This window comes from Rhodoferax ferrireducens (assembly GCF_049302455.1).
Taxonomy (GTDB): Bacteria; Pseudomonadota; Gammaproteobacteria; order Burkholderiales; family Burkholderiaceae_C; genus Rhodoferax; species Rhodoferax ferrireducens_B.
In genome coordinates this window covers 1-96,663 of the sequence record NZ_JBAQMD010000052.1, presented here as the reverse complement: position 1 = coordinate 96,663, position 96,663 = coordinate 1, and the positions used below count along the sequence as shown (strand labels likewise).

Genomic DNA, 96,663 nt, shown 5'->3' with positions numbered 1-96,663 from the left:
CCGCCCTGCCCGCGCCCCGGTTAAAGCCACAGCCAGCGCCCCGTTTTCAGAACATCAAAGCCGTCGACATCCACTGTGAAAAACGGTGCGGGTAGGGTAAAGGCCCGGGCCTCATACGCTTCGCTTTTTGAAATCGGCCCAAACCTTTACCCTGCCCACACCTTCCTGTGATGGTGACTGATACGTCCTATGTCAAACCTGTGCGGTCTGAGTCTCGGCCTTCTCCGACACGCCGGCCGACTCAAAACTGGCCATCTCGCGCAGCATGGCGCAGGCCGACTGCAACAGCGGCCAGGCCAGTGCCGCGCCCGAGCCTTCACCCAGGCGCAAGCCCAGATCCAGCAGCGCCTGCACGCCCAGGTACTGCAGCATGAACTCATGGCCACGCTCGCCCGAGCGGTGCGCAAACACACAAGCCTGCAGCACCAGCGGCTGCAAGGCGTGGGCGACCAGCACGGCGCTGGAGGCAATGAAGCCATCCACCACAATCACGCGGCGCTCTGTGGCGGCCTGCAGCACAGCACCCACCATGGTCGCAATCTCGAAACCGCCAAAGGCTGCCAGCGCATCCAGCGGCGTTGTTGCACCCGGGTGGCGTGCCAGCACTTCCCGCAGCACCTTGGTTTTACGCTGCACGGCGCTCGCGTCCAGCCCGGTGCCCGCGCCGGTGCAAACCTCAATCTCCAGGCCGGCCAGGCGCGACAGCAAGAGCGATGCCGCCGAGGTGTTGCCAATGCCCATTTCGCCCAGCAGCAGCGCGTTGCCGGGCAAGGCCTTGACCAGGGCCATGCCATTTTGAATCGCTTGCTGACACTGCAGCGCGGTCATGGCGGCCTGCGCGCTGGAGTCTGCCGTGCCTTGTTCGCCACCCGGCACCTTGCGCACCTGCAGACCCGGGCGCTGGCTGCCGGCGGGCAAACCGGCCAAGAAATCATGGTTAACACCGCAGTCCACCACCGTGAGTGCGATGTTATGCAGGCGTGAGAACACGCTGACGGCGGCGCCACCGGCCAGAAAGTTTTCCACCATCTGCCAGCTCACGTCACTCGGAAACGCCGACACACCGCGTGCGGCCAGGCCGTGATCCCCGGCGAACACCAGCAGCTGCGGATCCTGCAGGGCGGGAGCGTCCGTGCCCAAAATCTCCCCTAGCTGCAAGGCCAAGGACTCCAGCCGCCCGAGCGAACCCAGCGGTTTGGTCTTGTTGTCAATCTTGTGCTGCAGCGAGTGGGTCAAAGCCGGGCTGCGAATGTCGGTGAGGGTTGGAAGCGTGAATGTCATAAATTTCCTTGGTTAATAGATCAAATCGGTTCTGTCCGTTGGCAGGTCCATCAGGCCAACAAGCCCGGCAAAACGCCCGGCTGAAAATGCAGCTCGATAAAGTCGGCCAGGCGGTCAAACACCACGTCCAGCGTGGGCACCGGGCCATTCAACTGGGCGCCAAACAGCGCCTGCAGCGCGCCGGGGTCTTCAAACAAACCGTGCAGGTACAAGCCCAGCACATTGCCTGCGGCGTTCTGCCAGGCCAGACCACCCGGCAAGACGGCACGCGCCACCTCACCCGCTGTAGCCGGGGTGGACTGCGGCTGGGTGATGCCTTGGTGGATTTCGTAGCCCGACACGGTCACCCCGGCCAAGGCTTGCCAAGGTGCTGCGATGCCGTCGGCAAACGTGGCTTGCGTGTGGCGCACGGTCTTGTCCAGTTCAAACACCGTCACCAGCGGTAGCAGCCCGAGGCCCGGCGCGTTGCCGCCTCCTCCCTGCGGGTCAATCAGCGCCTGGCCCAGCATCTGCAGACCGCCGCAGATACCCAGCACGGCCCCGCCGCGGCCTGCGTGCGCAGCCACCGCCGCATCCAGCCCCTGCGCGCGCAACCAGGCCAGGTCGCTGCTGGTGGCTTTGGAGCCGGGCAGAATGACCCAGTCGCTGGCACTCAAGCCAACCAGTTCAGCCGGGCTGCGCACCCACATCAGGCGCAGTCCGGGAATATTTTTAAGCGGCTGAAACTCGTCCAGATTGCTGATGCGCGGGTAGGCGATGACGGCCACCGTCTGCTTGACGGCCCCGGATGCTGTGCTCCTGTCATCAAACACGCCGTCTTCCTCCGGCAGACCATGCTGCCACCACATCGGCAAAGTCGCCACGGTCGCAATATGGGTCAGGTCTTGCAGCATCTGGGGCGCCGGGGCCAGCAGCGCGGCATCACCGCGAAACTTGTTTAAAACAAAACCTTTGATCAAGGCGCGCTCGCCCTCGGGCAGCAGCGCCCAGGTGCCATAGAGATGGGCAAAGGCACCGCCCCGGTCAATGTCGGTCACCAGCAGGCAAGCCGCATTGCAGTGGCCCGCCACGCGCATATTGACAATGTCGCTGCCCGACAAATTGATCTCGGCGGGTGAGCCTGCGCCCTCGATCACCACCACGTCGTTCTCAGCGCGCAGTTCGTCCAGTGCGGCGGTGATGTGCGGCCACACATGGTTGCTGCGACTGCGCCAGGGCATGGCGGTGAGCGCGCTACTGACCTGCCCCATCAGCACCACCTGGCTGTGGGTGTCGGCCTCGGGCTTGAGCAAGAGCGGGTTCATGCGCACGTCGGGCACGGCGCGCGCGGCCAGCGCCTGAAAGTATTGGGCACTGCCGATTTCGCCCGTGCCCTTGTCGCTGGCGACCACCCGCGCGTTGTTGCTCATGTTCTGCGCCTTGAAGGGCGCCACCTTGAGGCCTTGGCGGGCGTAATGACGGCACAGCGCGGTCGTCAGCCAGCTTTTGCCGGCGCCGCTGGTGGTGCCCAGCACCATGATGCATTTGGCGGTCATGAAAGTAAGCGCATCGGAGGCAGCGCTAGCCGTCGATCTCTGCCCAGCAATTGGGCGTTTCATACAGGGTGACCTTGGTCAGCGACAGGTGTCTGCCGTAGCGGTCGTGGTAGACCTCCTTCAAAATATCGAAGGCAATCTTGGCCAGATTTTCGACCGTGGGCACGCGATCAATAACCACCGTTTTGTGGTTCGGCATGCTGTCCAGAAAATCACGCACCACGGTGTCGTGCGCGTAGACGATGAAGGCGTGGTCCCAGAGCTTGACCAGGTGCTGGTTGGCCAGCGCCTTGATGTCGCCAAAATCCATGATCATGCCGTTGTCGGATTCGCCCTCTTGTTGCACCACATCACCGGTCAGGGTGATGAGCAGGGTGTAACGGTGGCCATGCATGTTTCGGCACTGGCTCTTGTGGTCGGGAATGCGATGACCGGCATCGAATTCCATTTTTCGGGTGATGGTAAGCATGGTGTGGCGTGAGGCAAGCGTGTTCGGCGAAATTAAGGGATTTGAAGCAGTTTATGGGTCTGCAGGCTGAGCTTCCACTGCGGATGGGCTTTGCAGTAGTCAATGGCCATGCGCAGGTTCTCTTTTTGAAGTGGGCCGTCCATGGCTTGCACAAAATAATGGTCAAAGGCTAGCGAGGCATAGTCGTCCAGCACTTGGCCCGCCTGCGGGATGACCACTTTGATCTCATTGCCGGCGCGTACCACCAGCGTGGCGCCCATCTTGGGACTGACACACACCCAGTCCACTCCTTCGGGAACCGGCAAGGTGCCGTTGGTTTCAATGGCGACCTCGAAACCGACGCGGTGCATGGCGTCAATGAGCGCGACATCGAGTTGCAGCAGCGGCTCGCCGCCGGTGAACACCACATATTTGCTGGCCGGGTAAGACGCGGGCCACAATTGGTTGATGGCAGCAGCCAGGGTTTCAGCGTCCCTGAACTTGCCACCGCCTTCGCCATCGGTGCCGACAAAATCGGTGTCGCAAAACTGGCAGACGGCGCTGGCCCGGCTGTCCTCGCTGCCGCTCCACAAATTGCAGCCGGCAAAGCGGCAGAAAACAGCGGGGCGCCCGGCATGGTGGCCTTCGCCCTGCAAGGTGTAGAAAATTTCTTTGACGCTGTAGGTCATACTTGGCCTTTGTTTACCGTTGTTTGAAGCGCCGCGCTCAGCGCGTCTTGCGCTTGCGGGGACTGTACGCTCAGGCGCACCGGTGGCTCACCAAAGTAGCGGTCAATGAGCAAGGCCAGCAGCAAAGCAGCAGCCATCAGGTGCACGTTCACAGCGTCATGCCTTCAAGTCAGCCAGGGCCCGCTGCACCCAGCCAAAGCCGATGCGCTCCTGCTCCAGCCGAACACCGACGCGCAATTTGTTATCACGCAAATCGTTGAACAGCGCAGTCTCGTCAGGCGTCAGGCGCGGCAGATCACGCAGCAGGGGTTGCGGCTCCTGGCCCCATTGGGTTTGGTGTGCCATCAAGGTAGCGTGGTCCATCAACAAGGATTGCACATGGGAGAACTGAGCGCGTAGCTGGTCCAGAATGGCAAAGCCGTGGGTGTCGATATCGCCCCAATAATACAAGTCGCACTGGTGTAACCAGGCCACACCCGCAAACGCCTCAAAGCCGTAACCTGCGCCAAAAATGACCAGGCTGCCCGGCACGGCAGGAAAAGCCAAAAAGTTGATCTCGTTCTCAGTCATGAAGACGCGGCGCAACGGCAAATCAAGCTGTTCAAAAGCCGCCTGCGTGAGGCTGATGTCCTGCTCACACCCGTTGGGTAACAAGGCCACACGCGCGTCCAGCAGCCGAAAGCGGATGCGCAGCGGTTTGTCCTTGAAGCCGTAGCGGCGGCAAAACTGGTTGGCCCCGGTGGCGCTGGCGTCGATAGCATCCAGGGGCAAGGCCAGATCCAGCAGTTCCGAGAGCACGCCGCGGTTGGCCTCGATGAACTTGCTGTCCACCCCGGCCAAGTCCACCTGCCGCAGATAAATGCCGGGGTGCGGATGCGATTGCAGCCAGGAGACGACGTTCAACAGACGCTGCCAGGCGTCAGCCAAGGCCAGCGCATTCAGGGGCCGTTTTTCCAGCCACGGCAGCAAGACCGGGTGTTGTTCGCGCGTCAGTTGCACCAGACTGGCAAAACGCCTGGCGTCTTTTTGTTTGCCGATCAGGGCCAGCGCGTGATCCAGCGTATCAAGCCAGACCTCGTCCGGCACGGCGTTGACGCCCAGCACACGGTGGCGGAACTCACGCATGACGATGCGATAGCGCGGCGCACTGTGCGGGGGCGCGTTGCACCCCAAATCCTTCATCCACACCCGCACCTCGTCGAAACGTTCTGTCAATTCGGCCGAGGTCGGCCCGATGAGCCGCAAGCGCCGGGGCAGCATCACCGCGCCCTGCACACACGGGCGCAGCAAGTCACCCTTGTCCCACAGTTTTTGCACCTGCGCGCGCAGGTCGGCGGGGGTGGTCCAGGTCATGCGAACTTATCTCGCGAGTCCCAATTCAACATTGCACTCATCCGCCCCTGGAAGTTGTTCGGGGAAACCGAACAACTCAAAGCACTGTTTGGCATTAAGAAGGCTTGCAGGCGTTGATAAATCAAGATTGCCCAGTAATGGCTTTTAGCTTGCCGATGAACTGATGAACATCCTCGTGAATTTCATCTGCCGCCATGCACATAGCCACCCGTTCACGAAGTAGCAGCATCGGTGTTTCTGCATTTCTGAGCTGCTGGAAAAGGGAGTCATCGTTCTCAAACAGAATACGCTTGCCATCCACCACACTGAACACGTTGGCACTGACATTGCGCCAGGTTTTCCCAGGCGGCAAAGTCAGGTTCTCCCCAACAAAAAATTCATCAATGAATTTCCGAATCGGTTCCGAAAACAATTCATCTTCCGCGTATCCAAGTTGCTGGAACGCTGCCCGTTTCCAAGCATCAGGTACTAACAAATAATTTTCAATATTCTTGCGTTTCCACTCGGCAAGAGATGGATTATTGGGCTGCGGATGAAACGCGTCCTTTGCATCGTCAAAATCGAACAACATGAGTCTTGATACACCGGGAACAATTTGCTGAAGAGCGGCAAAGTGCTGGTCTGCTCTTTCTTTCATGTTTTTCTTGCCGCCACCGTCCATGGTCTTGAAATAGACACGATCCATCGCAGCTTGCGCACCACACTGCGTAGCCCAAGCCCGCAAAATTCGCTCGTCGCTTTCCCCTTCCACATAGAGGACGAACGGGTACGACATGGCTTTGGTAATCTCTTCGTTGGACACCTCAGACATGGCGCGCAGGATCTCTGGTGTGGACTGAATACGCTTTGGCTTTTGCGCCAACAAGGAAACGATCTGGCTCGCATCCACACCACGCACAAACTCCTCTGCATGCGTGGCAATAAGAAATTGCGTGCCTAACTCCATGGACTTTTGCTTGAAGTAGTCCAGAATTTCCCGTTGCAGATTGACGTGCAAATGGGCATCAGGCTCATCCAGCAAGATCGTAGTCGGCTTGTAGCCGTGAAGAAACCCCAGCAAGGTCAATGTCTGGTGAAACCCGCTGCCACCGGCAATGATGTCAAAGTATTTTTCACCTTGGCGGTATTGCACTTTGATCTGAGTATCCACGCCCTTGTGGTACTCAGGTAGCCACAAATCAACCCCGAACCAGCGCCTTACAACATCGGTGATTTCACTCCACTCCTTAGGTGGCTGCATGATTTTGTAGGTTGTACGCTGTAAGTCTTGTCCAGGAGCATCCTCTAAAGCGGGACAAACGCGATAAAGCAAATTGCGAAGCACGCTCCCAGGTTGCGCCTTTCCTACCTGCTTTCGCAGCGGCCCATCATCACGCCACTCCTCGGAAGGTTCCAGGCCAGAAAACGGGGGCACATAGGCAATGCGCGGTAGTCGTGATCCTTGGTCAAACTCTCGGAATGCAGCCCAACCATCGGATGGAATCGCGTAAATGGCCTGCGGCGAGTGATACCTAAGCGCCACGCCAAAAGACGAACTGTTACCGTCAGGTCCACTCCAATCTACGATGATTTCGATCAGGATGTACTCCTGCTTTTTACTACTGCTTTTGCTCGGTGAATGGCGTATGTCCCTGTTCTTCCAAAGTAGATTGAACTCGGGTACAGGCAGCGCAGTGAAGTTGGGAAGCACAACCTGAATGCCCTTTGCGCCACCGCGCGTTGAGCGATGAAACTCATCCACACAAAACTGCCAAATAGCCAACGCTTGGAGCACGGTGCTCTTGCCACTGTTGTTTCGTCCAACCAGCAAATCGAACTGAGTGAACTCGTAGACTTGCTCACCAACGCTCTTGAAGTTGCGCAGGGTCAGTTTGGTAATCATTCTTGTGCTCCGTTTTGACTGGCTATTGTCGCCAATGTCGATGCCACGTTCATGCCATTGCCAGACTTGTCATGTGCCTCCACCCGCCCCTTCTCCTCCCGATACGCCTCAATACTCAAATTGCGCAACCGCGAGTCGCGTCCTTCAAAGTTGTGGACGAAGCCGACGCTGGCAACAAAGGGTTCGATGATGTGGATTTTTTGCAGCGGGGTGACGATGAGTAATTGCAGGTTGAGCTTCTCGAACAGTTGCAGGCCGTATTGCGCGGACTCGTCCGAGCCACGGCCAAAGGCTTCGTCAATGACGACGAAGCGGAAGCTCTTGGAGCGCGTTTCGCCCCAGGCCAGGCCGAACTGGTAGGCCAGGCTGGCCGCCAGAATGGTGTAGGCCAGCTTCTCTTTTTGACCGCCGGACTTGCCGCCCGAATCCGAGTAATGCTCGTGCTCGCGATTGTCCTCGCGCCAGCGCTCGCTGGCGGCAAAGACGAACCAGTTGCGCACGTCGGTGACCTTAGCGGTCCAGCGCCGGTCTTGCTCGGTCTGGCCTTCGCGGCCGCGCAGGCGCTCGATGATGTGTTTCACCTGCAAGAACTTGGCTTCGGAATACTGGCTGTCTTGCCCTGCGCCCGCATCGCCACCCAGTGCACCATCCAGGCAGGTGCGCAGCTCGGTCTGAAAGTCGCGCACTTCCGCATCGGTGGCGGTCTGAAACTCCAGGGTGATGAAGCGTCCGGGGTTGTAGTCAATTTGCGTGAGCGACTGGTTGATGCGGGCAATGCGCTCCTTGATGGTCTCGCGCTCCTTGCTCAGTTGCGAGCTGAAATTGGCCACCTCGCGAATCGTGTTCTCGTTGAGCGAGCGTTTGAAGTCGGCCTCAAAACGCGGCAAATCGTCTGCCACCAAGCGCTGCAACAGGCTGCCGTATTCACCGGCCGAATCTACCGACACGTCCACCTCTTGGGTTTCCACGGGGAAGCGGTTGCTAAAAGATCGCATGGCATCAATCACCTTTTCCAGCACGCGCTTGGTGCGGCCATCCTCGGCATCAATGGTTTTTTGCAGGCCGTCGCGCATCTCGCGTTCACGGACGTCGCACGACTCCACGGTCAATACCTGCGTGCCCTGCATCTCTTGCTGCAAGGTTTCCAGACGCGGCACCTGCCCGGCAAAGCCTTCGGGCGCCTGCGCCATCAGGCTTTCAGCCTCGCGGCGCAAGGTTTGTGCATCGGTGATTTTTTGCTCGGTCTTGGAGCGTTTGTCGCGCTGCTCGATGAGTTGAACCTCCGTTCTCTTCAGCTCATCTTCCAGCGTTTTCAATTGCTGCGTCAGTGTGGCCAACACGTCAGAGGCGGCCTCCAGCGCGGCCCGCTCGTCGTTCAGCCGGGCGATTTCACGGGCGTTGGCGGGCCAGTCCAGGTCGCTGAAGTCCTGAAACTCCACCAGTTTGGCCAGACTTTCCAGCCGCTCGCGGATGGTGGCTTGCTCTTGTTGCAGGATGGCAATCTTTCCGCCCACGTCCCCCAGCCTGGCCTCCAGCACGCGCACCTTGCCTTCCAGCACCGCCAGCTTGGCGGCATTGCTCCAGCCCAGCACGTAGCGGCTGCGGTCGTCCAGGCGGTGGCGGTCGTCTTTTTCGTGGCGCTCGCCCCCGGCCTTGATTTGCCCGGCGCGGGTGATGGCTTTGGGCTCGGCACGAAACTGCTCTTGCGTGGTGCAGCAGGCATAGTCAAAGCGGCGCGCGACTTCGTTCTCCAGCCAGGCATAGAACGGGGAATCCGGTTTGACCGCGATCTTGCGCACCAATGACTGCGCGTGCAGTTGCGGCCGATCCATGCGGCCGCCCTCTCGCACCCGAAAGTACACCAGGCGCCCTTTGAGGTGGGTGTCATCCACCCACTGGGCGACCCGGGCGTAGTGCGCATCGGGCACCAGCAAGGAGAGCGCAAAGTTGTGCAGCACGCGCTCGGCCGCCCCCTCCCAGTCGCGTGCGTCGTCATGCACCTGCAGCAGCTCGCCGGCAAACGGCATGCTGTCCTCGCGCAGGCCCAAGGCCTGGCACAGCGCGGCGCGCATGGCGATTTGCTGGGCATCGATGTTGCTGCGCCTGGCGCGCAGGCTCTTGACCTCGTCCACCAAGTCCTTGTGTTCAGAGCGCCCTTGGGCCATCTCAACACCACGTTCGGTCAGTTCGTTTTGCAGTGCCACCTCGCGCTCGGTGTCTGCGGCGCGGCGCTCGGCACAGCCCTGTTGCTGGGTCTGCAGCTCTTCCCGATTGGCCACCTGCAACAGGCCCAGGCTGCGGCGCAACTGGTCGTAACGTTTGGCATTTTTCAGGCGCTTGTCCTGCTCGGTTTGTTGGCGTTTTATTTCCGCCTCAATCTGCGCGATGCGGTCGCCACCACTCTGGGCGATGGTCAGGCGCAATTCGCGCTCTTTAGATTGCTGCTCCAACTTCTGACCTTCTAAACGCTCGACCTTGGCTGACTCACTGGCCAGATTGATGCCTAGGTTTTCCAGTCGCTGGTCCAGCAGCTCCCGTTTGCGGCCCGCGAACCACGGTTTGAGCGCTTCACGGCACAGGCGCAACTCCGCGACGCTTTCCACCAGGGCAGCGTGTTTGTCGCAGTCCGCCACCAAGGGAGTTAGCAAGTCCACCTGCTCTTTGGCCTTGAGCACGGCGGCGTGGGCGCGGCTCAAGTCATCAAAATGCGCCAGCAAACCCGCAATGCGCGGTGCCACGTCAAACGGCTCCAGCATGTGGTGGCGCACAAAGTCGGTCAGGTTGCCCACCGATTTCATCGACACGGTTTGGTGGAACAGCTCCAGCGCCTGCTCGCCCATGTTGCCAAAGCGGCGGCGAAAGTACGCGCCATAGGTCGGGAAGCTGTCAAACAAGGCAACACCGCTTTTGCGCAAGCGCGCGCGCAGGGCCGGTACGGCGGTGCCAAAGTCAGAAAAGTCCGCGGTGAGCGACAGCGCCTTGTCCGCCACGGCATAAAAACGCTCGGGCTGGCCAAACGTGTCTTTCATCCAGAAGACCTGGGCCAATGTCACCGTCTGGTCAAACCCGGCGTTGTGGAACACGCCCAGAATCACCGCGTAGTCGCTGGCCGAGCGCAGCGCCACCGGCTTGGCGTTGCCACTGGTTTCATTGCGCTCGGACTTGTAATGCCCCAGCACATAGGAGCGCAGCGAGCGCTCCCGCGCATCGGCTCCCGCTGCCTTGTTGTAGGCGACGCGCTGAGGCGGCACCAGGAGCGTGGTGAGCGCGTCCACCAGCGTGGACTTGCCCGAGCCGATGTCGCCGGTCAGCAAGCCGTTGCGGCCATTAAGCTCCAGCGTCCACACCCGCTTGTCGAAGGTGCCCCAGTTGATGACTTCCAGACGCGCCAGACGAAAGCCCGTCAGGGTCTTGGCGGCACGTGGGTCTTGCTCCGACACGCTGACGGGCCCTTCGACAAGCTCAGGACGAACGGAAGCAAACAGGTCTGCTGTGGGCGTGCCGTCACTCATCATCAGACTCCGTGGGATTTGGCGTGGCAAGTTGCGCCAGATAAGCAACCAGGCGTTGGTCAAAATCGGCAAGCCATTGGGCATCGACAAAGGCCTTGAGAATGCGGCGCACTTCAAACACCGGCTCTTGGGCGGAGCGCGCCGATGCGCTGTCCGCCTGGGGCTTGAGGCGGCGCACAAAACCCAGTTCAATGACCTTGTTCAGTTGGGTCTCAATCTGGTCGATCAGGCGCGACTCATTGGAGCCTGCGGGCAGGAAAACGCGTACCAGTTCCACCACCGCGCCGCGGGTCAAGATCAAGCGCGTGTCGCCACCACTGGCATCAAATTCGGCCAGCTTTTTGCGCAGGAGCGCCAGCAGCAGACTGACCTGAAAACTCAAAGGCTGGCGGCGCACCAGGCGCGGCAGCTTGGGCGCGCTGTCGTCGCTTGGCGGCTGGGAGCGCAAAAAGGCATATCCCTCGGCCTCGTCTACCACCAGTTCCAGCGCCAGCACGGCCACGTAGTCACGCACACGGGCCTGCAATTGCAACAAGGCCGCCCACTGGGCGGCATCGTCCTCGCGGTACAGCACACCCTTCAACAAGGGGACGACCAGACTGGTCAGGTCATGTTGCGGTGCAGAAACACTGGCTGTAATGGCATCAGGGCCGGGCTCCTGCGGATTCACATCAAGGCCTTGCATGCTCAACTCCTGACAAAAATAACGCGCGGCAGGGTCGCACGGCGCATGGTGGGCGCGGCCTGCATGGGCTGCGAATCATCTGACACCTGCCACGCCACGGTGTCTTGGGTAGTCTCGATCACCACGGACGCGGGCGATTCACTGGCCAGTTGCAGGTAGGCCACCAACTCGCCCAGACCCTGCTGCAGGGGTCTACTTTGGAGCAGCTCCGCCAAAGTGACCTGTGCCTGGGTCTGCAGGGACTTGGCGATGTGCGCGGACAGCGCCGCCTTGTCCACCCGCACCTGGGAAAACAGGGCGGCTGCATCCACGTCCTCATCACCCGCCTGCAAGGCCACGCTGGTCAGCACGGTGTGCAGTGGCGGCTGGTACAGCGGGCGCTCCAGCGGCAGCTCCACGCCCGCGCCAATCTCGTCAATCTGCATGAAATCCGGGTTGCGCAAGACAGTGGGAGCCACATCGCGCAGTGCCAAGGCCTTGCCTTCGATGCCGCGCAGAATGTCCATGATGCGGCGGTTTTCCAGCCAGGCCTTGTCGTCCAGAAAGCGGCGCAACTGCTGCGACAGCTGGGCCACGGTGCGCTGGGCGTATTCACCGGCTTCCAGCCAGTCGTAATGCACACGCTTGAGGCGCTTATCCGGCGCCAACGCAGACACCGGGGGCAGCTCCAGCACCCGTTCCAGCAACTGCGTGAACTCCTCCTGGCGCGACTGCGACATCAAAAAGTCCCAAAACGCGCGAAAGCTCTTGCCCTGGTCGGAGTCCGAAATGGCATCGCGCTCGCCCATGATCTCTTGCAGCAGCGCGCCTTTGGCACCGTCCCACAAAGCAATGCGTTCGCGCACCTTGCGGTCCAGCGCACGAAAGTTGTGCTCCACCTCCCGAAAGTCCGCCAGCAATTCACGCGCCAGGCCGGTGAACTGTTGAAAGCGGTCTTTCAGTGCGGTGTCGTCCAGCAGGGCCATGTCACCCTCGACCACACGGGCAATTTCAGCATCTATGGCATCGCGCTTTTTGTGCAGCTCGGCGATGCGGGTCTGGGGGTTGGTCTCACTGCCTTCGCTCATTTGCTTCAATAAACCAAACAAGGTGAGCAAGCGCGACTCGGTGCCAACAAAGCTGCGGTCTGACAGGCTGCCGAGCCACGCCAAAGCGCGCTCGGTGGGCGGGGTCAGGTCGAAATGGGGCTCATCTGAGCCCGCCGGGTAAAACTTGCGCAGCCAGCCCTTGTCATTGGCCGCCCAGTCGTTCAAATATTCTTGCGCCGACTTTGGAAACACCTGAGCACCCAACTGCTCGCGCAGGCCATACAGCGTGTCTTCCAGCGACTCCACCAGGTTGGACTGCGCCATCACCCGCACATTGGGCACGACAAAAACCCGGTGCAAAAAACTGGCCACCAGCGGCGCGGAGTCAGCGGCCAGCAAACGCCAGGCCGGGTGCTGGCGGCGCTGCATCTCCAGGGTGGTGTAGTCGAGGTTCATGGCGCTTCCCCGGCAGTCACGGTTCTTGCGCCATTTTTTGCAAGGTCACCACCGGCAAGTACAAACACAGCGGGTCGTCCACGGTCGCAGTAAAGCCCAACGCCGCATAAAACTTGCAGGCCTGTTCATGCTTGGCATCTACCACGATCGCATAAAGACCCACATGCTGAGAAAAATCCAGCGCCATCTGCAAAGCAAATGACATCAGTCTCTGCCCGATGCCTTGGCCATGCTGCTTCTGGTCAACTGCCAGCCTGCCAATGCGCAATATCGGTGCCGGATAGCGGGGTAACTTGAGCTTGGGGGGCAGTTGTGTGGTTTGGGCTTGTCCAACGCTGATCGAGACAAACCCCAACACGACAACTCCGTCGTCGGCCACGGCTACATAGGTTTTGCAGAAGTTTTTTCGGGCCAGTTGGCCCGCTTGCTGGCTCAGGAATTGATTGAGCTCTGGATTGCCACAATCAAACCCGCCACGCTGGTGGTGGGCGGCCAACCGCTCAATTCGCAGCGTCATTCAGCGCAAGGCCATGAGTTTGCGCAGTGCATCGGTGGGCTCAGGCGGGTTTTCGCAGGTGGCGACAAAGGCTTCAAACGCTTGCTGAGACAGCATGAGGGTGTCTTCGTCCGCCACGATGCGGCGGGCCGCCTCATACGCGTTTTGCAGCATGAAGCTGGACACGGTGGAGCCCATGATGGCCGCAGCCCGCTCAATCAGCGCTTTGGCCTCCGGGCTGGTGCGCAGGTTGATGCGAGCGGAATCGCTTGATGTGGTAACAGCAGGCATGGCGGTTCTCCTAAAAACAAAATTGTACGTCAATTTGACACACAAGTAACTCCAAACAATGCATCTTGCGCCTGCGGCGGCAGCACCCCCAAGCGCACCCAGCCGGGCAGCCCAAACGAGGTGGCATCGCGCAGCTTGATGCCCTGGGTGCGCAGCTGTGCGCACAGCGCAACAGCATCCACACCCAGCAAAGGCTGGGCGCAGAAAAACGGGGTGTCGCTGGGTTGCACGTTCCAGCCCAAGGCTTGCAGACCCTGCACCTGGCGCTGCTTCCAGCCGCGCAGCGTCTGCAGGCTGCTGTGCAACCAGGCTTGTGTGTCCGCCTGCGTCCACGCCAACAGCAGGGCCACGCCGTGTGCGCCCAGCACCCAGGATGGGGCCAGGGCGTCCAGCTGCGCGGCGGCTTGTTGCGCATCGGCGGGGGCAATGGCATAGGCAGCGCGCACACCGGTCAGGCCCAGGGCCTTGTTGGGGGAAAACAATGGCCACACCTTGGCGCGCTGCGCGTCGCTCAGGCTGGGCGTGCCACCCAGGCGCAACGGCGCGTAGGCGCTGTCGAGAACCACGGTGTTGCACAACGGCTCGGGTGCGGCGGGGCTGTTGTGCGGTGCGCCGTCTGCGGCACGGTGCACCCACGCGGGCCACGCGGTATGGGCCTGCCCCAAGGGGCTGGACGGCTCGCAGGCCCAGACCAAATCCGCTGCATCAGGCTTCGCCGTTGGCTGCAGACCCCACGCCTGCGCGGCATGGGCGTAGTCGCCATAGGCATGGCGGGGCAGGCACACGGTGCGCGGTGCCTGCTGGGTGCCCTGCCCTTTGACCCACGCCGTGATGCGAAAAATGAATTCGCTGGCGCTGCCCGCCAGCACCACGCGCCACGGTGGCACGCCGTGAAAGTGTGCCAGCGCTGCCCGCAAATCGGTATAGGCAGCGTCGGGGTAGCGGGTGGCATCGGCGGCCTGCACGGCGGCCAGGACTTGGGGGCACGGGCCACAGGCGTTGCTGTTGCTGGAGAAGTCGTACCGCGGCGCGCCCTGTGCGTCCGGTCCGCCGTGGATACGTGCCAAGGGCTTCATGGCCACACCCCATTTGCTACAAATATAATAGCTGCTTGCGCAATGACGACGAGGGCTAGAAGTGTATTTGATGCATAAACCAGGGCTTGCGCGGTATCCGGCGCAAGCGCTGCACGCCCCGCTGGGTTGAGCACATACACACCGGGTTTGCGCAAGCCCACATCCAGACCCAAGGCCATCGCCGCCATGGGCCAGCCGCTGTTGGGCGACGGGGTTTTGGCAGCCTCGGCGCGCAAACGGCCTGCCAGCGCCAAGCCTCGCACCCCTGTCGCCAGCAGCAAGAGCAGCGCGGTGATGCGCGCGGGCAGCCAGCTCAAGCCATCGTCTACGCGCGCCGCCCACTTGCCCGCCCAAGCCCAGTTCTGGCCCTTGTAGATGCCGGGGTAGCCCCACATCGCATCGGCCGTGTTGGCAAAGCGGTACAGCGCGGCGCCGGGCAGGCCCAGCAGCACAAACCAGAAAATGGGCGCGACGACCGAATCGTTCAGGTTTTCGGCCAGCGTCTCGATGGCGCTCTCGCGCACTTGCGTGTCGGTCAGCGCCGTAACATCGCGGCTCACCAGCCAGCTCAAGCGCTCCCGGCCAGCCTCAAGCGATTCAGCCAAGGCCGCTTCCACCGCCAGCACCTCGCTCTTCAGCATCGTCCAGGCCAGCAGCGGCTTGAGCAGCAGGCCCAGCAGCACGCCAGTTGCCCACCAGGGCAAGCTGCCAAGCGCCGCCTGCAAACCCCAAGCAACTCCTGAAACACTAGCTGCACCCGCACACCACACGAGGGCTGCAAGCCAAAAAGCCTTGAAGTCCGGCCGCTGCAGGCTCTGCTGGGCACGGCGCTGCACCCACGCCCCCACCCAACCCAAATAGTTGCCCATCCAAACCACCGGGTGCAAGCGCACACGCGGCTCGCCGAAGTAGCGGTCTACCGCCAGCGCCACGAGCAAAGCCAGAGCGAATGCCATCATCTTTTTTGACCCCTCAGGGCTTTGGCACCGGCTGGCCCAGGGCCTGGCCCCAGGTGTCTTCAAACAGCAAATCATCCAGGGCGCAGCGCTTGACCCAGCGCTCTTTCTGGAGCATGGGCTCCTCGTAAAAAGCATGTACCGGCCCGATGCACAGCAATGCGATCGGCTCGGCCCCGGCGGGCATCCGCAGCAAGTCTGCCACGGCAATGGGGTCGAACAGCGACACCCAGCCCACGCCCAGCCCTTCGGCACGCGCGGCCAGCCACAGGTTCTGAATGGCGCAGGCGGCCGAGGCCAGGTCCATCTGCGGCAGGGTGCGCCGGCCAAAGATATGCTTGTCACGCCCATCGGCCAGCGCCACCACCCACAGCTCGGCAGCCTCCCGCAGCCCTTCCACCTTGAGCCGCATGAAGGCTTCTTCCCGCTCGCCCAGCGCCTGGGCGGTCACCTTCCGCTCCTGCTCCACCAACTCATGCAGCCGGGTGCGCAGGGCGCTTGATGCCACACGCAAAAAACGCCAGGGCTGCATGAAACCGACGCTGGGGGCGTGGTGTGCGGCGGTGAGCAGGCGCCGCATGGCGTCGGGCGCAACCGTGCCACCGGCGAAGTGCCGCATGTCGCGGCGCTCGAAGATGGCACGGTAGACCGCACTGCGCTCGGCGGCGGAAAAGGCCATGTCGCTTGCCGGTGCCGATGCGTCTGCTTGGGCTGGTGGAGAAGTCGTCATGGGCGGGGCTCAGTCCTCAATGCCGCGCTGGGCCGGGATGCCGGCCTGGAACGCGTGCTTGACCATCTGCATCTCGGTCACGGTGTCGGCCAGTTCGATGATCTCGCTCGGGCAACGCCGCCCCGTCAACACCACATGCACATGGCTGGGGCGGGCTTTCAAAGTGTCAAGCACCTCAATCAGCGGCAGCCAGCCGTAGATCAGCGGGTAGGTGATCTCATCGAGCGTCACCATGAAGTAGTCACCGCTCAAAATGGCGGTCTTGGCCTTTTGCCAGCCCTCCCGCGCCAGTTGGGCGGAGTGCGCCAGGTCCTGGCTCTTCCAGCTGAAACCGTCGCCCAAGCCCTCGATAGGAATGCCCAGTTGCTCAAACATGCGGTGTTCGCCAAAACGGGCGCTGGGCACTTTCATGAACTGAAAAATCTTGACCGCCTTGCCACGACCATGGGCGCGCAGCGCCAGCCCAAAAGCCGCCGTGCTCTTGCCCTTGCCGTCACCGGTGTTGACAATGACCAGCCCACGCCGCTCGCCCTCGGGTTTGTCATAAGGTTTGTCTGTGGGAGGTGTTTCAACTTGCATGGGTTTGCCTTTAACTGGGGTCAGATTCCAATTGTTTTGTTTTGAAAAAATTCGAACTTAATTTGGCAGCGCCACCCACTGGTTGGCCAGCGGGTGAATGGTGATGCGCTTGTCAAACACGGCTTCCAGCGCGCGGTGCGTGGCGACATCCGAACAAGTGCCTTGGTGGGTGATGCGGCCGGCAGCCATGATGACCAGTTCATCGGCATGCAGCGCCATGGACAGTTCATGCAACACGCTGACCACCGTGTTGCCCTTGCTGACCAACGCGCGCACCACGGCCAGCCAGTCGGCCTGGTGTGGCGGGTCCAGGTTGGCCAGCGGCTCGTCCATCAGCAACACCTGCGCCTGCACCGCCAGCGCACGGGCCAGCAACACACGCTGGCGCTCGCCGCCCGAGAGTTGGCCCAGCGTGCGGCCGCGCCAGTCCCAGGCCTGGGTGGCTCTGAGCGCCTGCTCAACGGCGACCCGATCTGCTTCACTGGGAGCGGCCAGCCAGGCCTGATGCGGCAGGCGCCCCAGCATGGCCACGTCCCATACCGTCAAGTCATCGGCGGTGGATTCGTTTTGCCCGAGCCACGCCAGGCGCTGCGCCCGCTTTTTCGGGCGAATACTGTCCAAGGGCTGGCCCAGCAATTCAACGCTGCCCTGGTGCGGCAACAGTCCGGCCAGCACCTTGAGCAAGGTCGATTTACCGGCGCCGTTCGGGCCCACGATGCTGGTCCAGCGGCCAGCGGGCAGGGCCAGCGACACACCATGCAATATCTCGACATTTCCGAGTCTGGCCCTCACAGCGCGGGCGTCAACAGCTATTGAATTCATAGCGATATACCGCCACCCCGTGTGCCACGGTGCATCAGCCACAGCAGGTAGCCGCCGCCCAGCACGGCAGTGAGCACCCCCACGGGCAGCTCTTGCGGCGCAATCAGCCCCCTGGCCAGCGTGTCGGCGGCCATCAGCAACACGCCACCCATCAGGCTGGAGAGCAGGATCAACCGGCCGTGTGTGGTTTTGACCACCGAGCGCACCAGGTGGGGTGCTGCCAGGCCCACAAATGCAATCAGCCCGGTTTGCGCCACCGCCGCCCCAGTGGCCAGCGCCAGCACCGCCACCAGCGCGAAGCGCATGGAGGTGAGCGGCAACCCCAGGCTGTGCGCGGTGGCTTCGCCCAGGCTCAGGCCGTCGAGCAGGCGCGCCAACAGAGCACCCGCTGCGCTGGCCAGCAGCCACACCCCGGCCATCACCGCACACGCCGTCCAGCCGACAAACGCGGTAGAGCCCAACATGAAGGCCTGCATGGCCTGCATCGACTCGGGCGACCACAGCAACACCATGTGCGTCATGGCGCCCAGCACCACGCCCACCACCACCCCGGCCAGCAGCAGGCGCAAGGTATGTTGCACGCCGCGGGACAGCGCCAGCGTGAGCAGCACCGCCAGCACCGCACCGCCGAAAGCCGCACCAGTGAGCCCCAGGCGCACCAGCCACCCCGTGCCAAACACCGAGAACGCCGTGCCGTCGCTCATCATCGCGCCGCCCATGGTGCCCGCGCCACCGCCCATGGCGGCCAGCACCAGCGCCACGCCCAATGAGGCACCCGAAGCGCTGCCGAGCAAAAACGGATCAGCCAGCGGGTTTCGGAACAAGCCCTGTGCCAAGGCGCCTGCCAGGCCCAGCAAGGCACCGGCGGCCCACGCGCCCAGGGTGCGCGGCAAGCGGATGTCCCACACAATCTGGTGCGCCATGGCATATTGCTCAGGGTCGCGCAAAGGGTTGAGCAAAGGCCCGAGCAGGTTCTCAAACCCGGCGCTGCCCACACACACACCCAATGCGGCCAGCAACAGTGCCAGGCCCAGCAAGGCCCAGCCGATGGTAGAGGCGCGGCGCAGGTTCACGGTTTGGCGGGTCCGGTTTTGAGCCAGGGCGCGGTCGTTGTGCCAGTCCCCGCTTTGTCAGCCAGGCACTGCGCCATCAGCCGCGCACCCTCACTCATGCGTGGACCGGGGCGCACCAGCACGTCTGACTGAATGGTGCTGAACACACACAAGCGATGTTCACGCAAGGCCCGCAAACTCTGCCAGCCCGGGCGCTGTGCCATGCTGTCCGCGCTGCGCTGGCCAATCATGATCACATCCGGGTTGGCGCGCACCACAAATTCAGGGTTGAGCTTGGGGAAGGGCCCCAGCTTGGGCCCAATGATGTTTTTGACCCCCAGCCGGGTGAGCGTCTCGCCGATGAAGGACGACTCGCCCGCGCCGTAGGGACCGGGGTTCACCTCAAAATAGACCCGCGTTGAGGCAACGCTTTTGGGCAAGGACTGCGCTGCGGCCGAGATGGCGGCGTCAATGGTGCGCCAGATGCCTTGCGCGTCGGTCACAGCCAAAACCTGGCCGATTTTTTCGAGCACACGCTTCACATCGGCATGGGTTTTAGGCTCCAGCGCCACCACTTTGATGCCCAGCGACTGCAGCCGTTCACCCACACGCGACGAGGTGGCCATCAGCACCACATCCGGCTTGAGCGCCACAATGGCCTCAATATTGGGGTCCAGCCCGCCGCCGACTTGGGGCAGGTTTTTGACACTTTCCGGGTAATTGGAATAGCGGTCCACACCGACCAGCCTGGCGCATTGCCCCAGTGCGCAAACGGTTTCAGTCAGTGACGGCAGCAGGCTGACGATGCGCTGGGGAGCTTGGGCAAAGGTAACGCTGACACCTCTGTCATCAACCACCTGAAAGGCTTGAGCTGCATGCGAGACAAGCAGCATCAACAGTAGTAAAACGCTCTTCATGGCACCGCTTTCAAGGTCAAAGGCAAACCCGCTGCCATCAAGGTCACACGTTGGCAAACCTGGGCCACGCTTTGGTTCAACAGACCCAGCGCATCGACAAAGGCGCGCACCTCGCGACCCATCGGAATCACGCCCAGGCCGATCTCGTTGCCGACCAGCACAAGCGGGCCGGGGGCGCCGGCAATTGCTTCCAAAAGAATAGCTACATGCGCTTGATGGACGGTGGCTAGAGGCCTATTTGTTATAAATTTTTCTGCAGCGTTGTGGCGGCGCGGGTCCTCGGTCACCGTGCTCGCATCGATGGGCATCAGGCAATTGGTCAACCACAGGGTGAGGCAGTCGACCACGATCAGGGTGTCGGGGCGGCTATGCGCGCCAATCGCCTCGGCCAGCTTGAACGATTCTTCCACCGTGCCCATGCCCGGCACGCGCTGCGCCCGGTCTGCCTGATGGCGCGCAATACGCTGGCGCATCTCTTCGTCCCCGGCTTGAGCGGTGGCGATCAACAGCGCGTGGTGTTTGTCAGACTGCTTCAGCCAGCTTTGCGCCAGCGCCTCTGCCCGGCGCGACTTGCCGCTTTTCTGGCCCCCCAGAATCAACTCACTGCGTGCAACACTTAAGGTTGTCATGCCAATTTCTCCGCTCCACCACCCTGGCGACTCCAATCCATCACGATGCGGTGCAATTGCGCCACACCATCGGTCAACGCCGCTGGGCCGGGCTGCAGGATATCGGCCGACTTGATCTCAAACAATTGCCCGGTTTTGACTGCGTTCACCTCGCCCCAACCCGCACGCGCCGCCACGTTCTCAGGGCGAAACTTCTTGCCGCACCACGAGCCGATGATGATGTCGGGGTTACGCCTGACGATCTCTGCACCGTCCGCAATGATGCGGTTCTTGCCCATGGACTGGGCGGCCAATTCAGGAAAACAGTCATCCCCGCCCGCAATACCGATCAGCTCGGACACCCACTGAATGGCGCTGATGTGCGGCACATCCCATTCTTCAAAATAGATTTTTGGGCGGCGTGGCAAGGCGGCAGCGGCATCCGCCATCACGCTCAGTTGACGCTGCATTTCAGCAATTAAAGCCAGGCCCTGTTCACCCTGCCCGACCATCGCCGCCACTTGGTAGAGCACCGAAAAAATCTCAAGCACGCTGCGCTGATTAAAGATGGTGACCTGCACGCCTGCGCGAATCAGGCTACTTGCAATGTCGGCCTGCATGTCGGAAAAACCCAGCACGCAGTCCGGCTGCAAGGCCAGAATTTTGTCCATCTTGGCGCTGGTGAACGCACTGACCCGGGGTTTCTCGTCGCGCGCCCGCCGCGGCCGCACGGTGTAGCCCGAAATCCCCACAATGCGATGTTCCTGCCCCAGCAAGTACAACCACTCGGTGGTTTCTTCGGTCATGCAGACGATGCGCTGCGGGCCTGCGGGTTGGCACGCCCAACTGGGGTTTTGAGCCGATGCGCTTGTTACCTGATTCATGGCGCAGTTCCTGGCGGCGGCACGTCAACGGGCGGCGAAAACAGCGCAACCACCGCCGCCGGGCAGGAGGCAAACCAGGCATGAAAATAACTGGCCTGAATCGACCCCACCCGGTACAGCGCCTCGCCTGCTTCGGGCGCGGGCTCACAGCCGGGCCGCGCGGTGCGCCAACGCGCTTGCAGCGGGGTCGCACAGGTCGAATAGTGAAAAGTGTGGCCGCGCAGCGTGCCAGCTTCCAGCACCAGTTGCTGCGGCCCCAAGGCGGCCAGCCGCTTTTGCATGGTCACGGTGCCGGGCAGCAGGCCCCACTGCGCCTGCATGCCCCCTTCCAGCGTGACCAGGATGTCAAACAACACCATCATGCCGCCGCACTCGGCCCACACCGGTTTGTGTTGCGCCACATGCGCGGCCAGACTGTCACACAGCGTCTTGTTCGCGGCCAGTTGCGCCGCGTGCAATTCAGGATAGCCGCCGGGCAGCCAGACCGCATCACAAGGCGGCAAAGCAGCGTCATTCAAAGGCGAGAAAAATACCACGTCAGCGCCCAGATCGCGCAAGCAGTCCAGATTGGCGGCGTAGATAAAGCAAAACGCCGCATCAAGCGCCACCGCCACGGTGCGCCCTGCCAGCGGCAAACCAATAGAAACGGGCGTTTCTGAAGAGGTGGGCGCAGGAGAAAACGTCACATTCCAGCGCTTCAGGTCAGCCAGCGACATCTGCCCCAAGGGCGTGGCCGCCAGGGCATCGGCTGCGGCATCCAGCCTTGCGAGGGCATCGGTCACTTCACCAGCCACCGTCAAGCCCAAATGCCGCTCGGGCAAAACCATGGCCGGGTTGCGCATCAGCGCCCCCAGCCACCGCTCTGGCTCGCGCACACTGGCCTGGAGCATGCCGGCGTGCGAGGTGCTGGCGACCCGGTTGGCCAGCACCCCGGCCCACGGCATCTCAGGGCGGTAATGCTGCAAGCCAAACGCCAGCGCGCCAAAGGTGCCGGCCATGGCGCTCGCGTCAATCACTGCCAGCACCGGCAGGCCAAAGCGTTGCGCCAGGTCGGCGGCGCTGGGCTTGCCGTCAAACAAACCCATAACACCCTCGACGAGGATCAAATCCGCCTCCCGCGCCGCTGCCGCCAGCCGCGCGAGGCAGTCGGCCTCGCCATTGATCCACAAGTCCAGCTGGTACACCGGTGCGCCGCAGGCAAGTGCGTGCCAATGCGGGTCCAGAAAATCAGGCCCGCACTTGAACACGCGCACTTTGGCACCTTGTCGCGTGTGCAGCCGCGCCAGGGCTGACACCACGGTGGTTTTGCCCTGGCCGGAGGCCGGGGCGGCGATGAGGATGGCGGGACAGGACAACATGGACATGGATGAACCTTTCAAGGCCGCTGACTCACTGCAGCGCCCATTTCAGACCGAGGTACAGGGTACGCCCCTCTGTGGCATAGGTGCGTGCCGTCTGGTAATCCTTGTCTGCCAGGTTGTCGACTCGCGCCAACAGGGTCACGTCATGCGCGATGCGGGTGCTGGCAGAAAGATTGACCACGGTATAGCCTCCCAGCTCAGTTGTATTGGCCAGGTCATCAAAGCGTTTGCCCGATGCCTGCAGCTCAGCCCCCAGATGCCAGCTGGCGGCTTGTGTGTCGGCCCCCAATGTGAGGTGACGACGGGCACGGCGCGCCAGCTCTTTGCCAGTGTCGAGGTCTTTGGGGTTCTGAAAGTCGACCGAGGCGCGCAGGTTGACACCGGCCAACGCGTACGTTCCTGACAGCGTGATGCCTTCGTAGCGGGCACGGGCCACACTGTCGTAACACCCCCAGGGCGATACACAAGCACCGGGGCCGTTGACATAGGTAATCAGGTTGCTGACGTCATTTTGGTAAACCACCGCGCCCAGGCTGCTGGTGCCATCCACGTAGTGGAAACCTGCTTCGATATTGCGGCTGGTTTCGGGCTGCAGGCTGCTGACACCGTAGTCGCTGAAACGCTGGTACAGGGTTGGTGCACGAAAGGCCGTTCCTGCCGATGCAGTCAACCGCAATTTTGGCGAAACCGCATAGCCGTAAGCCGCGCTGCCGGTGCTCTCGCCACCAAAACCGCTGTCGTCGTCGTGCCTGAGGTTGAGCTGAAGCGTGTGGCTGGCCTGGGCGAAACCATAACCCAGCGCGACAGCGTTTTGAGTGCGGTTGCGGGTGGGGCCGACCGAGGTGTTTTCCAGCTCGTCTTGCCTGCGCTCCAGCGTGGCCGTAGCCAGATGCGGGCCAACACGCCATTCGTTTTGAAACAGGTAGCCGCGCAATTTTGTCTTGGTCAGGTAGCTTGAGGGGGTGGTTTCGTAATCTTCGCTGCTGTCGGTCAGGCTCAGCTTGGTACTGTAGGCATCGGTCCACTGGGCGTTCCAGTTCAGGCCCAAAGTGCGCAATTGATGGCGACTGAGGTCATCCACCGGACTCGCAGGGGTGTAAACAAAAGCATCGTATTGGGCTTGCAGGTCGCTGGCCAGCAAAGTGGCCTCCAGACGATGGGCACGGTTCACCTGAAGACCCAAACGCGCATTGGCAGACGTGCTGTCGTAACCATCCTGATCCGGGTTGCGTACGCCGTCAGCCGGTTTGCGCAAACGCAGTGGCTGCACATCAAAACCATTGCTTGTTTCATGCGCCAGGCCCAGCGAATAGTCGAACGCATCGCCAATGCCAGCTGCACCGCTGATGCCCGCCTCCAGTTTGCGCAACCCATGGCTCCCCAAGCCAACACCAGCGTAAGGTGCCGCCGGGCCTTCACCACGTCGGGTGAAGAGCTGAATCACGCCATTGATCGCATCCGAGCCATAAACGGCACCCGCAGGGCCGCGCAACACTTCGATGCGATCAATCTGAGCCAATGGAATGCTCTCCCAAGCCACACCGCCGCTGCCAGATTGTGCGTCCAGACGCACGCCATCCAGGTACACCGCCGTGTGTTGCGAATTGCCGCCGCGCAGGTAGACGCTGGTCGTGCCGCCAACACCACCGCTGCGACTTATCTCCAAGCCGGGCTGGCGGGCCAACACATCAGCCACACCGGCGGCACCGCTTCGCTCGATCATGGCGCGGTCAATGATCGACACATCGGCAAGCACATCAGTCAGGGGGATCGCCATACGCGTGGCAGTCACCACCACCTCTTTAAGCACCACCTCGGACTGGCCCTGTGCCAGCACCGAAAAAGCAGGAAAAGCCGCAAAAACAGCCAAAACAGACACGCCCAGGCGCACGGGTGCGCGACCGCGTTTGGGAAATACAGAAGTCTTCATAGTTGAGAAATGGAACCATCAAAAAGCCCTCACCGTCGTCCCCGACAGTGCCTGAGCGTCACGGTTTCACGCCAGGCGTGCAACCACCGTGTTGGCCGGTATCCGGGCTGGTGGAATCAACCTCCATCGCCTTCCCAAGCGCGTGTTCAGAACGCTCAGTGGCTGTGATGGAAGCGGAATTTTGCAATTCGTCCACTTACCGTTGCGGGGGCAGCGCAGGTTAGCCAGACCATTCGGCACTTCGACAAGCTCAGTGCGAACGGCGTGACCTCCTGCTTCCCGTTGAACTGCGGCGTGTGAACCACACCGCGAGCACCAACGCGGTGGATTCTACCGCCGACGGCTTTTCCAAACCCTACAATAACGGTCTATGTCGAACCCCCCTCAAATCGACCAAGTCGCCGAACGTGTCGAGCGTTTGCTTGTCCGTTACGAAGAACTGCAACGCACCAACACCTTGCTCAGCGAGCAGGTCCATGCTCTTTCCCAGGAACGCGACTCCCTGAAATCCCGACTGAGTGCCGCCCGCGCCCGGGTCGACGCGCTGCTGCAACGGTTGCCAGAGGCGACACCAAACCAAGCGCACAAAGGGACGGAATGAAACAGCTCGAAGTTCAAATCATGGGGCAAGCGTACCTGCTGGGTTGTCCCGATGGGGGCGAGTCCCGCCTGCTGGAGGCCGTGGAAAAGGTTGACACGGCCATGTGCAGGATTCGCGACGGCGGCAAAGTCCGGGCGCGTGATCGCATCGCTGTGCTGGCCGCGCTCAACTTGGCCTTTGATCTGGCCGACAAAGGCTCAGACGCTGTTCATGCGCCTGTCCACGCGGCTTCATTCGGCACGGGGGACAACCCGGCACAAGGCGTTCAAACGCCGGACGACAGACTGCTGCTGGCCTCGCTGCTGGAGCGACTTGACGTCGCGCTGGGCACAGATGGTCGCCTGCTTTGATCCGTTAATTTTTTACCCGTAACTGCGATTCAAGCTCTACAATAATCTCGTCTGCAGTGTTCGCCGGGCTTTATAGTTCCTTGAACCAATGCTCTTAGAGCCCGGGCTTGGAACATCACTGGTCAAGCGTGATCGTCTCGCGTTAGATGAACCCAATGACCAGTTGACCTCGCCCACCTGAACCCCGGTTCAGGATGCCGGTCCGGTGACTCTGCAGACACCTTTTCTACTCTCTCCCCTCCCCCTTGCATGAATTTTGAACCAGCCCTGATCCTTGAACTCGTGCTCTTAGGGCTGGGCACAGGTTTTTTGGCGGGCTTGCTGGGCATTGGCGGGGGCATGATGATGGTGCCCTTTATCACCATCATTCTGTCCGGGCGCGGGGTGAGCCCCAACCTGGCGGTCAAGATGGCAATCGCCACGTCCATGGCCACCATCCTCTTCACCTCGGTTTCGAGCGTGCGCGCCCACCACAAACGCGGCGCCGTGCGCTGGGATCTGGTCAGGGGCCTGGCGCCGGGCATCCTGTTGGGCGGCGCCGTGGCCAGCCTGGGCGTTTTTGCCCTGCTCAAAGGCTCCTGGTTAGCGCTGTTTTTTGCCGCCTTTGTGAGCTTTTCCGCGACCCAGATGTTTCTGGACAAAAAACCCGCACCCACACGACAGGTGCCGGGTACTGCTGGCCTGATTGGCGCCGGTGGCGTCATCGGCTTTCTATCGGGACTGGTCGGTGCCGGTGGCGGCTTTGTGAGTGTGCCCTTCATGACCTGGTGCAATGTCGCCATCCACAACGCAGTGGCTACTTCTGCGGCATTGGGCTTTCCAATCGCCTTGGCGAACGTGGTGGGCTACGTCATCGGCGGCCAGGAGGTGCAAAACCTGCCCCCGTATTCATTCGGCTACATCTGGTTGCCGGCGCTGGGGGTAATCGCATCTTGCAGCGTCCTCACCGCGCCGTTGGGTGCACGGGCCGCCCATACTTTGCCAGTGAAACAACTCAAACGCGTATTTGCCAGCATCCTGTACCTGCTGGCGGCTTACATGCTGTACCGGGGGCTGTCCAGCCTGTAACGCCAGTGCCGCGCGCGGCGGGCTAATCGCGCGGAAATGACGCCATCAGTCGCTCAAACTCCTCGGCAGGCAGTCCGGGGGAACACAGAAAACCTTGAAAAGATTCGCAATTGAGCCCCGCCAGGTAGTCTCGTTGCGCGATGGTTTCGACCCCCTCTGCGACCACTTTTAATTTGAGTCCGCGCGCCATGCCAATAGTCGCACTCACGATGGCGCGGTCACCTTCGTCGTCAGGCAGGCCCATGACAAAAGAGCGATCAATCTTGAGCTTGGAGATGGGGAATTTTTTCAGGTAAGCCAAGCTCGAATAGCCGGTGCCAAAGTCATCAATCGACAGGGCGACTCCGAGGGCCGCCAGTGCATGCAAACGGTTCAAGGTCTCATTGGCATCCCTGACCAAAATGGTCTCTGTCAATTCGAGTTCCAGAAGATACGGTGCCAATCCGGAATCCTTCAGCACGCTCGCCACAATCTCCACAAAATCGGTTTGCTGAAACTGCAGTGCCGACACGTTGACCGACACCGTCACCGGCGTGCCAGCGTTCTGCCAGAGCACCGCTTGCCGCACGGCCTCTTTAAGCACCCAGGTGCCAATCGTGATGATGAAGCCGGATTCCTCTGCCAAGGGAATGAACAACACGGGCGACACATTGCCCAGTTCGCCATCCAGCCAGCGAATCAGCGCCTCCACGCCCACCAACTGGCCGTTGGCCAGGGAAATTTGCGGCTGGTAGTGCAGCCGGAACATACCCTGCTCCATGGCCCGGCGCATGGCATGATCCATCTTCATGCGCGACAGCAAATCAACATTCATCTGCGGTTGATAAAAACGGAAACTGCCGCGACCGCGCTCCTTGACCAGATACATCGCCGTGTCAGCGCACTTGATCAACTCATCGAGCGAGCGGCCATCGGCCGGATACAGGGCGATACCCATACTGCACCCAACCGAAAAGCTGGTTTCCTCGATCAGAAAAGCCTGCGCCATCAGGTCCAGAATGCGGTGTGCCAACACTTCAGCGCCGCGGGCATCAATTTCCTGGACAAAAATGACAAAGTCGTCGCCACCGAGCCGACACAAGGTGTCGGCGTCACGCAAACAACGTTTGATACGCTCCGCCACCTCGATCAGAACCCGGTCGCCAAACACATGCCCCATCGAGTCATTGATATTCTTGAAGTGATCCAGATCCAGAAAGAAAACACCAAACTGCGAGCCGTGGCGCTCGGCCATGCGCAAGGCAAAGCCGACTCGCTGTGACAACAATAATTTATTGGGCAGACCGGTCAGGGCGTCGCTGTACGCCAGTTGCTCAATGCGTTTTTGGGCCGCCAATTCTTCGGTCAGGTCCTTGAAGAAGCAAATGGTGTGCAAGACAGCGCCGTCCTCTTCACGCAACAAGACCCACGACAGATGAACGGCACAAGCGGCACGACCGGCACGGTCAAGCCAGACCTGCCCGCGCCAGAAGCCCTCATCGCGCAGCACTTGTTCCACACGAACCATCAGTTCAGGGTCACGCGGATCCTGAAATAAACTCCTGGCGGATTCCCCCAGCAATTGAGCTTGAGAAGTGTCTGTCAAACGCTCACAAACCGGATTGACTGCCAGGATCTTCAGGTCCGGAGCCGTGATGAAAATGGCATCCACGCTCGACTCAAACACTTTGGCCGCCAGACGCAGTCTGGACTGGGCATCAACACTTTGCGTGATGTCCCGAAACGAGAACACCCGACCGGTCGCTTGACCTCTGCTGAATTGCGGCCGTGACACCCGCTCCAGTAAACGCCCAGTGATCAGGATCAACACATCGGTGGTTTCCAGCAAGGGACTCTCAGCAATCACCCGCAGGCGCGTCTCGTATGCCGCAGCGTCGAGCACCCGCGAGGCCAGATGGCCGTGCAAGGCCCGGTCATTGGGATTCAAAAGCAGCTCTTCGGGCACATCCCACATGGCGGCAAAATGCCGGTTGTAGTTGCGGATGTCGCCACTGCGATCAATGACCAGAATGCCATCGGCAGTTGATTCGAGTGTGGCCCGCAGCTCTGCCACCAAGCTTTCAAGTTCATCTTCGGTGCGGCGCTGCTGACGCAGATCGCGAATGCCCACCACATACACCGCGCGCCCCGCTTCGGGCCAAACCCGGCTGACGCGGCGTTCCACCGGAACGGCCATGCCATCGGCACCACGCAACAGGGTCTCCGAGTGAATGCCATCAACCAAACCAGCGGCGATGTCCTCCCAAAAGAACTGGTCTTCTGGCGTGACAGTCAACTCAATAGCGGGCTTGCCCACCAAATCCTCTGCCTCCAAACCCAACAAGTCGGCCGCTGCGCGATTGACCGCGAGGATGCGCAAACTCACCGGATCAACCAGCCAGACGGCCTCGATCAAACCCTCAATCAAGAGGCCCCAGGCCGCGGGCTTCACAGCCCCACCTCGTCTGACGGTGACCCAATTGCTTTTTCGAAAAAATAACAAATTCGCTGCCGCGGCGATAGGTAATCCATGGCCTCCCGAGGCAAACTCGCCGGCTTGAGACTGCGCCGAATGCCCAGGGCGGGTGATTGCTCCAAGTCCAGAATCAGTGCCTCATGCTTGGGAACACGAGGTTCATGCACGATCACCTGGGGCCTAAGGGGCCGGGTGGAATTAACCGATACCACCAGGGCAAATCGTTCATCAGCCAATTGCACCACCGAGCCCGGCGGATAAACCCCCATCATGCGGATAAAGGCACCCAGTATCACGCTATCGAAACGGGATTTCAGTTGAGCAAAGATGAGTGCCAGGGCTTCATGCGGGGTGACGGCAGTCGAAGGCCGGCTCGGATTACACAAGTTGTCATACTGGTTCACCAGTGACAAAATTTTGCTTGGCACGGACAAGCTGTCACCCTTCAGCCTGGCTGGGAAACCGCTTCCGTCCATCGCCTCGTGATGCTGGACGATGGCTTGCAAGGCGCCCGCTGTCAAGTCCATGTGCCGACCCAGAGGGACACCTTGGGCAACATGCTCCTGGTACAAGTTGTATTCAGCTTTTGAAAAATTTTCATCTGGCCAGCGCACCCGATCCGGCAGACGGGATTTGCCGATGTCATGCAAGAACGCCGCCATGCCCAGATCAAGCATGTCCGGCTGCGACAAGCCCAGAGACCGGCCGAGCAGCAGAGAAAGAATGGTCACATTGACCGGATGCATGGATGCTTTGTCCCCCATCCCCTCAGACAACAGGCGAATGGCCAACTCGCCCTCCTGCAGCATATCGCCAACAAACCCGCCGACCACGCCAAGACACTGTTGCTTGGCCGCGCCAGGGAAGGCACTGATTTGCTCTACCGCCAGCTTGTAGTGTTGAATGGCGTCAACAAAGCGGCGTTCACAGACGATCAGACTGTTATGTTGGGCGCTCAGCAAATCACTGCGTTGTCGCCGAAGACGATGCTCATCAGTTGACGCCAGCGTGCTCTCCGGCTTGGCTTGTTCGCCCGGGTTGTCGCCCGCCAGGACCTTGGCGCCATCGGCATTTGCCAATCCTGGCAACAGATCGCTTTTGCCACGAAAATAACGAACACGTTTTAGACCCAGGCCGCGAATCACCTCAAGCTGTTTCTCAGAGGAAATTTTGAAGCTTCTGGTGGGAAACGGATGGGACATCCAGCCGAGCTCAAGCTCGATGAACATGCCGGGTCGCAACTGATGGATTTCAATCAATTCGAACTGGGCTTCGTCCATATGTAATTCAGTTTGGCGGCCCTGTTTTTTACGAGCACAGCAATATTTGACACAAAAATCTTCATCTGACGGATGAACACTTCCTCCGTATGCTTTCGAGAATATCATGCCAAAAGCAAAGAAAAAGGAATCCCGATGATTGATTTGTATTACTGGCCCACGCCCAACGGCTGGAAAATCTCCATCATGCTGGAAGAATGCAAGCTGCCGTACCAGTTGATCCCGGTGAACATTGGCAAGGGTGAGCAGTTTGCACCCGCATTTTTGGCGATCAGTCCCAACAACCGCATGCCCGCCATCGTGGACCATGATCCCGCCGGGGGTGGCGATCCGATCGCGGTGTTTGAGAGTGGTGCCATTCTGATTTACCTCGCTGAGAAAACCGGGCTCTTCATGCCGGGCGATGTACGCGGCAAGACCCAGGTCTTGCAGTGGTTGATGTGGCAAATGGGGGGGCTCGGCCCGATGGCGGGGCAGAACGGTCATTTTTTGCTCTATGCGCCCGAAAAAGTACCCTACGCCATCGATCGCTATGGCAAAGAGGTGAACCGACTGTATGGCGTGCTCAACACCCAACTGGGGAAAACCGGCGCGTTTGTGGCCGGGCCCGACTACTCCATTGCCGACATGGCAATTTTCCCCTGGATCCGGACCCATCAGGCGCAGCAGGTGTCTCTCGACGAATTCCCCCACATCAAGCGCTGGTACGACACGCTGTTCCTGCGCCCGGCCGTCCTGCGCGGGCTTGATCTGCTCAAAGACTTGCGCGCCGGCACGATGAGCGAAGAGGCGCGCAAGGCATTGTTTGGACAAACGGCGCAAAGCGTGCGGACCGGTGATCACAAACTCATTTGAAAGATGCCCCCCATGATTGAATTTTTCTTTGATTGTTCCAGCCCCTGGACCTATCTGGCTTTTCACAACCTGCAGCCCCTGGCCGCCGAATTGGATGAGCCGGTGCACTGGCGACCTGTACTGGTGGGCGGTATTTTTAACGCCGTCAACCCCAGCGTCTACGCCATGCGCGACAACCCGGTGCCCGCCAAATGGACTTACATGCTCAAAGACCTGCAGGACTGGGCACGCGAGGCGGGTCTGAAGATTGTCTTCCCGCCCCGGGTCTTTCCAGTCAACAGTGTCAAAGCCATGCGTGGCTGTCTCTGGCTGGAGCCGCAGGGCAAGCTGCTGCCTTTTGCCACGGCCGTGTTTGAGGCCTACTGGGCGCGCGAGGAAGACATTTCGCAAGACGCCGTGCTGCTAAAAATATGCAATCAGGTCGGTATCGATGGTGACGCGTTTTTGGCTGGCATCGCGCAGCCCGCCATCAAGGCGCAACTCAAAGCCAACACCGAAGAAGTGATTGCGCGTGGCGGCTTCGGTTCGCCCACGCTCTACCTCGGCGACGACATGTACTTTGGCAACGACCGCTTGCCACTGCTCAAGGCCGCCATCCTGCGCAAACGCGCCGCGTCGTTGTAATGGCGGACACCCAGGTCGATGCATCGGCGTTTGATTCGCCTTTCGTTTTTTCGGCTGACGGCCACAAATCCCTGTATTTCACCCTCGACCAATTGCAAAGCCGCATGTGCAGCGCGCATCCCGACCAACTGGAGGTGGACTACACGCGCACGATGATGGGTTTCTTGCTGTTTAACAGCCGCCCGGCACGCATCGCCATGATTGGGCTCGGAGGTGGCTCGCTGCTGAAGTTTTGCTACCGTCACCTGCCCAATTCACAACTCACGATGGTCGAGATCAACCCCAAGGTGATTGCGCTGCGCCACGAGTTTGAGGTGCCGGAAGATGCTCAGCGCATCGAGCTTGTTTGCGCTGACGGGGCCGACTTTGTCCGTGACGCGGCGGCCAACAACCCCATCGGCTATGACGTGCTGCTGGTAGACGGCTTTGACAGCGAGGGGCTGGCGCCCAGCCTGTGTTCACAACGTTTTTACAACGACTGCTATCAGGCACTTTCACCGCAAGGTGTCATGGTCGCCAACCTGCACCATGACGATCCCAAACACGCCCTCTTCACAGCACGCATCCGGCTTGCTTTCGATGGCAATTTGCTTGAAGTTGCCTCACAGGAAAAAAGCAACAGCATTCTTTTTGCGCGCAAAGGCAGCCCCATTTCAATCGACGACATACGGCAAAGCAACCCGCTGAAGAACTTTGACCCCGAAGTACGCACTCAACTGCAACGCGAATTTGCGCGCATTTCCTGGGCGGCGACGCAGGTCGCCTAGTGCACCGTTTAATGCAGTTGCACGCCGGTCTTGGCCTGCAGCTCTTCGATCGTCACACCGGGCGCCATCTCCACCACTTTCAGACCATGCGGCGTCACATCCAGCACCGCCAGGTCGGTGATGATGCGATCGACCACGCCGACACCCGTCAGTGGCAGTGTGCAGTTGGGCAAGATTTTCAAATCAATGCTGCCATCCTTCTTTTTGGCCACGTGTTCCATCAGCACGACCACGCTCTTGACGCCGCCCACCAAGTCCATCGCACCACCCATGCCTTTGACCATCTTGCCGGGGATCATCCAGTTGGCCAGATCGCCTTTCTCGCTCACTTGCATGGCACCCAGAATGCTCAGATTGATCTTGCCGCCGCGAATCATGGCAAAGCTGTCGTGGCTGCCGAAGATGGACGAGCCAGGGATCGTGGTCACGGTCTGTTTGCCGGCGTTGATCAGGTCAGCATCCACTTCATCTTCGGTGGGAAACGGGCCGATGCCCAGCATGCCGTTTTCACTTTGCAGCCAGACCTCGATGTCGGGTGACACAAAGTTCGCCACCAGGGTTGGCAAGCCAATCCCGAGGTTGACGTAGAAGCCGTCTTGTAATTCTTCTGCCGCTTTGGCAGCCATCTGTTCGCGTGTCCAGGCCATGATCAGACTCCTGCTTTCTTGGTCGATGTTTCTGTGATCGTTCTTTGCTCAATTCGCTTCTCGGGATGAGCATTAAGCACAATCCGGTGCACGTAGATTCCCGCCAAGTGAACCGAATCGGGGTCGAAGGTGCCAACCTCGACGATTTCCTCGACCTCAGCCACCGTGATCTTGCCCGCCATGGCCACCGCCGGGTTGAAATTGCGCGCCGTGCGCCTGAACAGCAGATTGCCGCTCTTGTCGGCCTTCCATGCCTTGACCAAGGACACCTCTGGCACGAGGGCGCGCTCCATGATGTAGACATGACCGTCAAACTCGCGCGTCTCCTTGCCTTCGGCCACCAGCGTGCCCACCCCTGTGCGGACGTAAAAGGCCGGAATACCGGCACCACCGGCGCGCAGTTTTTCTGCCAGTGTGCCTTGCGGCGTGAACTCCAACTGCAACTCGCCTGCCAGGTATTGACGTTCAAACTCCTTGTTCTCGCCGACATAGCTGGAGATCATCTTGCTAATCTGGCGCGTACCCAGCAGCTTGCCCAGGCCAAAACCATCGACACCTGCGTTGTTGGAGATGACGGTCAGGTCTTTGACACCGCTGGCGCACAGGGCGTCAATCAGGGCCTCGGGAATACCGCACAGGCCAAAGCCACCAACGGCCAGTAACTGGCCATCTTTGACAATGCCTTCCAGTGCTTTGGCCGCGTTGGGGTAAATTTTGTTCACTGCGCAATCTCCTTTAAAGAAATAATGACCTTACGATACTACTTAACTTCATACGTAGTTTTTCGTAAAGTACAAACCCTAAGTCCTGGTCACCCACAACGCATGGATATTGATTACCGTCTTGCTTTCGATCTGGCGCCAGTCGGCCTCGCCCTCTCAAGCAACCGCAGCATGCTGGACTGCAACCGCCACCTGTGCGAGATGTTTGGCGCCTCGCGTGAATTATTGGTGGGTCAGTCATTTCAGGTGCTGTACCCCAGCGCCATTGAATTTGAGCGCACCGGATCGCGCATTGCGCCGATTCTGAACCGCAACGGCACCTACGCCGACGACCGCATCATGAAGCGCGCCAACGGCGAAACCTTCTGGTGCCACGTGACCGGCCGCGCGCTGAACCCGAGCGCGCCGCATGAGACGGGCATCTGGACCTTTGAAGACTTGAGTTCGCGTCGCCCGGTCAAGGCAGAGTTGACGGCACGTGAACGCGAGGTCGCGGCACACCTGATGGGCGGATTGACCAGCAAGGAAATAGGCAAGACGCTGGCGATCAGCCACCGCACGGTGGAAATCTACCGTGCCCGTCTGATGCGCAAGTACACAGCCTCCAACACCGGGGACCTGGTGCACAAGCTGATGGCGGGTTGAGGTAACCACACAAGTCAGCCGCTAACGGCCAATAATATCCATCAAATTGGCCTGTATCCCCCGTAAAATAAGCGTATAGTGCTATTTCTTTTATAGCATTTTTCAAGCGAACGGCAGCTGGACCGGGCTCGACGCAGTTGCCGCCACCTGGACCCGGTTGCGGCCATTTTCTTTAGCCAGGTACATGGCTGCATCGGCGCTTTTGAGCAAATTATTTTCGTTTTGACCATGCTCGGGGAAAATGGCAATGCCGATGCTCGATGAAATATGGATCCGGTGCTCGCCGATTTCAAAGACCAGGTTCAATGCGGCAAGAATTTTTTCAGCGACCAGCGTGGTCGCCTGCACCGTTTCGAGATCCGGCAACATCACGACAAATTCGTCACCGCCGATCCGCGCCACGGTGTCGGATTCGCGCCGCACGCAGTCCAGCAAACGCCGTGCCACTTCCTGGAGCAGCAAGTCGCCCACCTGATGGCCGAGCTGGTCATTGACCGGTTTGAATCTGTCAAGATCCATGAACATCAAGGCCAGCTGCGTTTTGTCGCGCCTGGCCTTGGCGATAGCCTGGCGCAAGCGGTCTGAGAACAAGGCGCGATTGGGCAAATTGGTGAGGACGTCGAAATGCGCCAGGTGCTGCATGCGCGCCTCGCTCGCCTTGCGTTCGGAAATGTCAGAGAACACCGCCACATAGTGGGTGGGCACGCCTTGCTCATCGCGCACTTGCTTGATGGAAAGCCATTCAATGAAAAGATTGCCGCTTTTGCGGCGGTTGCAGATTTCGCCATGCCAGTTACCGGTGGTGGTGAGCTTTGCCCACATGTCCTGGTAGAACTTCGCGGAATGCGTGCCGGACGCCAGGAGTTTGGGGTTTCTGCCAATGACCTCACTGGCGAAGTAGCCCGTAATCACGGTGAACGCCGGATTGACCGAGATGATTTCATTGCGCATGTTGGTCACGGTCACGGCCTCGTCCATGGTCAGGATGACGGTAGAGGCCAGGCGCAAGGCTTCCTCACGCTCATGACGCTCGGTGATGTCCGTGTGCGTACCAATCATGCGCAAGGGCCGGCCTTGCGCATCGCGCGCCACCACCATGCCGCGCGAGAGTATCCATTTCCAGCTGCCATCCCTGCATTGCATGCGCCGCTCGTTGGCGTAGCTTGGCTTTTCTCCGGCGAAATAAGTCGCCCGGTCGGCTTCTATCCGGGCCAGGTCATCAGGGTGGACACGCGCGTCCCAAGCCTCGGTGTTATTTTCCAGCTCATCGGCGGTAAAGCCATAGATTTCCTTGTAGCGCTTGGAGAACACGACTTCACCGGTCTGCAAGTTGCGGTCCCATACGCCGTCGCCAGCGCCTTCAAGAGCAAACTTCCAGCGCTCCTCACTCAAAGCCAGTGCGTGCTGGGCTCTTTTGCGTTCCTGATTCTGCTCAATGATTTGATCCTGAGCCTTTTTGACAATGATGAACACCACCAGGTAAAGCAGCGTCAACAGCGCGATCACAGCGGCGACCAGAACCCACTGCCGCTGACCGACCTCCGCCAGGACCGAGGTGGCATCGCGGTAGATTTCGAACACGCCGCTGACTTGACCCGTCACGGGGTCGTAGCGCGGAATATAGCTCTCGATGACGTCACGGTCTTGTAATTCGCCCTCAAATGAGCTGATCTGATTTTGATGCACGAGTTCGGAACTGTTCAAACCGCGCAAGCCATTGATCACACCCGCGTTATCGCTCTTGTCCTCGCCAATCTGATTGAGTTCGGTTGAATAAACCGTCCTGCCCCGCAAGTCATACACCTTGATTTTGTAAATCCTGGTGCCATTGAGAAGCTTCAGCACTTCTTGGTGCAGCGCGGGAATCTGTGGCGCTGTCGGCAGCTGCGCGCTGGGCCGGTCAACCACCGACAGGACCAAGGGGCCAAAGTGCTCCTCCCACATCTCATTGGCAATGATCCTGGCATGGTTGATGTGTTCACTCTGGTAGCCGTTGATCAGGGCATCCACCGACAGCGTGCGAAAGACGTAACCCAGCAACACCGCAACCACCACAAAGGCGACCAGACTGGCAGTGGCGAAATAACGCAACAATCTGAAGTCGGATTTGCCGCCCACGGCTGAGCCGACGGCGTCATTGGATTCGGCTGTCACGGAAACCTTCAGTGTTGGAATTTGCTTTGTCACGCAAAGTGATGAAAAGGATCTTGATCGAGAATCATTGTAGTTAACAGCACCGGCTAACCCGGCCCACATCCGGATGCGCCGATTGAATCGGTCCATCTGTTAAAAGACTAAATATCCATTTATTTTCGAATGACCAAGCTGATGCTCAATTCACCTCACCCTGTCGCTACCGAACCTGTCACCAGCCCACCCCCGGTGATCCGCTGGCTTGAAGCGGGCCAGGAGTGTTCCGCACGTTGGCGTTCAGAACGTGGCGCACCGCCGCCCAAGCGGGTTGTTCTGGCGGATGACACCACAACCGCCGATGTCGCCTACCGACTGGCCTGCGAAGGCACGGCCCTGCTCTGGCGTGGCGACTTTCACAACGCACGGCAATTGCTGCAGGCGCTGGCGCGGCGCGCCGACCAGGTTCCAACCCGCAAGCGCAAAAAAGCCGCCCAGGAAGTACCGGTGGTGGACGCATTTCACCGCCACCGCCTGGCCCAGTCGCAGCGAGCCCGCATGCTGGGCATGCTGCTGATCCCGTTCAATGCCGACTACAGCATTCCCTTGCGCCGTGCCCCGGACGTCACAATGGCCTGCACCGAGGCCTGGGGCCCGGCCGATGCGACGGCAGGCGCTTGCGTGGCGTCCCTGCGTGAACTGTCCGGCATCACCAGCGCACACGAGTGGCGCAGAAAAGGCGTTGAAATTGCAGCGCTCGGCGAGCCCCCCCACAACCGTATTCATCCGCACTACGGCGTGTTCTCCCCGGTGCGGGGTGAATACATCCATCTGGTCGCCACGGCGCACTTGCCCAAAGCCCCGACCGGGCAGACCACGCTGACGGCCTTCGATATCGGCACCGGCACCGGTGTGCTGTCAGCCGTGCTGGCACGGCGCGGCGTCAACAGAATCGTGGCCACCGATCAAGATCCGCGCGCGCTGGCCTGCGCGCGGGACAATATTGCGCGCTTGAACGTGGAAGACAAAGTTCAATTGGTCCAGACTGATCTGTTTCCCGAGGGTCAAGCCTCGCTCGTGGTGTGCAACCCGCCCTGGCTGCCGGCGCGGCCCAGCTCGCCGATTGAACGCGCGGTGTATGACGAGGGTGGACGCATGCTGGCAGGATTTCTGAAGGGTCTGACCGCGCACCTGGCACCCAAAGGTGAAGGCTGGCTGATCCTGTCCAACCTGGCCGAACACCTGGGTCTGCGCACGCGCGCTGAACTGCTTGAGGCTTTCGAGCGCAACGGCTTGCGGGTGGTGAGCCGCATCGACGCCAAACCGCAACATCCCAAGGCGACGGATGCCAGTGATCCGCTGGCAAATGCGAGATCGCGCGAAGTGACCTCACTCTGGCGCTTGGCGGCCATTTAGCCATCACATGAAGGGGCCCTGGGTAACATGGTCGACGCCGGCGCCAGTCCCTTCTTCAAGCAGATGCCCCCAAAAATTGCTTTTGATCGAAGAGGTTGAGCCAAAAACTATAATTGCTGCATAGATTCAGGATCACCCTGCTGGTCCACGTCGATGAAATATTGCTTTTTGTGGGCAAGCAAACCATACTGCGCCAGCACACCTTGAGTAGCAGACGACATGACCAACAGCAAAGACAGTGGATTTCCAGAACTCATCCACAACGAAGCGGATCAGGCCACGCGGCCCATGCCGCTGCATGAACTACCGCGGCAATTCCAGATTGACCAAGAGATGGCAGTCATCCGCCAGCATCACGCGCGCATCGCCAGCGCCATCGACATGTTTTGGGGTCACAAGGATTGCGTCGAATACTTGCGTCAACTGATCCTCAGCGGCGGTGACGGCGTCGGCAGAACAAGAGTTGGATTCAAGCACGAGGTCCTGGCAGCCTTCATGCACCTCATCAGGCTGCACGACACGCCAGAAATTTGACCCACTGTCCGGTCAAAGCACCCCTGTCACCCCTCAAACAGGCCCACTGATGGAACGACTTCGAATTGACAAATGGCTGTGGGCCGCCCGTTTTTACAAAACGCGCAGCCTGGCCAGCGACGAAATTGACAAAGGCCGGGTCCAGGTCAACGGCGTGGCGGTCAAGCCCGCGCGCGAAGTGAAAGCCGGCGACACGGTGCAACTGCGCAGTGGCGCCATCCTTCGCAGCGTGGTGGTGCAAGGCGTGAGCGACAAGCGGGGCCCGGCACCGGTGGCGGCGCTGCTATTCCAGGAAACCGCTGATTCCATCGCCAGCCGCGCGGCCGCCGCCGAGCAACGCCGCCTGGCGCCTGAACCGGCCCTGAGCCTGACGCAAGGCCGACCGACCAAGCGCGACCGCCGCGACACCGAAAAAGCACGCAGCGGCCAAGTCCACGAATGGGACCAGCGCTGGAGCGCCTCTATCGACACCTGAACCTGCCAAGCAGGATCGGCACACGCAAGGCATTGACAGCAGCCTCAGGCAACGCGTGTGATCGTGGCGGGCTTGAAGCCCAGATCGGCCACCTTGCCTTTGCGCCCGCGCAGCGCCCGGGCGTTGTTGAGGCTGCGGATTTCCAGCGTTTCATCGCGCGGCTTGCCGCCTCGGCCCAAACCTTCAATCTTGACGCTGCGGGTATAGGCGCAAGCACCGGCCAGCGCGTCCTTGTCTTCCAGATCGATCAGCATCAGCCCGCGCCCGCCGGTGGCCATGGTCTTGAGCTGGCTGATCTCGAAGGTCAAAATGCGCCCGCCCACCGAGGCACAGGCCACATGCGTGGCAGCCGGCCAGGGCGCTGCTCCCGAGCCTCCCGCCACCGGCGACGGCCGGCACAAAATTTCACCCGCATTGCAAGTGACAAAGGCTTTGCCCGCTTTCAGACGCGATGTCATGTTTTCCACCGAAGCCAGAAAACCGTAGCCGCTCGAGCTGCTGAGCAGCAGCGTCGCCGTGGCCGGGCCGGCAAAGTAGTACAGCAGCTGGGTGCCCGCCTCGAGTTCCAGCAGGCTGGTCATCGGCTGGCCATCACCACGGGCGCCTGGCAACAAGGACACCGCCACTGAATAGACCCGCCCGTTGCTGCCAAAGGCCAGCAGCGTGTCCACCGTGCGGCACTCGAAGGTGTCGTAGAGCGCGTCGCCGGCCTTGAAGTTGTATTCCGCTTGCGCACCGCCGTTGGCGGCACGTTCGCTGGCCCAGCCTTTTTGGGCACGCACCCAGCCTTTTTGACTCACCACCACGGTCACGGCCTCATCGACCACCTTGACTTCGAGCACCGCTTTTTTCTCGGCCTGGATCAATGTCCGGCGCGGGTCGGCAAAGGTTTTGGCATCCGCCTCGATCTCCTTGATCATCAGGCGGCGCAGCGCACTCGGGCTGCCCAGAATTTCCTCCAGCTTCTGCTGTTCGCCGCGCAGTCCGGCCAACTCCTGCTCGATCTTGATGGCCTCCAGACGGGCCAATTGGCGTAAGCGGATTTCCAGAATATCTTCAGCCTGCCGATCCGACAGATGGAACCTGGCGATCAGCGCCGCCTTGGGCTCGTCGGCCTGGCGAATGATGGCAATCACTTCGTCAATGTTGAGCAGCACCAGCGCGCGCCCTTCCAGAATGTGAATGCGATCGAGCACCTTGCTCAAGCGATGTTGTGAGCGCCGCTCGATGGTTTTCTGGCGGAATGCTATCCACTCGGTGAGCATTTGTCGCAGCGATTTTTGCGTCGGGCGGCCGTCGAGCCCGATCATGGTGAGATTGATCGGCGACGAGGTCTCCAGGCTGGTGTGCGCCAGCAGCGTGGTGATCAGCTCCTGCTGGCTGATGCGACTGGTCTTGGGCTCGCACACCAGACGCACGGCGGCGTCTTTGCTGGATTCGTCGCGCACCCCGTCGAGCACCGACAGCAGCGTCGCCTTGAGCTGGTTTTGCTCCAGCGAGAGCGCTTTTTTGCCAGCCTTGACTTTGGGGTTGCTCAGCTCTTCAATCTCTTCCAGCACCCGTTGCGTGCTGACCCCCGGCGGCAACTCGGTCAGCACCAGACGCCACTGGCCGCGCGCCAGGTCTTCAATCTTCCAGCGCGCCCGGCATTTGAGTGAACCCCGCCCGCTGCGATAAGCCTCGGCGATGTCCTCGGCACTGCTGATGATCTGGCCGCCACCTGGATAGTCAGGACCGGGAATCAAGGCGAACAAATCCGACTCGCTGAGCTGGGGCGACTTGATCAGTGCGATGCAGGCATCGGCCACCTCGCGCAGGTTGTGGCTCGGGATTTCAGTGGCCAGCCCGACCGCAATGCCGCTGGCGCCATTGAGCAGATTGAACGGCAAGCGCGCGGGCAACTGGCTCGGCTCCTGCGTCGAGCCGTCGTAGTTGGGAATGAAATCAACCGTACCCTCATCGATTTCATCGAGCAGCAGGCCGGTGATTTTGGCCAGTCGCGCCTCGGTGTAACGCATGGCCGCGGCGCCGTCGCCGTCACGCGAGCCAAAGTTGCCGTGACCGTCAATCAGCGGGTAGCGCTGTGAAAAGTCCTGCGCCATGCGCACCGCAGCGTCATACACCGATGAGTCCCCATGCGGGTGAAAGCGCCCCAGCACGTCACCGACTATGCGAGCAGATTTGACCGGCTTGGCCCCAGTATTACCGTTGGGCCCGCCAAAGCCCAGCCCCATGCGCGACATGGAATACAAAATGCGCCGCTGCACCGGTTTCTGGCCGTCGCAGACATCGGGCAAGGCGCGGCCCTTGACCACGCTCAGGGCGTATTCAAGATAAGCACGCTGCGCGTAGGTGGCCAGGTTCAGGGCGTCATCGTCGGCGCCAGCGCCCGCATCCGGGCCAGCGGGAAAATCCAGGGTGGTTTGATCACTCATGACAACAATTCAGTCTCGGTTGGGAGGGCTCGGTTGAGCTTGCCATCGCTATATAAAAAGTAGCTAATCAGGCAGGCAGGACGGGGGCTAGAGCCCTAAAAGTCTTAAATATCAATCTCCACCGCATCACCATGCAATTCCATCAACTCACGTCGGGCAGCAGCCTCACCCTTGCCCATCAGTTGGGTGAACAGACCTTGCGTCTGCAAAAAGTCGATGCTGCCCAGGTGCACCGGCAACAAGCGCCGGGTATCGGGGTTCAGGGTGGTGTCCCACAGCTGCTCGGCATTCATTTCACCCAGGCCCTTGAAGCGGCTGATGCTCCAGGCGCCCTCGCGCACGCCTTCCTTGCGCAGTTTGTCCAGAATGGCGGTCAGTTCGCCCTCATCGAGCGCGTAGGCCTTGGAAGCTTGCTTCTTGCCACGCGCGGGCGCATCGACACGAAACAAAGGCGGCCGGGCCACAAAAATACGGCCGGTCTCGATCAGCTTGGGGAAATGTTTGAAAAACAGCGTCAGCAGCAGTACCTGGATGTGTGAACCGTCCACATCGGCATCCGACAAGATGCAGACCTTGCCGTAACGCAGCCCGCTCAGGTCGGGCGTGTCATTGGGGCCATGCGGATCGATGCCAATCGCCACCGAAATATCGTGGATTTCATTATTGGCAAACAGGCGGTCGCGCTCCACTTCCCAGGTGTTGAGCACCTTGCCCCGCAGCGGCAAAATCGCCTGGTTCTCTTTGTCGCGCCCCATCTTGGCGCTGCCGCCGGCCGAGTCGCCTTCGACCAGAAACACCTCGTTGTAGGCCAGGTCGCGGCTTTCGCAATCGGTCAGCTTGCCCGGCAGCACGGCCACACCCGAACCCTTGCGTTTCTCGACCTTCTGACCGGCTTTCTGACGCGTCTGCGCCGCCTTGATCGCCAGCTCCGCCAGCTTCTTGCCGTACTCCACATGCTGGTTCAGCCACAGCTCCAGCGCCGGGCGCACATAGTTTGAGACCAGCCGCACCGCATCGCGCGAGTTCAGCCGCTCCTTGATCTGGCCCTGAAACTGCGGGTCCAGCACCTTGGCCGACAACACGTAGCTGGCGCGGGCAAACACATCTTCGGGCATCAATTTCACACCCTTGGGCAAGAGCGAATGCAGCTCGATAAAGCTCTTGACCGCCGTGAACAGACCGTCGCGCAAGCCGGCCTCGTGCGTGCCGCCAGCCGTGGTGGGGATCAGGTTGACATAACTTTCACGCACCAAAGGACCGTCCTCGGTGAAGGCGACGCACCAGGAGGCGCCCTCGCCTTCGGCAAAATTGTCATGCTGGGCATCGGCAAACCCATCGCCCTCGAACACCGGAATCACCAGCTCGCCGGCCAGGGTTTGCATCAGGTAGTCCAGCAGACCGCCCTTGAACAGCCAGTTTTGCGTCTCTTTGGTTTTCTCGTTGACCAGCGTCACGGTGACACCCGGCATCAGCACCGCCTTGCTGCGCAGCAGATGCACCAGTTGCGCCATCGGCAGCGCCAGTGTTTCAAAATATTTGGCGTCCGGCCAGACCCGCACGGTGGTGCCGGACTTGCGCTCACCCTGGGCTTGTTCCCGCACTCTCAAAGGCTCAATCACGTCACCACCCGCAAACACCAGACTGGCGACCTTGCCCTCCCGGTAGGTGGTGGCCTCCAGCCGCGTCGCCAGCGCGTTGGTGACACTCACCCCCACGCCATGCAAGCCGCCCGAGAAGCTGTAGGCGCCGCCCTTGCCCTTGTCAAACTTGCCGCCGGCGTGCAGTTGTGTGAACACCAGCTCGATCACTGGCGCATTTTCCGTCGGGTGCAGGCCGAATGGAATGCCGCGGCCGTCGTCCTCGATGCTGACCGAGCCGTCAAGGTGCAGTACCACCCTGATCTTCTTGCCATGCCCGGCCAGCGCCTCGTCAGCGGCGTTGTCGAGCGCTTCCTGGATCACATGCAGCGGCGTGTCGGTGGTGGTGTACATGCCCGGGCGCTGCTTGACGGGCTCCAGCCCTTTCAGCACACGGATCGAGGCTTCAGAGTATTCGTTGGTGGGTTTGAGTGCCATAGGGGCCGAATTGTAATCGGCTGTATGAAACTACAGCCCTTATCCCCTTGACCGCCGCCGCACCAAGTCTGAACCCGGTAGCGGCTACAAGCCCAAGGTGGTGGCCGGAAATCCGGGCGTGCTGTCACGGATTTTTTCGTCCAGCAGCTGGCGCAGCAACACGCTGCGCTCGGGATCGAAGCCCCAGACGCCGACACTGCGCAGCGGATCAAGCCGCTGCATGAACCAGGACCGGCTCCAGATCGCGCTCGGGCAATCGGCGAGTGCCGCATCCCGGCAGACGTGGCAATCGATGATGTGGCCCCAGGTCTGGCGCCAGGCCACGAAACGCGGCTGCTGGCGCACCACCTCATCAAAACGCGTCGCCAGCAGCGTCATGTGTCGCCCCGCCTTGGACCAGGCCTGCAAGGATTCAACCACCGAGCGCTCGCGCAAGGGCCAGTCCTCAAACGTGGCATCGCTCAAGACAATCTCTGGCCAGCCCTCACGCGCGGCACAGGCGAGCGCGTCACGCACGCCTTGCGCGAAGTCGATGCGACCGGAAAAACGGCCGCTGGGCAAGGGTGCAGGCGTCTCAGCGTTCATGCAACCACCCCGCTTCCAGCCAATCTTGCAGCAGACACCGGGCCTCAAGACTGACACGGCCCAAGTCTTGCGCACTGAGATAGCGCTGGTCTGCCAGGCGCCGCATCAGGGTCGCATCGCGCCCACCGGAGCGAAAGCTCTCCCCGTTGATGAAAATGTGTTTGGCATCAAACATCATCTTGCTGCGCCGATCCAGCTGGATTTGCCCGCCCTGCCCGGCCAACGCCTGATCCGCCGGATGCGTGATCGGCTCGGTGGCATCGAACCACACATTGGCCTTGGGCTCGGTCATATACTCCCCCAGGGCGCGCCCCAGCGCGGCCGGGTCTTTGAGTGCGTCCTGCAAGGCGTCACGCGCAAATTCGACCAATTGCGCCGGGATTTCGCCCGGTTGCGTCACCGCCGTCTGCTTGGGGTCACGGTACACCGACACACCGACCGCGTCTTCTGCATCTTCTGCCAGGCGCTGCAACAGCTCGCGCGCCAGTTCTGCCCGGCTCGGTGACCTGAAGCCAATCGAATAAGTCATGCATTCGCCCAGGGCAATGCCGTCATGGGCATGCAACAGCGGCAGGTACAGCATGTCGCCGGGCTCCAGCACAAATTCTTCTTCCGGCTCAAAGTGGGCCAGAATTTTCAAGGGCACATCCGGCTGCAAGGTTCGGTCCGGTTGGCGCCCGATGCGCCAGCGCCGGCGCCCCTGTGCCTGCAGCAGAAACACGTCGTAGCTGTCGAAGTGCGGTCCCACACCGCCGCCATCAGTGGCGTAGCTGATCATCAAGTCATCGAGCCGGGCGTCCGGCACAAAGCGAAATTGCTTCATCAGCGCATGCACGGCGTCATGCTGCAAATCGACCCCCTGCACCAGCACGGTCCAACCCGGGCGGCTCAAAGCTGGCAAGGCACGGCGCGCGAAAGGTCCGAGCTTGAGTTGCCAGCCGGGCGTCTGGCCGGGCTGCTGCACCACTAGACGTGCCTGACCGTCCTCGTGCCCGGCCAGTTCAAACAACGCCGCCCGGTCCAGCAAGGGCTTGAAGTCGGGAATGGCCTGGCGGATCAGCAAGGGCTTTTTTTGCCAGTGCCGTTTCATGAATAATTGCGGGCTTAAACCACCCAGCAAGGGCAAGGGCTTCGAGATATCCATTTGTTTCTCCGGTCACTTCTGGGTTCAACCACTGACACATTTCAAACTGCGACAATTCTCCTATGGAAATCAATCAACAATGCGTGGTCGCGCTGACCTGGACCTTAAAAGACACCTTGGGTGAAGAACTTGACGTGCTGACCGAGCCGGTCGAATTTCTGGTCGGGGGCGACGATCTGTTTCAAGCCATCGAAGACGCGCTGCAAGGCCATGCAGCGGGCGCCAAGCTGGAACTGCAAATCGAACCCGAACAAGGCTTTGGCGACTTCAACGACCAACTCGTGTTTCTGGAATCGCGCCAACTGTTCCCGCCTGAGCTGGAAGAAGGCATGACTTTCGAGGGCACCTCACTGCCCGCCGGCTGCAATCCAGACGCACCCCAGGACGCCTGGTACACCGTGACCGAAATCTACCCGGACCATGTGGTGCTGGATGGCAACCACCCCTTGGCCGGTATCGCCTTGCGCTTGAGCCTGAAGGTCGAAGCAGTGCGGGAAGCGACTGAAGAAGAGATTGGCCGCGGATCGGCCGGGACCGGCTTTTTCAGGATTCAGGCCGTGCATGCCAACGTCTTGGGCAATGACACGCTGCATTGAAATTTGCTTCAAATTCAATAGCTGACTACGCAGTGGCCGCAAGGTCTAGAAGCCTAAAACACTGATAACGTCCAGCCACTGGAGCCAGCCTCACCCCTTGCCGGTGGAGCCGTAGCCGCCCTCCCCGCGCGCGCTGGCCGGGAATTCGCTCACCACATTGAACTGTGCCTGCAGCACCGGCACGATCACCAGTTGCGCAATGCGCTCCATCGGCTCGATCGTGAACGCCACATCGCTGCGGTTCCAGGCGCTCACCATCAGTTGCCCCTGGTAGTCGCTGTCGATCAGGCCGACCAGATTGCCCAGCACGATGCCGTGCTTGTGACCCAGGCCGGAGCGCGGCAGGATCATGGCGGCAAACTTCGGATCTTTCAGATAAATGGCGATGCCAGTCGGCACCAACTGCCAGGCATTGGGCAGCAGCGTGAGCGGCGCGTCCAGGCAGGCGCGCAAATCCAGTCCGGCGCTGCCCGGCGTGGCGTAAGCGGGCAACTGCTCCGCCATGCGGGGGTCGATAATCTTGACGTCAATTTTGATCATTCTGGCCTCTAGCCCTCGTCTTTGTTGATATATGCGCTATTAATTTACGAGCAATATTGATTTTTGAATCACGCGCCAGTTCTTGCACCCCCGACGCCTCCACCAGCAGCAAGGCGTTGTCATCTTGCCCAAAGGTGGCCGGGCCGATGTTGCCAACCAGCAGCGGCACGCCTTTGCGCAAGCGCTTGGCCTGGGCGTTGGCCAGCAGGTCCTGGCTCTCAGCCGCAAAGCCGACGCAAAACAAGTCACCCGATTGCGCCCGGAGCGACTGCGCCAGGGTGGCCAGAATGTCCGGGTTTTCCACAAAGCTCAGGGTTGGCACCACGCCCGAGCCGTCCTTTTTGATTTTTTGCTCGGCAGCCGATGCGGGTCGCCAGTCGGCCACTGCCGCTGTCGCTACAAAAATAGTAGCTGTCTGCGCATAGTCCACGGTGGCTGCCAGCATATTTTGTGCTGACGTCACGTTGATGCGATGGACGCCGCGCGGCGTTGGCAGGTGCACCGGCCCGGCCACCAGCGTGACAGCCGCCCCGGCTTCATGGGCGGCACGGGCGATGGCAAAACCCATTTTCCCGCTGGATAAATTGGTGACGCCTCGCACTGGATCAATCGCCTCGTAAGTCGGTCCGGCGGTCACCAGCACCTGCTGGCCCAGCAGCAATTTGGGCTGGAAGAAGGAAATGACATCTTCCAGCAACTCGTGCGGCTCCAGCATGCGGCCGTCGCCTGTTTCGCCACAGGCTTGATCACCGCAGCCGACGTCAAACACAGTGGCCCCGTCCGCCTTCAACTGCACCACGTTGCGTTGGGTAGCGGGATGGGCCCACATCTCACGGTTCATGGCCGGCGCCAGCAGCAGCGGCACCTGATCAAGCGGGCGCGCCAGGCACATCAGGCTGAGCAGATCATCGGCCTGACCATGTAACAGTTTGGCCATGAAATCAGCGCTGCAAGGCGCAATCAAAATGGCATCGGCCTCGCGGCTCAGGTTGATGTGCGCCATGTTATTGGGCGCGCGTGAATCCCACTGCGAGTCATAGACCGGGCGCTGGCTCAGCGCCTGCATGGTCACCGGCGTGATGAACTGCTGCGCCGCTGCCGTCATCACCACCTGCACGGTGGCACCCTCCTTGATCAAGGCGCGGCACAACTCGGCCGCCTTGTAGCAGGCAATGCCGCCCGTGAGCCCCAAAACGATGTGTTTTCCAGCAAGATCATTCATGCGCCGCAATGTAACAGAGCCTCAAGTTGGTTGCGTCGCGTGCTCTCAAGCCTCAACCCGACATCTATAATCTGCCTTTCCCACCTCCCCGAGCTATCAAGCTCCCTCTGACATGACCAAATTTGTCTTCGTCACCGGCGGTGTGGTGTCTTCCCTGGGTAAGGGAATCGCCTCAGCCTCCTTAGCCGCGATCCTGGAGTCGCGAGGCCTCAAAGTCACTTTAATCAAGCTCGATCCCTACCTCAACGTTGACCCCGGCACGATGTCGCCGTTTCAGCATGGCGAGGTTTTTGTCACCAACGACGGCGCAGAAACCGATCTTGATTTGGGCCACTACGAGCGCTTTGTGGAAACCCGCATGCGCAAGGCCAACAACTTCACCACCGGCCAGATCTACAAAAGTGTGCTGGAAAAAGAGCGCCGCGGCGACTATCTGGGCAAGACGGTGCAGGTGATTCCCCACGTCACCAATGAAATCCAGGATTTCGTCAAACGGGGTGCCGGTTGGGGAACTCCCGACGCGGTGGATGTTGCCATCGTCGAAATCGGCGGCACCGTGGGCGACATTGAATCGCTGCCGTTTCTGGAAGCTGTGCGCCAGATGAGCCTGAAGCTGGGGCCCAACAACAGCGCCTTTGTACACTTGAGCTACGTTCCCTGGATCGCTGCAGCCGGCGAACTCAAAACCAAGCCGACGCAGCACACGGCCAAGCAGTTGCGTGAAATCGGCATCCAGGCCGATGCCCTGTTGTGCCGGGCCGACCGGCCGATCCCCAAAGAAGAACGGGAAAAAATCTCCCTCTTTTCCAACGTGCCGGACTGGGCTGTGATCTCGATGTGGGACGTGGACACCATCTACAAAGTGCCGCGCATGCTGCACGAACAGGGCCTGGACGGGCTGATTTGCGACAAACTGCGCCTGAACACACCACCCGCCAACCTGAAACGCTGGGACGATCTGGTGTATGAAACCGCGCACCCGCAAGGCGAGGTCAACATCGTCATGGTCGGCAAGTATGTGGAGCTCAGTGACAGCTACAAATCGCTCAATGAAGCCATTCGCCACGCTGGCATGAAAAACCATGTGCGCGTCAAGATCGACTACATCGACTCGGAAACCATCACCCCCGACAACGTGACCCAGCTTGCGAAGTTTGATGCGATCCTGGTGCCAGGCGGCTTTGGTATCCGCGGCGTGGAGGGCAAAATTTGCGCCGCCCGTTTTGCGCGTGAAAACAAGGTGCCGTATCTGGGCATTTGTCTCGGCATGCAGGTCGCCACGATCGAATTCGCGCGCCACGTGGCCGGCTTGAAAGACGCCAACAGCACCGAATTTGACCCCAGCAGCCCGAACCCGGTGATCGCCCTGATCACAGAATGGAAGGATGCAGACGGCAGCATCAAGACCCGTGATGAAAACTCGGACCTCGGCGGCACCATGCGCCTGGGCGCCCAAAGTTCTGACGTGGTCAAAGGCACCCTGGCCCACAAAATCTATGGCGACGTGGTGACCGAGCGGCATCGCCACCGCTATGAGGCCAATGTGCATTTTCTGGACACGCTGCGCAAAGCGGGCCTGGTCATTTCAGCCTTCACCCAGCGCGAGCATTTGACCGAGATTGTGGAACTGCCGCAGAGCGTGCACCCCTGGTTCATGGGCGTGCAATTTCACCCCGAGTTCAACTCGACACCGTGGGCCGGGCACCCGCTGTTCATTGCCTTCATCAAGGCGGCGCTGGACCATCAGGCCGCAGGCAAAGCGCTGAAAGCGGTGGCCTGACATGAAGTTGTGTGGGTTTGAGGTGGGCCTGAACCACCCCCTGTTCCTGATCGCTGGCCCCTGTGTCATTGAATCCGAACAACTGCAGATGGACACTGCGGGTACGTTGAAGGAAATCACGGCCTCGCTGGGCATTCCGTTCATCTTCAAGAGCAGCTTTGACAAGGCCAACCGCTCCAGCGGCAGTACCTTTCGCGGCCCCGGTATCGAGCGGGGCCTGGAAATTCTGGCCAAAGTCAAGCGCGAACTCGGCGTACCCATCCTGACCGACATTCATTCGGAAGACCAGATCGCCCAGGTCGCCTCGGTGGTGGACGTGTTGCAGACGCCCGCATTTTTGTGCCGGCAAACCGACTTCATTCGCGCCGTGGCGCAGTCGGGCTTGCCGGTGAACATCAAAAAAGGCCAATTTCTGGCGCCGGGTGACATGAAAAACGTGATCGACAAGGCACGTGCGGCAGCGCGCGAAAAAGGCTTGAACGAAGACAACTTCATGGCCTGCGAACGCGGTGTCAGTTTTGGTTACAACAACCTCGTGAGCGACATGCGTTCGCTGGCCATCATGCGCGACACGGGCGCACCGGTGGTGTTCGATGCCACCCACTCGGTGCAATTGCCAGGGGGCCAGGGCACCAGTAGCGGCGGTCAGCGCGAAATGGTGCCGGTGCTGGCCCGTGCCGCCGTGGCCGTGGGTGTGGCCGGATTGTTCATGGAAACCCATCCCGACCCGTCCAAAGCATTGAGTGATGGCCCCAATGCGGTGCCACTCAAACACATGCGCGCCCTGTTGGAAACCTTGGTGGCACTCGATGCGGTGACCAAAAAAAATGGTTTTCTTGAAAACAGTTTTGCTGCCTGAGTGCGCCACCAGACAGTCAAGCTAAAGTTTTGGTTTTAATATTCCTCTTATTTAATGAAAGAACTCAATGAGTGCAATTGTTGACATCGTCGGGCGCGAAATTCTGGATTCGCGCGGCAACCCCACCGTGGAATGTGATGTGTTACTCGAATCCGGCACCATGGGCCGCGCCGCCGTGCCGTCGGGGGCCTCCACCGGCAGCCGTGAAGCGATTGAACTGCGTGACGGCGACAAGACCCGTTACCTGGGCAAGGGCGTACTCAAGGCGGTGGAACACATCAACACTGAAATCTCCGAAGCCGTGCTCGGGCTGGATGCCTCCGAGCAAGCTTTTCTGGACAAAACCCTGATTGACCTGGACGGCACCGACAACAAGTCACGTCTGGGTGCCAACGCGATGCTGGCGGTCTCCATGGCGGTGGCGCGTGCCGCCGCTGAAGAGTCTGGCCTGCCGCTGTACCGCTATTTTGGCGGCATGGGGGCCGTGCAGATGCCGGTGCCCATGATGAACGTGGTCAACGGTGGCGCGCATGCCAACAACAGCCTGGACATTCAGGAGTTCATGATCATTCCGCTGGGCGCCCCCAGTTTTCGTGAGGCCCTGCGTTACGGTGCCGAGGTGTTTCATGCCCTCAAGAAGATCATCCATGACAAGGGCATGAGCACCGCCGTGGGTGACGAAGGCGGCTTCACTCCCAGCGTGGCCAGCCACGAAGAGGCGATTCAGTTGATTCTGCAGGCTATCGATTCAGCCGGCTACACCGCGGGCGAACAGATTGCCATCGGCCTGGACTGTGCTGCCAGCGAGTTCTACAAGGACGGCAAATACCAGCTTGGGGCTGAAGGCCTGAGCTTGAACGCGCAGGAATGGACCGACATGCTGGCCACCTGGGTCGACAAATACCCCATCATCAGCATCGAAGACGGCATGGCCGAAAACGACTGGGACGGCTGGAAGATTTTGACCGACCGTTTGGGCCAACAAGTGCAAATCGTGGGTGACGACTTGTTTGTCACCAACACCAAAATCTTCAAGGAAGGCATCGACAAGGGCATTGCCAACTCGATTCTGATCAAGATCAACCAGATCGGCACCTTGACCGAGACCTTTGCCTGCATCGAGATGGCCAAGCGGGCTGGCTACACTGCCGTCATCAGCCATCGCTCGGGCGAGACCGAAGACTCCACCATTGCCGACATTGCGGTGGGCACCAATGCCGGTCAGATCAAGACCGGCAGCCTGAGCCGTTCCGACCGCATGGCCAAGTACAACCAGTTGCTGCGTATTGAAGAAGACTTGGGGGAGATTGCGTTCTACCCAGGTCGTGCGGCCTTTTACAACCTGCGCTAGTGCGCTAGCCGGATCATGGGCCATCGCGTTGTCCCGGCCGCCCTGATCGCGCTGCTCGTGATTCTTCACGCGCAGCTGTGGTTGGGCCGCGGCAGCCTGCCCAACGTGGCCCATTTGACGCAACAGCTCAGTTCACAAAAAGAGCTGAACCAGCAGGCACAGCTTGCCAACGACCGGCTCGCCGCCGAGGTGCGGGACCTGCAGGAAGGCCTGGAAATGGTCGAAGAAAAAGCCCGCATGGAGCTCGGCATGGTCAAGCCCAATGAGATCTACGTGCAGATCGCGGACCCTTCCGCGCCCCGAAACGCACGCTGAACCCCAAAAAACGCCCTTTACTGCACCGTCTCGCTCGAAGGCGGCAGATCGCCGGGCACCCTGAATAGCCGGGCCACGTCAATCGGGTCAAACCGGTAGTGCGCGCCACAAAAATCACATCCGACCTCAATTTCACCCCGTTCGCTGATGATGCTTTGCGCCTCGTCAGCACCCAGCCCCAGGATCATGCGGCTGACACGTTCCCGACTGCAGGTGCAGGAAAAATGCGGCGCGCTGTCCCCCGCCAAAGGCGCGAAGCGCAACAGCTTCTCTTCCCAGAACAGACGCCGCAGAATGGTGTCGGCATCCAGCGTCAACAGCTCTTCGCGCTTCAGGGTCGACGCCAGCAGGGCGATGCGCTTGTAATGCTCGTTGCTGCCGATTTCATCTTCATGGGCCAGACTCACCCGACTGCCAGCCAGATTGCCAACGCCTTCAAGCGGCAGGCGTTGAATCAACAGCCCGGTGGCGACTTTGTCGTCCGCCGCCAATACCAGCGTGGTGTCGAGCTGTTCACTTTGCAGCATGTAGTGTTCCAGCACGTCGCTGAACTTTTCCAGCTTTTCCCGCGCGTCACCCACCAAGGGCACCACCCCCTGGTAGGGCTGTTGACCCGGAAAACGGGTTTGAGGGTCCAGCGTGATGGCACATTTGCCCTGGTTGTTGACGTTGATCATCTGGCTCAGGCTGGCCTCAAGCGGCACATCCCCCGTGACCGTGGCCGTGGCACGCAAACCGAAATCAGCTTGCACCTCGACCACCGCCAGTTTGACCGGGCCGTCGCCAAGCACCTGCAAGATGAGTGAACCATTGAACTTGATGTTGGACTGCATCAAGGTGGCCGCCGCCACCATCTCACCCAGCATGTTTTGTACCGGCAGCGGGTAGCTGCCCGTTGCACTGTTGGCAGCGCGGCGCCGCAAAATCTCAGTCCAGGCACCGCCCAAGCGCACCAGCACACCACGCACCGGCAGACCCTCAAATAAAAATTTATGAATTTCAGACACGCAATTCTTCCCGATCCATTTCAAGTCATTTCGAACACTGAAGGGTCCGCGCAGGCCCCTCAGCTTGTGCTCAACCCGTTTTTTTCAACCCAAGCCGAAAGCGACGCGCATTGGCCACGTAATGCTGCGCACTCAGGCGCAAACCTTCCAACTCTTCGCTCCCGAGTTGGCGCACGACCTTGGCCGGGCGGCCCAAAATCATGCTGCCATCGGGAAACTCTTTGCCTTCGGTCACCAGCGCGCCGGCCCCCACCAGGCAGCCTTTGCCAATTTTTGCCCCGTTGAGCACCACCGCACCCATACCAACCATGGAGTCATCGCCCACCGTGCAACCATGCAGCGTCACCTGGTGCCCCACGGTCACGCCCTCGCCTACCGTCAGGGGTTTGCCCACATCGGCATGCAAAACGCTCGCGTCCTGAATATTGCTGCCCCGGCCAATGCGAATGCTTGCCGTATCGCCGCGGATCACCACGCCAAACCAGACGCTGACGTCGTCAAGCAGGTCCACGTCACCGATGACATGGGCACTGTCAGCAACCCAGGTCGAGTCTGCAATGCGGGGGGCAACACCATCGAGTTCGTAAATAGCCATCGTTCATCCTGTTGTTGAATTGACCGGGAATTGTAGGGATGCCGCACCTGAAGCGGACTAGCCGCGCGGATGGTGCTGCGCATGCAACACTTTGAGCCGCTCGCGCGCCACATGGGTATAAATGGTCGTGGTTGAGATATCCACGTGCCCGAGCAGCATCTGCACGGCACGCAAATCGGCCCCATGGTTGAGCAAATGCGTGGCAAAAGCATGGCGCAAGGTGTGCGGTGACAGGGGCGCCGTGATGCCCGCACTGAGCGCATACTTTTTCACGATCATCCAGAACATGACGCGGCTCATGGCCGTGCCGGGCGTGGCGCCGCGGTGCGTCACAAACAGGTCTTCGGTCTGCTTGCCCGCCAGCAACTCCGGGCGGGCCTGCGCCAGATAACGCTTGATCCAGAGACTGGCCACCTCGCCAAACGGCACCAGCCGTTCCTTGTTGCCTTTGCCAAAAACACGCAGCACATTGTCCGACAAGCTGACGTTGAACACCTTGAGCGTCACCAGTTCACTCACCCGCAGACCACTGGCATACATCAACTCCAGCATGGTGCGGTCACGCACGCCCAGCGGCGTCTGCTCATCGGGCGCCGCCAGCAGCGCTTCAACCTGGAACTCGGTCAACGTCTTGGGTACGCGCAGCGCCTGCTTGGCGGCCTGCAATTTCAGCGTCGGGTCGGCGCGGATCAGGTGCTCGCGCAACGCCCAGCGGAAATAACGCTTGAACACCGTCAGCCGCCGATTCGCGGTGCTGGCCTTGGTGGCACTGTGTTGCGCCGCAAAGTAGCCATTCAAATCATGTTCAAGCGTAGCCGACAACGCCTTGTGCTGCGGCTGCAGCCACGCGGCATACAGCGTCAGATCACGCCGGTAAGCCGCAAGCGTGTTCTTTGACAAACCTTCCTCCAGCCACAGCGCATCAATGAAGGCGTCGATGCTGGCATCGCCCGGGGTTGTCAAAGCGCTGTCTTGCATGATGAGTGGGTGCGTCAAGTACTTGTTGGAATGAAAAGTCAAGGCGCATGGTAACTGCCGCCCTGTTTAAAACTGGAGCCTCCTGCCACGAGCCAAACTGCAGGGCGACTGTATTTGACTGTTATTCTCCAAGCGTGAATTACGCCCAACTTCTATTTCCCGATTTTTCCCTGATTCTGTGCGGCTATCTGGTGTGCCGCTACACCGCGCTCAACCGCACCGTGTGGGCCCAGGTTGAAACCCTGGTGTATTTTTTCTTCTTTCCGGTGCTGCTGTTTCACTCGATCATCAAGAGCCCGCTCAACATCGGTTCTGCCGCCAGCTTCATTGGCGCGGGCTGGGCCTTGGGGCTGGCTGGCATTGCGCTGGCCTATTCAGTGCCCTATTGGCCGGGGCTGGGGCGCCATATTCCGGCGCGTCAGCATGTCGCCAGCGCCCAGGTGGCTTTTCGCTTCAATTCATTCATCGGCCTGGCGCTGGCCGACCGGCTGGCCGGGGCGCAGGGATTGCTGTTGATCGCCTTGCTGATTGGCGTGTCGGTGCCGCTGATGAATGTGGGCGCCGTGTGGCCGATGGTGCGCCATGCCGAGCGCGGGCTGCTGGGCGAACTGCTACGCAACCCGCTCATCATCGGCACGGCGTTGGGGCTGGCGGGCAATTTGCTGGGTCTGTCGCTGCCGGTCTGGCTGGAGCCGACCGTCAGCCGTATCGGGGCAGCGTCCCTGGCACTGGGCTTGATGGCAGCCGGTGCCGGGATGCAACTGAGCGCCCTCAATCGGGCCAAAGTCCTGGCGCTGGCGGTGCTGACAATTCGGCATTTGTTGATGCCACTGGTAGCCTGGGGCTTGGCACGTCTGTTTCAGCTTGACCCGGTTCAAACCACCATCCTGCTGGCATTTTCTGCGCTGCCCACCGCATCCAGTTGCTACGTGCTGGCGGCCCGCATGGGCTATGACGGTCCCTATGTGGCAGGACTGGTGACCGTATCAACCGTGCTGGGCGTGCTCAGTTTGTCGTTTGCGCTGGGGGTGTTGCAGGCCTTATAGACGTTGTAGGCGTCTGCAATAGGGACAGTTTGAGCTGCCCTCACCCCCGTATGAGATCACGGTTTGAGCAAGACCTTCAGCACATTCTGCAGTCGGCGCGCCACGCCAGCCTCAAACTGACTGGCCAACACAGCGGCAGTGTCCTGGCCCCAGGTTTGCGCTGGTGCCGGATCGTTGCGTTTGGTCAGCAGTTGCAATTGCAGCAGGCGCCGGGCGCTCAGGTGTTCAGCGGGGGTAGGCACCTCTGCGGCCATTTCAAGTCGCAGCAAGGCCGTGCTGGCGTCTCCAGCGGGTGCCTGCGCCAACGCCTTGGCCCAGTTGCTGCGGCCAGCAGCGGTGACGCGGCTACCCAGTTCCTGGAGCGAGGGCATTTGTTCGGCAGAGCGCTGCTCCCACGCGGCTAGCAGTTGCGTCAAGGCTTCGCCGTGCGCCTGCGCCGCGAGTTTGCGCAAGGCCAGCTGGGCATGCTCCAGCGCGTCACGCTGGGCCCGAAACGCCGTGTCGCCCAAACGGGGCGCTTCTTGCCAGGGACCGGCGGCAAAAGGACGCGCCTCACGTGCATCGCGACGTGGTGCCCGATCATCCGGACGACCGGCAAAACTGGCATCACGCGGGCCACGGCCGGCGTCCCTGGCAGCATCGCGGCCACCTTCTTTGCGGTCGCCGAACTTGCCGCCACGCATCATGGGGGCAGGCTCGGTCTTTTTCATGCCAGGACGGTCATCACCACGCACCGCCACCACCGGACGGGGTGCCGCTTTGGGCGGCGCCGGCGGCTCAAGGGGCGCAGCCGGTTCAACCGACTCGACCGGGGTAGGCGCCTCAGCCGACTCAGGCGTCACCTGCGCTTCCTGGCCAAGCAGCGCCTCGGACGGTTCAATTTTTGCTACTTTATTTATAGCTACTTGCGCAGTATCTACGGGGGCTAGAGCCTTATTTGATTCGTTTTCTTCAGACGTTGGCAGCGCGGCCTGCGCCGCTTTGGCCTGGGCCTGACCACGCAAGGCGGCCTCCAGCGCACTCATGGCACTGCGAATCAGCTGCGCGTCACCGGCCGCATTGGCCGCTTCCAGCGCTTTGGCGGCATCAAGTACCACGCGGTCACGTTCCCCCAGCGCCGCGTCGGCCTTTTCACGCTCTGCAGTCTTGCGGTTAAAAGCTTCATCAATCGGCTTGCGAAAGGCGTCCCACAGTTTTTGTTCCTGGCGGCGCTCCAGCGGCACCACATGGGTCTCAGCCTGCCAGCGCTGCTGCAAGGCCTTGACGGCATCAATGCGCAGCACGGGCTCGGCCCCCAGCGCCCGCGCTTCATCAATCAGGGCGTGGCGCGCGGCCAGACTCTGCTTTTGCAGCGCCTCCAGCGGCGCTGCCGCCTTGTCGATGGCCGCCTTCCAGAGCGGCTGCAGTTCGGCAAACATCTTCTCGCCCACGTGGCCGCCTTCACGCCAACGGTCGCCAAACTGGTGCAGCAGGCGGTTGAAGCCTTTCCAGTCGTTGTCCAGCGCCACCGGATTGGCAGCAGCCCAGGCATTGACCTCTTCAATCAGCGCCAGGCGCTGCGCCCGATGCTCGGCCGACTCGGCCTTGACTTTTTCCAGCCAGGCCTCGACCACCTTGTAGGCTTCGTTGCAGGCATCGTCAAACCGCTTCCACAAACCGTGGTTGGGCACACCCCCCTGGTCGGTCTGCTTCCACTGATCACGCAGCGTGCGCAGGCTCTCCTGCATCTTGCGCCCACCGATGGCCTGCCCTTCAGGGCGCTTGAGCAAGTCTTCGGCCTTGGCTACCAGTTCCTCGCGCAGTTGGTCAGCACGCCAACGCTGCCACCCCTCCAACTCACCCGCTGCCGCCAGCGCCGCATGGGCCTGGTTCTCCAGCTTGTCGTCGATGATTTTGCCGAATTCCTTGAGCGCATTGCGCAAGGCGCCAGCGGCACCGGCACTCGCCTTGCCATGTCCTTCGGCAACTTCTTGCTCTAATTTAAGTAGCGCTTCACGCACTATTGACAAGGCCTGCGCCTTGATCTCAGGATCAACTTTGGCTTTTTGTGGTTTGGCCACCGCTTCCAGGGGCACACCGCGCGCCACGCGCAATTCGTCGGCCCACACCGGCACCGGCGGCAGGGCCGCTGCGGGGTCGCTGGCGGCAGCCACGGCTTGCGTCAAAGCGCTCTTGAACGCGTCCCACACCAGGAGCAGTTGCGCGCGCGAAGCGTCCAGCAGCGGCGGGAACTTGGACTCGACGCTGGGCCAGTTGGCGTCACCGGACAAGGCCACAGCCTGCGCTTGCCAATGGTCCACATCAGCATGCAAGGCCTCAAGCACGGCCTGCGCGTCGCGCCACGGCTTGGTGGACAGGACCTCAATGCGCTGGGCCAGCAACACCGCTGCTTCGCGCTGCACCTGCACCCGATGCTGCAGGTCTTCAATGACCTTGACCCGGTCACTAAGCTGTCCTTTGAGGGTCGCCAGCGGCTCCTTGCTCAATGGCGCGCCCGCTTTGGCGGCATCACGCTGCCAGGCCATGGCATCGGCAATGTTGAGTTTGGCCAAGGCCAGCAAGGCCTGCGCCTTGTCAGCCCATTCTTGCGCAATCGACTCCTGGCTCTTGCTGCGCTTGATCTCTTCAAGTTTTTCACGCAGTAGTTTGGCCGCGCCTTTGTCTTTACCACTGAGCTCCTTGAACACCGCCTGCATGTGCTCTGCACTGGGCGCTGTTGCCAGCCAGTCACGAATGCGCGTCGTGCGCTCGCCCGAGGTATGGGCCGAAAAGGCCCCGCCGGTCATCGCGTCCAGCGGATGGGGCTCGTTAGTTTTGACTGAAGCTGGCGTCACTTCGGGAGCTTGGACAGTTTTGTTGAGGGCAGAAAAAGGAAACATGAATCGCACAAGCAAAGAATATAGGAGGATCCCCACCGGTTCTCGGAACAGGGCTGAACCGCTATTTTCGCCGCTATTTCCCGGCCGTAGCAAAAAGTCTGGCAATCGGTCACAAATTGCGAAAAATCAAGCTTTTCATCGACCGAAGCATTACCGTGCCATAAGACTCAATTTCAGCCTCCAATCACTTTATAAGCTAAAATTGGAATAAAGACTCAACTTTATATTGTTGACTTGATATATAAAGTACACCTAGAATCCGCCGTCCCCGCATCAATGCAGGGATAACCCGAACCCGCTGCCGAACCCGGCATAGTCAAATCTCTGCACAACACCTATGAAACACATCGCAGGATATTGATAGCGTACCAACCTAAACGAGGTGCCCCCGGTGCTGAACTGCCTGCAGTGCAAACCCCAAGCCCCCGCGAACGAAGGAAAAGCTATGACAGCGTCTGAAAAATTCACCTTGGGCCTACGGTCTTTTGCTACCGTCATCACCAAAGGCGTTTTTGAAATCACCCACAGCAGTTTTGCCCTCATTGGGCTGGCTGTTATCTTTGGCATCATCACCTTGACCGCGCGCCCCGAGCTGCGCCAGCTCGGAGAAGTCAAATTGTTTAGCTGGCTGCAAACGCGCCAGATCGTGGAGACTGGCTTCGAGAGCCAACTTGATGCGATTGATCGCGCCACGGCCAGCAACCCGCAGGATTTGCCCAAGCAACAAGCCGCGGTTGCTTTCTGGCTCAGTAAAAAATACCGCGTGGCACCGGAGCCCCTGAGTGCCCTGGTGGCTGAGGCCTACAAGATCAGCCAGCACAGCAAGCTCGATCCCACGCTGATCCTGGCCGTCATGGCGGTTGAATCCGGCTTTAACCCCTTTGCCCAGAGCCCGGTGGGCGCGCAAGGCCTGATGCAGGTCATGACCCATGTCCACAAAGACAAGTACGAGAACTTTGGTGGCCAGTTTGCCGCTTTTGACCCGGTTACCAACCTGCGCGTCGGGGTCAAGGTGCTGCAAGAATGCATCCAGCGTGCCGGCTCCATGGAAGGTGGTCTGCGTTATTACGTGGGAGCTGCCAATATAGAAGATGATGGTGGCTACGCTGGCAAGGTCATGGCCGAGCACACGCGTCTGCAAATGGTGGCAAAAGGCCGCGCCGTGCCAATTTTCCGACCCCAGGTCGCGCCTGCACCAGCACCGCGCGCGCCTGAGAGCGAGACAGTGGCCGCGGTGTTCAACTCCTGATACACGTGGCTGGCTTGACCAGATGATGCGTCACGTCAGTTAAACTCGGGCGGCACGCGACTGGCGATAGGCTCTCAACCCGGCATGGGCGTGAGACGCTGAAGTGGGAACACCACGGGGGAGCGTGCCGCATTGCCAATGTGGCAACTGTGATTAGCCGTTCGCCTGGGCAGCCCTGGGATCAAATGCATGACCCCCAGGCCCATTGTCTTCAAGGACTGCCATGTACAACCGTAACATCCTCATCGAACAGACCGACCCCGAAATTTTTGCCGCTATTGCAGCGGAAAACGCCCGCCAGGAACAGCACATTGAGCTGATCGCCAGCGAAAACTACGCCTCCCCCGCCGTCATGGCCGCGCAAGGCACGCAACTGACCAATAAGTATGCCGAAGGCTACCCCGGCAAACGCTACTACGGCGGTTGCGAGTTTGTGGACATTGCCGAGCAACTGGCCATTGACCGCGTCAAGCAAATCTTTGGCGCCGAGGCCGCCAACGTGCAACCCCATTGCGGCGCGTCCGCCAACGAGGCGGTGTTTCTGGCCTTTTTGAAACCCGGCGACACCATCATGGGCATGAGCCTGGCTGAAGGCGGCCACCTGACGCACGGCATGGCACTGAACATGAGTGGCAAGTGGTTCAACGTCGTCAGCTACGGCCTGAACGACAAGGAAGAGATTGACTACGACGCCATGGAGCGAAAAGCCCATGAGTCCAAACCGAAACTGATCATCGCCGGTGCCTCCGCCTACAGCCTGCGCATCGACTTTGCTCGCTTTGCCAAGGTCGCCAAAGACGTGGGCGCCATCTTTATGGTGGACATGGCGCACTACGCCGGCCTGATTGCCGCCGGCATCTACCCCAACCCCGTGCCACACGCTGACGTGGTGACCAGCACCACCCACAAAAGCCTGCGCGGCCCGCGAGGCGGCATCATTTTGATGAAAGCGCAGCATGAGAAAGCCGTCAACAGCGCCATCTTCCCCGGCCTGCAAGGTGGCCCGCTGATGCATGTGATTGCGGCCAAGGCGGTGGCGTTCAAAGAAGCACTACAGCCCGAGTTCAAGGTCTATCAGCAACAAGTGTTGACCAATGCCCGCATCGTGGCTGAAACGCTGGTGTCGCGCGGCCTGCGCATTGTGAGTGGCCGCACTGAAAGCCACGTCATGCTGGTCGATCTGCGCTCCAAAAGCATCACTGGCAAAGAGGCTGAAGCGGTACTGGGCAGCGCCCACATGACCATCAACAAAAATGCCATCCCCAATGACCCTGAAAAACCCATGGTCACCAGCGGCGTGCGCATCGGTACCCCGGCCATGACGACCCGCGGCTTCAAGGACGAAGAAGCCCGCATTACTGCAAATTTGATAGCAGACGTGCTAGATAATCCGAGGGATAGCGCCAATATTGATGCAGTACGCGCCAAGGTGCATGCCCTGACGGCACGGTTCCCGGTTTACGGTTAATCACCCATGAAATGCCCCTTCTGCAGTCACTCGGAAACCCAGGTGGTGGAAACCCGGATTTCTGAAGATGGGGACTCCATCCGGCGCAGACGCCAATGCGCCTCGTGTCAAAAACGCTTTACCACTTATGAGCGTCCCGACGTTGCCTTTCCGGCCATTGTCAAAAAAGATGGCCGGCGCATTGAATACGAGCGCGCCAAACTACTCGCTTCCATGAAACTGGCGCTACGCAAGCGCCCGGTGAGCACCGAGCAGGTGGATGGCGCCGTGGAGCGCATTGAAGAAAAGCTACTCATGCAAGGGGTGCGCGAGTTGCCCTCAGCCCGCCTGGGCGAACTCGTGATGCGCGAGCTCAAGAAGCTCGACAAAGTGGCTTATGTGCGCTTTGCCAGTGTGTACCGCAGCTTTGAGGATATTGACGAGTTCAAGACGCTGGTGGATGAGGTGCGGCGGTAGGCGCAAACAGCCAAGGTGATGACTGGTGAAAGGAGGGAAACTGGCCCAACTGGCACCAGGCACCTGACAAAACCGACAGCCGGTTGATGTTGCCTGACATGCGGCATGCACGCACATTGAAGTTCAAACCAAAGCTTTTTACACTTTGGGCATGGATACCCAAACCACCTGTCCTTGTGCAACACCCATTCGCCGCCCTGCACCCAATCGAGCGCAGGGCGGTTTTTCCATTGTTGAGGTGCTGGTTGCCATCATTATTCTGAGTGTGGGCATGCTGGGCGCGGTCGGCATGCAGGCAACAGCCATGCAATCCAACAAGGAAGCCCGCAATCAAGCGGCAGCCACTACTTTTGCCCGTGAACTTGCCGAGAAGATGCGGGGCAACCACACAGTCGCCATCAAGACTGATCCCGATGAGAATCCCTACGTTTTTGATGAAACCCTGAACATCAACGACACCATCCCGACCCCAACCGTCAACTGCTTCAAAGACGGGTGCCCAACCGTCAAAGACGCCGCAACCTGGGATGTTGCGGACTGGCAGGGACGCGTCCAGGTCACACTCCCCACCCCCAGAGTCAAGGTTTGTTTTGACCAGACTCCTTTTGACAGCGCAGGAAAGCCCCAGTGGGACTGCACAGACGACGGAGATATTGCCGTGCTGAAAATGAGTTGGACAAGAAAAAACACGGCAGGAACGCTCGAATTTGCCGGAAGTACCGGTATACCGGTCGTCGTTGTGCCACTGACCGCAGGAAGCTCCGAATGATGCAACGCCGCCTTCCCCATACAGGCCGCAAGCAGCGCGGCTTGACGCTGGTTGAGTTGCTGGTCGCCCTCGGTCTGGGTCTGCTGGTCGTGGTCATCGCAGCAACGGCTCTTTTGCTGGGCCAGCAAGGCTACCGCAGCGTCGACACCACCACCCAGCTGCGGGACCGGGAACGTTTTGCCGCTGACCTGCTGGCACGCGTCATCATTCAAACGGGTTATCAGGATCTGGGGGCTGGCAGTGTTTCCCTGCGCTCAACAGCCAAACTTCTTGGCAATGACCCAGAGCCCGATATTTTCGGCTGGAACAACGCGGTTTACAAAAATCCTGACGACCTGGTCCTGAGTACCAGTACCAAGATCGCTAACGGCAACAGACCGACATCAAGCTTGTGCACTGCCAATGACACTTCCTGCAAGAACGGCAGCGACGTTCTGGTGGTGCGCTACCAAGGCGTGAACTCGCCAACCGATGCCACCAAGCCCGACAACACCATGATCAATTGCATGGGATTTGGGGAGGCCGGCTTAACCAACGGGAACCTCAACGATCGTGCGGCCAGTGTTTTCCATGTCACACGAGGCACCAATGGCGAACCGTCCCTCTCCTGCTCTTTCTACAAATTTGCGACCGGTGTCTGGGCCGCATCCCAACCCATGATTGAGGGCGTTGAGTCTTTCCAGGTGCTGTTTGGCACCGACGGCGTCACCCCCTTGACCGCGGCCAGCGCTGCCGTCACGCAAGACACCGTCGCGGAGCGCTGGCTGCGCGCCGACCAGTTGACTGTCGCCGGCAACACCGCAGCCACACGCGAGAACTGGCGCCGGGTGCGAGCGGTGCGCGTCGGCCTGGTGCTACGGGGGCCCGTGGGCTCGGCCGAGCAGGCGTATGCAGACCCTTTCACGCCGCTGGGCCCCATGTATGCCAGCCCCGATGACACCGGCTCCAATCTGTCGGTGACGGCGGACCGCCGCCTGCGGCTGCAAAGTACTTTTACCGTGCATTTACGCAACGACCTGACGCTCCGATGAAGTACCAACCTCCAGCATTCTTGCGCAGCGCGGCTGTGCGCGTGCGCAGCAAGCAGCGCGGATTTTCCCTCATCACCACGCTGATACTGCTCATCGTGGTCACGGTGCTGGGCATCGGCGCGAGCCAGATGGTGTTGCTGTCCGAGCGTGCGACCCGGTTTGACCGCGACACGCAAATCGCTTTTCAGGCGGCAGAAGCCGCACTGATTGACGCGGAATTCGACATCCGCGGCCCCAACACATCGGCCACCCAGCGCATGGCCTCATTTTCAGCCAGCAGCGGGCTCGGCTTTATAGACGGTTGCGGCACCGGTGCCTCGCTGGGCTTGTGTTTGCCTGTGGCCGAGGGTCAAAAGCCGATCTGGTATGCCGTGGATTTCACCGACGACACCAGCAGCGCCAAAACCGTGAAATTTGGCGACTTCACTGGCCGAACCTTTGCAACCGGCACCAGCGGCATTCGCCCCGAGATGCCCCCGCGCTACATCATTGAAGTGCTGCCTGACAAAACCCCGGGACGAAGCGCCAGCGCGCAAAAGACCCTGTTCCGCGTCACCGCCATGGGCTTCGGGCCACGCAAGGAAACCCAGGCAGTGGTGCAAATGATATTTAGAAAAGAGTGATCGTCATGAATTTCCGAATTTTGTTTTCAAGCTCATCCGGCAAGTCATCGAAAAAAAAGTGGGGCGTCCGGCTGGCCCTGCTGGCAGCCTTCTCAGCCATAACGGTCGGGGTTGTGATCAGTGCAGTTACTCTGCCGCCCTTGGTGGTGCTGCCGGCCGAACCGCTCTACATGAACGGTGCCAAGACCAAAGGCAACCTCACACTGGCACTGTCTGTTGAATTCCCGACGGTGGGGCAAACCTACCGGGACACTTTTGACATAACCAAGGAGTATGTGGGCTATTTTGACCCCAAGAGCTGTTACGGCCAAGTGCCTGGGGGCAACTATTTTGACTGGCACAACGCGCCCAACGCCAGCGGCAGCTGCGGGGGCGGTGGATTCAGCGGTAACTTCATGAACTGGGCGACATCTTCGGCCATAGACATCATGCGCTACGGGCTGACCGGCGGCAATCGCGTCACAGATAACGCCACCGGGAATGCCGAGACCATTGTCGAGCGCGCTTGGCTGCCTAACTCGTTTTACAAGAGTCCCGCCTATTTCAGCGAAAAGTGGGTTTCACAGGCGGCTGCGGCAAGTCTGGTCGAGACGTCGCTCTACAACAAGATTGGTGCTTCGGGTTTATGGATTTACAACTGCAAGAATCGAGTCTACTTCGCGGATGCGCAAGACACCATCGCCAGCAGCACTTGCGACGCTCCGTTTGGGACATCGGCCGATAGCAAAAGCCACCCGCACCTGATTGGATCAACGGCGGGCCAGAACTACTACGAAATCAGGAACAGGGTGTGCGACCCGGACAGTGCGCCCCACCGCCTGATGAACTACGACCCGGATACCAAGAAATGGTCGGGCCTGTGCTATCGCTACCCAAGCGGCAAGTACAAGCCGGTGGGGCAATTTCAGATGAATGCTGACAACCTGAGGGTCTCTGTTTTGGGTTACCTTCAAGACGACAATCTGTCACGCTACGGTGGGGTGCTGCGTGCGCCGCTCAAATACCTGGGGCCCAAAAACTACGACGTCAACTTCAATCTATTGACTGCCGCGAATGCCCGCGCGGAATGGGATGCCACAACAGGTGTGTTCATCGACAACCCCCAAAGTGGCGATTCAACGTATGGTGATCAGGGTTACCCCAAGAGCGGCGCCATCATGTACATCAACAAGTTCGGCACACTCAACCCTGACAGCATCGGTGTTTACAAAGATCATGATCCGCTCAGCGAGCTGTATTACGAGGCAATTCGTTATCTGCAGGGCAAGCAGCCCACAGCCCAAGCCATAACAAACGTGAGCGGTTCAACGTCTTCCAAAGCGCTTCAAGAAAACTTCCCGGTTTACAAAACCTGGACAGACCCGTTCGCAGGCTTCACGGATACCACGGACACCGGCAAAGGTTGTTTGAGAAACAGCATTCTGACCATTGCGGACGTTTTCACGCACAGTGACAGGTCCGTTCCAGGCAACGGCTTTACTAACTATGACGATTTTGTCCGTGCTGCAGAAACCTCACCTGCTCTTGATGTCCCATTTTGGACCAACGTGGTCGGCAGCTTCGAAAGCGGGGGCTCGGCCAGCTACACCGACAGCCAAGGGAACCCGCAAACGGCAACCAACCTTGCCTCCAACACCACATACAGTTGGCTAAGCGACGCTAGCACCCGAGTGACTGGCGCTGGAACGAACAAAGACGACCTGACCAAGCAGGGTGACAGCGGGGGCTCCTACCACATGGCCGGCTTGGCCTACTGGGCCAATACCCAGAGCTTTCGTACCGATTTGCCCAAAGGACGGATCAAAACTTATGCCATCGATGTCAACGAGAGACGTGAAAGCGACAACGTGGATTTCCGCCGGACGCGGCAGCTGTACCTCGGTGCCAAGTATGGTGGCTTTGACGACAGCGCGGCCGGCAACACCGGTAACCCTTATACGGGCGGCACCAACGTGCTTTGGCAGGGCACGGACGGAGAAGCCAAGAACTATTTTCTGGTCAGCGACGCGGCGAAGTTCCTGGACTCCCTGGCCGAGGTGTTCGCACGTGTCGTGGAAGAAACCGGCAGTATTGCCGGCGGCGCCATTTCGACTCAGCGTCTTACCGCAGGCCAGGCAGAGGCCGTGTTCCAGGCCCGGTTTAATCCGGTTGCCAACTTCTGGAGTGGGCGTCTGATCAAGTTCCCACTCACGCTGGATACGGCAGGCACTGGTCTGGTCATCGGCGGCACCCCCACTTGGGAGGCGGGCCAGGTCCTGACCGCTGCGACCCTGATCGACCACGGCGCTGCCAGAAACATCGTCATTGGCGCGCCAATTGGACTGCAGGCTACGGTCTTGCCTACCCCCTTCAAATGGGCTAATCTGGCCCAGGCCCACAAGGACGCCCTCAATATCAGTCCTTATGGCGTCCCTGCCCCAGTCGTTGACACGCTGGGCTCGGACCGGCTCGATTACCTGCGTGGCGACCGGAGCAAGGAAATCAAGCCCTCCACACCACTGGGCCCATTCCGGCCGCGTGACATCGTCATGGGCGATATCGTCAACAGCGGCCTGGTGTACATGGGCAAGCCATCGGGTAGCATCACAGGGACCGACTACAACACTTTCTACGCGGCTAACAAAAGTCGTTCACCCGTTATTTTTGCCAACGCAAACGACGGCATGCTGCACGCCTTCTACGACAGCACTGGCGCCGAGGCATTCGCTTACATCCCCGGATTCGTTGCGGGCAAACTCAACCAACTGCCCGATCAGGACTACAGCCACACCAGCATCAACGATGCAACACCCGCGGTATCAGAGGCTTATATCGGCGATCAGTGGCGCAGTGTTCTGGTCTCTGGTGTTGGCGGCGGTGGCCAGGGGCTGTATGCCCTGGATGTGACCAATCCAGCAACTTTCACCAAAGACAATGTGCTCTGGGAGTTTACGGACCGTGACCATGTGGCGATGGGCAATGTGCTGGGCGCCCCACAGATCGTCAAGCTTCGTACCACCAACTATGGCGTTACCCCCGTCGGCTACAAATGGTATGCAGTGGTCGCCAGTGGTATCAACAACTACGCGGCAGACGGTTACGCGCATGCCACCGGCAACCCTTCGATCTTCATCATCGACCTGTCCAGAAAGCCGAGCGCTTATCCGACCGAGCAGCCTTGGACCGAGGGCACCAACTTCTGGCGCATTGAGCTTCCCCAAGGCAGCACCGCTATCGCCAAAGGCCTGTTAGGGTTGACCACGGTGAAGAACTTCCAGACTGGCGCGGTAGATAGTCTGTATGCTGGGGATATGCAGGGCAACGTCTGGAAGCTTGACTTCACGCTGCTGGGCACCGGCAGCTTGACTACCGACGCCAGCGCCAACTTGACGGCATTCAACGCCAAAACCGGAACCAGCACTGCATTTTTCGTCGCCAAAGACAGCAACGAGGAACTGCAGCCCATCACCGGCGAGCCCGTTGTCATCAATGCTTTTTTCGACAGCAAACTGGTGTCCTTTGGTACCGGCAAATACCTGGAGATACCGGACACCACCGTGCCGATGACTGTGGGCGCTTCGTTTTATACGCTGCTAGACAACACGCAAGCCATTACCGGACGCTCGGTCTTGCAGCAAGGCAGTGTTTCGACCTCTGGCACCGTCACGATCCCAAGTTTTGTCTATGGAAAGCCCACAACAGCCGACCCCGCATTGAGAATGGGTTGGTATGTGGATTTTGACAAGAGCATTGGCGAGCGCCAGATCAGCGACATAACCGCCGATTTTGGTCAGCTGTTTTTTGGTTCCCTTTTCCCCACAAAGGGCTCATGCGGCGAGGGCGGGGGTCGGTTCTATGCTGTGAACTCACTCACGGGTAACGGGATGTCCGAGTTGTCGCAGGTTGGCATATTGGCCGCACCCCTGGTTTTAGAAGTCGGCAGCACGGGGCTTACCATGAGTGACACCAGTGGTCAGCGAACAGCAACCCGCAACGTGGCTATCATTACACAGGGATCCAAGGGTCTTAAGGTGGCTGCCACTGGACTCACCTACAACGACCAGGTAGGACGACTGAGCTGGCGCCAGATCAACAACTACCGGGAAAATAAGAATAACTAACCCAGGGGGTCGTCATGCGCTCCATCTATCAATCACCTTCCGTTCGACACCGCACCCAATCAGGCTTTACCCTGATTGAGCTCATGATCACCGTTGCGATCATTGGCATATTGGCAGCCCTGGCTTACCCGGCCTATACCGACTCAGTACGCAAAGGCAAGCGGGCTGAAGCGCGGGCGGCGCTCATGAACCTGTTGCAACAACAGGAGCGTTACTTGACCCAGATGAATACCTATGTCACCTTCGACGCAGGCGAGACGGGTACGGCGTTCAAAACGTACTCCTCGTCCGACGGCACATCAGCCCAAAGCAGTCATCTACTCGGTGCCCAAGAGTGTCAAAAAGTAGGTAGTGACACCCCGACCCTAAAGGATTGCATCGAAGTGTTTGCTGTGCCTCAAGCGGGAGTTTTTTCCGACCCACAGGTAGATTCAATGGCGATCGACACCCAGGGCAGGAGAACCTGCACGGGTACCAATATTGACCGCTGCTGGAAGTAAAGGCCCTGCCATGCCGTTCAACCACCGATCGAAACAGCGCCTGCAGGCGGATCCGTCAGGCCGTCAGATCGGCTTTACCCTGATTGAACTGCTGGTAACCATAGCCATTGCGACCGTCTTGATGCTGGTAGCCGTACCAAGTTTTGTAGAGTTCCAGCGAAATGCACAGCTATCAGATGCCGTCAGTAATTTCATTGCCGCCGCCAATGCCGCACGAGCCAATGCCATGAAGCTGGGGCTTAACACCTATATGGTGCCCAACAATACGGGGACAGGCTGGAGTTCAGGCTGGATGGTGTATGCCGATGCCAACTGGAATGAAGCGTATGACGCAGCCACAGAAGAAGTGATACTGCGCCATGAAGCCTTGAGTTCAGATGTCACCATCAATACTTCAACCGGCAGCCTTGCAGATGGTTATCTGATGTTCAACGGCAGTGGTTACCCGCGATTGAAAGTAACAAATGCCTTTGGCGGCGGTACGATTGTGATGAGCAACATATCGCGTAAAAGTTCGATCATCATTAACCCTGCTGGCCGCGTGCGGTCCTGCAAAACCGATTCAACAGGTTGCGACTAATTCAGTCTTTCATTTCAAACTCTTCCTCCTTCCTGACGTGACAACAAGCCTGCCGCAACCCATGCGCGACGCGCTCAACCTGGCCTGCGCGGCATTGCTCGTTGCCCCACCCAATCCGAGGGTAGGCTGCGTCATGACGGATTGCCGCGAAAACACGCTTGGGCAAGGCCACACCCAGCGCACTGGCGGTCCGCACGCTGAAATCGTTGCCCTGCGCGATGCTCAGGCTCGGGGTAATTCGGTTGCAGGCGCCACCGCCTACGTCACCCTGGAGCCCTGCTCCCACCACGGCCGCACCGGCCCATGCTGCGATGCGCTCATTGCAGCAGGCATCAAAAAAGTAGTGGCTTCCATCGCCGACCCCAATCCGCTGGTCTCAGGCCAAGGCTTCGAGCGCCTGCGCGCAGCGGGGGTGGAGGTCGAAGTGCTGCCTACCGACGACCCGCTGGCGATTGCGTCGCGTGAACTCAACATCGGCTTTTTCAGCCGGATGATCCGCAGGACACCCTGGGTGCGCCTGAAGATGGCGGCCTCGCTGGATGGCAAGTCTGCTCTGGAAAATGGCGCCAGCCAGTGGATTACATCGGAGGCTGCGCGCAGGGACGGTCATGCCTGGCGCGCCCGCGCCTGCGCCGTACTTACCGGCATCGGCACCGTACTCACGGACAACCCGCGCTTGGACGTGCGGCTGGTCGACACGCCACGCCAGCCTCATCTGGTGATCGTGGACAGCCGCCTTGAGACGCCACTGGATGCCGCACTTTTTACGCCGGGACGCGTCATCTACCTCTACGCTGCCGTCCAAAACGAAGCTAAAAAAGCAGCGTTGGAAGCGCGTGGCGCCACAGTCATTTACGCACCCGGACGCGAACCCGCAACGCGGAACAAGGTAGACCTCGCCGCCATGCTGCGTGACTTGGCGGCGCGTGAAATCAATGAGTTGCACGTGGAGGCTGGCCACAAGCTCACTGGCTCTTTCATTCGGGAAGGTTTGGTGGATGAATATTTGGTCTACCTCGCACCCATGCTGATTGGGCTTGGCAGTGGCATGGCCAACTTTGGCCCCATCACGCAGCTCAAAGATGCGGTGAAGCTGCGCTTTCACAGCATCGAGCCCGTCGGTGATGACCTGCGTATGCTTGCCAGAGCGCCCGGCCGCGAAACGTTTTGAATCGCCGACAGAACCCTTTTAGCTATCAATTATATAGCTATATAGTCAGATACGACGGGGGCTAGAGCCCTAAAAGGCTTAAACCATTGGGTTTGGCATGGATTGCCGCGCTGCGGTCGCCATGACGACTAAGGCAGCACAGCCACCGCAAACCCACCGTAAATGACAGAAGCCCTTTCAGAAATACAACTCTTTCCCTGCGAAAATACGCCTATGTTTACTGGAATCATCACCGGCGTGGGGCGCATCGCCGCCGTTCACGCCCTCGGCAGCTCTTCAAGCCACGGCAAGCGCCTCACCATCGAATGCCCGCCCGCTTTCCTCGACGATGTCGGTTTGGGCGACAGTATCGCGCTCAATGGCGCCTGCATGACGGTGACCGCGTTGGATGTTGCGGGGCAGCAGTTCTGCGTCGACATTTCAGCCGAGTCACTCGACAAGACCGCCGGACTGAACGCGATGGGCACCATCAACCTGGAGAAAGCCCTGCGTGCCAACGACCGCCTGGGTGGTCACATGGTGTCGGGCCATGTTGATGGCATCGGGACCGTGACGCATTTTTCCCAGGTGGGTGAAAGTTGGCAGTTGCGGGTTTTGGCCCCCAAAGCGCTGGCCAAATACCTCGCCTACAAAGGGTCGATCACGGTCAACGGCGTCAGCCTCACCGTCAACCACGTCCAGGATATTGAAGACGGCTGCGAGATGAACATTAACCTGATACCGCACACGGTTCAGAATACGGCGCTTAATACGCTGCAAACCGGCTCCCTGGTCAACCTTGAGATTGATTTGATCGCGCGCTATGTTGAACGCATGCTCAACGCGGACCCGCAGCAGACCAATCTGGCTGCGCCTTAACGCGTCAGCCACCCAGCTCCTACCCTCACATTTAGCCATCCATGAAAGACCGCCGCATGACCGCCCCCATCCCTGTAACCATTTCCCCGGTTGAAGACATCGTGGCCGACATGCGCGCTGGCCGCATGGTGATTCTGGTCGATGAAGAAGACCGCGAAAACGAAGGCGACCTGGTGCTGGCCGCTGACCACGTCAGCGCTGAGGCCATCAACTTCATGGCCCGATTTGGCCGCGGACTGATTTGCCTGACCCTCACCCGCGGCCTCTGTGATCGCCTGCAACTGCCGCCCATGACAGCGCGCAATGGCGACAAAAAAGGCACCGCCTTTACGGTATCGATTGAAGCCGCTGAAGGCGTCACCACGGGCATTTCGGCTGCCGACCGCGCCCGCACCGTGCAGGCGGCGGTGGCCAAAAATTCTCACCCCGACGACCTGGTGCAACCCGGCCATATCTTTCCCCTGCAAGCCGTTGAAGGCGGCGTTTTGATGCGCGCCGGCCACACTGAAGCCGGCTGCGACCTGGCCGACATGGCAGGCTGCACCCCCGCCGCCGTGATCTGCGAGATCATGAAAGACGATGGCACCATGGCCCGCCTGCCCGACCTGCAACTGTTTGCCGCCGAGCATGGCCTCAAGATTGGCACCATCGCTGACCTGATCGCGCACCGCAGCCGGGTCGAGTCGCTGGTCGAAAAATTGGGTTCCCGACCGATCAACACCGCTTTTGGCGAGTTCACCCTTCACGCTTTCAAAGACAAGACGGCCCACGCCGTCCATCTGGCGCTGGTCAAAGGTCAGTGGGCCGCAGACGACACGGTGTTGGTCCGCGTGCATGAACCGCTGTCGGTGCTGGACGCGCTGGAGGTCGGTCGCGCCATGCACTCCTGGAGTCTCGATGCCGCCCTGGCCCGCATCGCCTCGGAGGGCAGTGGCGTGGTGGTGCTGCTCAATTGCGGCGAAAGCGCCAAGCAATTGATGGCCCAGTTTGACGGCACCGCCCGCGCCAGCCATGGCCCGGAGCGCGGCCGCATGGACTTGCGCAGCTACGGCATCGGCGCCCAGATTCTGCGCGAATGCGGCGTGCACAAAATGCAGCTCATGGGCAACCCGCGCCGCATGCCCAGCATGACCGGCTATGGCCTGGAGATTGTTGGATATCTTGGAAAAACAAATGCTTGACGCGAACCAAGGAACACTGGCCGCCAGTGACAGCCGCTTGAACGGCAAAAAATTGCGCATTGGCATTGTTCAAGCGCGTTTCAACGAACCCATTACCAACACCCTGGCGCAGGCCTGCAAGGCCGAGCTGCTGGCGCTGGGCGTCGCTGAGAAGCACATTGACCTGGTTCAAGTGCCCGGCGCCCTGGAGGTGCCGGTGGCCTTGTTGGCGCTGGCCGAGAAACTGGAATACGACGCGCTGGTGGCCGTGGGCTGCATCATTCGCGGCGAAACCTATCATTTTGAGTTGGTCGCCAATGAATCCGGCGCCGGTGTGAGCCGGGTTGCACTTGATTACCAATTACCCATCGCCAATGCCATCCTGACGACCGAAAATCTGGCGCAGGCCATTGCCCGCCAAACCACCAAAGGGCGCGACGCCGCCCGCGTTGCCGTCGAAATGGCCAATCTACTAAGTGACAACATCTAATGACTGAGCAGCCCACCAAACCCACGGGAAGCCGCCCGCCCCGCCAGCCCCGCACCGGCCTGACCAGTACCGGCGCACGCAAGGCCGGCAGCAAGTCGGACCGTTCGCGCGCCCGCGAATTTGCCCTGCAGGCGCTGTACCAGAGCCTGGTCGGCAAAAACACGGTGAGCGACATCGACGCGTTCACCCGCGACCTGGCCGGGTTTTCCAAAGCCGACGCGCTGCACTTCGATACGCTGCTGCAAGGCTGCACCGCGCAGGCAGCGGCGTTGGACGCGCTGCTGTTGCCGCTGCTGGACCGCAAGTTTGCCGAGATTTCGCCAATTGAACACAGCATCATGTGGATTGGCGCCTATGAGCTCCAGCACTGTCTGGACGTGCCGTGGCGCGTCGTGCTCAATGAATGCGTTGAACTGGCCAAGGAATTTGGCGGTACCGACGGGCACAAGTACGTCAACGCCGTGCTCAACAGCCTGGCGCCAAGCCTGCGTGCGGCCGAAGTGAATGCCGACCGGGGAAAAACCCGCGCATGAGAATCTCTGATCGCGCGCAGCGCATCGAGCCCTTTTATGTGATGGAGGTCGCCAAAGCGGCGTCAGCACTGGCCTTCGACCTCGCGCACAGCGCCTCACCCATGATCTTTCTGAACATTGGCGAGCCCGACTTTACCGCGCCCCCTTTGGTGCAAGAAGCGGCTTGCCGGTGCGTGCGCGACGGCTTGACGCACTACACGCAGGCCACCGGCTTGGGGCCGTTGCGCGAGCGCATCAGCGACTGGTATCTCAGCCGCTTCAATGTCCAGGTGCCAGCCAGCCGCATTGTGATCACCGCCGGCGCCTCGGCGGCCTTGCAACTGGCCTGCCTGGCCCTGATCGAATCGGGTGACGAGATCCTCATGCCCGACCCCAGCTACCCCTGCAACCGGCACTTTGTGTCCGCCGCCGACGGCAGCGCCGTGCTGCTCCCCGCAACAAAGGCCGAGCGCTTTCAGCTCAGCGCCGACAAGGTGCAAGCCGCCTGGGGGCCAAAAACCCATGGCGTTTTGCTGGCCTCGCCTTCCAACCCCACCGGCACCTCCATTGCGCCTGATGAACTGCGCCGCATTCACCAGGTGGTGAGCAACAAGGGCGGCATCACGCTGGTCGATGAGATCTACCTCGGCCTGAGCTTTGACGCGCAGTATGGGCAAACGGCGCTGGCGCTCGATGACAACATCATCAGCATCAACAGTTTCAGCAAATACTTCAACATGACCGGCTGGCGGCTGGGCTGGCTGGTGGTGCCGCAGGCGCTGGTGCCGGTGATTGAGCGTCTGGCGCAAAACCTGTTCATCTGCCCCAGCACCATCTCCCAATACGCCGCCCTGGCCTGCTTTGAGTCAAGCAGTCTGCTTGAGTACGAGCGCCGCCGCGCCGAGTTCAAGGCCCGGCGTGATTACTTCATACCGGAGCTCAACGCCCTCGGGCTCACCGTGCCGGTCATGCCCGATGGCGCCTTTTACGCCTGGGCCGACTGCTCTGCCGCCTGTCGGGCCAAGGGCCTCAAAGACAGCTGGGACTTGTCGTTTGACCTCATGCAGCAGGCCCATGTCGCCGTCACACCGGGGCGCGACTTTGGTACGGCTGACGCCCACAATTTCATCCGCTTTTCTACGGCCAGTTCAATGGCGCAGCTGCATGAAGCCATCCAACGATTAAAAGCCTATCTGGAACCCCTGAAATGAACCAAGACCTGTCGATCCTGCGCCTGGTGCTCAATGCCAGCGTCGTTGTGCAACTGGTGATGCTGCTGCTGGTGGTGGTCTCCATGGCCAGCTGGGCCGCTATTTTTCGCAAGCTGTTTGCCCTGAAACGGGTGAAATTGCTCAACGATACCTTCGAGCGCGAGTTCTGGTCTGGCACCAGCCTTAATGATCTGTTCTCTGCCGCCGCCCAAAACGCCCGCGACTCCGGCCCGTTAGAGCGCATTTTTGCCAGCGGCATGCGTGAATACCAAAAACTGCGCGAGCGTCACATCACCGACGCCAGCACCCTGATGGACGGCGCCCGCCGCGCCATGCGCGCGAGCTACCAGCGCGAGCTCGATGTGGTGGAGGCCAACCTCTCGTTCCTGGCCTCGGTCGGCTCCGTGTCGCCCTATCTCGGCTTGTTTGGCACCGTCTGGGGCATCATGCACGCCTTCACCGGGCTGGCATCCATGCAAACGGTGACCCTCGCCACCGTGGCCCCGGGCATTGCCGAGGCACTGGTGGCCACTGCCATTGGCCTGTTTGCCGCCATTCCCGCCGTGGTGGCCTACAACCGCTTTGCCCACGACATTGACCGCATCGCGATCCGGCTGGAGACCTTCATTGAAGAGTTCTCCAACATCCTGCAGCGCAACGTCAGCGCCCAGTCGGCATCCGGCCACTGAAAGGAACCCCAGCATGGCCTCAGTCATCAGTCGCGGGCGCGGTCGGCGCACCATCAGCGAAATCAACATGGTGCCCTTCATCGACGTGATGCTGGTGCTGCTGATCATCTTCATGGTCACCGCGCCGCTGATCACGCCCAGCGTGATCGACCTGCCCAGCGTCGGCAAAGCCGCCCGTCAGCCCGACCAGGTGATTCAAATCATCATCGGCAAAGACGAAACACTGCAAATGAAAGTGCAAGAAAAATCCAGCCCGTTGGGGTTGAAAGACCTTGCCAGCGCAGTCAAACAAGCGCAAAGCGGGGTCACCAATTCGGCTGTGGTCATCAGCGCCGACAAAAGCATCAAATACGAATCAGTCGTCAAGGTCATGGACACCCTGCAACGCGCCGGTGTGCAGCGCGTGGGCTTGTCCGTGCAACTAGCCAACTGAGGTAGAGGCGTGCACGCGGCCACTGATCGTCTTGAGTTTGCGCCACCGCCCACGCCGGGCCTGCTGCACTCACTGGCCTTGGCTGTGCTGGCGCACGCGTTTTTGCTGGTCGCCCTGACCTGGGGCGTGCACTGGAAGCGCGACGCCATCAGCGTGACCGCCGAGGCTGAGTTGTGGTCGGCCGTGCCGCAAGCAGCGGCGCCGAAGCTGGTCGAAGTGCCTATAGAACCCACAGCCACACCAGTCACACCGAAAACACCGGTCGTCACGCCTGCACCCCCGACTCCGCCCCCTCCGGTGCCGCAGGTTCAACCCAGCCCGCCCGACCCCAACATCGCCCTTGAGCGCGAGAAATTGCGGGAAAAGAAGGAACTGGAACTCAAAAAGCAGCAAGCACTGGACAAACAGCGCCTGGAAAAGCAGCGCCTTGACCAACTGAAGCTGGAAGAACTGAAGCAAGAAAAGCTGCAGCTTGAGAAAAAGCGCTTGCAAGACAAACGCGAAAGCGACAAAAAAGCCGCTGAAGACAAGAAGAAAGCCGCCCAAGAGGCCCAGCGCAAGGAAACCCTCCAGGCGCAAGAGGACGCCAAAAAACTGGCGGCCCAGCGCAAAGCCAATATCGAACGCATGACCGGCCTGGCAGGCGCCAGCGGCGGGCCCACGGCCAGGGGCACGCAACTGCAATCCAGCGGCCCGTCCACCAGCTATGCCGGCCGCATTCGCGCCCGCATCAAACCCAACATCGTGTTCGCCGACGACATCGGCGGCAACCCCGCCGCGGAAGTTGAAGTTCGTACCTCACCGGACGGCACCATCATCAGCCGCAAGCTCACCAAATCCAGCGGCGTCAAATCATGGGATGAAGCCGTCCTGCGCGCCATCGACAAGACCGAGGTACTGCCGCGTGATGTGGACGGCCGCGTCATCAGCCCCTTGACCATCAGCTTCACCCCAAAAGACTGAAACAAAGCGTCAAGTACACTTACAAAACCTAAAAATCAGTTAAAACTTGTCAAGGGAGCGGCCCATTGCGCCGCCCTCAGCAACAGGGCCTTGCTTAGTGTCAATCGAACCATCATCAGCCACCAGTCCCGTACCGCAACATATTGCCATCATCATGGATGGCAATCGGCGTTGGGCCAAGCAGCACGGTTTACCCGTGGCGCTGGGCCATGCCAATGGCGCCCGCCAGGTGCGCAGAATCGGGCAGGCCTGCGCCGAACGTGGCGTGCGCTACCTCACCCTGTTTGCCTTCAGCACCGAAAACTGGCGTCGCCCGCAGGACGAAGTCTCCAGCCTGATGGGCTTGATGACGCTCTACCTGCAAAAAGAAGTCAGGAACATGAGCGCCAAAGGCGTGCGGCTGAAGATCGTGGGCGACGTCTCGGGCTTTAGTGCGCGCATTCAAGAGCTGATCCTTCAAGCGCAAGAAAAAACCGCCCACAACGACACCATCACCCTCACCATCGCCGCTAACTACGGCGGCCGCTGGGACATGGTCGAAGCCGTCAAGTCGTGGCAAACAGCGCACCCTGGCGAGTCTGTCAATGAGATCGATGAAGCCGCCCTGAGCGCGCACCTCGGTCTGTCCTATGCGCCCGACCCTGATTTACTCATTCGCACCGGCGGCGAGTCGCGCATCAGCAACTTCATGCTGTGGCAACTGGCCTACACCGAGCTCTTTTTCACCGACGCGTTGTGGCCCAGCTTCACCCCCGACGAACTTGACCGCGCCCTCACCTGGTACGGCACCCGCGAGCGCCGCTTTGGCGGTAGCACCAAAACTTAATCAGCTACACTGCCCCGCTTCGAGCGGCTGAGTCAACTAGCCAACACCTTCCAGAGAATCCAGTCAATGACGTTACATGAATTAGCTATTAGCTCGCACAAGAACGCCTTTAAATCACCCAAAACCGCGATCTGCGTCTTGATCGTTGCTAGTTTGTTCTCTGGCCTGAGCTCGGCGCAAGTTATGGTGCCTCCAGGTGAGACTGCGGGTAGCGCAGCTGGCTTCTCATCGGGCCCGTCGGTCGGTGCGCCCGCCGCCACAGGCTATCCGTCCTCTGCCCCATCAACCACACTCTCTCCTGCCGCCATGGCCGCGGCCCGCTCTGCGGGTCTCACTGACGCCGCAGGCAACCCGGTCGGCCCAGGCACCGACAAGACTGACCTGAGCGCCGACAAAGCCAACAGCGAAGGCTTTCGAGCCAAGCTCCCACCGCTGGGCACCAACGAGTTTGCCAAATTTGTCCGGGACACCACAGGCCGTACGCTGCCCCTGTATGGTTACAACCTGTTTAACGACAGCAGCTTTCCTGCCCTCACCAATGTGCCCGTGCCCGCCAACTATGTGCTGGGGCCAGGGGATGACATCAGCATCAAAATCTGGGGCGCTATTGACGTCAACCTTAACCTGCCGATAGACCGCAACGGCCAGGTCACCATCCCCAAAGTGGGTCCGGTCACCGTGGCGGGCACCCGTGCCGACCAGTTGGAGGCTTTGCTCAAGACCCACGTCGGCCGCGTGTACAACAACTTTGAGCTCAGCGCCACCTTGGGTCGCCTGCGCTCCATTCAGGTATTTGTGGTCGGCCAGGCGCGCCAACCCGGTGTGCACACGGTCTCCAGCCTGTCCACACTCATCAGCGTCTTATTCGAGAGCGGCGGCCCCTCCGCCACCGGGTCCATGCGCCAGATCCAGCTCACGCGCGCTGGCAAAACGGTCTCCACCATCGATCTCTACAAGTTCATCCACAGCGGCGACACCAGCGCAGACGCGCGCCTGCTGCCAGGTGACGTCATCGTCATCCCACCCTCCGGAGCACGCGTGGCCTTGTTGGGTGCGCTTGACAGCGCCGCGATCTACGAGCTCTCGGGCAAAGAAGAGACGCTGGCCAAGCTCTTGTCTTACAGCGGCGGTCAGCAAATTTTGACCGCCTCACACAAGGTCCTGGTTGAACGCATCAACCCGGCCCAAGGCCAGGCCCCCCGCGTCATCGAAGAACGCGCCCTCAACGCCGACGGCCTCAATTCCACGGTGCGAGACGGCGACGTTGTCACCCTGTTCAAGATCAGCCCCGAGTTTGCCAACGCCGTCACTTTGCGCGGCAACGTGGCTAAGCCTCTGCGCTACGCCTACCGCCCGGGCATGAAGGTGTCTGACCTGATCCCCGAAGTCAGTGCGCTGATTCAGGACGACTACTACAACCGAAAAAACATCCTGGTGCAGTACGAGTCGCCCAGACAGTCCCCGGCAGACCGTACGTCTGAAGGGTTTAGCTATGGTCGTGATGGCAACATGGTGCAAAACGGGTCGAATAAACAAGTCTCGGCAGAGCAAATCGTCACCGACGTAAAAAATCAGCTTAACGAAATTAATTGGGACTACGCCGCCATTGAGCGGCTCGATGCCAAGGAGCTGCGCACCACACTGATTCCCTTCAACCTCGGCAAAGCCATCAAAGACAAAGACCCTGTCAACGATCTCACGCTACAAGCTGGCGACGTGGTCACTATTTTTAGCGTCAACGACCTGCCGGTACCGGCCGAAAAACGCAGCCAGTTTGTGCGCGTCGGAGGCGAGGTAATGGTGCCCGGCATTTACCAGATTCAGCCCGGCGAAACCCTGCCAGGTCTCATCCAAAGAATCGGTGGCTTGAGCCAAAACGCCTTTGTCTACGGCACCGTCTTTACCCGTGAGTCCACCCGCGTCCAGCAACAGGAAAACATCAACAAGTCGATTCGCCGTATGGAATCAGACATCAGCGCGCAAACAGCCTTTGCAGTGCAAAACGCCAGTACCGCGGACAAAACAACTACCTTGCAAGTCCAGATTGAAAATCAAAAAAATATGCTAAGGCGCTTGCAGGGCCTCAAGGCCAACGGCCGCATTTCACTGGAGCTGGACCCCACCAACCCCGTAACACCCTCGATTGTGCTGGAAGACGGCGACCAGATCATTGTTCCGCACCGGCCCAGCTTTGTGGGTGTGTTTGGTGAAGTGTTTGCCGAAAGCTCATTCATCTTCAGGCCCGGTTTCACCGTCAGCAACTACATCGACAAGGCCGGTCTCACCCGCGATGCCGACGCCGACAACCTTCTGCTGATCCGCGCCGATGGCTCGGTCGAAGGCAACGCGCGCAACTCATCATTCTGGAGCAGCGGCGTAATGAACAAGACACTCAACCCCGGCGATTCCATTTTTGTGCCAGGATCCATTGACCGCCGCACCGCCTACACCCAGTTCATTGAAGGCGCCAAGGACTGGACCACCATCCTGTACCAGTTTGGCCTGGGCGCGGCCGCCCTAAAGACCATCCGCAATTAAGTCGGCCATGACTCAACGCAAAGGCATCATCCTGGCCGGTGGCTCCGGCACCCGGCTCTACCCGGTCACGCAAGCGGTCTCCAAGCAGCTCATGCCGGTGTATGACAAGCCCATGATTTACTACCCCCTGAGCACGCTGATGCTGGCGGGCATTCGGGATGTGCTGGTCATCTCCACCCCGCAAGACACGCCGCGCTTCTGTGAGCTGCTGGGTGACGGCAGCCAGTGGGGCATGAACATTCAATATGCGGTTCAGCCATCGCCCGATGGCTTGGCGCAGGCCTTCATCATTGGCCGCGAGTTTGTGGCCAACCAGCCCAGTGCCCTGGTGCTGGGCGACAACATTTTTTATGGCCACGATTTGGTCAAGCAGTTGGCCAACGCCAGCGCCCGCCCCACGGGCGCCAGCGTGTTTGCCTACCATGTGCATGACCCGGAGCGCTATGGCGTGGTTGAATTTGACGCCCAGCAGCGCGCCATCAGCATTGAAGAAAAGCCCAAGCAACCCAAGAGCCACTACGCGGTGACGGGCCTGTATTTTTATGACAAGCAGGTGTGTGACATTGCCGCCAACATTGCGCCCTCCCCGCGTGGCGAGCTGGAAATTACCGACGTGAACCGGGTTTATCTTGAGCAAGGCCAGTTGAACGTGGAGATCATGGGCCGGGGCTATGCCTGGCTGGACACCGGCACCCACGACAGTTTGCTGGAAGCCGCCAGCTTTATTGCCACGCTGCAAAAGCGCCAGGGCCTGCAGGTCAGCTGCCCGGAAGAGATTGCCTTTGCCCAGCATTGGATTGACGCCGCCCAGATTCAAAAACTGGCAACGCCACTGGCCAAGAATGGCTATGGACAGTACCTGCTCAATCTCATCAAACAAGCCTGATTGACCAATGCCTTACACCGTTACCCCCACCGCCCTGCCCGAAGTCCTGATTCTTGAGCCCCGCGTATTTGGCGACGCCCGTGGTTTCTTTTTTGAAAGCTTCAACCAGCGCGACTTTGCCCAGGCGACCGGGCTGGATGTAGAGTTTGTGCAAGACAACCACAGCCGCTCCGTCAAGGGTGTGTTGCGGGGTCTGCATTACCAGATTCAACATCCCCAGGGCAAGCTGGTGCGTGTGACGCAAGGTGAAGTGTTTGACGTCGTGGTTGATCTGCGCCGCAACTCGCCAAACTTTGGCAAATGGGACGGCGTGCTGCTATCTGCCGACAACAAACGCCAGTTGTGGGTTCCCCCTGGCTTTGCCCACGGCTTTGTGGTGACCAGTGACACGGCCGAATTTTTGTACAAAACCACCGACTACTGGTACCCCGAGCATGAAAGAAGCCTGCTCTGGAATGACCCGGCCGTGGGCGTGCGCTGGCCTCTGACGGCCGAACCCCAATTGGCGGCCAAGGATGCGGCGGCAAAGACGCTGGCTGAGGCAGAAGTTTTTGGCTGATGCACGGGTTGCTGACTGTTGGTGCCAACGGTCAATGCCGTTCGGTTGCGTGGTTTATGAAACTGCGACTCAGCGATAATTGCCCCCTTAAAGATTCATAAGACTGGGCTGCCCGCCTGGGAGCTGTCATGATTAACCGTTTTGCCGAGCCTTTTTTGGCCCTGCCCCGTCCAGCCAAGCGCTTGTTGGCGCTGGGAGTGGACGCGTTGCTGTGTGCGCTAACCGTGTGGCTGGCCTTGAGCCTGCGGGTCGAGAACTGGGTCGCCATCCACGGCAACCAGTGGCTGGCGATTGGTTTGTCGCTGGCGCTGGCGTTACCAGTGTTCATGGTGTTTGGCCTGTACCGGGCGATTTTCCGCTATGCCGGGTTAACCGCCTTGCTGGCGGTCACCAAGGCGGTCTTAGTTTACGGCGTGTTGTATGCCGGGCTACTGGCTGTTCTGGCCCTGCCTGGAATACCGCGCACGGTGGGACTGATACAACCCATCTTTTTGCTGCTGGCGGTAGGGGCTTGGCGGACATTTGCCCGCTTTTGGCTCAGTGGCGAGTATGTAAGCCGTCTCAATCGTGGCACTTTACCCAAGGTATTGATTTATGGGGCGGGCTCGGCCGGGCGGCAACTGGTGGGTGCCATGGCGAGCAGTCTGGAGATGCACGCCGTGGGCTTTCTGGATGACGATCCGCATTTGCATGGTCGTGAGCTCAATGGCCTGCGCATTTACAACCCGGCGCAGTTGCCCCAGTTGGTGACGCGCCTGCAGGTGAGCGACGTGTTGCTGGCCATGCCGTCTGCCAGCCGACAACGGCGCAAGGATATTCTGCAATTGACGCGTCAGGCCCATGTGGCAGTGCGTACCTTGCCAGGTTTGATGGACCTGGCCCAGGGCCATGTACTGGTCAGCGACCTGCGCGAGATTGACATTGAAGATCTTTTAGGCCGCGATTCCGTACCACCCGATGCGTCGCTGTTTGGCAAAAACATTGCTGGCAAGGTGGTCATGGTCACGGGCGCGGGCGGATCGATTGGCAGCGAGTTGTGCCATCAGATCATCAGGCTGGCGCCATCCAAACTATTGTTGGTGGAGCTGAGTGAGTGGGCCTTGTATACCGTGCACCAGAGGCTCCTGGAAATACTGCCTGAACAGAATATGCCCCATGTGCAGGTGCTGCCGCTGCTGGCCTCGGTGCGTGATGCGGACCGCATGGCCGAGATCATGCGCACCTGGCAACCGCACACCGTGTACCACGCAGCGGCCTACAAACACGTGCCCATGGTGGAGCACAACCCGGCCGAGGGCGTTAAAAACAACGTGCTGGGCACCTGGACGACCGCCCGGGCAGCGGCCACGCACAGGGTGAGCAATTTTGTACTGATCAGCACCGACAAGGCGGTGCGCCCGACCAACATCATGGGTGCCAGCAAACGCCTGGCCGAAATGGTGCTGCAAGCCCTGGCCAGCCAGACCAAGCCGGGCGGCACCTGCTTCAGCATGGTCCGGTTTGGCAACGTGCTGGGGTCGTCGGGCTCAGTGGTGCCCCGGTTTCGCAAGCAAATCAAGGACGGCGGGCCGATTACCCTGACGCACGCTGACATCACCCGCTATTTCATGAGCATTCCTGAGGCTGCGCAACTGGTCATTCAGGCCGGCGCCATGGCCCAAGGGGGCGATGTGTTTGTGCTGGACATGGGTGAGCCTGTGCGCATTATCGACCTGGCCCGCAGCATGGTGGAACTGTCGGGCCTGACGGTGCGTGATGTGGCCAACCCGGAGGGCGACGTCGAGGTCAAGATCACCGGCTTGCGCCCGGGCGAGAAGCTCTATGAAGAACTGTTGATTGGCGACAACCCCTTGCCCACCCAGCATCCGCGCATCATGAAGGCGCATGAGCAGTTTGTGCCGTGGCCCGAACTAAGCACCCGCCTCGATAGTTTGACTTCGGCGCTGAATGCCAATGATGTGCCGCTGATGCGCAGCTTGCTGAAACAGATGGTGCCCGGTTACCAGCCCGATGGCGAGGTGGTGGACTGGGTGCATTTGGCGCAGACGGCGTGTCTTTTACAGGCGGCATAGCGGGCATCGACTACGGTGTCTGGCTGTTGGTTCCGGGAACAGCTTGACCGGGGTTCTCGACGCGGTGAGCTTTGACTGGCGGGTTAAGCGAAGTGCCACCGCTGGTGTCGATAACCGCATCGTATGCGCCACCGATAGCAGGAACAGAACCTGAATCCAGGAAAAGCTGCCACGTCACGAGAAAGAGCAGGCTTGCAACAGCAAAGCCAAATAAAAATACCTGAATTACCAACCTCATCGGTTTACCCGCTTGCCTCTGCCGCACGAACTTAATTCCCACGGACTGACATTCCCGGCAGATGTACTCACCGTACCGATTCCTGTGACATTCTTTGCGCGCAACGACGGTGCCACAGGCTGAACATATTCTCGACATATCGGGATGGTCCGAACAGTGAGCGGATTTCCACACTTTTTAATGAAAAAGATATTCTCCAATTTCCAAGCTTCACCTTGTTGACACATCTCAATGGGCGAAGCCATTCATGCGGACCCATTTTTAGTTGGTGGTCTGAATGACCGGGTCCTCGGAGGCATCAGTGACGTTGGGAGCGTCGCGCGCGCCGCTTGAAAAATGATACGACTCAAGAGCCAGGAGTTGCGGCCACCTCGCCAGAATGGCTATGCAGATTATGGCGATGATCAACCATAAGACAGGTAGCCCCCGCCTCATAAAATGCTTCAGTTGCCCCCGTCGTGTAAACCTTGTCCCACCAGCCAGGCATTTGCGGCAAATGTACTCCCCATAGCGATTCTTATGACATTTTTTCCGTTCAACCGTAGCGTGACAGGCCGAACAGATTTTTGATGTTTCAAGCTGGTCCACACGATGTCGGATCGACGTCCATTCTTACAAACCAGTTTACATTTTCAATGTGCCCGTTTGTACGTTGTTGACGTTTCTCAAGGCTTGGAACGATGACCCCGGTTCATTGCTCCACTACGGACGTCATCGGCTTCATGACTGGGTAGTTGCCTGTGCCGTGGAGGGAAGCGGGTCCAGTTTCAATTCCAAAGACTGGAATAAAAAAAGGGTTTGCCACTACTTTCATAGCGGCAAACCCTTATGTACTGGCGGAGCGGACGGGATTCGAACCCGAGACCCCCGGCGTGACAGGCTGAAAATGCTAGAATTATAAAGTTCAATGTCCATGCGGTTTTCAAGACAATTTGACACAAATTAAATGCCATTTGGAGCCAAAGTGGGGACAGTGAGCTTTATTTATTGGAGCAACAAATGGCGAGTTTTTCACAGCGCTCAAACGGCAAATGGCAAGCAAAAATTCGCCGCCAGGGTTGGCCGGATCAGTCAAAAGCTTTTCAGACTCTGGAAGCTGCTCAACAATGGGCGCGCGCGACAGAACGCGAAATGGACATTGGCGCATTCATCAATCGCAACGATGCCGAAAAAACCACCTTTGCCGATGCCGCCAAACGCTACAAAACTGAAATCCTGCCGAGCAAGCGCGGCAAGGATCGGGATATTTACAAAATTGATCAACTTGTCGAGAAATTCGGCGCCTACTCTCTGGCGTCAATCAATCCGGCGATGCTTTCAGCTTTCAGGGACGAACGCCTTAAAGCGGTTGCTCCCCAAACGGTTGTCCATGAAATCAACATGTTGTCCAGAATTTTCAAAGCCTGCGCAATGGACTGGGGAATCGCCCTTCCCCAAGGAATCCCCACTGCACTTGTGCGCAAGCCACCAGTGGCGAATGCACGGGATCGGCGTTTGGAGTCTGGAGAGTGGGAGCTATTGAGAGCGGCCCTTGCTGATTGCAAGAGCCAGTTTCCGCTTGCCGCAGTTGAATTCGCCATTGCGACTGCTGCGCGGCAATCTGAGATTGCGTCACTCACTTGGCAAGACGTTGACCTCAGTCGTCAAACAGCGCGGCTTCGCGGAGTGAACGGCGCTGTAACAAAGAACGGTGACACCCATCGCGATGTTCCACTTTCTAGCAGCGCTGTCGCCATCTTGTCTGGACTGCCCAAAGCTATCAAGGGTAAGGTTTTTCGGGTTACCCAAAACGCCCTGAAGCTGTCTTGGCAACGATCTGTTGATCGGGCACGGCAAGCCCATATCCACGCCAAATTGCGTGAAGCCCTTGTGAAGTCGGGGCTTGACGATAGAGCTACGGCCGCTGAGATCAGAGCATTGATTTATCACAAGAAGGCACCCAGACCAGAAACCCTGGACTTGCTAGCGAAAATCGAAGCGTCCGACACGACCCTTGCCGATTTGCATTTTCACGATCTGCGGCATGAGGCCACATCACGCTTGGCCGAAAAGCTACAAATGCACGAGCTCATGAAAGTGACGGGCCATAAATCATCTTCAATGACCGCCAGGTACTATCACCCTCGGGCCACCGACTTGGCTCAAAAGCTCGGGTAAAACCCTTCACAGCGCTCTCTCTCAGCATCAGTGCGGGTCGGAGCAATGCATATTATTTAAATGGGACGACAGGTTGATCATCGACTAGGCAATAACGGTTACCGAAGGAGAAAAGCGGTACGACCAAGTTGACTGAACTCATCAAGCGCAGATTGAACCGCTGACGGGCTTTGGAGGCGGGAAAGTTCAGCGGCCACGGTCGGCTCCCTTGTGCTCTTCCCACCTGATGTTCCCCATGTCATCTGAGGTGCTCATCAACTTCTCCCTTTTGTAAACGTATGGCGTTCATGACGCCAGAAGACACATTAACACGGTGAGCGTTGGACGGATGACTAGGGCGCAGTCTATAGTCGATGCCACCATGCAGACCGACCTCACTGATGAGCAAATTGAACACTTGAAAACGACTCAAGCGGTTCTTTTACTGTTTGGTGGACCCCAGTGCGCCGTGTGCCAGGCCATCAAGCCCAAGCTTGAAAACCTGATGACACAACGACATCCCGAGATTGCTTTGGTCTATGTCGACTGTGTGACCAGTTCAGCCATTTGCGCCCAGCACGGCGTTTTCACGCTGCCAGTGGTGCAGTTTTATATCGAAGGGCGTTTGTACCTGGAGCGCGGCAGAAGTTTTAGTCTGGTCGAATTGAGCGACCAAATAGAGCGCCTAGTTCTTTTGTGGAAAGCTGCTGCGGGGTAGCTTTAAGACCCTGGCTGAAATCAACTTCTTGGATGCACCCCTGGCAAAAACTCAATGCCAGTTCTGCGCACCAACTCGTCATACCTGATGGGCGCACTCACCTTGCCGGTGTTGTTGGCTGGTTCGTCACCGTTTTATGCCTTTCTCGATTTTGCCGACTGGCAGTGGCTTCAAAGCGGCACAACCAGCGGCTTGACACCGGAGGCGTTGGTGGACGCGCTGTTTGACTACCTCTGCACCCAGCGCGGCCTGCCTGCCTTGACCGTGCAACAAGCGCTGCTGGCTGACTACGTTGCCAGTGGCGCGCGCGCCAGTCCGCAGGCGCTCAAAGGGCTATTGCCAGAACGCGAAGCGCCCCAATTGCTGGGCGCCAAAACGCTGGCGGAACGCCAAGTGCGCCACCTGGCGGTGCGGCAGACGGTGGACTGAACCTCCTTGTAGTTGAAAGGAGTTCAACTCTCCCGCCTTTTGGTTACCGTGACCAGTCTGATGAGCGGCTTTGCGGTAGGTAGTCCGAAGTTTCAAATCGACATCAAACTGGCAAGCGGCCACCCAAGGCTCCCGCATGTAGGACTCGTTAAGACAGAATAGCCGACTTCCACTGGAACCGCATGAAGCTCGGCGGAAAGTCGAAAGCTGACCTTCGATTTGGCCGGAACCGGCCGTTCGGCGCCGGTGCCAGAAACTCGGAAGCAGTCACCCAGCGACGAAAACCAGTTTTTCTGTTTTTAGGTCGGCAGCGCAGCGTAACCCGACAACCACGAACGGCAGGTTCTTGGCAGTCCAATTCGACGATTTCAGTTACGCCAGCAGTGGTGCTGATCCAAACCACGATCGCCAACATCCAAGCAGCATAGCCTAAATGAGAGGCTCTATACAGCAGTTGCCAAAAAAAACGATTGCTGGCGAGTCTTTGTGGGCTACATCAGCGGAAGAATTGCGGGACAAACCGTTCTACCGACCTCGCAGCCCGTGTTGAGATACTTCACTTGTCGAACAATGATTGGAATTTCGCTGCTGGCGTTGATCGCATCCATGGCCGCCTTGTTGGCGCCGCTCTTGTCCATGGTGACTTTCGCAGGAACACCGTTGGTTTGCATGGCTTTGTCAAAGAAGCGTATGGCTGCGGCCTTGTCGCGTTTAGCAGTCAGCAGGAAGTCGACTGTTTTGCCTTCCTTGTCCGCTGCGCGGTAGCGATACTTCCAGTCGCCTTTGACCTTGTTTTAGGTTTCGTCCATTCGCCAGCCCCCGCCAACCGGGCGTTTGTACTTGCGAAACATCTTTTCAAGCGACGGCTAAAACCGCATTGCCCAACGGTTGATCGAAGAGTGGTCGACAAACACGCCTCGCTCTTGCATCATTTCCTCGAGATGGCGGTAGCTCAGCGGATAGGCTGCGTACCAACGGATGCACACCAGAATTACGTCGAGCGGCAAGCGCATCACTTTGGTAGCCAACATCTCAATTTAAGCCATTTTTGTCAAAACACTCAGCATAGCCGAGTGGCCGACTTGACTGTCAACGCGACAGAGCCTGCTGCGTCGCACGATGGCGACCCGTCTGCAACGTGCTGGGATTTCGGTCAAAGAAATCGCCGATCTGCTGCGCCACGGCGATCTTGATACGGCAGCCTAACCGAAGCCTGCCTGCGAGGCAGCACACGCCGCCAATGCAGACATCAATTTTGGAGCATGGCCCTCCCACGGTTTGGTTCACTCTCATTGACACATGAACCATAACAACGCCAAACTGCTTCGTCGCCAAGCCACAAAATTTGAAAATATGGGGATGTGGCCGCTTTTACACGAATCTTAACGGCGGGCCTCCCACGGTTTGGTTCACTCTCCTTCGACGAGCAGTCACCTGAAAACTCCACAGTTTTTTACACTCCCCGTTAAGTGGCAAGCATCAGAGCCATCACTGGGAAAAGCCACATTGCCAAAAGACCAATCAACAAAATCACCAGCGACGGCACGGCAGCCTTTGTGATCGCACCCAATGATTCTGCGGGCAGAATGGACTTGATCGCAAACAGGTTCATGCCCACCGGTGGCGTGATCACCGATATTTCCATGTTGATCACCATGAATATTCCGAACCAAATCGGGTCGACACCAGCTGCTACCGCGATCGGAAAAAACACGGGGACCGTGATCAGAATGATCGAGATCACTTCAAGAAAAGAACCCATCACCAGCCAAATTAGAAAAAACATCAGCAAGACGCCCCATTGAGGTAATCCTGCGTTTTGAGTCGCGGACGACAGCATTTGAGGCAATCCAATCAACGTCAAGGCCGATCCGAACAATAATGCCCCCAGGATGATCGTCAATAACATGGCATTGCTTTTGAGCGACTCCTTGAGAATACTTGGCAAATCACGCAGCTTGATCGTGCGACGCACTACCATGGTCAGAAAAATCGCGTAGATGACGCCAACTGCAGCCGCCTCCGTCGGCGTATAGACGCCAAGATAAATGCCACCAAGCACCACAATTGGCAACATCAGATCAGGCAACGACTGAATCGTCTTCAGTAAAGCCAGTTTGAGACTGAACGGGTCATTGATTTGAGTACGCGGCGATTTCCAGGCGCACCAAACGACAAGAAGCAATGCGACAAAGAGCCCGGGCAAAACACCTGCCATGAATAACTTCCCAGGCGATGTGTCGGTGAGCGAAGCATAGATAATTAACGGAATACTCGGTGGAATTAGGATGCCCAGTGATCCCCCGACCGCGGTGAGTCCATAGGACAGTTTTTTGCTGTAGCCTCGTCTTTGCATCTCTGGAATTGCGATCTTCCCGATACTTAGAACCGAGGCCATGCTCGAGCCGACGATGGCTGCAAAAAAAGTGAACGCAAATACCGCAGCCATCCCGGTTCCGCCGCGTGTTCGTCCAAGCCACACATTAGCCATGTCAAAGAGTTGCTGCCCAACTTTGCCGCGGTAGAGAATTTCACCCATCAGGACGAACAGAGGCAGAGCGATAAGGATGACGTCCGAAAACGACTTGATGAGAGTGAGCGGCAGCTGGATAAGAAACTGCGGACCCTCGGTCCAAATCGCAGCAATGCCAGCCAAACCGAGCGCAAAGGCAACTGGAACCCCGAGTACCAGCAATAGCAGCAAGGTGCCAGCCAACACAGCAATTGTGATGAAATCCATAAGTGGGCTCTATTCCGCAGACGATGCAATGAAATTGACTGGACAGAGCAGAGAGCCCACTGCGCTAATGAGCAGCAGCACGCCACCAATTGGAATCAAGGAGTTTGGGATCCACAGCGGAACTGCCAATAAGGTTGCTGAAGTTTGGGATTGACTCCATGCATGGATAGTCAATTGCCATCCAAGCTTGATCACGAAAACCGCAAAGATAACGATCACGATCAGGCCGAACCGCTGCAATACGTAGCGACCATGTGACGAGATCCTATCAAGAAGCAGTGTTGATCGCACGTGGGCGCCTTCACTAACTAACACACCCATCGGCAGGAACACCAGCATTTGGAGGATATAAATGGAAACTTCGGTTGCCCAGATCGTGGGAGCGTTAAACAAATAGCGCGCAACGACGTCGTAAAATACAATTAGCGGCAGGATCGACAACGCAATCGCACCAATTGCTACGACGCCACGGTTTGTCCACATCACAACATTAGCTATAGATTTCATCATCGGTCCACCGCGTTTGACATCAGTGAGGAGAAAATTTCTTGTTTGATGCGTCGACAATTTCAAGCAACTGCGCCCCGTTTACCCCAGACTTGTTGCGGTATTCTTGATAAAGTTTTTGTGAGGCATCGACCCACTGCTGGCGCTCTGCCGCAGTCAGCAGAGGAGTGACAACCCCAACCTTGGTCAACTGCTCACGAGCGGTCCGGTCGTCGTCCTTGGCACGATTTCGTGCCGTAGTTTGGGCAATTCCGGATGCCTGTACTACTGCAGCGCGAGCGTCGTCCGGCAGGCCGGCCAGCCACTTGGCGTTGGCAGTCGCCATAAAGGAAAGAAAATAGACGCCAATCGCCGTACCATTTTTGGTTACTTCATATAGCTTGCGGGAATAGACCGAAGTTGGCCCCGTGATAAATCCATCGATAGTGCCACGTTGAACAGCCTGATACATCTCCTGCGAACTCAAACTGACGGGCGATCCGCCAAGATCTTTGATCAACATGCTGGTATCCACTCCGAAGGCGCGCAAACGCAAACCCTTCATATCAACCGGAAGTTTTATCGGTTTGCTGGCGTAAAACTCGACCGTTCCGTATTGAACCCAACCGAGCATGCGCATATCGAATTTCGAGAACTGCCGATCAAACGCTCCTTTGAAAACGGGATTGTCTTCTGTCGCCCACAACGCGTCCCAAGAGTTGTATAGAAAAGGCAAGCCCCAAATTCGAAGCGGCTCAACATCTGGGCCATTCATGAAACCGATGTTCATCTGACCGATTTCTAGTGCACCCGTACTGACCGCATCAGGCAGTTGTGTGTCGTTGTAAAGTTGCCCATTTGGAAAGGTACGCACTTTAATTTTGAGAGAGGTCTTGGCCGTCAGCTTTTCGATTTCTGCCGCCAGCGTTTCAAAGTACAAGCCGGTTGCGTGATCCTTTGGCAGGTTATAGGCAATGCGAATTGTGGCTTCCTTGGTCTGAGCCATCGCCGTTGTTCCAAGGCCGACCAGTAGGGTTCCAAACAGACCAATCGCGAGCAATGACCGACGCAGTTTAAATTTCATAGTAGTCTCCTGAGTGTTTATAAGTGAAGTCGCGAAATAAATACTAATTGAACGGGAATGCACGCAGCCACTGACCGGCCTGTATGCCGGCATGCGCTGCCAGTGCCTGAGCCAAACAATTCACGTGGTGCACTCGAAAGTGAAATGCGCGTTAGAACGAGCGCGGCATGCCCAGCATGTGCTCTGCGATGTACGAAAGCACCAGGTTAGTCGAGATCGGGGCAATCTGGAACAGACGCGTTTCGCGCCATTTGCGCTCGACGTCGTACTCGCGCGCATAACCGAAGCCGCCGTGGTTTTGCATACAGGCTTCCGCTGCGTGCCAAGCCGCCTCGGCCGCCAGCAGCTTGCCCATGTTCGCGTCGTCGCCGCAGGGCAGTCCAGCCGCGAAGCGCGCGGCAGCCCGCCGAAGAACAAGATCGGCTGCCTCAATTTCGGCATGAGCGCGCGCCACCGGGAACTGTACCCCCTGGTTCTGGCCGATCGGTCTGTCGAAGACGCGGCGTTCACTCACATAGGCTACCGATGTCTTGGTGAACCAGCGACCGTCGCCGATGGCTTCGGCTGACACCAAGATGCGTTCAGCGTTCATGCCATCTAGGATGTACTTTAAGCCTTTGCCTTCCTCGCCGATGAGGCAGTCGGCGGGAATCCGCAGGTCGTCGAAGAAGACTTCCGTAGTGTTGTGGTTGATCATCGCCTTCAACGGCTTGATGTCCAAGCCCTTGCTCAACGATTCACGGATGTCAAGCAGGAAGACCGAGAGTCCTTCGCTCTTTTTTTTCACTTGGTCGATTGGCGTTGTGCGCGCGAGTAGCAGCATCAGGTCCGAGTGAAGGGCACGTGAGGTCCAAACTTTCTGCCCGTTGATCACATAGCTGTCGCCGTCGCGCACGGCTCGGGTCTTGAGTTTGGTCGTGTCGGTACCTGTGGTGGGCTCGGTCACGGCAAACGCCTGTAGGCGCAATTTGCCACTGGCAATTTGCGGTAGGTACTGCAATTTTTGGGCGTCGCTGCCGTGACGTAGCACCGTGCCCATCGTGTACATCTGGGCGTGGCATGCTCCTGCGTTGCAGCCAGACGCATGGATCTCCTCGAGGATCACCGCCGCCGCACGCAACGCCATACCGCTGCCACCATAGGCCTCGGGAATCAACGCTCCCAGGTAGCCGGCATCGGTTAGCGCGTTCACGAATTCGGTCGGGTAGGCCTCCGCTTCTTCAAGCTTGCGCCAGTACGCGCCTGGAAAGTCGACGCAAACCCTGCGCACGCTTTCACGGATTTCCGGGTAGTCCTCGCCACCATCGAGGTTGAGAGTTGCTATCTTTTGTTCCATTTGATCTCCATAAGTAAAATTTATTGGACTGCCACGCGCTCTGCAGTGGTTACGTAGCCGCGCGGCAGACCAGCGCGAGCGAGCGCTCCTTGCATCGAAATATCGGGCAGAGCATTCGACACCAACTCGCGGACTTTGATGAGTGTTTGCAAGTCCACGCCCGTTTCATAGCCCATCGAATCGAGCATAAAACACAGGTCTTCCATGACCACATTGCCGCTGGCACCCGGCGCAAAGGGGCATCCACCCAAGCCCGCTAGCGATGCGTCGAACATCGTGATACCGCAATCGAGTGCAGCGCAGACGTTGGCCAGCCCGGTACCACGAGTGTCATGGAAGTGCGCGGCCACTGGCAGGCTGCCGACCTCGGCCAGTACGGCCTTGAACACGATACGCACCTGGTTTGGATCGGCATAGCCCACAGTGTCAGCGATCACTATTTCCTGTGCACCGGCCTCGGCCAGCTGCACTGCGTACTTCACGACCTGCGACACGGCGATGCGCCCTTCGTAGGAGCAACCCAATGCAGTCGACAAGCTGCCGCAGATCACGGGCCGTTTGGCTTCTGGATGGCTACGGATCAGAGCCGCGATGTCGCGAAAGTCGGCCGCCGACTCTTCTGGCGATCGCCGCACGTTCTTCATGTTGTGCGTTTGGCTGACCGACATCACGAAATTAAGCTTGTGCACGCCGAGTTCGAGGCCACGCTGCGCCCCGCGCAAGTTGGGAATTAACGCTGTCACTGTCAGACCGGGAATGCGTAGCGCGCCTTCGGTGACCGGCCCCGAATCCGCGAACTGTGGGATTAGTTTCGGTGGTACGTAGGACGTGACCTCGATTTCTGGAATGCCAGTGGCGGCCTCTGCCATGATCCAGGCCAGCTTGTCCCGCGTCTGCATGAACGTGGGGTGGATTTGTAGGCCATCGCGCAGGCCCACTTCTCGCAGGGTAATTTTTTGACGCATATTTCTTGCTTGGCTTGTTTCCTGGAGTCAGAGGCCCTTGAAGACCGGCTTGCGCTTTTCATTGAACGCCTTCACGCCTTCGATTCGGTCCTCGGTGTCGACCAGATGGTTGTAGGCCTCGACTTCGAATCTGTAGGCCGTGCGCAACTCCATCTGTCCCCCATAGCGAATGGACTTTTTGACCTGGTGCACCGACAGCGGCGCGTTTTCTGCAATCGTGGTAGCGGTCTCCAAGGCCCTGGCGAGGACGTCTGAAGGCTCGTTCACTTGGTTGACTAGCCCCCAGTCGTAGGCCTGCCCCGCATTGAAGGGGCGACCGGTCATGATAATTTCCTTGGCTCTTCGTTCGCCAATGGCGCGGGGTAGATTCTGCGTGCCACCGGCCCCCGGCATGATTCCCAAGGTCACTTCGGTAAGCGCGAAACGGGCGGCACTGCTGGCATAAATAAAATCGCAACACAACGCCATCTCGAGACCACCCGCGTAGGCGTGCCCGTTGACGGCGGCAATTACTGGCGTTGGTAAGTCGCCTAGCGTCCAGTATTGGCGCTCGAACAGCTCGTGCTGGCGCTGCCACTGTATCTTGGACATGCCGTTTCGCTCCTTCAAGTCGCCGCCGGCACAAAATATTTTTTCACCAGCGCCTGTCAGTACGATGCAACGGACCTCGCCCGGGTCTTCCGTGAGGCCGGTCCACAGATCTAGTGTTTAATTGCATTAATAGGCATATGTAATTATCATCCAGCTTGTTCAATACAAGCCGGAGGTGGTCATGGCGCGAGTCGCAGCGAGCGTAACGTGTAGCGATTCAGATCGCAAAGAGTTGGAGCGACTGAGCGCCAGTCGTACCGAGCAAGCCCGGTTGGTCGAACGAGCCAAAATCGTGCTCGGTTGCCTGGCGGGCGAGCGAAACGACCAAATTGCCACCCGCATGAAGTTGCAAGCCAATACGGTGGCGACATGGCGCAAACGATTTCTGCACGGCGGCATCAAAGCGCTTGGTGACCGGGCGCGCAGTGGCAAGCCGCCCACCTACGTGGCCCGCGACTTGCGCGAGCGAATACGCAAGAAGCTTGAGCTACCTCCTCCTGACGGACTTTCCAGTTGGGACGGAGGAACACTGGCACAGGCACTGGGAGTGTCAGATGACGCGATCTGGCGCATCCTTCGCAAGGAAGGCATCCAACTGCGGCGTATGCGCTCTTGGTGTGTGAGCACAGATCCCGAGTTCGCTGCCAAAGCTGCTGATGTGATCGGCTTGTATCTGGGGCCACCGACCAACGCACTGGTGCTCAGCGTTGACGAGAAACCATCGATTCAAGCCTTGGAGAGAAAGACCGGCTACGTCCATACCAGCAGTGGCAAAATTGTGCGTGGCATCAAAAGCACATACAAGCGCCACGGCACCATCAACCTGTTCGCCGCGCTGAACGTGGCCACCGGTGCGATCCACTCCAAGGTCACCACAGTCAAGAAGCGTCCGGACTTCCAAGCATTTCTCGATGATGTCGTGGCCGAGGTGCCCGTCAGTCAGGAGGTCCACGTCATCTTGGATAACTACGCCACCCACAAAAGAAACGATGACTGGTTAGCACTGCATCCTAATGTTCATTTCCATTTCACGCCTACATCAGCAAGCTGGCTCAATCAAGTCGAAATATGGTTCGGCATCTTCACCCGCAAGAGCCTGAGCGGAGCAAGCTTCCAAAGCACCGAGCAACTGACACAAGCCATTGAGGCGTTTGTAACCCGCTACAACGAAACAGCCGCCCCGTTTGTTTGGAGGAAACGTGAGGTTCGAGGTGCCCAACTCAGAAATACAATTGTTAATTTACGCAATTAAACACTAGTGCTTATTTTGGTTAGTGACGGCAAAGCGAGCGGCTATAGGCAAATCATCAGTGCCTTTGCCCTGAGCAAGGTGAGTTTGGGTCCGGCGATGTTGGTCTTCGGCTTCGCGCTGGTCAGTTTCGCAGGTATCACCGCATGGCTATTTTCTATCTACGCCAGCTTTCGCATTGCCGGCCCCTTGTACCGGATATCACGCAATCTGGAACTTCTAATCGATCATGGGCTGGTCGCACCGCTGCCAATTCGACATACCGACAGCCTGCAGCTGGAATGGGAAGATTTCGAAGCCAGCGTTTCGGCTCTGCGCGCGCAACACGAAGCATTGAAACAAGCACTCGGCGAGGTCGAGAATGCATTGGCGCCCATTAGCGAAGCCGAAGACTCAACAGCGTTAGCAACGGGGATTGCCCGCCTGAAAAAAGCAGAACAGCTTGTCAACTTATAAATGGTTCATCGCCGGTTTCGGCGTCGCTGCGTTGGGCATGGCAGCGTTGCTGCATGCGGATGTAGGCCGCGGGAACGGACATCCAGCCAGAACAGACTGTGGCGTCTGTCATCTTGCCGGACCCAATGTCGACCAGGACCAGGCGTCGAAGCTGGTCTCATCCCAAGAGCTACTTTGTGCAAGGTGCCACGCGCGGGCGATTGAGGTCAGCCACCCCAGTGGCTTTGCGCCAAAGAGAAGCCTGCCCGCTGAGTATCCGCTCGATTGGAAAGGGGATCTGACCTGCAGCACCTGCCATTTGCCACACGGCAGGGAGCCTGGCTTGTTGCGTGGCAAAAAACATGGCAAGGATTTCTGCTTGACCTGTCATGATCAAGCATTTTTCCGTAGCATGAAAGATGCAGGAACTTCAATGGTAATTGGTAGTGCAACATTCGTTCTGTAGTTTCCCGAACCAATGAAACTGGACTCCGTGAAAGGTGTTTCTGAATTCGGTTTTGGATATTTTTAAATCAGGCCCCTGCCAGGCCGCCGGAGGCCCCCC

At 59.4% G+C, this 96,663-nt stretch carries 91 protein-coding genes, 1 pseudogene and 2 riboswitches; of the genes and pseudogenes, 46 read left to right on the top strand and 46 right to left on the bottom strand.

Features of this window, described 5'->3' with window-relative positions:
* Positions 1-192: 192 nt before the first annotated feature.
* From cobT to WA157_RS09395, 23 genes are all read right to left on the bottom strand, one after another.
* Positions 193-1,281 (bottom strand): nicotinate-nucleotide--dimethylbenzimidazole phosphoribosyltransferase, encoded by a 1,089-nt coding sequence (cobT, locus tag WA157_RS09505; protein ID WP_422620705.1) that lies wholly within the window; start codon positions 1,279-1,281, stop codon positions 193-195.
* A 50-nt stretch (positions 1,282-1,331) separates the two neighbouring features.
* Positions 1,332-2,816: a cobyric acid synthase gene (locus WA157_RS09500; protein WP_422620710.1), complete on the bottom strand. Its 1,485-nt coding sequence runs from the start codon at positions 2,814-2,816 to the stop codon at positions 1,332-1,334.
* Positions 2,817-2,841: 25 nt separating this feature from the next.
* Positions 2,842-3,285, bottom strand: coding sequence for a 6-carboxytetrahydropterin synthase QueD (queD, locus tag WA157_RS09495; RefSeq protein WP_422620704.1), 444 nt, complete (start codon positions 3,283-3,285; stop codon positions 2,842-2,844).
* 32 nt (positions 3,286-3,317) lie between these two features.
* On the bottom strand, positions 3,318-3,953 hold the full coding sequence (gene queE, locus WA157_RS09490; protein ID WP_422620703.1) for a 7-carboxy-7-deazaguanine synthase: 636 nt from the start codon (positions 3,951-3,953) through the stop codon (positions 3,318-3,320).
* Positions 3,950-4,105, bottom strand: coding sequence for a hypothetical protein (locus WA157_RS09485; protein ID WP_422620702.1), 156 nt, complete (start codon positions 4,103-4,105; stop codon positions 3,950-3,952). The genes queE and WA157_RS09485 overlap by 4 nt, the downstream gene beginning before the upstream one ends.
* Positions 4,106-4,109: 4 nt before the next feature.
* Entirely contained in the window at positions 4,110-5,306 is a 1,197-nt protein-coding gene (locus WA157_RS09480; RefSeq protein ID WP_422620701.1) for a Wadjet anti-phage system protein JetD domain-containing protein, read from the bottom strand.
* Between the two features lie 121 nt (positions 5,307-5,427).
* Complete coding sequence (locus WA157_RS09475; protein ID WP_422620700.1) at positions 5,428-7,188, bottom strand: ATP-dependent nuclease; 1,761 nt, start codon at positions 7,186-7,188, stop codon at positions 5,428-5,430.
* A complete protein-coding gene (locus WA157_RS09470; protein WP_422620699.1) occupies positions 7,185-10,700 on the bottom strand; it encodes an ATP-binding protein in 3,516 nt (1,171 codons plus the stop codon). The genes WA157_RS09475 and WA157_RS09470 overlap by 4 nt, the downstream gene beginning before the upstream one ends.
* Positions 10,693-11,385 (bottom strand): DUF4194 domain-containing protein, encoded by a 693-nt coding sequence (locus WA157_RS09465; RefSeq protein ID WP_422620698.1) that lies wholly within the window; start codon positions 11,383-11,385, stop codon positions 10,693-10,695. The genes WA157_RS09470 and WA157_RS09465 overlap by 8 nt, the downstream gene beginning before the upstream one ends.
* A 2-nt stretch (positions 11,386-11,387) precedes the next feature.
* Entirely contained in the window at positions 11,388-12,869 is a 1,482-nt protein-coding gene (locus tag WA157_RS09460) for a DUF3375 domain-containing protein (protein ID WP_422620697.1), read from the bottom strand.
* Positions 12,870-12,885: 16 nt separating this feature from the next.
* Positions 12,886-13,386 (bottom strand): GNAT family N-acetyltransferase, encoded by a 501-nt coding sequence (locus WA157_RS09455; RefSeq protein WP_422620696.1) that lies wholly within the window; start codon positions 13,384-13,386, stop codon positions 12,886-12,888.
* The gene (locus tag WA157_RS09450) at positions 13,387-13,656 is read right to left on the bottom strand and encodes a DUF1778 domain-containing protein (protein ID WP_422620695.1); all 270 of its coding nucleotides are present in this window, start codon (positions 13,654-13,656) and stop codon (positions 13,387-13,389) included. It lies immediately after the preceding gene.
* A gap of 29 nt (positions 13,657-13,685) precedes the next feature.
* Entirely contained in the window at positions 13,686-14,732 is a 1,047-nt protein-coding gene (locus tag WA157_RS09445; protein ID WP_422620694.1) for an aminotransferase class I/II-fold pyridoxal phosphate-dependent enzyme, read from the bottom strand.
* Complete coding sequence (gene cbiB / locus WA157_RS09440) at positions 14,729-15,691, bottom strand: adenosylcobinamide-phosphate synthase CbiB (RefSeq protein WP_422620693.1); 963 nt, start codon at positions 15,689-15,691, stop codon at positions 14,729-14,731. The genes WA157_RS09445 and cbiB overlap by 4 nt, the downstream gene beginning before the upstream one ends.
* A gap of 13 nt (positions 15,692-15,704) precedes the next feature.
* Complete coding sequence (gene bluB, locus WA157_RS09435; protein ID WP_422620692.1) at positions 15,705-16,418, bottom strand: 5,6-dimethylbenzimidazole synthase; 714 nt, start codon at positions 16,416-16,418, stop codon at positions 15,705-15,707.
* Between the two features lie 9 nt (positions 16,419-16,427).
* Positions 16,428-16,997 (bottom strand): cob(I)yrinic acid a,c-diamide adenosyltransferase, encoded by a 570-nt coding sequence (cobO, locus tag WA157_RS09430; RefSeq protein WP_422620691.1) that lies wholly within the window; start codon positions 16,995-16,997, stop codon positions 16,428-16,430.
* A gap of 57 nt (positions 16,998-17,054) precedes the next feature.
* On the bottom strand, positions 17,055-17,819 hold the full coding sequence (locus tag WA157_RS09425; protein ID WP_422620690.1) for an ABC transporter ATP-binding protein: 765 nt from the start codon (positions 17,817-17,819) through the stop codon (positions 17,055-17,057).
* Positions 17,816-18,892 (bottom strand): FecCD family ABC transporter permease, encoded by a 1,077-nt coding sequence (locus WA157_RS09420; protein ID WP_422620689.1) that lies wholly within the window; start codon positions 18,890-18,892, stop codon positions 17,816-17,818. The genes WA157_RS09425 and WA157_RS09420 overlap by 4 nt, the downstream gene beginning before the upstream one ends.
* Positions 18,889-19,788, bottom strand: a complete 900-nt coding sequence (locus WA157_RS09415; protein WP_422620688.1) for an ABC transporter substrate-binding protein — start codon at positions 19,786-19,788, stop codon at positions 18,889-18,891. The genes WA157_RS09420 and WA157_RS09415 overlap by 4 nt, the downstream gene beginning before the upstream one ends.
* Positions 19,785-20,417, bottom strand: a complete 633-nt coding sequence (locus WA157_RS09410) for a bifunctional adenosylcobinamide kinase/adenosylcobinamide-phosphate guanylyltransferase (protein ID WP_422620687.1) — start codon at positions 20,415-20,417, stop codon at positions 19,785-19,787. Before WA157_RS09410 ends, WA157_RS09415 begins: the two co-directional genes overlap by 4 nt.
* Positions 20,414-21,280, bottom strand: coding sequence for an ABC transporter substrate-binding protein (locus tag WA157_RS09405; protein ID WP_422620686.1), 867 nt, complete (start codon positions 21,278-21,280; stop codon positions 20,414-20,416). Before WA157_RS09405 ends, WA157_RS09410 begins: the two co-directional genes overlap by 4 nt.
* The gene (locus tag WA157_RS09400) at positions 21,277-22,638 is read right to left on the bottom strand and encodes a cobyrinate a,c-diamide synthase (protein ID WP_422620709.1); all 1,362 of its coding nucleotides are present in this window, start codon (positions 22,636-22,638) and stop codon (positions 21,277-21,279) included. Before WA157_RS09400 ends, WA157_RS09405 begins: the two co-directional genes overlap by 4 nt.
* A gap of 31 nt (positions 22,639-22,669) precedes the next feature.
* Positions 22,670-24,571: a TonB-dependent receptor domain-containing protein gene (locus WA157_RS09395; protein WP_422620685.1), complete on the bottom strand. Its 1,902-nt coding sequence runs from the start codon at positions 24,569-24,571 to the stop codon at positions 22,670-22,672.
* Positions 24,572-24,647: 76 nt separating this feature from the next.
* Positions 24,648-24,906, bottom strand: a riboswitch (cobalamin riboswitch).
* Positions 24,907-24,941: 35 nt separating this feature from the next.
* Between WA157_RS09395 and zapB the strand changes: the two genes are divergently transcribed.
* The 3 genes from zapB (at position 24,942) to WA157_RS09380 (ending at position 26,590) form a co-directional block, all read left to right on the top strand.
* Positions 24,942-25,172 carry a cell division protein ZapB gene (gene zapB, locus WA157_RS09390; protein ID WP_422620684.1) on the top strand — a complete coding sequence of 77 codons (231 nt, stop codon included), beginning with the start codon at positions 24,942-24,944 and terminating at the stop codon, positions 25,170-25,172.
* The gene (locus WA157_RS09385; protein WP_422620683.1) at positions 25,169-25,522 is read left to right on the top strand and encodes a cell division protein ZapA; all 354 of its coding nucleotides are present in this window, start codon (positions 25,169-25,171) and stop codon (positions 25,520-25,522) included. The genes zapB and WA157_RS09385 overlap by 4 nt, the downstream gene beginning before the upstream one ends.
* A gap of 249 nt (positions 25,523-25,771) precedes the next feature.
* Positions 25,772-26,590 (top strand): sulfite exporter TauE/SafE family protein, encoded by an 819-nt coding sequence (locus WA157_RS09380; protein ID WP_422620682.1) that lies wholly within the window; start codon positions 25,772-25,774, stop codon positions 26,588-26,590.
* A 22-nt stretch (positions 26,591-26,612) separates the two neighbouring features.
* Here WA157_RS09380 and WA157_RS09375 read toward each other — a convergent pair whose 3' ends face one another.
* Together WA157_RS09375 and WA157_RS09370 are read right to left on the bottom strand one after the other, a co-directional pair.
* A complete protein-coding gene (locus WA157_RS09375) occupies positions 26,613-29,021 on the bottom strand; it encodes a sensor domain-containing protein (RefSeq protein WP_422620681.1) in 2,409 nt (802 codons plus the stop codon).
* On the bottom strand, positions 29,018-30,433 hold the full coding sequence (locus WA157_RS09370; protein ID WP_422620680.1) for an HD-GYP domain-containing protein: 1,416 nt from the start codon (positions 30,431-30,433) through the stop codon (positions 29,018-29,020). The genes WA157_RS09375 and WA157_RS09370 overlap by 4 nt, the downstream gene beginning before the upstream one ends.
* A gap of 27 nt (positions 30,434-30,460) precedes the next feature.
* Between WA157_RS09370 and WA157_RS09365 the strand changes: the two genes are divergently transcribed.
* Genes WA157_RS09365 through WA157_RS09355 form a run of 3 tightly spaced genes read left to right on the top strand, consistent with a single transcriptional unit; the run spans position 30,461 to position 32,571 of the window.
* On the top strand, positions 30,461-31,180 hold the full coding sequence (locus WA157_RS09365) for a glutathione binding-like protein (RefSeq protein WP_422620679.1): 720 nt from the start codon (positions 30,461-30,463) through the stop codon (positions 31,178-31,180).
* 12 nt (positions 31,181-31,192) lie between these two features.
* The gene (locus WA157_RS09360; protein ID WP_422620678.1) at positions 31,193-31,804 is read left to right on the top strand and encodes a 2-hydroxychromene-2-carboxylate isomerase; all 612 of its coding nucleotides are present in this window, start codon (positions 31,193-31,195) and stop codon (positions 31,802-31,804) included.
* A complete protein-coding gene (locus WA157_RS09355) occupies positions 31,804-32,571 on the top strand; it encodes a transferase (RefSeq protein ID WP_422620677.1) in 768 nt (255 codons plus the stop codon). Before WA157_RS09360 ends, WA157_RS09355 begins: the two co-directional genes overlap by 1 nt.
* An 8-nt stretch (positions 32,572-32,579) precedes the next feature.
* Here the strand turns inward: WA157_RS09355 and WA157_RS09350 are convergent, their stop codons facing one another.
* On the bottom strand, positions 32,580-33,218 hold the full coding sequence (locus WA157_RS09350) for a 3-oxoacid CoA-transferase subunit B (RefSeq protein WP_422620676.1): 639 nt from the start codon (positions 33,216-33,218) through the stop codon (positions 32,580-32,582).
* A gap of 2 nt (positions 33,219-33,220) precedes the next feature.
* A complete protein-coding gene (locus tag WA157_RS09345; protein WP_422620675.1) occupies positions 33,221-33,940 on the bottom strand; it encodes a CoA transferase subunit A in 720 nt (239 codons plus the stop codon).
* A gap of 102 nt (positions 33,941-34,042) precedes the next feature.
* On the opposite strand from WA157_RS09345, the gene WA157_RS09340 reads away from it, so the two are divergent.
* Complete coding sequence (locus tag WA157_RS09340) at positions 34,043-34,585, top strand: PAS and helix-turn-helix domain-containing protein (protein WP_422620674.1); 543 nt, start codon at positions 34,043-34,045, stop codon at positions 34,583-34,585.
* 102 nt (positions 34,586-34,687) lie between these two features.
* Here WA157_RS09340 and WA157_RS09335 read toward each other — a convergent pair whose 3' ends face one another.
* Complete coding sequence (locus tag WA157_RS09335; RefSeq protein WP_422620673.1) at positions 34,688-36,739, bottom strand: diguanylate cyclase domain-containing protein; 2,052 nt, start codon at positions 36,737-36,739, stop codon at positions 34,688-34,690.
* 174 nt (positions 36,740-36,913) lie between these two features.
* Here WA157_RS09335 and WA157_RS09330 point away from each other — a divergent pair, with 174 nt between their 5' ends.
* From WA157_RS09330 to WA157_RS09320, 3 genes are all read left to right on the top strand, one after another.
* The gene (locus WA157_RS09330; RefSeq protein WP_422620672.1) at positions 36,914-38,131 is read left to right on the top strand and encodes a methyltransferase; all 1,218 of its coding nucleotides are present in this window, start codon (positions 36,914-36,916) and stop codon (positions 38,129-38,131) included.
* A 219-nt stretch (positions 38,132-38,350) separates the two neighbouring features.
* The gene (locus tag WA157_RS09325; protein ID WP_422620671.1) at positions 38,351-38,665 is read left to right on the top strand and encodes a hypothetical protein; all 315 of its coding nucleotides are present in this window, start codon (positions 38,351-38,353) and stop codon (positions 38,663-38,665) included.
* A gap of 49 nt (positions 38,666-38,714) precedes the next feature.
* Complete coding sequence (locus tag WA157_RS09320; RefSeq protein ID WP_422620670.1) at positions 38,715-39,140, top strand: RNA-binding S4 domain-containing protein; 426 nt, start codon at positions 38,715-38,717, stop codon at positions 39,138-39,140.
* Between the two features lie 44 nt (positions 39,141-39,184).
* On the opposite strand, the gene parC is transcribed toward WA157_RS09320, so the two are convergent.
* The 4 genes from parC to WA157_RS09300 form a co-directional block, all read right to left on the bottom strand.
* Positions 39,185-41,575 carry a DNA topoisomerase IV subunit A gene (parC, locus tag WA157_RS09315; protein ID WP_422620669.1) on the bottom strand — a complete coding sequence of 797 codons (2,391 nt, stop codon included), beginning with the start codon at positions 41,573-41,575 and terminating at the stop codon, positions 39,185-39,187.
* A gap of 104 nt (positions 41,576-41,679) precedes the next feature.
* Complete coding sequence (locus WA157_RS09310; protein WP_422620668.1) at positions 41,680-43,650, bottom strand: DNA topoisomerase IV subunit B; 1,971 nt, start codon at positions 43,648-43,650, stop codon at positions 41,680-41,682.
* Between the two features lie 84 nt (positions 43,651-43,734).
* Complete coding sequence (locus WA157_RS09305) at positions 43,735-44,235, bottom strand: hypothetical protein (protein WP_422620667.1); 501 nt, start codon at positions 44,233-44,235, stop codon at positions 43,735-43,737.
* Positions 44,225-45,379, bottom strand: a complete 1,155-nt coding sequence (locus WA157_RS09300; protein WP_422620666.1) for a JmjC domain-containing protein — start codon at positions 45,377-45,379, stop codon at positions 44,225-44,227. Before WA157_RS09300 ends, WA157_RS09305 begins: the two co-directional genes overlap by 11 nt.
* 62 nt (positions 45,380-45,441) lie before the next feature.
* Here WA157_RS09300 and WA157_RS09295 point away from each other — a divergent pair, with 62 nt between their 5' ends.
* Positions 45,442-45,975 carry an FKBP-type peptidyl-prolyl cis-trans isomerase gene (locus WA157_RS09295; RefSeq protein WP_422620665.1) on the top strand — a complete coding sequence of 178 codons (534 nt, stop codon included), beginning with the start codon at positions 45,442-45,444 and terminating at the stop codon, positions 45,973-45,975.
* A 90-nt stretch (positions 45,976-46,065) separates the two neighbouring features.
* Here WA157_RS09295 and dut read toward each other — a convergent pair whose 3' ends face one another.
* Both dut and coaBC read right to left on the bottom strand, forming a co-directional pair.
* Entirely contained in the window at positions 46,066-46,512 is a 447-nt protein-coding gene (dut, locus tag WA157_RS09290) for a dUTP diphosphatase (RefSeq protein WP_422620708.1), read from the bottom strand.
* Complete coding sequence (gene coaBC, locus WA157_RS09285; protein ID WP_422620664.1) at positions 46,502-47,737, bottom strand: bifunctional phosphopantothenoylcysteine decarboxylase/phosphopantothenate--cysteine ligase CoaBC; 1,236 nt, start codon at positions 47,735-47,737, stop codon at positions 46,502-46,504. The genes dut and coaBC overlap by 11 nt, the downstream gene beginning before the upstream one ends.
* Positions 47,738-47,849: 112 nt before the next feature.
* Here coaBC and WA157_RS09280 point away from each other — a divergent pair, with 112 nt between their 5' ends.
* The 4 genes from WA157_RS09280 to WA157_RS09265 all read left to right on the top strand — a co-directional run bounded on the left by WA157_RS09280 (position 47,850) and on the right by WA157_RS09265 (position 52,042).
* A complete protein-coding gene (locus tag WA157_RS09280; protein ID WP_422620663.1) occupies positions 47,850-49,517 on the top strand; it encodes a CTP synthase in 1,668 nt (555 codons plus the stop codon).
* A gap of 1 nt (position 49,518) precedes the next feature.
* The gene (kdsA, locus tag WA157_RS09275) at positions 49,519-50,376 is read left to right on the top strand and encodes a 3-deoxy-8-phosphooctulonate synthase (protein ID WP_422620662.1); all 858 of its coding nucleotides are present in this window, start codon (positions 49,519-49,521) and stop codon (positions 50,374-50,376) included.
* A 67-nt stretch (positions 50,377-50,443) separates the two neighbouring features.
* On the top strand, positions 50,444-51,727 hold the full coding sequence (gene eno / locus WA157_RS09270) for a phosphopyruvate hydratase (RefSeq protein ID WP_011464934.1): 1,284 nt from the start codon (positions 50,444-50,446) through the stop codon (positions 51,725-51,727).
* A gap of 15 nt (positions 51,728-51,742) precedes the next feature.
* Positions 51,743-52,042, top strand: a complete 300-nt coding sequence (locus WA157_RS09265; RefSeq protein WP_422620661.1) for a septum formation initiator family protein — start codon at positions 51,743-51,745, stop codon at positions 52,040-52,042.
* Positions 52,043-52,059: 17 nt separating this feature from the next.
* On the opposite strand, the gene WA157_RS09260 is transcribed toward WA157_RS09265, so the two are convergent.
* The 3 genes from WA157_RS09260 to xerD all read right to left on the bottom strand — a co-directional run bounded on the left by WA157_RS09260 (position 52,060) and on the right by xerD (position 54,622).
* Positions 52,060-53,049 (bottom strand): Hsp33 family molecular chaperone HslO, encoded by a 990-nt coding sequence (locus WA157_RS09260; protein ID WP_422620660.1) that lies wholly within the window; start codon positions 53,047-53,049, stop codon positions 52,060-52,062.
* A 70-nt stretch (positions 53,050-53,119) separates the two neighbouring features.
* Complete coding sequence (locus tag WA157_RS09255) at positions 53,120-53,644, bottom strand: gamma carbonic anhydrase family protein (RefSeq protein WP_422620659.1); 525 nt, start codon at positions 53,642-53,644, stop codon at positions 53,120-53,122.
* Positions 53,645-53,701: 57 nt separating this feature from the next.
* Entirely contained in the window at positions 53,702-54,622 is a 921-nt protein-coding gene (gene xerD / locus WA157_RS09250; RefSeq protein ID WP_422620658.1) for a site-specific tyrosine recombinase XerD, read from the bottom strand.
* 134 nt (positions 54,623-54,756) lie between these two features.
* Between xerD and WA157_RS09245 the strand changes: the two genes are divergently transcribed.
* Complete coding sequence (locus WA157_RS09245) at positions 54,757-55,668, top strand: AEC family transporter (protein WP_422620657.1); 912 nt, start codon at positions 54,757-54,759, stop codon at positions 55,666-55,668.
* 56 nt (positions 55,669-55,724) lie between these two features.
* Here the strand turns inward: WA157_RS09245 and WA157_RS09240 are convergent, their stop codons facing one another.
* Complete coding sequence (locus WA157_RS09240) at positions 55,725-58,547, bottom strand: DUF349 domain-containing protein (RefSeq protein WP_422620656.1); 2,823 nt, start codon at positions 58,545-58,547, stop codon at positions 55,725-55,727.
* A 445-nt stretch (positions 58,548-58,992) separates the two neighbouring features.
* On the opposite strand from WA157_RS09240, the gene WA157_RS09235 reads away from it, so the two are divergent.
* The 23 genes from WA157_RS09235 to WA157_RS09125 all read left to right on the top strand — a co-directional run bounded on the left by WA157_RS09235 (position 58,993) and on the right by WA157_RS09125 (position 83,691).
* The gene (locus WA157_RS09235; protein WP_422620655.1) at positions 58,993-59,796 is read left to right on the top strand and encodes a lytic transglycosylase domain-containing protein; all 804 of its coding nucleotides are present in this window, start codon (positions 58,993-58,995) and stop codon (positions 59,794-59,796) included.
* Positions 59,797-59,842: 46 nt separating this feature from the next.
* Positions 59,843-59,974, top strand: a riboswitch (ZMP/ZTP riboswitch).
* Positions 59,975-60,019: 45 nt separating this feature from the next.
* The gene (gene glyA, locus WA157_RS09230; RefSeq protein WP_422620654.1) at positions 60,020-61,264 is read left to right on the top strand and encodes a serine hydroxymethyltransferase; all 1,245 of its coding nucleotides are present in this window, start codon (positions 60,020-60,022) and stop codon (positions 61,262-61,264) included.
* Between the two features lie 6 nt (positions 61,265-61,270).
* The gene (gene nrdR / locus WA157_RS09225; RefSeq protein ID WP_422620653.1) at positions 61,271-61,720 is read left to right on the top strand and encodes a transcriptional regulator NrdR; all 450 of its coding nucleotides are present in this window, start codon (positions 61,271-61,273) and stop codon (positions 61,718-61,720) included.
* Between the two features lie 151 nt (positions 61,721-61,871).
* Entirely contained in the window at positions 61,872-62,489 is a 618-nt protein-coding gene (pilV, locus tag WA157_RS09220) for a type IV pilus modification protein PilV (RefSeq protein ID WP_422620652.1), read from the top strand.
* Positions 62,486-63,520: a PilW family protein gene (locus WA157_RS09215; RefSeq protein ID WP_422620651.1), complete on the top strand. Its 1,035-nt coding sequence runs from the start codon at positions 62,486-62,488 to the stop codon at positions 63,518-63,520. Before pilV ends, WA157_RS09215 begins: the two co-directional genes overlap by 4 nt.
* Positions 63,517-64,143, top strand: coding sequence for a pilus assembly PilX family protein (locus tag WA157_RS09210; protein WP_422620650.1), 627 nt, complete (start codon positions 63,517-63,519; stop codon positions 64,141-64,143). Before WA157_RS09215 ends, WA157_RS09210 begins: the two co-directional genes overlap by 4 nt.
* 395 nt (positions 64,144-64,538) lie before the next feature.
* A complete protein-coding gene (locus WA157_RS09205; RefSeq protein WP_422620649.1) occupies positions 64,539-68,243 on the top strand; it encodes a pilus assembly protein in 3,705 nt (1,234 codons plus the stop codon).
* Positions 68,244-68,257: 14 nt separating this feature from the next.
* Complete coding sequence (locus WA157_RS09200) at positions 68,258-68,743, top strand: type IV pilin protein (RefSeq protein ID WP_422620648.1); 486 nt, start codon at positions 68,258-68,260, stop codon at positions 68,741-68,743.
* 10 nt (positions 68,744-68,753) lie between these two features.
* Positions 68,754-69,323 carry a GspH/FimT family pseudopilin gene (locus WA157_RS09195; protein ID WP_422620647.1) on the top strand — a complete coding sequence of 190 codons (570 nt, stop codon included), beginning with the start codon at positions 68,754-68,756 and terminating at the stop codon, positions 69,321-69,323.
* Positions 69,324-69,384: 61 nt separating this feature from the next.
* Positions 69,385-70,494, top strand: a complete 1,110-nt coding sequence (ribD, locus tag WA157_RS09190; protein ID WP_422620707.1) for a bifunctional diaminohydroxyphosphoribosylaminopyrimidine deaminase/5-amino-6-(5-phosphoribosylamino)uracil reductase RibD — start codon at positions 69,385-69,387, stop codon at positions 70,492-70,494.
* Positions 70,495-70,707: 213 nt separating this feature from the next.
* Positions 70,708-71,352 (top strand): riboflavin synthase, encoded by a 645-nt coding sequence (locus WA157_RS09185; RefSeq protein WP_422620646.1) that lies wholly within the window; start codon positions 70,708-70,710, stop codon positions 71,350-71,352.
* Positions 71,353-71,408: 56 nt separating this feature from the next.
* Positions 71,409-72,533, top strand: a complete 1,125-nt coding sequence (gene ribBA / locus WA157_RS09180; RefSeq protein ID WP_422620645.1) for a bifunctional 3,4-dihydroxy-2-butanone-4-phosphate synthase/GTP cyclohydrolase II — start codon at positions 71,409-71,411, stop codon at positions 72,531-72,533.
* Positions 72,526-73,002 (top strand): 6,7-dimethyl-8-ribityllumazine synthase, encoded by a 477-nt coding sequence (gene ribH, locus WA157_RS09175; RefSeq protein ID WP_422620644.1) that lies wholly within the window; start codon positions 72,526-72,528, stop codon positions 73,000-73,002. The genes ribBA and ribH overlap by 8 nt, the downstream gene beginning before the upstream one ends.
* Positions 73,002-73,535: a transcription antitermination factor NusB gene (nusB, locus tag WA157_RS09170; RefSeq protein ID WP_422620643.1), complete on the top strand. Its 534-nt coding sequence runs from the start codon at positions 73,002-73,004 to the stop codon at positions 73,533-73,535. Before ribH ends, nusB begins: the two co-directional genes overlap by 1 nt.
* Complete coding sequence (locus WA157_RS09165; RefSeq protein WP_422620642.1) at positions 73,532-74,725, top strand: pyridoxal phosphate-dependent aminotransferase; 1,194 nt, start codon at positions 73,532-73,534, stop codon at positions 74,723-74,725. The genes nusB and WA157_RS09165 overlap by 4 nt, the downstream gene beginning before the upstream one ends.
* Positions 74,722-75,414, top strand: a complete 693-nt coding sequence (gene tolQ / locus WA157_RS09160) for a protein TolQ (RefSeq protein WP_011463462.1) — start codon at positions 74,722-74,724, stop codon at positions 75,412-75,414. Before WA157_RS09165 ends, tolQ begins: the two co-directional genes overlap by 4 nt.
* A gap of 13 nt (positions 75,415-75,427) precedes the next feature.
* The gene (locus WA157_RS09155; protein ID WP_422620641.1) at positions 75,428-75,847 is read left to right on the top strand and encodes an ExbD/TolR family protein; all 420 of its coding nucleotides are present in this window, start codon (positions 75,428-75,430) and stop codon (positions 75,845-75,847) included.
* A 9-nt stretch (positions 75,848-75,856) separates the two neighbouring features.
* Positions 75,857-76,810, top strand: a complete 954-nt coding sequence (gene tolA / locus WA157_RS09150; RefSeq protein WP_422620640.1) for a cell envelope integrity protein TolA — start codon at positions 75,857-75,859, stop codon at positions 76,808-76,810.
* 97 nt (positions 76,811-76,907) lie between these two features.
* Positions 76,908-77,636 carry a polyprenyl diphosphate synthase gene (uppS, locus tag WA157_RS09145; protein WP_422620639.1) on the top strand — a complete coding sequence of 243 codons (729 nt, stop codon included), beginning with the start codon at positions 76,908-76,910 and terminating at the stop codon, positions 77,634-77,636.
* A gap of 306 nt (positions 77,637-77,942) precedes the next feature.
* Positions 77,943-80,174 carry an SLBB domain-containing protein gene (locus WA157_RS09140; RefSeq protein WP_422620638.1) on the top strand — a complete coding sequence of 744 codons (2,232 nt, stop codon included), beginning with the start codon at positions 77,943-77,945 and terminating at the stop codon, positions 80,172-80,174.
* Between the two features lie 7 nt (positions 80,175-80,181).
* The gene (gene rfbA, locus WA157_RS09135; protein WP_422620637.1) at positions 80,182-81,060 is read left to right on the top strand and encodes a glucose-1-phosphate thymidylyltransferase RfbA; all 879 of its coding nucleotides are present in this window, start codon (positions 80,182-80,184) and stop codon (positions 81,058-81,060) included.
* Positions 81,061-81,067: 7 nt separating this feature from the next.
* Entirely contained in the window at positions 81,068-81,619 is a 552-nt protein-coding gene (gene rfbC / locus WA157_RS09130) for a dTDP-4-dehydrorhamnose 3,5-epimerase (protein ID WP_422620636.1), read from the top strand.
* A gap of 128 nt (positions 81,620-81,747) precedes the next feature.
* Positions 81,748-83,691, top strand: coding sequence for a polysaccharide biosynthesis protein (locus WA157_RS09125; RefSeq protein WP_422620635.1), 1,944 nt, complete (start codon positions 81,748-81,750; stop codon positions 83,689-83,691).
* 10 nt (positions 83,692-83,701) lie between these two features.
* Here WA157_RS09125 and WA157_RS09120 read toward each other — a convergent pair whose 3' ends face one another.
* Positions 83,702-83,929 carry a hypothetical protein gene (locus tag WA157_RS09120; protein WP_422620634.1) on the bottom strand — a complete coding sequence of 76 codons (228 nt, stop codon included), beginning with the start codon at positions 83,927-83,929 and terminating at the stop codon, positions 83,702-83,704.
* Between the two features lie 999 nt (positions 83,930-84,928).
* Here WA157_RS09120 and WA157_RS09115 point away from each other — a divergent pair.
* The 4 genes from WA157_RS09115 (at position 84,929) to WA157_RS09100 (ending at position 87,640) form a co-directional block, all read left to right on the top strand.
* Positions 84,929-86,086, top strand: coding sequence for a tyrosine-type recombinase/integrase (locus tag WA157_RS09115; RefSeq protein WP_422620633.1), 1,158 nt, complete (start codon positions 84,929-84,931; stop codon positions 86,084-86,086).
* 397 nt (positions 86,087-86,483) lie between these two features.
* Positions 86,484-86,783, top strand: coding sequence for a thioredoxin family protein (locus tag WA157_RS09110; RefSeq protein WP_422620632.1), 300 nt, complete (start codon positions 86,484-86,486; stop codon positions 86,781-86,783).
* 54 nt (positions 86,784-86,837) lie between these two features.
* A complete protein-coding gene (locus WA157_RS09105; RefSeq protein ID WP_422620631.1) occupies positions 86,838-87,212 on the top strand; it encodes a hypothetical protein in 375 nt (124 codons plus the stop codon).
* A gap of 182 nt (positions 87,213-87,394) precedes the next feature.
* Positions 87,395-87,640, top strand: coding sequence for a hypothetical protein (locus WA157_RS09100; protein ID WP_422620630.1), 246 nt, complete (start codon positions 87,395-87,397; stop codon positions 87,638-87,640).
* Positions 87,641-87,757: 117 nt separating this feature from the next.
* Here WA157_RS09100 and WA157_RS09095 read toward each other — a convergent pair.
* From WA157_RS09095 to WA157_RS09065, 7 genes and pseudogenes are all read right to left on the bottom strand, one after another.
* Positions 87,758-88,243, bottom strand: a pseudogene (locus WA157_RS09095) (IS6 family transposase); the annotation flags it as partial.
* Positions 88,244-88,677: 434 nt separating this feature from the next.
* Positions 88,678-89,952 (bottom strand): TRAP transporter large permease, encoded by a 1,275-nt coding sequence (locus tag WA157_RS09090; RefSeq protein WP_422620629.1) that lies wholly within the window; start codon positions 89,950-89,952, stop codon positions 88,678-88,680.
* Positions 89,953-89,961: 9 nt separating this feature from the next.
* On the bottom strand, positions 89,962-90,459 hold the full coding sequence (locus tag WA157_RS09085) for a TRAP transporter small permease subunit (RefSeq protein ID WP_422620628.1): 498 nt from the start codon (positions 90,457-90,459) through the stop codon (positions 89,962-89,964).
* A 22-nt stretch (positions 90,460-90,481) separates the two neighbouring features.
* Positions 90,482-91,522 (bottom strand): TRAP transporter substrate-binding protein, encoded by a 1,041-nt coding sequence (locus tag WA157_RS09080; protein ID WP_422620627.1) that lies wholly within the window; start codon positions 91,520-91,522, stop codon positions 90,482-90,484.
* Positions 91,523-91,673: 151 nt separating this feature from the next.
* Positions 91,674-92,858 carry an acyl-CoA dehydrogenase family protein gene (locus WA157_RS09075; protein WP_422620626.1) on the bottom strand — a complete coding sequence of 395 codons (1,185 nt, stop codon included), beginning with the start codon at positions 92,856-92,858 and terminating at the stop codon, positions 91,674-91,676.
* Between the two features lie 20 nt (positions 92,859-92,878).
* Positions 92,879-93,823, bottom strand: a complete 945-nt coding sequence (locus tag WA157_RS09070; RefSeq protein WP_422620625.1) for a hydroxymethylglutaryl-CoA lyase — start codon at positions 93,821-93,823, stop codon at positions 92,879-92,881.
* Between the two features lie 27 nt (positions 93,824-93,850).
* Entirely contained in the window at positions 93,851-94,522 is a 672-nt protein-coding gene (locus WA157_RS09065) for an enoyl-CoA hydratase/isomerase family protein (protein WP_422620706.1), read from the bottom strand.
* 73 nt (positions 94,523-94,595) lie between these two features.
* Here WA157_RS09065 and WA157_RS09060 point away from each other — a divergent pair, with 73 nt between their 5' ends.
* Genes WA157_RS09060 through WA157_RS09050 form a run of 3 tightly spaced genes read left to right on the top strand, consistent with a single transcriptional unit; the run spans position 94,596 to position 96,564 of the window.
* Positions 94,596-95,666 carry an IS630 family transposase gene (locus WA157_RS09060; protein ID WP_422620624.1) on the top strand — a complete coding sequence of 357 codons (1,071 nt, stop codon included), beginning with the start codon at positions 94,596-94,598 and terminating at the stop codon, positions 95,664-95,666.
* Between the two features lie 6 nt (positions 95,667-95,672).
* Positions 95,673-96,119, top strand: a complete 447-nt coding sequence (locus WA157_RS09055) for a hypothetical protein (protein ID WP_422620623.1) — start codon at positions 95,673-95,675, stop codon at positions 96,117-96,119.
* A complete protein-coding gene (locus tag WA157_RS09050; RefSeq protein WP_422620622.1) occupies positions 96,106-96,564 on the top strand; it encodes a cytochrome c3 family protein in 459 nt (152 codons plus the stop codon). Before WA157_RS09055 ends, WA157_RS09050 begins: the two co-directional genes overlap by 14 nt.
* The last annotated feature ends 99 nt before the right edge of the window (positions 96,565-96,663 follow it).

What these genes read in the sequence shown, in the direction of transcription:
- cobT (WP_422620705.1), bottom strand. Translation starts at nt 1,281, where the DNA reads ATGACATTCACGCTTCCAACCCTCACCGACATTCGCAGCCCGGCTTTG.
- WA157_RS09500 (WP_422620710.1), bottom strand. Translation starts at nt 2,816, where the DNA reads ATGACCGCCAAATGCATCATGGTGCTGGGCACCACCAGCGGCGCCGGC.
- queD (WP_422620704.1), bottom strand. Translation starts at nt 3,285, where the DNA reads ATGCTTACCATCACCCGAAAAATGGAATTCGATGCCGGTCATCGCATT.
- queE (WP_422620703.1), bottom strand. Translation starts at nt 3,953, where the DNA reads ATGACCTACAGCGTCAAAGAAATTTTCTACACCTTGCAGGGCGAAGGC.
- WA157_RS09480 (WP_422620701.1), bottom strand. Translation starts at nt 5,306, where the DNA reads ATGACCTGGACCACCCCCGCCGACCTGCGCGCGCAGGTGCAAAAACTG.
- WA157_RS09475 (WP_422620700.1), bottom strand. Translation starts at nt 7,188, where the DNA reads ATGATTACCAAACTGACCCTGCGCAACTTCAAGAGCGTTGGTGAGCAA.
- WA157_RS09470 (WP_422620699.1), bottom strand. Translation starts at nt 10,700, where the DNA reads ATGAGTGACGGCACGCCCACAGCAGACCTGTTTGCTTCCGTTCGTCCT.
- WA157_RS09465 (WP_422620698.1), bottom strand. Translation starts at nt 11,385, where the DNA reads ATGCAAGGCCTTGATGTGAATCCGCAGGAGCCCGGCCCTGATGCCATT.
- WA157_RS09460 (WP_422620697.1), bottom strand. Translation starts at nt 12,869, where the DNA reads ATGAACCTCGACTACACCACCCTGGAGATGCAGCGCCGCCAGCACCCG.
- WA157_RS09455 (WP_422620696.1), bottom strand. Translation starts at nt 13,386, where the DNA reads ATGACGCTGCGAATTGAGCGGTTGGCCGCCCACCACCAGCGTGGCGGG.
- WA157_RS09450 (WP_422620695.1), bottom strand. Translation starts at nt 13,656, where the DNA reads ATGCCTGCTGTTACCACATCAAGCGATTCCGCTCGCATCAACCTGCGC.
- WA157_RS09445 (WP_422620694.1), bottom strand. Translation starts at nt 14,732, where the DNA reads ATGAAGCCCTTGGCACGTATCCACGGCGGACCGGACGCACAGGGCGCG.
- cbiB (WP_422620693.1), bottom strand. Translation starts at nt 15,691, where the DNA reads ATGATGGCATTCGCTCTGGCTTTGCTCGTGGCGCTGGCGGTAGACCGC.
- bluB (WP_422620692.1), bottom strand. Translation starts at nt 16,418, where the DNA reads ATGACGACTTCTCCACCAGCCCAAGCAGACGCATCGGCACCGGCAAGC.
- cobO (WP_422620691.1), bottom strand. Translation starts at nt 16,997, where the DNA reads ATGCAAGTTGAAACACCTCCCACAGACAAACCTTATGACAAACCCGAG.
- WA157_RS09425 (WP_422620690.1), bottom strand. Translation starts at nt 17,819, where the DNA reads ATGAATTCAATAGCTGTTGACGCCCGCGCTGTGAGGGCCAGACTCGGA.
- WA157_RS09415 (WP_422620688.1), bottom strand. Translation starts at nt 19,788, where the DNA reads ATGAAGAGCGTTTTACTACTGTTGATGCTGCTTGTCTCGCATGCAGCT.
- WA157_RS09410 (WP_422620687.1), bottom strand. Translation starts at nt 20,417, where the DNA reads ATGACAACCTTAAGTGTTGCACGCAGTGAGTTGATTCTGGGGGGCCAG.
- WA157_RS09405 (WP_422620686.1), bottom strand. Translation starts at nt 21,280, where the DNA reads ATGAATCAGGTAACAAGCGCATCGGCTCAAAACCCCAGTTGGGCGTGC.
- WA157_RS09400 (WP_422620709.1), bottom strand. Translation starts at nt 22,638, where the DNA reads ATGTTGTCCTGTCCCGCCATCCTCATCGCCGCCCCGGCCTCCGGCCAG.
- WA157_RS09395 (WP_422620685.1), bottom strand. Translation starts at nt 24,571, where the DNA reads ATGAAGACTTCTGTATTTCCCAAACGCGGTCGCGCACCCGTGCGCCTG.
- zapB (WP_422620684.1), top strand. Translation starts at nt 24,942, where the DNA reads ATGTCGAACCCCCCTCAAATCGACCAAGTCGCCGAACGTGTCGAGCGT.
- WA157_RS09385 (WP_422620683.1), top strand. Translation starts at nt 25,169, where the DNA reads ATGAAACAGCTCGAAGTTCAAATCATGGGGCAAGCGTACCTGCTGGGT.
- WA157_RS09380 (WP_422620682.1), top strand. Translation starts at nt 25,772, where the DNA reads ATGAATTTTGAACCAGCCCTGATCCTTGAACTCGTGCTCTTAGGGCTG.
- WA157_RS09370 (WP_422620680.1), bottom strand. Translation starts at nt 30,433, where the DNA reads ATGATATTCTCGAAAGCATACGGAGGAAGTGTTCATCCGTCAGATGAA.
- WA157_RS09365 (WP_422620679.1), top strand. Translation starts at nt 30,461, where the DNA reads ATGATTGATTTGTATTACTGGCCCACGCCCAACGGCTGGAAAATCTCC.
- WA157_RS09360 (WP_422620678.1), top strand. Translation starts at nt 31,193, where the DNA reads ATGATTGAATTTTTCTTTGATTGTTCCAGCCCCTGGACCTATCTGGCT.
- WA157_RS09355 (WP_422620677.1), top strand. Translation starts at nt 31,804, where the DNA reads ATGGCGGACACCCAGGTCGATGCATCGGCGTTTGATTCGCCTTTCGTT.
- WA157_RS09350 (WP_422620676.1), bottom strand. Translation starts at nt 33,218, where the DNA reads ATGGCCTGGACACGCGAACAGATGGCTGCCAAAGCGGCAGAAGAATTA.
- WA157_RS09340 (WP_422620674.1), top strand. Translation starts at nt 34,043, where the DNA reads ATGGATATTGATTACCGTCTTGCTTTCGATCTGGCGCCAGTCGGCCTC.
- WA157_RS09330 (WP_422620672.1), top strand. Translation starts at nt 36,914, where the DNA reads ATGCTCAATTCACCTCACCCTGTCGCTACCGAACCTGTCACCAGCCCA.
- WA157_RS09325 (WP_422620671.1), top strand. Translation starts at nt 38,351, where the DNA reads ATGACCAACAGCAAAGACAGTGGATTTCCAGAACTCATCCACAACGAA.
- WA157_RS09320 (WP_422620670.1), top strand. Translation starts at nt 38,715, where the DNA reads ATGGAACGACTTCGAATTGACAAATGGCTGTGGGCCGCCCGTTTTTAC.
- parC (WP_422620669.1), bottom strand. Translation starts at nt 41,575, where the DNA reads ATGAGTGATCAAACCACCCTGGATTTTCCCGCTGGCCCGGATGCGGGC.
- WA157_RS09310 (WP_422620668.1), bottom strand. Translation starts at nt 43,650, where the DNA reads ATGGCACTCAAACCCACCAACGAATACTCTGAAGCCTCGATCCGTGTG.
- WA157_RS09305 (WP_422620667.1), bottom strand. Translation starts at nt 44,235, where the DNA reads ATGAACGCTGAGACGCCTGCACCCTTGCCCAGCGGCCGTTTTTCCGGT.
- WA157_RS09300 (WP_422620666.1), bottom strand. Translation starts at nt 45,379, where the DNA reads ATGGATATCTCGAAGCCCTTGCCCTTGCTGGGTGGTTTAAGCCCGCAA.
- WA157_RS09295 (WP_422620665.1), top strand. Translation starts at nt 45,442, where the DNA reads ATGGAAATCAATCAACAATGCGTGGTCGCGCTGACCTGGACCTTAAAA.
- coaBC (WP_422620664.1), bottom strand. Translation starts at nt 47,737, where the DNA reads ATGAATGATCTTGCTGGAAAACACATCGTTTTGGGGCTCACGGGCGGC.
- WA157_RS09280 (WP_422620663.1), top strand. Translation starts at nt 47,850, where the DNA reads ATGACCAAATTTGTCTTCGTCACCGGCGGTGTGGTGTCTTCCCTGGGT.
- kdsA (WP_422620662.1), top strand. Translation starts at nt 49,519, where the DNA reads ATGAAGTTGTGTGGGTTTGAGGTGGGCCTGAACCACCCCCTGTTCCTG.
- eno (WP_011464934.1), top strand. Translation starts at nt 50,444, where the DNA reads ATGAGTGCAATTGTTGACATCGTCGGGCGCGAAATTCTGGATTCGCGC.
- WA157_RS09265 (WP_422620661.1), top strand. Translation starts at nt 51,743, where the DNA reads ATGGGCCATCGCGTTGTCCCGGCCGCCCTGATCGCGCTGCTCGTGATT.
- WA157_RS09255 (WP_422620659.1), bottom strand. Translation starts at nt 53,644, where the DNA reads ATGGCTATTTACGAACTCGATGGTGTTGCCCCCCGCATTGCAGACTCG.
- xerD (WP_422620658.1), bottom strand. Translation starts at nt 54,622, where the DNA reads ATGCAAGACAGCGCTTTGACAACCCCGGGCGATGCCAGCATCGACGCC.
- WA157_RS09240 (WP_422620656.1), bottom strand. Translation starts at nt 58,547, where the DNA reads ATGTTTCCTTTTTCTGCCCTCAACAAAACTGTCCAAGCTCCCGAAGTG.
- WA157_RS09235 (WP_422620655.1), top strand. Translation starts at nt 58,993, where the DNA reads ATGACAGCGTCTGAAAAATTCACCTTGGGCCTACGGTCTTTTGCTACC.
- glyA (WP_422620654.1), top strand. Translation starts at nt 60,020, where the DNA reads ATGTACAACCGTAACATCCTCATCGAACAGACCGACCCCGAAATTTTT.
- nrdR (WP_422620653.1), top strand. Translation starts at nt 61,271, where the DNA reads ATGAAATGCCCCTTCTGCAGTCACTCGGAAACCCAGGTGGTGGAAACC.
- pilV (WP_422620652.1), top strand. Translation starts at nt 61,872, where the DNA reads ATGGATACCCAAACCACCTGTCCTTGTGCAACACCCATTCGCCGCCCT.
- WA157_RS09215 (WP_422620651.1), top strand. Translation starts at nt 62,486, where the DNA reads ATGATGCAACGCCGCCTTCCCCATACAGGCCGCAAGCAGCGCGGCTTG.
- WA157_RS09210 (WP_422620650.1), top strand. Translation starts at nt 63,517, where the DNA reads ATGAAGTACCAACCTCCAGCATTCTTGCGCAGCGCGGCTGTGCGCGTG.
- WA157_RS09205 (WP_422620649.1), top strand. Translation starts at nt 64,539, where the DNA reads ATGAACTGGGCGACATCTTCGGCCATAGACATCATGCGCTACGGGCTG.
- WA157_RS09200 (WP_422620648.1), top strand. Translation starts at nt 68,258, where the DNA reads ATGCGCTCCATCTATCAATCACCTTCCGTTCGACACCGCACCCAATCA.
- WA157_RS09195 (WP_422620647.1), top strand. Translation starts at nt 68,754, where the DNA reads ATGCCGTTCAACCACCGATCGAAACAGCGCCTGCAGGCGGATCCGTCA.
- ribD (WP_422620707.1), top strand. Translation starts at nt 69,385, where the DNA reads ATGCGCGACGCGCTCAACCTGGCCTGCGCGGCATTGCTCGTTGCCCCA.
- WA157_RS09185 (WP_422620646.1), top strand. Translation starts at nt 70,708, where the DNA reads ATGTTTACTGGAATCATCACCGGCGTGGGGCGCATCGCCGCCGTTCAC.
- ribBA (WP_422620645.1), top strand. Translation starts at nt 71,409, where the DNA reads ATGACCGCCCCCATCCCTGTAACCATTTCCCCGGTTGAAGACATCGTG.
- ribH (WP_422620644.1), top strand. Translation starts at nt 72,526, where the DNA reads ATGCTTGACGCGAACCAAGGAACACTGGCCGCCAGTGACAGCCGCTTG.
- nusB (WP_422620643.1), top strand. Translation starts at nt 73,002, where the DNA reads ATGACTGAGCAGCCCACCAAACCCACGGGAAGCCGCCCGCCCCGCCAG.
- WA157_RS09165 (WP_422620642.1), top strand. Translation starts at nt 73,532, where the DNA reads ATGAGAATCTCTGATCGCGCGCAGCGCATCGAGCCCTTTTATGTGATG.
- tolQ (WP_011463462.1), top strand. Translation starts at nt 74,722, where the DNA reads ATGAACCAAGACCTGTCGATCCTGCGCCTGGTGCTCAATGCCAGCGTC.
- WA157_RS09155 (WP_422620641.1), top strand. Translation starts at nt 75,428, where the DNA reads ATGGCCTCAGTCATCAGTCGCGGGCGCGGTCGGCGCACCATCAGCGAA.
- WA157_RS09140 (WP_422620638.1), top strand. Translation starts at nt 77,943, where the DNA reads ATGGCCGCGGCCCGCTCTGCGGGTCTCACTGACGCCGCAGGCAACCCG.
- rfbA (WP_422620637.1), top strand. Translation starts at nt 80,182, where the DNA reads ATGACTCAACGCAAAGGCATCATCCTGGCCGGTGGCTCCGGCACCCGG.
- rfbC (WP_422620636.1), top strand. Translation starts at nt 81,068, where the DNA reads ATGCCTTACACCGTTACCCCCACCGCCCTGCCCGAAGTCCTGATTCTT.
- WA157_RS09125 (WP_422620635.1), top strand. Translation starts at nt 81,748, where the DNA reads ATGATTAACCGTTTTGCCGAGCCTTTTTTGGCCCTGCCCCGTCCAGCC.
- WA157_RS09120 (WP_422620634.1), bottom strand. Translation starts at nt 83,929, where the DNA reads ATGAGGTTGGTAATTCAGGTATTTTTATTTGGCTTTGCTGTTGCAAGC.
- WA157_RS09115 (WP_422620633.1), top strand. Translation starts at nt 84,929, where the DNA reads ATGGCGAGTTTTTCACAGCGCTCAAACGGCAAATGGCAAGCAAAAATT.
- WA157_RS09105 (WP_422620631.1), top strand. Translation starts at nt 86,838, where the DNA reads ATGCCAGTTCTGCGCACCAACTCGTCATACCTGATGGGCGCACTCACC.
- WA157_RS09100 (WP_422620630.1), top strand. Translation starts at nt 87,395, where the DNA reads ATGAAGCTCGGCGGAAAGTCGAAAGCTGACCTTCGATTTGGCCGGAAC.
- WA157_RS09090 (WP_422620629.1), bottom strand. Translation starts at nt 89,952, where the DNA reads ATGGATTTCATCACAATTGCTGTGTTGGCTGGCACCTTGCTGCTATTG.
- WA157_RS09085 (WP_422620628.1), bottom strand. Translation starts at nt 90,459, where the DNA reads ATGAAATCTATAGCTAATGTTGTGATGTGGACAAACCGTGGCGTCGTA.
- WA157_RS09080 (WP_422620627.1), bottom strand. Translation starts at nt 91,522, where the DNA reads ATGAAATTTAAACTGCGTCGGTCATTGCTCGCGATTGGTCTGTTTGGA.
- WA157_RS09075 (WP_422620626.1), bottom strand. Translation starts at nt 92,858, where the DNA reads ATGGAACAAAAGATAGCAACTCTCAACCTCGATGGTGGCGAGGACTAC.
- WA157_RS09070 (WP_422620625.1), bottom strand. Translation starts at nt 93,823, where the DNA reads ATGCGTCAAAAAATTACCCTGCGAGAAGTGGGCCTGCGCGATGGCCTA.
- WA157_RS09060 (WP_422620624.1), top strand. Translation starts at nt 94,596, where the DNA reads ATGGCGCGAGTCGCAGCGAGCGTAACGTGTAGCGATTCAGATCGCAAA.